At 56.0% G+C, this 113,033-nt stretch carries 105 protein-coding genes, 2 tRNA genes and 3 rRNA genes (2 of these 110 running past the window's edge); 57 read left to right on the plus strand and 53 right to left on the minus strand.

Features of this window, described 5'->3' with window-relative positions; all coding sequences use genetic code 11:
* The 6 genes from pgi to psiE form a co-directional block, all read left to right on the plus strand.
* Nucleotides 1–1,555: the 3' portion of a glucose-6-phosphate isomerase gene (pgi, locus tag BFV65_RS01370; protein ID WP_022646728.1), read on the plus strand. 95 nt of this gene lie to the left of the window's left edge; the window shows 1,555 of its 1,650 coding nt (coding positions 96–1,650); the start codon falls outside the window, past its left edge; it ends in the stop codon at nt 1,553–1,555.
* A 366-nt stretch (nt 1,556–1,921) separates the two neighbouring features.
* The gene (gene yjbE, locus BFV65_RS01375) at nt 1,922–2,164 is read left to right on the plus strand and encodes an exopolysaccharide production protein YjbE (protein ID WP_003860341.1); all 243 of its coding nucleotides are present in this window, start codon (nt 1,922–1,924) and stop codon (nt 2,162–2,164) included.
* A gap of 63 nt (nt 2,165–2,227) precedes the next feature.
* A complete protein-coding gene (locus BFV65_RS01380; RefSeq protein WP_003860339.1) occupies nt 2,228–2,866 on the plus strand; it encodes a YjbF family lipoprotein in 639 nt (212 codons plus the stop codon).
* A complete protein-coding gene (locus BFV65_RS01385; protein ID WP_023299083.1) occupies nt 2,863–3,600 on the plus strand; it encodes a capsule biosynthesis GfcC family protein in 738 nt (245 codons plus the stop codon). Before BFV65_RS01380 ends, BFV65_RS01385 begins: the two co-directional genes overlap by 4 nt.
* Nucleotides 3,600–5,696: a YjbH domain-containing protein gene (locus BFV65_RS01390; protein ID WP_023299084.1), complete on the plus strand. Its 2,097-nt coding sequence runs from the start codon at nt 3,600–3,602 to the stop codon at nt 5,694–5,696. The genes BFV65_RS01385 and BFV65_RS01390 overlap by 1 nt, the downstream gene beginning before the upstream one ends.
* Nucleotides 5,697–5,874: 178 nt before the next feature.
* Nucleotides 5,875–6,285, plus strand: a complete 411-nt coding sequence (gene psiE / locus BFV65_RS01395) for a phosphate-starvation-inducible protein PsiE (protein ID WP_000202963.1) — start codon at nt 5,875–5,877, stop codon at nt 6,283–6,285.
* A gap of 96 nt (nt 6,286–6,381) precedes the next feature.
* Here the strand turns inward: psiE and malG are convergent, their stop codons facing one another.
* The 3 genes from malG to malE form a co-directional block, all read right to left on the minus strand.
* The gene (gene malG / locus BFV65_RS01400; protein ID WP_069596144.1) at nt 6,382–7,272 is read right to left on the minus strand and encodes a maltose ABC transporter permease MalG; all 891 of its coding nucleotides are present in this window, start codon (nt 7,270–7,272) and stop codon (nt 6,382–6,384) included.
* A 14-nt stretch (nt 7,273–7,286) separates the two neighbouring features.
* Complete coding sequence (gene malF / locus BFV65_RS01405) at nt 7,287–8,831, minus strand: maltose ABC transporter permease MalF (protein WP_023299085.1); 1,545 nt, start codon at nt 8,829–8,831, stop codon at nt 7,287–7,289.
* A 121-nt stretch (nt 8,832–8,952) separates the two neighbouring features.
* Nucleotides 8,953–10,143 (minus strand): maltose/maltodextrin ABC transporter substrate-binding protein MalE, encoded by a 1,191-nt coding sequence (malE, locus tag BFV65_RS01410; protein WP_022646733.1) that lies wholly within the window; start codon nt 10,141–10,143, stop codon nt 8,953–8,955.
* 371 nt (nt 10,144–10,514) lie between these two features.
* On the opposite strand from malE, the gene malK reads away from it, so the two are divergent.
* The 5 genes from malK (at nt 10,515) to ubiA (ending at nt 15,579) form a co-directional block, all read left to right on the plus strand.
* Nucleotides 10,515–11,624: a maltose/maltodextrin ABC transporter ATP-binding protein MalK gene (gene malK, locus BFV65_RS01415; protein WP_003860329.1), complete on the plus strand. Its 1,110-nt coding sequence runs from the start codon at nt 10,515–10,517 to the stop codon at nt 11,622–11,624.
* Between the two features lie 42 nt (nt 11,625–11,666).
* Entirely contained in the window at nt 11,667–12,974 is a 1,308-nt protein-coding gene (locus BFV65_RS01420) for a maltoporin (RefSeq protein WP_026094413.1), read from the plus strand.
* A gap of 114 nt (nt 12,975–13,088) precedes the next feature.
* Nucleotides 13,089–14,027, plus strand: a complete 939-nt coding sequence (gene malM, locus BFV65_RS01425) for a maltose operon protein MalM (RefSeq protein WP_069596145.1) — start codon at nt 13,089–13,091, stop codon at nt 14,025–14,027.
* Between the two features lie 172 nt (nt 14,028–14,199).
* The gene (ubiC, locus tag BFV65_RS01430) at nt 14,200–14,697 is read left to right on the plus strand and encodes a chorismate lyase (RefSeq protein ID WP_015570175.1); all 498 of its coding nucleotides are present in this window, start codon (nt 14,200–14,202) and stop codon (nt 14,695–14,697) included.
* Between the two features lie 12 nt (nt 14,698–14,709).
* Nucleotides 14,710–15,579, plus strand: a complete 870-nt coding sequence (gene ubiA / locus BFV65_RS01435; RefSeq protein ID WP_022646737.1) for a 4-hydroxybenzoate octaprenyltransferase — start codon at nt 14,710–14,712, stop codon at nt 15,577–15,579.
* 89 nt (nt 15,580–15,668) lie between these two features.
* On the opposite strand, the gene plsB is transcribed toward ubiA, so the two are convergent.
* Nucleotides 15,669–18,089, minus strand: a complete 2,421-nt coding sequence (gene plsB / locus BFV65_RS01440; protein WP_023299088.1) for a glycerol-3-phosphate 1-O-acyltransferase PlsB — start codon at nt 18,087–18,089, stop codon at nt 15,669–15,671.
* Nucleotides 18,090–18,243: 154 nt separating this feature from the next.
* Here plsB and BFV65_RS01445 point away from each other — a divergent pair, with 154 nt between their 5' ends.
* The 4 genes from BFV65_RS01445 to BFV65_RS01460 all read left to right on the plus strand — a co-directional run bounded on the left by BFV65_RS01445 (nt 18,244) and on the right by BFV65_RS01460 (nt 21,059).
* On the plus strand, nt 18,244–18,612 hold the full coding sequence (locus BFV65_RS01445; RefSeq protein ID WP_006810487.1) for a diacylglycerol kinase: 369 nt from the start codon (nt 18,244–18,246) through the stop codon (nt 18,610–18,612).
* Between the two features lie 108 nt (nt 18,613–18,720).
* On the plus strand, nt 18,721–19,329 hold the full coding sequence (lexA, locus tag BFV65_RS01450) for a transcriptional repressor LexA (RefSeq protein ID WP_003860318.1): 609 nt from the start codon (nt 18,721–18,723) through the stop codon (nt 19,327–19,329).
* A gap of 63 nt (nt 19,330–19,392) precedes the next feature.
* Nucleotides 19,393–20,730 (plus strand): MATE family efflux transporter DinF, encoded by a 1,338-nt coding sequence (dinF, locus tag BFV65_RS01455; protein ID WP_063850400.1) that lies wholly within the window; start codon nt 19,393–19,395, stop codon nt 20,728–20,730.
* A 119-nt stretch (nt 20,731–20,849) separates the two neighbouring features.
* Nucleotides 20,850–21,059, plus strand: a complete 210-nt coding sequence (locus BFV65_RS01460; RefSeq protein ID WP_003860314.1) for a CsbD family protein — start codon at nt 20,850–20,852, stop codon at nt 21,057–21,059.
* Between the two features lie 47 nt (nt 21,060–21,106).
* Here the strand turns inward: BFV65_RS01460 and zur are convergent, their stop codons facing one another.
* Entirely contained in the window at nt 21,107–21,619 is a 513-nt protein-coding gene (zur, locus tag BFV65_RS01465) for a zinc uptake transcriptional repressor Zur (RefSeq protein WP_003860309.1), read from the minus strand.
* A 117-nt stretch (nt 21,620–21,736) separates the two neighbouring features.
* On the opposite strand from zur, the gene BFV65_RS01470 reads away from it, so the two are divergent.
* From BFV65_RS01470 to pspG, 4 genes are all read left to right on the plus strand, one after another.
* On the plus strand, nt 21,737–22,225 hold the full coding sequence (locus BFV65_RS01470; RefSeq protein ID WP_022646741.1) for a cupin domain-containing protein: 489 nt from the start codon (nt 21,737–21,739) through the stop codon (nt 22,223–22,225).
* Between the two features lie 192 nt (nt 22,226–22,417).
* Nucleotides 22,418–23,704: a conjugal transfer protein TraF gene (locus tag BFV65_RS01475; RefSeq protein WP_227414713.1), complete on the plus strand. Its 1,287-nt coding sequence runs from the start codon at nt 22,418–22,420 to the stop codon at nt 23,702–23,704.
* 82 nt (nt 23,705–23,786) lie between these two features.
* Nucleotides 23,787–24,782, plus strand: coding sequence for a tRNA dihydrouridine(20/20a) synthase DusA (gene dusA, locus BFV65_RS01480; RefSeq protein WP_069596146.1), 996 nt, complete (start codon nt 23,787–23,789; stop codon nt 24,780–24,782).
* A gap of 136 nt (nt 24,783–24,918) precedes the next feature.
* On the plus strand, nt 24,919–25,161 hold the full coding sequence (pspG, locus tag BFV65_RS01485) for an envelope stress response protein PspG (RefSeq protein ID WP_058646377.1): 243 nt from the start codon (nt 24,919–24,921) through the stop codon (nt 25,159–25,161).
* A 185-nt stretch (nt 25,162–25,346) separates the two neighbouring features.
* Here pspG and BFV65_RS01490 read toward each other — a convergent pair whose 3' ends face one another.
* The gene (locus BFV65_RS01490; protein ID WP_022646744.1) at nt 25,347–26,330 is read right to left on the minus strand and encodes a quinone oxidoreductase; all 984 of its coding nucleotides are present in this window, start codon (nt 26,328–26,330) and stop codon (nt 25,347–25,349) included.
* Between the two features lie 66 nt (nt 26,331–26,396).
* On the opposite strand from BFV65_RS01490, the gene dnaB reads away from it, so the two are divergent.
* From dnaB to BFV65_RS01530, 8 genes are all read left to right on the plus strand, one after another.
* A complete protein-coding gene (gene dnaB / locus BFV65_RS01495) occupies nt 26,397–27,809 on the plus strand; it encodes a replicative DNA helicase (RefSeq protein ID WP_003860298.1) in 1,413 nt (470 codons plus the stop codon).
* A 16-nt stretch (nt 27,810–27,825) separates the two neighbouring features.
* Complete coding sequence (gene alr, locus BFV65_RS01500) at nt 27,826–28,905, plus strand: alanine racemase (protein WP_063150901.1); 1,080 nt, start codon at nt 27,826–27,828, stop codon at nt 28,903–28,905.
* 21 nt (nt 28,906–28,926) lie between these two features.
* On the plus strand, nt 28,927–29,484 hold the full coding sequence (gene pnuC / locus BFV65_RS01505) for a nicotinamide riboside transporter PnuC (protein WP_069596147.1): 558 nt from the start codon (nt 28,927–28,929) through the stop codon (nt 29,482–29,484).
* A complete protein-coding gene (locus BFV65_RS01510) occupies nt 29,481–30,494 on the plus strand; it encodes an AAA family ATPase (RefSeq protein ID WP_069596148.1) in 1,014 nt (337 codons plus the stop codon). The genes pnuC and BFV65_RS01510 overlap by 4 nt, the downstream gene beginning before the upstream one ends.
* Nucleotides 30,495–30,565: 71 nt before the next feature.
* Entirely contained in the window at nt 30,566–31,759 is a 1,194-nt protein-coding gene (gene tyrB / locus BFV65_RS01515) for an aromatic amino acid transaminase (protein WP_069596149.1), read from the plus strand.
* Between the two features lie 695 nt (nt 31,760–32,454).
* Nucleotides 32,455–33,168, plus strand: a complete 714-nt coding sequence (gene aphA, locus BFV65_RS01520; RefSeq protein WP_069596150.1) for an acid phosphatase AphA — start codon at nt 32,455–32,457, stop codon at nt 33,166–33,168.
* A gap of 112 nt (nt 33,169–33,280) precedes the next feature.
* Complete coding sequence (locus tag BFV65_RS01525; RefSeq protein WP_023299095.1) at nt 33,281–33,697, plus strand: secondary thiamine-phosphate synthase enzyme YjbQ; 417 nt, start codon at nt 33,281–33,283, stop codon at nt 33,695–33,697.
* A 2-nt stretch (nt 33,698–33,699) separates the two neighbouring features.
* The gene (locus BFV65_RS01530; RefSeq protein WP_032627034.1) at nt 33,700–34,053 is read left to right on the plus strand and encodes an MmcQ/YjbR family DNA-binding protein; all 354 of its coding nucleotides are present in this window, start codon (nt 33,700–33,702) and stop codon (nt 34,051–34,053) included.
* Nucleotides 34,054–34,056: 3 nt separating this feature from the next.
* On the opposite strand, the gene uvrA is transcribed toward BFV65_RS01530, so the two are convergent.
* A complete protein-coding gene (gene uvrA / locus BFV65_RS01535) occupies nt 34,057–36,879 on the minus strand; it encodes an excinuclease ABC subunit UvrA (protein ID WP_003860287.1) in 2,823 nt (940 codons plus the stop codon).
* 251 nt (nt 36,880–37,130) lie between these two features.
* Here uvrA and ssb1 point away from each other — a divergent pair, with 251 nt between their 5' ends.
* Nucleotides 37,131–37,655: a single-stranded DNA-binding protein SSB1 gene (gene ssb1 / locus BFV65_RS01540; RefSeq protein ID WP_003860284.1), complete on the plus strand. Its 525-nt coding sequence runs from the start codon at nt 37,131–37,133 to the stop codon at nt 37,653–37,655.
* 60 nt (nt 37,656–37,715) lie between these two features.
* Here the strand turns inward: ssb1 and BFV65_RS01545 are convergent, their stop codons facing one another.
* Nucleotides 37,716–37,997, minus strand: a complete 282-nt coding sequence (locus BFV65_RS01545; protein WP_022646751.1) for a YjcB family protein — start codon at nt 37,995–37,997, stop codon at nt 37,716–37,718.
* 431 nt (nt 37,998–38,428) lie between these two features.
* Between BFV65_RS01545 and BFV65_RS01550 the strand changes: the two genes are divergently transcribed.
* Nucleotides 38,429–39,829, plus strand: coding sequence for a sensor domain-containing diguanylate cyclase (locus BFV65_RS01550; protein WP_069596151.1), 1,401 nt, complete (start codon nt 38,429–38,431; stop codon nt 39,827–39,829).
* A gap of 265 nt (nt 39,830–40,094) precedes the next feature.
* Nucleotides 40,095–41,660: a cyclic di-3',5'-guanosine monophosphate phosphodiesterase PdeC gene (locus tag BFV65_RS01555; protein WP_069596152.1), complete on the plus strand. Its 1,566-nt coding sequence runs from the start codon at nt 40,095–40,097 to the stop codon at nt 41,658–41,660.
* A 6-nt stretch (nt 41,661–41,666) separates the two neighbouring features.
* Here the strand turns inward: BFV65_RS01555 and soxS are convergent, their stop codons facing one another.
* Nucleotides 41,667–41,993 carry a superoxide response transcriptional regulator SoxS gene (gene soxS / locus BFV65_RS01560; protein ID WP_003860277.1) on the minus strand — a complete coding sequence of 109 codons (327 nt, stop codon included), beginning with the start codon at nt 41,991–41,993 and terminating at the stop codon, nt 41,667–41,669.
* A gap of 98 nt (nt 41,994–42,091) precedes the next feature.
* Here soxS and soxR point away from each other — a divergent pair, with 98 nt between their 5' ends.
* The 4 genes from soxR to BFV65_RS01580 all read left to right on the plus strand — a co-directional run bounded on the left by soxR (nt 42,092) and on the right by BFV65_RS01580 (nt 46,979).
* Nucleotides 42,092–42,550: a redox-sensitive transcriptional activator SoxR gene (gene soxR / locus BFV65_RS01565; RefSeq protein ID WP_003860275.1), complete on the plus strand. Its 459-nt coding sequence runs from the start codon at nt 42,092–42,094 to the stop codon at nt 42,548–42,550.
* A 310-nt stretch (nt 42,551–42,860) separates the two neighbouring features.
* Nucleotides 42,861–43,532, plus strand: coding sequence for a glutathione S-transferase family protein (locus tag BFV65_RS01570; protein WP_022646756.1), 672 nt, complete (start codon nt 42,861–42,863; stop codon nt 43,530–43,532).
* A gap of 297 nt (nt 43,533–43,829) precedes the next feature.
* Complete coding sequence (gene ghxP, locus BFV65_RS01575; RefSeq protein WP_022646757.1) at nt 43,830–45,179, plus strand: guanine/hypoxanthine transporter GhxP; 1,350 nt, start codon at nt 43,830–43,832, stop codon at nt 45,177–45,179.
* Nucleotides 45,180–45,332: 153 nt separating this feature from the next.
* Nucleotides 45,333–46,979, plus strand: a complete 1,647-nt coding sequence (locus tag BFV65_RS01580) for a Na+/H+ antiporter (protein ID WP_022646758.1) — start codon at nt 45,333–45,335, stop codon at nt 46,977–46,979.
* A gap of 511 nt (nt 46,980–47,490) precedes the next feature.
* Here the strand turns inward: BFV65_RS01580 and BFV65_RS01585 are convergent.
* Entirely contained in the window at nt 47,491–48,378 is an 888-nt protein-coding gene (locus BFV65_RS01585; protein ID WP_022646759.1) for a LysR family transcriptional regulator, read from the minus strand.
* 102 nt (nt 48,379–48,480) lie between these two features.
* Between BFV65_RS01585 and BFV65_RS01590 the strand changes: the two genes are divergently transcribed.
* Both BFV65_RS01590 and BFV65_RS01595 read left to right on the plus strand, forming a co-directional pair.
* Nucleotides 48,481–48,891: a CidA/LrgA family protein gene (locus BFV65_RS01590; RefSeq protein WP_022646760.1), complete on the plus strand. Its 411-nt coding sequence runs from the start codon at nt 48,481–48,483 to the stop codon at nt 48,889–48,891.
* Nucleotides 48,884–49,573 carry an LrgB family protein gene (locus BFV65_RS01595; RefSeq protein WP_022646761.1) on the plus strand — a complete coding sequence of 230 codons (690 nt, stop codon included), beginning with the start codon at nt 48,884–48,886 and terminating at the stop codon, nt 49,571–49,573. Before BFV65_RS01590 ends, BFV65_RS01595 begins: the two co-directional genes overlap by 8 nt.
* 33 nt (nt 49,574–49,606) lie before the next feature.
* Here the strand turns inward: BFV65_RS01595 and actP are convergent, their stop codons facing one another.
* The 3 genes from actP to acs all read right to left on the minus strand — a co-directional run bounded on the left by actP (nt 49,607) and on the right by acs (nt 53,660).
* Nucleotides 49,607–51,256, minus strand: coding sequence for a cation/acetate symporter ActP (gene actP / locus BFV65_RS01600; protein WP_023299099.1), 1,650 nt, complete (start codon nt 51,254–51,256; stop codon nt 49,607–49,609).
* Nucleotides 51,253–51,567, minus strand: coding sequence for a DUF485 domain-containing protein (locus tag BFV65_RS01605; protein ID WP_022646763.1), 315 nt, complete (start codon nt 51,565–51,567; stop codon nt 51,253–51,255). The genes actP and BFV65_RS01605 overlap by 4 nt, the downstream gene beginning before the upstream one ends.
* A gap of 134 nt (nt 51,568–51,701) precedes the next feature.
* The gene (acs, locus tag BFV65_RS01610; RefSeq protein ID WP_023299100.1) at nt 51,702–53,660 is read right to left on the minus strand and encodes an acetate--CoA ligase; all 1,959 of its coding nucleotides are present in this window, start codon (nt 53,658–53,660) and stop codon (nt 51,702–51,704) included.
* A gap of 423 nt (nt 53,661–54,083) precedes the next feature.
* Between acs and gltP the strand changes: the two genes are divergently transcribed.
* Nucleotides 54,084–55,397, plus strand: a complete 1,314-nt coding sequence (gene gltP / locus BFV65_RS01615; protein WP_022646765.1) for a glutamate/aspartate:proton symporter GltP — start codon at nt 54,084–54,086, stop codon at nt 55,395–55,397.
* 83 nt (nt 55,398–55,480) lie between these two features.
* On the opposite strand, the gene BFV65_RS01620 is transcribed toward gltP, so the two are convergent.
* The 3 genes from BFV65_RS01620 to fdhF all read right to left on the minus strand — a co-directional run bounded on the left by BFV65_RS01620 (nt 55,481) and on the right by fdhF (nt 58,896).
* On the minus strand, nt 55,481–56,155 hold the full coding sequence (locus BFV65_RS01620) for a tetratricopeptide repeat protein (RefSeq protein WP_038415085.1): 675 nt from the start codon (nt 56,153–56,155) through the stop codon (nt 55,481–55,483).
* 121 nt (nt 56,156–56,276) lie between these two features.
* Nucleotides 56,277–56,429: a Hok/Gef family protein gene (locus tag BFV65_RS01625; protein ID WP_023295770.1), complete on the minus strand. Its 153-nt coding sequence runs from the start codon at nt 56,427–56,429 to the stop codon at nt 56,277–56,279.
* Nucleotides 56,430–56,748: 319 nt separating this feature from the next.
* A complete protein-coding gene (fdhF, locus tag BFV65_RS01630) occupies nt 56,749–58,896 on the minus strand; it encodes a formate dehydrogenase subunit alpha (protein ID WP_080298763.1) in 2,148 nt (715 codons plus the stop codon).
* 256 nt (nt 58,897–59,152) lie between these two features.
* Between fdhF and BFV65_RS01640 the strand changes: the two genes are divergently transcribed.
* A complete protein-coding gene (locus BFV65_RS01640) occupies nt 59,153–59,884 on the plus strand; it encodes a response regulator (RefSeq protein ID WP_022646769.1) in 732 nt (243 codons plus the stop codon).
* Here the strand turns inward: BFV65_RS01640 and BFV65_RS01645 are convergent.
* From BFV65_RS01645 to BFV65_RS01670, 6 genes are all read right to left on the minus strand, one after another.
* Nucleotides 59,866–60,885, minus strand: a complete 1,020-nt coding sequence (locus BFV65_RS01645; protein WP_069596153.1) for a carbohydrate kinase family protein — start codon at nt 60,883–60,885, stop codon at nt 59,866–59,868. The two genes, BFV65_RS01640 and BFV65_RS01645, sit on opposite strands and share 19 nt — an antisense overlap.
* Nucleotides 60,885–61,745 carry a ketose 1,6-bisphosphate aldolase gene (locus BFV65_RS01650; RefSeq protein WP_048965641.1) on the minus strand — a complete coding sequence of 287 codons (861 nt, stop codon included), beginning with the start codon at nt 61,743–61,745 and terminating at the stop codon, nt 60,885–60,887. Before BFV65_RS01650 ends, BFV65_RS01645 begins: the two co-directional genes overlap by 1 nt.
* 10 nt (nt 61,746–61,755) lie before the next feature.
* Nucleotides 61,756–62,442 carry a D-lyxose/D-mannose isomerase gene (locus BFV65_RS01655; protein WP_048965640.1) on the minus strand — a complete coding sequence of 229 codons (687 nt, stop codon included), beginning with the start codon at nt 62,440–62,442 and terminating at the stop codon, nt 61,756–61,758.
* 107 nt (nt 62,443–62,549) lie between these two features.
* Complete coding sequence (locus tag BFV65_RS01660; RefSeq protein ID WP_003860240.1) at nt 62,550–63,491, minus strand: ABC transporter substrate-binding protein; 942 nt, start codon at nt 63,489–63,491, stop codon at nt 62,550–62,552.
* Between the two features lie 28 nt (nt 63,492–63,519).
* Nucleotides 63,520–64,515 (minus strand): ABC transporter permease subunit, encoded by a 996-nt coding sequence (locus tag BFV65_RS01665; protein ID WP_003860239.1) that lies wholly within the window; start codon nt 64,513–64,515, stop codon nt 63,520–63,522.
* 2 nt (nt 64,516–64,517) lie between these two features.
* Nucleotides 64,518–66,032 (minus strand): sugar ABC transporter ATP-binding protein, encoded by a 1,515-nt coding sequence (locus tag BFV65_RS01670; RefSeq protein ID WP_022646773.1) that lies wholly within the window; start codon nt 66,030–66,032, stop codon nt 64,518–64,520.
* A gap of 181 nt (nt 66,033–66,213) precedes the next feature.
* Between BFV65_RS01670 and BFV65_RS01675 the strand changes: the two genes are divergently transcribed.
* Together BFV65_RS01675 and yjdP are read left to right on the plus strand one after the other, a co-directional pair.
* The gene (locus BFV65_RS01675) at nt 66,214–68,493 is read left to right on the plus strand and encodes an ATP-binding protein (protein WP_069596154.1); all 2,280 of its coding nucleotides are present in this window, start codon (nt 66,214–66,216) and stop codon (nt 68,491–68,493) included.
* A 69-nt stretch (nt 68,494–68,562) separates the two neighbouring features.
* A complete protein-coding gene (gene yjdP / locus BFV65_RS01680; protein WP_069596155.1) occupies nt 68,563–68,886 on the plus strand; it encodes a DDRRRQL repeat protein YjdP in 324 nt (107 codons plus the stop codon).
* 55 nt (nt 68,887–68,941) lie between these two features.
* Here the strand turns inward: yjdP and phnP are convergent, their stop codons facing one another.
* From phnP to BFV65_RS01760, 16 genes are all read right to left on the minus strand, one after another.
* The gene (gene phnP / locus BFV65_RS01685; RefSeq protein ID WP_069596156.1) at nt 68,942–69,700 is read right to left on the minus strand and encodes a phosphonate metabolism protein PhnP; all 759 of its coding nucleotides are present in this window, start codon (nt 69,698–69,700) and stop codon (nt 68,942–68,944) included.
* A gap of 9 nt (nt 69,701–69,709) precedes the next feature.
* The gene (gene phnO, locus BFV65_RS01690) at nt 69,710–70,144 is read right to left on the minus strand and encodes an aminoalkylphosphonate N-acetyltransferase (RefSeq protein ID WP_022646777.1); all 435 of its coding nucleotides are present in this window, start codon (nt 70,142–70,144) and stop codon (nt 69,710–69,712) included.
* Nucleotides 70,137–70,688: a ribose 1,5-bisphosphokinase gene (phnN, locus tag BFV65_RS01695; RefSeq protein ID WP_032621424.1), complete on the minus strand. Its 552-nt coding sequence runs from the start codon at nt 70,686–70,688 to the stop codon at nt 70,137–70,139. The genes phnO and phnN overlap by 8 nt, the downstream gene beginning before the upstream one ends.
* On the minus strand, nt 70,685–71,821 hold the full coding sequence (phnM, locus tag BFV65_RS01700) for an alpha-D-ribose 1-methylphosphonate 5-triphosphate diphosphatase (RefSeq protein ID WP_069596157.1): 1,137 nt from the start codon (nt 71,819–71,821) through the stop codon (nt 70,685–70,687). The genes phnN and phnM overlap by 4 nt, the downstream gene beginning before the upstream one ends.
* On the minus strand, nt 71,818–72,498 hold the full coding sequence (gene phnL / locus BFV65_RS01705) for a phosphonate C-P lyase system protein PhnL (RefSeq protein ID WP_022646780.1): 681 nt from the start codon (nt 72,496–72,498) through the stop codon (nt 71,818–71,820). The genes phnM and phnL overlap by 4 nt, the downstream gene beginning before the upstream one ends.
* A gap of 306 nt (nt 72,499–72,804) precedes the next feature.
* The gene (gene phnK, locus BFV65_RS01710; protein WP_006177354.1) at nt 72,805–73,560 is read right to left on the minus strand and encodes a phosphonate C-P lyase system protein PhnK; all 756 of its coding nucleotides are present in this window, start codon (nt 73,558–73,560) and stop codon (nt 72,805–72,807) included.
* The gene (gene phnJ, locus BFV65_RS01715) at nt 73,557–74,402 is read right to left on the minus strand and encodes an alpha-D-ribose 1-methylphosphonate 5-phosphate C-P-lyase PhnJ (RefSeq protein ID WP_023299113.1); all 846 of its coding nucleotides are present in this window, start codon (nt 74,400–74,402) and stop codon (nt 73,557–73,559) included. Before phnJ ends, phnK begins: the two co-directional genes overlap by 4 nt.
* Complete coding sequence (locus BFV65_RS01720) at nt 74,395–75,459, minus strand: carbon-phosphorus lyase complex subunit (RefSeq protein ID WP_022646782.1); 1,065 nt, start codon at nt 75,457–75,459, stop codon at nt 74,395–74,397. Before BFV65_RS01720 ends, phnJ begins: the two co-directional genes overlap by 8 nt.
* Nucleotides 75,459–76,043: a phosphonate C-P lyase system protein PhnH gene (phnH, locus tag BFV65_RS01725; RefSeq protein WP_003860219.1), complete on the minus strand. Its 585-nt coding sequence runs from the start codon at nt 76,041–76,043 to the stop codon at nt 75,459–75,461. Before phnH ends, BFV65_RS01720 begins: the two co-directional genes overlap by 1 nt.
* Complete coding sequence (gene phnG, locus BFV65_RS01730) at nt 76,040–76,492, minus strand: phosphonate C-P lyase system protein PhnG (protein WP_023299115.1); 453 nt, start codon at nt 76,490–76,492, stop codon at nt 76,040–76,042. Before phnG ends, phnH begins: the two co-directional genes overlap by 4 nt.
* Nucleotides 76,493–77,218: a phosphonate metabolism transcriptional regulator PhnF gene (gene phnF / locus BFV65_RS01735; protein ID WP_022646784.1), complete on the minus strand. Its 726-nt coding sequence runs from the start codon at nt 77,216–77,218 to the stop codon at nt 76,493–76,495. It lies immediately after the preceding gene.
* Nucleotides 77,219–77,238: 20 nt separating this feature from the next.
* On the minus strand, nt 77,239–78,018 hold the full coding sequence (gene phnE, locus BFV65_RS01740) for a phosphonate ABC transporter, permease protein PhnE (RefSeq protein ID WP_022646785.1): 780 nt from the start codon (nt 78,016–78,018) through the stop codon (nt 77,239–77,241).
* Between the two features lie 114 nt (nt 78,019–78,132).
* Nucleotides 78,133–79,149, minus strand: a complete 1,017-nt coding sequence (gene phnD, locus BFV65_RS01745; RefSeq protein ID WP_022646786.1) for a phosphonate ABC transporter substrate-binding protein — start codon at nt 79,147–79,149, stop codon at nt 78,133–78,135.
* A gap of 23 nt (nt 79,150–79,172) precedes the next feature.
* Complete coding sequence (gene phnC / locus BFV65_RS01750; protein WP_003860210.1) at nt 79,173–79,961, minus strand: phosphonate ABC transporter ATP-binding protein; 789 nt, start codon at nt 79,959–79,961, stop codon at nt 79,173–79,175.
* Between the two features lie 173 nt (nt 79,962–80,134).
* Nucleotides 80,135–80,566 carry a VOC family metalloprotein YjdN gene (gene yjdN, locus BFV65_RS01755; RefSeq protein ID WP_022646788.1) on the minus strand — a complete coding sequence of 144 codons (432 nt, stop codon included), beginning with the start codon at nt 80,564–80,566 and terminating at the stop codon, nt 80,135–80,137.
* A gap of 80 nt (nt 80,567–80,646) precedes the next feature.
* Entirely contained in the window at nt 80,647–80,982 is a 336-nt protein-coding gene (locus BFV65_RS01760; RefSeq protein ID WP_022646789.1) for a zinc ribbon domain-containing protein YjdM, read from the minus strand.
* 591 nt (nt 80,983–81,573) lie between these two features.
* On the opposite strand from BFV65_RS01760, the gene crfC reads away from it, so the two are divergent.
* Nucleotides 81,574–83,928, plus strand: a complete 2,355-nt coding sequence (crfC, locus tag BFV65_RS01765; RefSeq protein ID WP_069596158.1) for a clamp-binding protein CrfC — start codon at nt 81,574–81,576, stop codon at nt 83,926–83,928.
* Nucleotides 83,925–84,803, plus strand: a complete 879-nt coding sequence (locus tag BFV65_RS01770) for a diguanylate cyclase regulator RdcB family protein (RefSeq protein ID WP_022646791.1) — start codon at nt 83,925–83,927, stop codon at nt 84,801–84,803. Before crfC ends, BFV65_RS01770 begins: the two co-directional genes overlap by 4 nt.
* Before the next feature lie 33 nt (nt 84,804–84,836).
* Here the strand turns inward: BFV65_RS01770 and kdgT are convergent, their stop codons facing one another.
* Nucleotides 84,837–85,829, minus strand: coding sequence for a 2-keto-3-deoxygluconate transporter (gene kdgT, locus BFV65_RS01775; RefSeq protein WP_022646792.1), 993 nt, complete (start codon nt 85,827–85,829; stop codon nt 84,837–84,839).
* A 646-nt stretch (nt 85,830–86,475) separates the two neighbouring features.
* On the opposite strand from kdgT, the gene proP reads away from it, so the two are divergent.
* Nucleotides 86,476–87,978 (plus strand): glycine betaine/L-proline transporter ProP, encoded by a 1,503-nt coding sequence (gene proP / locus BFV65_RS01780; protein ID WP_022646793.1) that lies wholly within the window; start codon nt 86,476–86,478, stop codon nt 87,976–87,978.
* A 32-nt stretch (nt 87,979–88,010) separates the two neighbouring features.
* Here the strand turns inward: proP and BFV65_RS01785 are convergent, their stop codons facing one another.
* Nucleotides 88,011–88,964: a nickel/cobalt transporter gene (locus tag BFV65_RS01785; protein WP_069596159.1), complete on the minus strand. Its 954-nt coding sequence runs from the start codon at nt 88,962–88,964 to the stop codon at nt 88,011–88,013.
* Nucleotides 88,965–89,449: 485 nt separating this feature from the next.
* Here BFV65_RS01785 and BFV65_RS01790 point away from each other — a divergent pair.
* The 4 genes from BFV65_RS01790 (at nt 89,450) to rrf (ending at nt 94,423) form a co-directional block, all read left to right on the plus strand.
* Nucleotides 89,450–90,991 (plus strand): 16S ribosomal RNA (locus BFV65_RS01790).
* Nucleotides 90,992–91,075: 84 nt separating this feature from the next.
* A tRNA-Glu gene (locus BFV65_RS01795) sits at nt 91,076–91,151 on the plus strand.
* Between the two features lie 182 nt (nt 91,152–91,333).
* Nucleotides 91,334–94,238 (plus strand): 23S ribosomal RNA (locus BFV65_RS01800).
* A 69-nt stretch (nt 94,239–94,307) separates the two neighbouring features.
* Nucleotides 94,308–94,423 (plus strand): 5S ribosomal RNA (gene rrf, locus BFV65_RS01805).
* The 16S, 23S and 5S rRNA genes sit together here with 1 tRNA gene alongside, the layout of an rRNA operon.
* A 244-nt stretch (nt 94,424–94,667) precedes the next feature.
* Here rrf and BFV65_RS01810 read toward each other — a convergent pair.
* Nucleotides 94,668–94,743: transfer RNA gene (locus BFV65_RS01810), tRNA-Phe, on the minus strand.
* 169 nt (nt 94,744–94,912) lie between these two features.
* Between BFV65_RS01810 and BFV65_RS01815 the strand changes: the two genes are divergently transcribed.
* Both BFV65_RS01815 and BFV65_RS01820 read left to right on the plus strand, forming a co-directional pair.
* Nucleotides 94,913–95,758 (plus strand): AraC family transcriptional regulator, encoded by an 846-nt coding sequence (locus tag BFV65_RS01815; RefSeq protein WP_069596160.1) that lies wholly within the window; start codon nt 94,913–94,915, stop codon nt 95,756–95,758.
* Between the two features lie 35 nt (nt 95,759–95,793).
* Nucleotides 95,794–96,384 carry a LysE family translocator gene (locus BFV65_RS01820; RefSeq protein WP_023299118.1) on the plus strand — a complete coding sequence of 197 codons (591 nt, stop codon included), beginning with the start codon at nt 95,794–95,796 and terminating at the stop codon, nt 96,382–96,384.
* On the opposite strand, the gene BFV65_RS01825 is transcribed toward BFV65_RS01820, so the two are convergent.
* The 5 genes from BFV65_RS01825 to aspA form a co-directional block, all read right to left on the minus strand.
* Complete coding sequence (locus BFV65_RS01825; RefSeq protein WP_022646797.1) at nt 96,381–96,956, minus strand: transcriptional regulator; 576 nt, start codon at nt 96,954–96,956, stop codon at nt 96,381–96,383. The two genes, BFV65_RS01820 and BFV65_RS01825, sit on opposite strands and share 4 nt — an antisense overlap.
* Nucleotides 96,957–97,005: 49 nt before the next feature.
* Nucleotides 97,006–98,709, minus strand: coding sequence for a protein-disulfide reductase DsbD (locus tag BFV65_RS01830; RefSeq protein WP_045620950.1), 1,704 nt, complete (start codon nt 98,707–98,709; stop codon nt 97,006–97,008).
* On the minus strand, nt 98,685–99,008 hold the full coding sequence (cutA, locus tag BFV65_RS01835; protein WP_003855908.1) for a divalent cation tolerance protein CutA: 324 nt from the start codon (nt 99,006–99,008) through the stop codon (nt 98,685–98,687). The genes BFV65_RS01830 and cutA overlap by 25 nt, the downstream gene beginning before the upstream one ends.
* Before the next feature lie 113 nt (nt 99,009–99,121).
* Nucleotides 99,122–100,423: an anaerobic C4-dicarboxylate transporter gene (locus tag BFV65_RS01840; protein ID WP_008502949.1), complete on the minus strand. Its 1,302-nt coding sequence runs from the start codon at nt 100,421–100,423 to the stop codon at nt 99,122–99,124.
* Between the two features lie 116 nt (nt 100,424–100,539).
* On the minus strand, nt 100,540–101,976 hold the full coding sequence (aspA, locus tag BFV65_RS01845) for an aspartate ammonia-lyase (RefSeq protein WP_003855923.1): 1,437 nt from the start codon (nt 101,974–101,976) through the stop codon (nt 100,540–100,542).
* Between the two features lie 335 nt (nt 101,977–102,311).
* Here aspA and BFV65_RS01850 point away from each other — a divergent pair, with 335 nt between their 5' ends.
* Nucleotides 102,312–102,776, plus strand: coding sequence for an FxsA family protein (locus tag BFV65_RS01850; RefSeq protein ID WP_003855925.1), 465 nt, complete (start codon nt 102,312–102,314; stop codon nt 102,774–102,776).
* Nucleotides 102,777–102,799: 23 nt separating this feature from the next.
* On the opposite strand, the gene yjeH is transcribed toward BFV65_RS01850, so the two are convergent.
* Entirely contained in the window at nt 102,800–104,047 is a 1,248-nt protein-coding gene (gene yjeH / locus BFV65_RS01855) for an L-methionine/branched-chain amino acid transporter (protein WP_023299120.1), read from the minus strand.
* A gap of 178 nt (nt 104,048–104,225) precedes the next feature.
* Between yjeH and BFV65_RS01860 the strand changes: the two genes are divergently transcribed.
* Both BFV65_RS01860 and groL read left to right on the plus strand, forming a co-directional pair.
* Complete coding sequence (locus tag BFV65_RS01860; RefSeq protein WP_003855929.1) at nt 104,226–104,519, plus strand: co-chaperone GroES; 294 nt, start codon at nt 104,226–104,228, stop codon at nt 104,517–104,519.
* Nucleotides 104,520–104,558: 39 nt separating this feature from the next.
* Nucleotides 104,559–106,205 carry a chaperonin GroEL gene (groL, locus tag BFV65_RS01865; protein ID WP_006810416.1) on the plus strand — a complete coding sequence of 549 codons (1,647 nt, stop codon included), beginning with the start codon at nt 104,559–104,561 and terminating at the stop codon, nt 106,203–106,205.
* 141 nt (nt 106,206–106,346) lie between these two features.
* On the opposite strand, the gene BFV65_RS01870 is transcribed toward groL, so the two are convergent.
* Together BFV65_RS01870 and BFV65_RS01875 are read right to left on the minus strand one after the other, a co-directional pair.
* Nucleotides 106,347–106,808 (minus strand): YjiG family protein, encoded by a 462-nt coding sequence (locus tag BFV65_RS01870; RefSeq protein WP_022646800.1) that lies wholly within the window; start codon nt 106,806–106,808, stop codon nt 106,347–106,349.
* Entirely contained in the window at nt 106,805–107,452 is a 648-nt protein-coding gene (locus BFV65_RS01875; protein WP_038415111.1) for a nucleoside recognition domain-containing protein, read from the minus strand. Before BFV65_RS01875 ends, BFV65_RS01870 begins: the two co-directional genes overlap by 4 nt.
* Before the next feature lie 234 nt (nt 107,453–107,686).
* Between BFV65_RS01875 and BFV65_RS01880 the strand changes: the two genes are divergently transcribed.
* Nucleotides 107,687–108,040: a DUF4156 domain-containing protein gene (locus BFV65_RS01880; RefSeq protein ID WP_022646802.1), complete on the plus strand. Its 354-nt coding sequence runs from the start codon at nt 107,687–107,689 to the stop codon at nt 108,038–108,040.
* 65 nt (nt 108,041–108,105) lie between these two features.
* Here BFV65_RS01880 and epmB read toward each other — a convergent pair whose 3' ends face one another.
* A complete protein-coding gene (epmB, locus tag BFV65_RS01885) occupies nt 108,106–109,134 on the minus strand; it encodes an EF-P beta-lysylation protein EpmB (RefSeq protein WP_022646803.1) in 1,029 nt (342 codons plus the stop codon).
* 40 nt (nt 109,135–109,174) lie between these two features.
* Between epmB and efp the strand changes: the two genes are divergently transcribed.
* The 3 genes from efp to ecnB all read left to right on the plus strand — a co-directional run bounded on the left by efp (nt 109,175) and on the right by ecnB (nt 110,185).
* Entirely contained in the window at nt 109,175–109,741 is a 567-nt protein-coding gene (gene efp / locus BFV65_RS01890; protein WP_003855940.1) for an elongation factor P, read from the plus strand.
* 57 nt (nt 109,742–109,798) lie between these two features.
* The gene (locus BFV65_RS01895; RefSeq protein ID WP_006810410.1) at nt 109,799–109,930 is read left to right on the plus strand and encodes an entericidin A/B family lipoprotein; all 132 of its coding nucleotides are present in this window, start codon (nt 109,799–109,801) and stop codon (nt 109,928–109,930) included.
* Nucleotides 109,931–110,038: 108 nt separating this feature from the next.
* Entirely contained in the window at nt 110,039–110,185 is a 147-nt protein-coding gene (gene ecnB / locus BFV65_RS01900; RefSeq protein ID WP_006178941.1) for a lipoprotein toxin entericidin B, read from the plus strand.
* Between the two features lie 37 nt (nt 110,186–110,222).
* On the opposite strand, the gene BFV65_RS01905 is transcribed toward ecnB, so the two are convergent.
* Entirely contained in the window at nt 110,223–110,822 is a 600-nt protein-coding gene (locus tag BFV65_RS01905; protein ID WP_063841699.1) for a helix-turn-helix transcriptional regulator, read from the minus strand.
* A 262-nt stretch (nt 110,823–111,084) separates the two neighbouring features.
* Between BFV65_RS01905 and sugE the strand changes: the two genes are divergently transcribed.
* Nucleotides 111,085–111,402 (plus strand): quaternary ammonium compound efflux SMR transporter SugE, encoded by a 318-nt coding sequence (gene sugE / locus BFV65_RS01910; protein ID WP_015572453.1) that lies wholly within the window; start codon nt 111,085–111,087, stop codon nt 111,400–111,402.
* On the opposite strand, the gene BFV65_RS01915 is transcribed toward sugE, so the two are convergent.
* Complete coding sequence (locus BFV65_RS01915) at nt 111,399–111,929, minus strand: lipocalin family protein (RefSeq protein ID WP_032625173.1); 531 nt, start codon at nt 111,927–111,929, stop codon at nt 111,399–111,401. The genes sugE and BFV65_RS01915 overlap by 4 nt on opposite strands.
* A gap of 157 nt (nt 111,930–112,086) precedes the next feature.
* Nucleotides 112,087–113,033 carry the 3' portion of an ACT family cephalosporin-hydrolyzing class C beta-lactamase gene (gene blaACT / locus BFV65_RS01920; RefSeq protein WP_058647079.1) on the minus strand. 199 nt of this gene lie beyond the right edge of the window, so 947 of the gene's 1,146 nt are visible here — the last part of the coding sequence; its start codon lies beyond the right edge, outside the window — the gene reads right to left on this strand; the stop codon is at nt 112,087–112,089.

Below are 113,033 nucleotides of genomic sequence, written 5' to 3' on the forward strand. Positions count from 1 at the left end.
GAAAGATGCCGATCGTTTCAGCAAGTTTTCCGCCACCTTCGATGACCTGATGCTGGTGGATTTCTCTAAGAACCGTATCACCGAAGAGACGCTGGCGAAGCTGCAAGATCTGGCGAAAGAGACTGAGCTGGCAGATGCCATCAAATCCATGTTCTCCGGTGAGAAGATCAACCGCACCGAAGACCGTGCCGTGCTGCACGTGGCGCTGCGCAACCGTAGCAATACTCCAATTATCGTTGACGGCAAAGATGTGATGCCGGAAGTGAACGCGGTGCTGGAAAAGATGAAAACCTTCTCTGAAGCGATCATCTCAGGTCAGTGGAAAGGCTACACCGGCAAAGCGATCACCGACGTCGTAAACATCGGTATCGGCGGCTCTGACCTCGGCCCGTTTATGGTGACCGAGGCGCTGCGCCCGTACAAAAACCATCTCAACATGCACTTCGTGTCCAACGTCGATGGGACTCACATCGCTGAAGTGCTGAAAAAGGTGAACCCGGAAACCACGCTGTTCCTGGTGGCGTCTAAAACCTTCACCACTCAGGAAACCATGACCAACGCCCACAGCGCGCGCGACTGGTTCCTGAAAACCGCGGGCGACGAAAAGCACGTGGCGAAACACTTCGCGGCGCTGTCCACCAACGGTAAAGCGGTGGGTGAGTTCGGTATTGATACTGCGAACATGTTTGAATTCTGGGACTGGGTGGGTGGCCGCTACTCACTGTGGTCTGCGATCGGTCTGTCCATCATCCTGTCCGTCGGCTTCGACAACTTCGTTGAGCTGCTCTCCGGCGCGCACGCGATGGACAAACACTTCTCCACCACCGCGCCTGAGAAAAACCTGCCGGTGCTGCTGGCGCTGATCGGGATCTGGTACAACAACTTCTTCGGCGCTGAAACCGAAGCGATTCTGCCGTACGACCAGTATATGCACCGCTTTGCGGCCTACTTCCAGCAGGGCAACATGGAATCCAACGGCAAGTACGTTGACCGTAACGGTAACGCGGTGGATTATCAGACTGGCCCAATCATCTGGGGCGAGCCGGGCACCAACGGTCAGCACGCGTTCTACCAGCTGATCCATCAGGGCACCAAAATGGTACCGTGCGATTTCATCGCCCCGGCGATTACGCACAACCCGCTTTCCGACCACCATCCGAAGCTGCTGTCTAACTTCTTCGCCCAGACCGAAGCGCTGGCGTTCGGTAAATCCCGCGAGGTGGTTGAGCAGGAGTACCGTGACCAGGGTAAAGATCCGGCTACGCTGGAACACGTTGTGCCGTTCAAAGTGTTCGAAGGCAACCGTCCAACTAACTCCATTCTGCTGCGTGAAATTACGCCGTTCAGCCTGGGCGCGCTGATTGCCCTCTACGAGCACAAGATCTTCACTCAGGGCGCTATTCTGAACATCTTCACCTTTGACCAGTGGGGCGTTGAGCTGGGCAAACAGCTGGCAAACCGCATTCTGCCAGAGCTGGGTGACGATAAAGCAATCGACAGCCACGACAGCTCCACCAATGGTCTGATTAACCGTTATAAAGCATGGCGTGCGTAATAAATATGTCATGAACAATGCCGGCGATATGCCGGCATTTTTTTATCGGATAATTCCTGATGTCTGTTAGTTATCTCAAATTCTGAATCTGAGTTTAATCCGAAAAACACGGTTACCCCGTTAATTGCTGAGGGTTATTTTAAGAAAATACGGAGTGATACTTTAATGGGTTTATATTATAACTGTTTGATAATGAATGGTTATCTATTTCAATAATTATTTTTTCTTTTCATTTTTAACCATTAGTCTGAAAACCTCATCCCTATTTACCCCCACGGTAAACCCACTGCTTTAGTTGTGTATACTCGAATCCGCCTGAATTTCTTTTCGGGCAAATCTCCATTCATTCATTGAAGGGAAATTGTTATGAAGAAAGTACTGTATGGCATTTTTGCCATATCTGCGCTTGCGGCGACGTCTGTCTATGCAGCTCCGGTCCAGGTCGGGGAAGCAGCAGGGTCGGCAGCGACGTCTGCGTCTGCGGGGAGTTCTACCGCAGCCAGCACCAGCGCCGTAAGTTCAGCCGTGGGTGTCGCGCTGGCGGCAACCGGTGGCGGTGATGGCTCCAATACCGGAACCACGACCACTACGACGACCAGCACCCAGTAATACCGGGTGTTTTAATCATAACCACACTTCGGTGTGGTTATTTCGCCCCTTCGGAGAAGAGTCGTGAAGCGACCTGCAATCATCCTGATTTGCCTGCTGTTGCAGGCGTGCTCAGCTACCACCAAAGGGCTGGGCCACTCACTGTGGGACAGCATGTTCGGCACGCCGGGCGTGCATCTGACCGATGACGAACTTCAGAACATGCCGTATGCCAGCCAGTACATGCAGCTAAACGATGGTCCGCAACTGTTTGTGGTGCTCGCTTTCGATGAAAACGGGCAGCAGAAATGGGTGACGCAGGATCAGGCCACCATCGTGACTCAGCATTCCCGAATCGTGAAAACGTTGCTCGGCGGCGACAACCTGCTTGAGGTAAACAACCTGGCTGAAGATCCGCTCATCAAGCCGAATCAGATCGTCGATGGCGCAAGCTGGACGCGCACAATGGGCTGGACCGAGCACAAACAGGTGCGCTACGCCACGGCCCGCTCCACCTTCCGCTGGGATGGTACGGACAGCGTCAAAGTGGGCAGCGACGAAACGCAGGTGCGCGTGCTGGATGAAGAGGTGACAACCGATCAGGCCACCTGGCATAACCGCTTCTGGGTGGACGAAGAGGGGCAAATCCGCCAGTCCTTACAGTATCTCGGTGCCGGTTTCTTCCCGGTGAAGACCACCCTGATCAAGGCGGCGAAATCATGAAAATGTTCATTCACGTTGCGCTTCTCGCCAGCCTGGCCTCGCCGCTGGCGTGGTCTGCGGGAACGGTACAGGTCTACACCCCGGACAGCGAAAAACCTAAAACCTTAACCAATGCCGGGCATCTGCTCGATCTGGTGGGGCAGCCGAGGCTGGCGAAAAGCTGGTGGACCGGGGCGGTTATCAGCGAGCGTCAGGCGACGATTGTAGCGGAACAAAAACATCAGGCGCTGCTCACCCGACTGAGCGGGCTGGCACAACAGGAAGATGCTGACGATGCCGCGGCCATTACTAGCCTGCGTCAGCAGCTTCAGGCGGTTAAGGTGACGGGTCGCCAGAAGGTGAATCTCGATCCGGATGAGGTGCGCGTCGCCGAAAACGGCAATCCGTCGCTGGAAGGGGACTATACCCTGTGGCTGCCGGCTCAGCCTTCCACCGTCACCGTGATGGGGCTTATCAGCAGCCCTGGCAAAAAGCCGTTTACGCCGGGCCGGGACGTCGTGAGCTATCTCGACGAGCAAAGCTTGCTCAGCGGTGCGGATAACAGCTATGCCTGGGTGGTCTATCCGGACGGGCATACGCAAAAAGCGCCGGTGGCTTACTGGAATAAACGCCATATCGAACCTATGCCAGGCAGCATCATTTTTGTCGGTTTTGCCGACCATTTCTGGACGAAAGCGTATGACGGGCTTAATGCCGATATCCTTCGCTCCCTGATACAGCGGATACCGGAATAATGAAAAAAACCTATCTCTACAGCATGCTTGCACTGTGCGTGAGTGCCGCCTGTCATGCAGAAACGTATCCGGCACCCATCGGCCCGTCGCAGTCCGATTTTGGCGGCGTGGGCTTACTGCAAACCCCGACCGCGCGTATGGCCCGCGAGGGTGAAATCAGCCTTAACTATCGCGATAACGATCAGTACCGTTACTACTCTGCGTCCGTGCAGCTGTTCCCCTGGCTGGAGACCACGCTGCGCTACACCGACGTGCGTACAAAACAGTACAGCAGCGTGGACGCCTTCTCCGGCGATCAGACCTATAAAGACAAAGCCTTCGACGTGAAGCTGCGCCTGTGGGAAGAGAGCTACTGGATGCCGCAGGTCTCCGTCGGGGCGAAAGACATTGGCGGGACCGGCCTGTTTGATGCGGAATACATCGTTGCCAGCAAAGCCTGGGGACCGTTTGATTTCTCGCTGGGTCTTGGCTGGGGCTACCTCGGCACCAGCGGCAACGTAACCAACCCGTTCTGTACCTACAGCGACAAATACTGCTACCGCGATAACAGCTATAAAAAAGCGGGTTCCATCAACGGCGACCAGATGTTCCACGGCCCGGCCTCGCTGTTTGGAGGCGTAGAGTATCAAACGCCATGGCAGCCGCTGCGCCTGAAGCTGGAGTACGAAGGCAATAACTACAGCGAAGATTTTGCCGGCAAGATTGAGCAGAAGAGCAAGTTTAACGTCGGCGCCATTTACCGCGTCACCGACTGGGCCGACGTTAACCTCAGCTATGAGCGCGGTAATACCCTGATGTTTGGCTTTACGCTGCGCACCAACTTTAACGACATGCGGCCGCGCTACAATGATAACCCGCGGCCCAAATACCAGCCGGAGCCGCAGGATGCGATCATTCAGCACTCCGTGGTAGCGAACCAGCTGACGCTGCTGAAATATAACGCAGGCCTGGCGGATCCGAAGATCCAGACCAAAGGCGATACGCTGTACGTCACCGGCGAGCAGGTAAAATACCGCGACTCCCGCGAAGGGATCGAGCGCGCCAACCGGATCGTCATGAACGATCTGCCGGAGGGGATCCGCACGATCCGCGTGACGGAGAACCGTCTCAACCTGCCGCAGGTCACCACTGAAACCGATGTTGCCAGCCTTAAGCGTCATCTTGAAGGCGAACCGCTGGGACATGAAACCGAGCTGGTGCAAAAACGCGTTGAGCCGGTGGTGCCAGAGAGCACCGAGCAGGGCTGGTATATCGATAAATCCCGCTTCGATTTCCATATCGATCCGGTGCTGAACCAGTCCGTGGGTGGGCCGGAAAACTTCTACATGTATCAGCTGGGCGCGATGGCGACGGCGGATCTGTGGGTGACCGACCACCTGTTGACCACCGGTAGTCTGTTCGGCAACCTTGCCAACAACTACGACAAATTTAACTACACCAACCCGCCGAACGATTCAAAACTGCCGCGCGTGCGTACCCGCGTTCGCGAATATGTGCAGAACGATATCTACGTGAATAACCTGCAGGCCAACTACTTCCAGTACTTCGGTAACGGCTTCTACGGCCAGGTTTACGGTGGCTATCTGGAAACCATGTTCGGCGGCGCGGGGGCGGAGGTGCTTTATCGTCCCGTCGACAGTAACTGGGCGTTTGGGATTGATGCCAACTACGTGAAACAGCGTGACTGGCGCAGCGCGCAGGACATGATGAAGTTCACCGACTACAGCGTCAAAACCGGCCACCTGACCGCCTACTGGACGCCGTCGTTCGCACAGGATGTGCTGGTGAAAGCCAGCGTCGGGCAGTACCTGGCGGGCGATAAGGGCGGCACGCTGGATATCTCCAAACACTTCGACAGCGGCGTAGTGGTAGGCGGTTATGCCACCATCACCAACGTTTCGCCAGACGAGTACGGGGAAGGGGACTTCACCAAAGGGGTGTACGTGTCGATTCCGCTGGATCTGTTCTCGTCAGGCCCAACCCGCAGCCGTGCGGCAGTGGGCTGGACGCCGCTGACGCGCGACGGCGGTCAGCAGCTTGGACGTAAGTTCCAGCTGTATGATATGACCAGCGATAAGAACATTAACTTCCGCTGATGCTTGTTTGCCCGGTGGCGCTGCGCTTACCGGGCCTACGAGAGTATTTTTGTAGGCCGGGCAAACGCAGTGCCGCCCGGCAAGAATGTTCATGTGGACAAAACATAAACAAAAAATATAGATCCCCGTCACATTTTTGCGTTATACAGGAACCTCGCCCTGGAGAATGAGGTGCTGTATGACATCCCTGACTCGTCCGCGTGTTGAGTTTATCTCAACAATACTCCAGACCGTGCTGAACCTCGGTCTGCTGAGCCTTGGCCTGATCCTGGTCGTGTTTCTGGGTAAAGAGACGGTGCATCTGGCGGATGTGCTGTTCGCACCTGAGCAAACCAGCAAATACGCGCTGGTGGAAGGCCTGGTGGTCTACTTTCTCTACTTTGAATTTATCGCCCTGATTGTGAAGTACTTTCAGTCCGGCTTTCACTTCCCGCTGCGCTATTTTGTCTACATTGGCATCACCGCCATTGTGCGGCTGATCATCGTCGATCATAAATCCCCGCTCGACGTGCTGATCTACTCGGCGGCGATCCTGCTGCTGGTGATCACCCTCTGGCTGTGCAACTCAAAGCGGCTGAAACGCGAATAAAAAAAGGGCGCTCCGAAGAGCGCCTAACAACAGTCACAAGTTGGTTCAATACAATACGTCTAAAGTTGAGGGTTGCAGTGGCATAACAGATGAAACTTAACCTTTCACACCGCCCGCCGTCAGGCCGTTGACCAGCCAGCGCTGGGCCAGCAGGAACACCACGGTAATCGGGATGGCAGAGAGTACGGCCGCCGCGGCAAAGTCGCCCCACAGGTAGTTTTGCGGGTTGAGGTATTGCTGCATACCGACGGCCAGGGTGTAGCTGTTCACATCGCGCAGTAACAGAGAGGCGACCGGTACTTCGGTGATCGCCGCGATAAACGACAGGATGAACACCACCGCCAGAATCGGCACCGACAGCGGCAGCAGCACCAGACGGAACGCCTGCCACGGGGTGGCGCCATCCAGCGCGGCGGCTTCTTCCAGTGAACCATCGATGGTTTCGAAATAGCCCTTGATGGTCCACACATGCAGGGCGATGCCGCCAAGATAGGCGAAGATCACGCCGCCGTGGGTGTTCAGGCCGATAAACGGCACGTACTCGCCCAGACGATCAAACAGGGCATACAACGCCACCAGTGACAGCACCGCCGGGAACATCTGGAAAATCAGCATCCCTTTCAGCAGGGTCGCTTTGCCAGGGAAACGCATACGGGCGAAGGCGTAAGCACAGGTGGTGGAGAGCGTCACGATGCCGATGGCAGTGATGGTCGCCACTTTTACCGAGTTCCACAGCCACAGCAGCACCGGGAACGGCGGTGGAGTGACGCGGCCATCCGCGTGTTCCACACTGAAGCCCAGCGCGAGTTTCCAGTGCTCCCAGGAGATTTCATCCGGGATCAGGCTCCCGGTGGCGAAGTTCCCCGAACGCAGGGAGATGGCGATAACCATCAGCAGCGGGAACATGATCGCCGCGATGAAAATCAGCAGGCCTAAGTGCGTCGCGAGGAGGCGCAGTTTCTGAGATTTGGGTTGTACCATTGCCATGTTCAGTGCCCTCCTTAGTCAAATTTCATACGTGTAGCTTTCAGGTTCACGATCGCCAGGGCGCCCACCAGCAGGAAGATCAGGGTGGCAATCGCTGCCGCCAGACCGAAGTCCTGACCGCCGCCGCCTTCGAAGGCGATACGGTAGGTGTAGCTCACGAGCAGGTCGGTATAGCCTGCCGGCGTGGTGGTGCCGAGACGGTCCGGACCGCCGTTGGTCAACAGCTGAATCAGCACGAAGTTGTTAAAGTTAAAGGCGAAGCTGGCAATCATCAGCGGCGTCAGCGGCTTAATGAGCAGCGGCAGGGTAATTTTGAAGAAGTTCTGGAACGGACCCGCGCCGTCCATCGCCGAGGCTTCGTACAGGTCATCCGGGATGGCCTTCAGCAGCCCCATGCACAGGATCATCATGTACGGATAACCGAGCCAGGTGTTCACGATGATAATCATCGAGCGAGCGGTGGTCGGGTCGCTGAACCAGGCCGGTTTGATGCCGAACAGCGCGCTCAGCATCATGTTGATTTCACCGAAGCTCTGGTTAAACAACCCTTTGAAAATCAGAATCGAGATGAACGACGGCACGGCGTACGGCAGAATCAGCAGCACGCGGTAAATCGCTTTCCCCTTCAGGGACTCCCACTGAACGAGACAGGCCAGCACCATGCCCACGGCCACGGTCAGGATCACGGTCAGTATGGAGAAGACTACCGTCCAGACGAAGATGGCGAAGAACGGTTTCTGGATGCCTTCGTCGGTAAACACGCGGGTAAAGTTATCCCAGCCGATGGTAACGGTATAGCCCGGGCTGAGCTTGTCGTCGCCCCAGCTGCCGTCGGCATTCACCGACTGATAGAAACCAATGTCGTTATTCGGACGGTACTTCACGCCGCTCTGGTTGTTGGTCAGCGTGCCGTCATCCGCCAGAGTATAAAGCGGCTGCGTGCCGGAAAACTGGCGCAGCGAGCTCATGGTTACTTTGCTGTCATCGGGCAGCACAGCGGTGAGCTGGGTCAGCGCCTGGCGATTTTGAGTGATGATACGCAGGTTGGCACGTTCACCTTCCGGCAGGGCCGCGGCCTCTTTTAAGACCAGCTTCTGCTCGCCGCCAAATTTGAACGCGTCGGAAAGATAGTTTTTGCCGCTCTCACCGTCAGTGAGCGCTAACTTCCATTCATCTCCCGCAGGATACAGGCCGAAGTTAAAGGTTTTACCCGCCTGATAAGAACGATCCAGAAGCACCTGGGTGGCACGCTCCTGCGCGAGCTGGTTGGTGCTGCTGTAGTTAGTAAAGGCAATCGCGATGGTGCAGATCAGCGGAAAGAGGACAAACAGCCCCATCCCGGCAACACCGGGGTAGACATAGCGCCAGGCATACGCTTTACGGTTGGCGAAAATATACAGGCCAACCGAGCTTAAAATCAGCGTCATGATGGCAAAAAGGTATTCCCCTTGCACGTACATTAAAACAACAAGGTAACCCACCAGCAGACACAGCAGACCTATCACTGACCACTTCAGTGCGTCGCTTTGCCACCAGCGTTTCTTTTTAATGACATCCATGGGGTTCTTCCTCTACAACGGTGGAAACTTATCGTCAGGTGGCGCTGCGCTTACCTGACCTACGGATCGTGCCGTAGTCGTAGGGCGGGTAAGCGCACGCGCCACCCGCCGTTTTTCAGACTTACTTAGTAATACGACCCTGAGCATCTTTCAGCGCGGCATCAACAGTCTGGCGACCGCTTGCAGCGTTGATGACGGCGGTACGGGTGGCGTACCAGAACGCAGCCATCTGTGGGATGTTCGGCATGATTTCGCCTTTTTGGGCGTTATCCATGGTGGCCGCAATGCGTGGATCTTTCGCTAACTGATCCTGGAAGGATTTCAGCGCAACGGCGCCCAGCGGTTTGTCCTTGTTCACTTCATCCAGACCCTGATCGGTCAGCAGGTAGTTTTCCAGGAACTCTTTCGCCAGCTCTTTGTTCGGGCTGGCGGCGTTGATACCCGCGCTCAGCACGCCAACAAACGGTTTAGACGGCTTGCCGTTGAAGGTTGGCAGCAGGGTCACGCCGTAGTTGACTTTGCTCTTGTCGATGTTGGTCCAGGCCCACGGACCGTTGATGGTCATCGCGGTTTCGCCTTTGTTGAACGCCGCTTCCGCGATGGAGTAGTCGGTATCCGCGTTCATGTGTTTGTTCTTAATCAGGTCAACCAGGAAGGTCAGGCCTTTTTTCGCGCCCGCGTTGTCCACGCCCACGTCTTTCACGTCATATTTGCCGTTTTCAAACTTGAACGCGTAGCCGCCGTCGGCAGCAATCAGCGGCCAGGTGAAGTACGGCTCTTGCAGGTTGAACATCAGAGCGGATTTACCTTTCGCCTTCAGCTCTTTATCCAGAGCAGGGATCTCTTCCCAGGTTTTCGGTGGATTTGGCACCAGGTCTTTGTTGTAAATCAGTGACAGGGCTTCAACCGCGATTGGGTAAGCGATCAGCTTGCCGTTATAGCGAACGGCGTCCCAGGTGAACGGGAACAGTTTGTCCTGGAAGGCTTTGTCTGGCGTGACTTCTGCCAGCAGGCCAGACTGCGCGTAGCCCCCGAAACGGTCATGCGCCCAGAAGATAATGTCCGGACCATCGCCGGTTGCCGCAACCTGCGGGAACTTCTCTTCCAGTTTGTCCGGGTGTTCTACGGTGACTTTGATACCGGTGTCTTTCTCGAATTTTTTGCCCACTTCGGCCAGACCGTTATAGCCCTTGTCGCCGTTAATCCAGATAACCAGCTTACCTTCTTCAATTTTGGCGAGAGCCGGTGCGGAAATCATCATTGCTGCGAGGGCGGACAATGCGAAAACGCGTGCGCCAGTCTTGATCTTCATATCTGCCATCCTTTATTGGTGATGTGCTCGTGGATACATAAGGTGGTTCAACGTGACTCAGTCTCCTTATTTGACATCCTCTTTCCATCCTCCCAGTCCCTACGCCCCACCCCCTGTTTGTGTGATCCCTGTAACATAAATTTAAGTTATGAGTGCTGGCGCACATAAAAACCCATTGAATTTTGCAGGCCGCTTCACGATTTTCGCCTCAGCCCCTCCGCTGCGGTCGCAGAGCCTGCTCTCTCATCCTCCCGCCTCCTCCCCCATAAAAAAGCCGGGGGGTGGAGGATTCACGAAAGTAATGGAACACGCATAGTGAACTTATCTTGAATGTTTCTGTCGGTGACAGGTTGTAACGAAGGGAGAAGGGCATGGCGAGCGTACAGCTGCGTAATGTAACGAAAGCCTGGGGCGACGTTGTGGTGTCAAAAGACATCAATCTGGACATCCACGAAGGTGAGTTTGTGGTGTTCGTTGGTCCATCAGGCTGTGGTAAATCTACTCTGCTGCGTATGATTGCCGGTCTTGAAACCATCACCAGTGGCGATTTATTTATTGGTGATACCCGAATGAACGACATCCCGCCAGCTGAACGCGGCGTGGGCATGGTGTTCCAGTCTTATGCGCTTTATCCGCATCTTTCCGTTGCCGAGAACATGTCCTTTGGCCTGAAGCTGGCCGGCGCGAAAAAAGAGACCATTAACCAGCGCGTCACCCAGGTGGCGGAAGTGCTCCAGCTGGCACATCTGCTGGAGCGTAAACCGAAGGCGCTCTCCGGTGGTCAGCGTCAGCGTGTGGCGATCGGCCGTACGCTGGTGGCCGAGCCGCGCGTGTTCCTGCTCGATGAACCTCTCTCTAACCTGGATGCCGCCCTGCGCGTCCAGATGCGTATCGAAATCTCCCGTCTGCACAAGCGTCTTGGACGCACGATGATTTACGTCACCCACGATCAGGTCGAAGCGATGACGCTGGCCGACAAAATCGTGGTACTGGACGCCGGTCGCGTGGCGCAGGTGGGCAAACCGCTGGAGCTGTATCACTACCCGGCAGACCGCTTTGTTGCGGGCTTCATTGGCTCGCCAAAGATGAACTTCCTGCCCGTAAAAGTGACCGCGACGGCAATCGAACAGGTACAGGTGGAGCTGCCAAACCGTCAGCAGGTCTGGCTGCCAGTCGACAGCGCCAACGTACAGGTGGGGGCCAATATGTCCCTCGGTATCCGTCCTGAGCATCTACTGCCAAGCCACATTGCGGATGTGACGCTGGAAGGTGAAGTTCAGGTCGTCGAACAGCTTGGTCACGAAACACAGATTCATATCCAGATCCCCGCCATCCGTCAGAACCTGGTCTACCGCCAGAATGACGTGGTGTTGGTAGAAGAGGGTGCCACATTCGCTATCGGTTTGCCGCCAGAGCGTTGCCATCTGTTCCGTGAGGATGGCACTGCATGTCGTCGGTTGCACAAAGAGCCAGGCGTTTAAGCATTCCAATTACAAAGAAAAGCAATGATCTCAGGAGATAGAATAATGATTACTCTGCGCAAAGTCCCTCTGGCTGTCGCCATTGCGGCAGGCATCCTGTCTGCCCAGGCGGGCGCCGTAGACTTTAAAGGTTATGCTCGTTCCGGCATTGGCTGGACCGGAAGTGGCGGTGAACAACAATGTTTCCAGGCAACAGGCGCACAAAGTAAATACCGTCTCGGTAACGAATGTGAAACCTACGCCGAACTGAAACTGGGCCAGGAAGTGTGGAAAGAAGGCGACAAGAGCTTCTATTTCGACACCAACGTAGCGTACTCCGTTTCTCAACAGAATGACTGGGAATCCACCAGCCCGGCCTTCCGTGAAGCTAACGTGCAGGGTAAAAACCTGATTGAATGGCTGCCAGGCTCTACCATCTGGGCCGGTAAACGCTTCTATCAGCGTCATGACGTACACATGATCGACTTCTACTACTGGGATATCTCTGGTCCTGGTGCCGGTATTGAAAACATCGATCTGGGCTTTGGTAAACTCTCTCTGGCAGCGACCCGTTCTTCTGAGTCCGGCGGTTCTGCAACCTTCGCCGATCGTGATGCGAACGGCGACCGTATTTATGACAACGTGGTACCAAACGATGTCTTCGACGTCCGTTTAGCCGGTCTGGAAACCAACCCGGGCGGTACGCTGGAGCTGGGCGTTGACTACGGTCATACCAACATTCCTGACGACTACTACCTGCAACCTGGCGCCTCTAAAGATGGCTGGCTGTTCACCGCTGAACACACCCAGAGCATGATGAAAGGCTTCAACAAGTTCGTACTGCAATACGGTACGGATTCCATGACCTCTAACGGTAAAGGTATTCCACAGGGCGGCAGCATCGATAACGACGGCTCTATGTGGCGCGTGCTGGATCACGGTGCAATCACCCTGGCAGACCGTTGGGACCTGATGTACGTCGGTATGTACCAGAACATCGATCGTGACAACAACAACGGTACCGAGTGGTGGACCGTGGGTGTTCGTCCAATGTTCAAATGGACGCCGATCATGAGCACCTTGCTGGAAGTGGGCTACGACAACGTCAAATCTCAGAAAACTGACGACAAAAACAGCCAGTACAAAATCACCCTGGCACAGCAATGGCAGGCAGGCGACAGCATCTGGTCCCGTCCGGCTATCCGCGTCTTCGCAACCTACGCGAAGTGGGATGAGAAATGGGGCTACGCGAACAACGGCGATACGGGCTACACCTCTGGCGTAGCGTATAGCGACACCTCCGCGAAAACCTTCAGCCGTGGCGACAACGATGAGTGGACCTTCGGTGCCCAGATGGAAATCTGGTGGTAATTCGTTAGACCTGACGTAATGACCTAAAAAGAGGGGCGTGAGCCCCTCTCTCCTTAGGGTGCTGCGCGCTATTGCCTGGCCACCGCAGTGCTCACGCTATCAGAGGTAATAACAATGAAAATGAAGAAAAGTCTCGTCGCGCTGTGCCTCTCTGCGGGGCTGTTGGCCTGTGCGCCTGCGGTCACCTTTGCAGATGTGAATTTTGTTCCTCAAAATACCAGCGCTGCGCCAGCTATTCCGGCTGCGGCACTTCAGCAACTGGTGTGGACGCCAGTTGATCAATCGAAAACACAAACTACCCAGCTTTCAGCGGGGGGTCAGTCACTGAACGTGCCGGGTATCAGCGGTCCGGTCGCGGCTTTCAGCGTGCCGGCGAATATCGGCGAGCTGACCCTGACGTTGACCAGTGAAGTCAATAAACAGACCAGCGTCTTCGCGCCTAACGTGCTGATCCTCGATCAGAACATGACGCCATCCGCGTTCTTCCCAAGCGACTATTTCAGCTATCAGGAGCCTGGCGTCATGAGTGCCGATCGGCTGGAAGGCGTTATGCGCCTGACGCCAGCCCTGGGTCAGCAGAAGATTTATGTCCTGGTGTTCACGACTGAAAAAGATCTGCAACAGACAACGAAGCTTGTTGACCCGGCAAAAGCCTATGCGAAAGGCACGGGGAACTCTGTCCCGGATATTCCGGACCCGCTTGCCCGTCATACAACCGATGGTCTGATCAAGCTGAAAGTCTCCACCAACAGCGCCTCCAGCGTACTCGTAGGCCCACTGTTTGGCTCATCTGGCCCGGGTCCGGTAACGGTGGGTAATACTGCCGCGCCTGTGTATGCCGCGCCAGCCGCAGCACCAGCCGCAACCCCGGCCCCGGCGAAAAAAGCCGAGCCGGTGCTTAACGATACTGAAACTTACTTTAACAACGCCATCAAGCAGGCAGTTAAAAACGGCGATGTCGATAAAGCGCTGAAACTGCTTGATGAAGCCGAGCGTTTAGGTTCAACCACTGCCCGTTCCACCTTTATCAGCAGTGTAAAAGGCAAGGGGTAACCGTCTCCCCACAGTGCTGATTTTGTTAGTCGTTTGGTGCGCCTTCGCGGGCGCACTTTTTTTGGCTAAGTTGCACCTTTGTTGCGATAGTGATCGTTAAATTCTGTTTGTCCGTCCTCATTTTGCCAATCTGCGATACAATGCTTTTACGTTATGTATCGGAGAGTCTGGCATGTCACACCCCGCGCTAACGCAGCTGCGTGCGCTACGCTATTTCGACCAAATACCCGCGCTTGACCCGGAGCAACTGGACTGGCTGTTGCTGGAAGATTCCATGACAAAACGTTTTGAGCAACAGGGTAAAACGGTCACGGTGACGATGATTCAGGAAGGGTTTGTCTCGCCTGCGGAGATTGCCAGCGAGCTGCCGCTGCTGCCGCAGGAAGAACGCTACTGGCTGCGTGAAATTTTACTCTGTGCGGATGGCGAGCCGTGGCTTGCCGGGCGGACGGTGGTTCCTGAGTCTACACTTTCCGGGCCGGAGCTGGCATTGCAACGCCTCGGCAAAACGCCCCTGGGGCGCTATCTGTTCACCTCGTCTGAACTGACCCGTGATTTTATTGAAATTGGTTGCGATGCCGATTTGTGGGGGCGCCGTTCCCGCCTTCGTTTGAGTGGCAAGCCGTTAATACTGACGGAACTCTTTTTGCCTGCATCGCCGTTGTATTAAGAGGGAGAAAAAATGGAGTGGAGTCTGACGCAGAATAAGCTGCTGGCCTATCACCGCCTGATGCGTACTGATAAACCCATTGGCGCGCTGCTGCTGCTGTGGCCGACCTTATGGGCGCTGTGGGTTGCCACGCCGGGCGTACCGCCGCTGTGGATCCTGGCGGTGTTTGTGGCGGGTGTCTGGCTGATGCGCGCTGCGGGCTGTGTGGTCAACGACTATGCTGACCGGAAATTTGATGGACATGTTAAGCGCACCGCGAATCGTCCTTTGCCGAGCGGTCAGGTGACCGGGAAAGAGGCGCGCATCCTGTTTGTGGTGCTGGTGCTTCTCTCTTTCATGCTGGTGTTAACCCTTAACACCATGACCATTCTGCTGTCCGTCGCTGCTCTGGCGCTGGCCTGGGTCTATCCATTTATGAAGCGATACACCCATCTGCCGCAGGTGGTATTGGGTGCGGCATTTGGCTGGTCGATTCCCATGGCGTTTGCCGCGGTCAGCGAGTCCGTTCCGCTCAGCTGCTGGCTGATGTTCCTGGCGAATATTCTCTGGGCCGTTGCGTACGATACCCAATACGCGATGGTCGATCGCGATGACGATCTCAAGATTGGCATCAAATCGACAGCGATCCTGTTTGGCCGTCACGACAAACTGATCATCGGCATATTGCAGGTGGCGGTGCTGGCGTTGATGGTGGCGATTGGTCGCCTGAACGGGCTGAACTGGGAGTTTTACTGGTCCGTGCTGGTGGCGGGTCTGCTGTTTGCGTATCAGCAGAAGCTGATCGTGAAGCGCGAGCGTGAAGCCTGCTTTAAAGCGTTTCTGAATAATAACTACGTCGGGCTGGTGCTGTTTATGGGGCTGGCGATGAGTTACTGGTCATAAAAAAACCGGGTGGCGGCTTCGCCTTACCCGGCCTACGATTTAGCAGAACATGTAGGCCGGGTAAGCGTTAGCGCCACCCGGCTTTAACATCACTCGCCCTGCGTCGAACTCTCAATCGTTAAACGCACATCCGCGGTAATCAGCTCTGCCAGCATCTGGTAAACCTTCATCGTCTCTTCCGGCTCGGCATCGCCCGTATCGCTAATGTAACCTTCGTCGCGCAGCGTCAGCACCAGGGAGCTGAATACCGCTTTGTCGAAGAATTCCGGGGCGTTAATGCCATGCAGAACGGACAGGCGCTGGGCCAGCGTCCGACTCTCTTTTTCCAGCGTACCGCGGTTGATTGACGGGTTAGCACTCAATAACCAGAAGGTAATGGCGTAGCGCTGCAACGTCTCACGCGCACCGGAAGCCAGGAGCTGCAAGGTTCGGGAACGTGACGGATTGATATGCAGTTCGTCATCACTGATGGTAATCAGCCCCTGACGACGCATCTCTGCGGACATTTTATCGAGCTCTGCCGCCAGCTCATCCTTACTCCAGCGCAGGAACAGCTCCGCTTTCAGCATCGGATAGATGGCCTGAATATGGCGCAGCAGCTCCTGACGCGAAATACGGCGGTGCTGGGTAATAATGGCAGCCATCAGTGACGGCAGCATCAGCATGTGAGTGATGTTATTACGGTAGTAGGTCATCAGCACGGCCTGCTCGCGCGGCAGAATGATGATGTCACCAATCGTATCTTTCTCGACTTCGAACTTGTTCATCTGCAACGCGTGATCGATCAGTTCGCTGGCGGTGGCAGACGGCACGGTCGAATCCACGGAATACGGCACGTTGCGCATGATATCCAGATAGCAATCAATCTGCTCGGTCAGCTGCTCGCGAGTCAGTGAACGCTGGCGAGAGGCCAGAAGCGCGGTACAACACAGGTTCATGGCGTTTGCCGCACCAGCATTGTTGATGCGTACCATCAGCTCGGATGCAATGCCGTTGACCGTTGGCGTCAGCCAGGCCGGACGTACCGCTTCGATAGGATCAATAGACTCGCGCCACTCCGGAACATGATGGTTCAGATATGTCATCAGGGGCAGGGGCTCGCCAAAGTTCACGTAGCCCTGACCGAGGTTGCGCAATTTACTCAGACCACGCAGCATCTGCGGCAGACTCTCTTTCTCTTTGGTCGCACCGCGCAGCTCTTTCGCGTAGGTGCCCACTTCCATCACGTGTTCATAACCGATGTAAATAGGCACCAGCGTGATAGGACGCGTACCGCCACGCAGCATGGCCTGAATGGTCATCGACAGCGTGCCGGTCTTCGGATCGAGCAGACGACCGGTACGGGAGCGACCGCCTTCAACAAAGTACTCCACGGAATAACCGCGGCTGAACAGCTCGCCCAGATACTCCCTGAAAACGGTGGAGTAGAGCTTGTTACCCTTGAAGGTACGACGAATGAAGAACGCACCCAGACGGCGGAAAATCGGACCTGCTGGCCAGAAGTTCAGGTTGATACCGGCAGCAATATGCGGCGGCACCAGGCCCTGGTGATAGAGCACGTAAGAGAGCAGCAGGTAGTCCATGTGGCTGCGGTGGCAGGGCACATAGACAATCTCGTGGCCGTCATGCGCTAACTGACGCACGCGCTCGGCGTTGTGGACGTTAATCCCCTGATAGAGGCGGTTCCACGTGAAACCGAGGATACGGTCAGAGAGACGAATCATCTCGTAGGAGAAGTTTGCGGCGATCTCTTCCATCAGCGCGATTGCGTTCTGCTGCGCTTTCTCGTGCGAAATCTTCTTGCTGCGCGCTTCGTCTTCTACGGCACGGGCAATCGCTTTGGAAGCCAGCAGCTTGTTAAACAGATCCTGACGCGCCGGGAGACGTGGCCCAACGGCCGCCAGACGCTGACGTGCAAAGTGCATACGCGCAACGCGCGCCAGCTTTTGCGCAATGATTTTGTCAGTACCGTGTTCATCCGCCATGCGGCGCAGTGAAACGGAAGGCGAGAAGCGAACAAAGCTGTCGCGTCCCAGCCATGAGACGGCGAAGAATTTCTGAATGCCGTTGAGCATACGCAGCGGCGGGTTCTCTTCCCCTTTTTCACGCCCCGGACGACGGCCAAACATCACCGACACCGGCACCATCTGCACGTCCAGATCGGGGTTGCTGCGGTGCAGATCGAGGTAATCATGGAACAGCTTAATGGACTCTTCTTTCGGCGTGTAATAGGTGAACACGCGCGGTCCGCCATGGATGAACACGTAGCGCGGCAGCAGCGTACCGTCGACTTCCAGCGGTTCAAGCGGGTCAGGTAAATCGTGCGCCAGACATTGAGCGCGAAGCGTTAGCAGGTCTGCCTTCGAGTTATAAGGCAAAACGTACATAATAGGGCGCGACGTATCGAGCCCTAATTCCAGCGCAGGTTCTGCTGGGATAGACTTACTTTTTACCAGTACGCTTAATGGTAAATTAAGTAATTTGTAGTAAATTCGTGGCCAGCCGGACATAAACGATGTAAAGCCTCTGGTTAATAATGCAATTGCGGCGCAAGGATAACAGAAAGCGCGCAAAATTTCTGTTGTTACCCGTCATACTTCAGGTCGCAGCAAAACGCGCTGCGGCTTTAGTTACTGACGCTATTTATCATAAAAGGTTCTTTTAATGGCCAATAATACCACTGGGTTAACTCGAATCATTAAAGCTGCCGGTTATTCATGGAAAGGTTTCCGCGCCGCATGGGTTAATGAAGCCGCTTTCCGCCAGGAAGCGGTTGCCGCAATCGTTGCCGTTGTCATCGCCTGCTTCCTTGATGTTGATGCTATCACCCGCGTACTGCTCATCGGATCTGTCCTTCTGGTGATGATAGTGGAAATTCTGAATAGCGCTATTGAGGCCGTTGTTGACCGAATCGGGTCGGAATTCCATGAACTGTCTGGCCGGGCGAAAGACATGGGTTCCGCTGCCGTACTGCTGTCGATTATCACGGCGGCGATCACCTGGGTCACGCTACTTTGGTCGCATTTCCGATGAGCCTCGAGGAATAATTAAGTCCCTGGTTTTTTGTGCAGTTTTTGGTTCCAAAATCGCCTTTGACTGTATATACTCACAGCATAACTGTATATACACCCAGGGGGCGGTATGAAAGCGTTAACGACCAGGCAGCAAGAGGTGTTTGATCTCATTCGGGATCATATCGGCCAGACGGGTATGCCACCCACGCGTGCAGAAATTGCGCAGCGTCTGGGCTTCCGTTCTCCTAATGCTGCCGAAGAGCACCTTAAGGCGCTTGCGCGTAAGGGCGTGATTGAGATTGTTTCCGGCGCCTCACGCGGCATCCGTCTGCTGGTGGAAGAAGAGAGCGGTATTCCGCTGGTGGGTCGCGTAGCCGCAGGTGAACCTCTGCTGGCGCAGCAGCACATCGAAGGGCACTATCAGGTTGACCCAGGCATGTTCAAGCCGAGCGCCGATTTCCTGCTGCGCGTTAGCGGAATGTCCATGAAAGATATCGGTATTCTTGATGGCGATCTGCTGGCGGTACACAAAACCCAGGACGTGCGTAACGGACAAGTCGTGGTGGCGCGCATTGATGATGAAGTGACGGTTAAGCGCCTGAAAAAACAAGGCAATACCGTGCAGCTTCTGCCTGAAAACAATGAATTCTCCCCGATTGTGGTGGATCTCCGCGAGCAGAGCTTCTCTATTGAAGGGCTGGCTGTCGGCGTTATCCGCAACGGTGAATGGCTGTAATCTCTTCCTGACAGGCTGTAGTTCCTCTACAGCCTGGCCTGTTTTCTGATTCCGGTAATTTCCATGGCATTGCTAACTTCTGCCGATAAGGCGTTGTGGCGTCTTGCGCTACCGATGATTTTTTCCAATATTACCGTTCCTCTGCTGGGGCTGGTTGATACGGCGGTAATCGGGCATCTGGATTCGCCGATTTACCTGGGCGGCGTCGCGATTGGCGCAACGGCGACCAGCTTCCTCTTTATGCTGCTACTTTTTCTGCGCATGAGTACGACAGGCCTTACGGCCCAGGCGTATGGTGCAAAAGATCCCCTGCGTCTGGCGCGTGCGCTGGTTCAGCCGCTCATTCTGGCGTTCGGTGCTGGCGCGTTAATCGTTCTGTTGCGTACGCCGCTGATTGATCTTGCGCTCCATATTGTAGGCGGCAGCGATGCCGTACTGGAACAAGCCCGGCGGTTCCTCGAAATTCGCTGGCTCAGCGCGCCCGCTTCACTGGCAAACCTGGTCCTTCTGGGCTGGCTGCTGGGCGTGCAGTACGCCCGCGCGCCAGTGATCCTGCTGGTGGTGGGCAACCTGCTTAACATTGTGCTCGATCTCTGGCTGGTGATGGGACTGCACATGAACGTCCGGGGCGCGGCGCTGGCTACGGCAATTGCCGAGTACGGGACGCTGCTGATCGGTTTGGGGATGGTCTGGCGCGTGCTGGTGATGCGCGGTATCACCCTGGATCTGCTGAAATCGGCCTGGCGCGGCAATATGCGTAAGCTGCTGGCGCTTAATCGCGACATCATGCTCCGTTCGCTCCTGCTGCAACTCTGCTTCGGCGCATTAACCGTTTTTGGTGCGCGTCTTGGGCCTGAGATCGTCGCCGTCAACGCAGTGCTCATGACGTTACTGACCTTTACCGCTTACGCGCTGGATGGTTTTGCTTACGCCGTCGAGGCGCATTCAGGGCAGGCTTATGGCGCGCGTGAAAGCGGCCAGTTACGCGAAGTCTGGCGTGCAGCCTGTCGTCAGGCGGGTCTGGTGGCGCTGGTCTTTGCTCTGGTTTACGCCTGTTTTGGTGGGCATATTGTCGCGCTTCTCACCTCGTTGCCCGCGCTACGTGAGCTGGCCGATCGCTACATCCTCTGGCAGGTAGTATTACCGGTGGTGGGCGTGTGGTGCTATTTGCTGGACGGCATGTTTATTGGTGCGACGCGAGGGGCGGAGATGCGCAACAGTATGGCCGTCGCTGCGGCGGGGTTCGGCCTGACGCTGCTGACCTTGCCGTATCTCGGCAATCATGGTCTGTGGCTCGCGCTGGCGGTGTTTCTCTCACTGCGTGGCCTTTCGCTGGCCGTTATCTGGCGTCGTCACTGGCGAAACAATACCTGGTTTCCAGCCCCGCACGATATATCGTAACGGTTAAAGATTCCGAATATAAAAATAAATGCCGAATCCTTAACTACAATAATAATCACGTCCAGCAGAAAAGAACGAAGCGGACGATACTCATAGACGCTTAACACGAGGACACGATTATGAATAAAGATGAAATCGGCGGCAACTGGAAGCAATTCAAAGGTAAAGCGAAAGAACAGTGGGGTAAGCTGACAGATGACGATATGACCGTCATTGAAGGTAAGCGCGATCAGCTGGTAGGTAAAATCCAGGAGCGCTACGGTTACGAAAAAGATCAGGCGGAAAACGAAGTCAAAGACTGGGAAACCCGTAACGACTACCGCTGGTAACCGGTACTATCCCCAAGGGCGGCCCTGAGCCGCCTTTTTCTTTGGCTTTAACGCGGCTTTTTCTTCACCAGGATAGAGTGATCGTGCTGACAGTCATCCTGATGACGGCATGACTCCACCTCCACGCAGGCAGAACATAAGCCGTGGGCTTCAATCACGTTATGGCGCAGCGCAAAGCCCATTCTGGCTGCCAGCGTATGCATAATATCTTCCACACCTTCCGCACACTCTTCCTTCACCACACCACAGCGATCGCAGATAAACATGGCGGACGTGTGAGTAGGCTGGTCAAAAAGATGGCACAGCACATAGCTGTTTGTTGATTCCACTTTATGCACAAACCCTTGCTCCAGCAGAAAATCCAGCGCCCGATAGACGGTCGGCGGTTTTGCCTGCGGCTCGCTTTCACGCAGCAGGTCGAGCAGATCGTAAGCGCTGATGGCACCCTGTTGCAGGCTCATCAGACGCAGTACCTCAAGGCGCTGCGGGGTCAGGCGCACATTGCGTTGCGCACAGAGCTTTTCAGCTTGCGCTAACAGCTCTTTTGTGGACTTGTCCATCGGGCACCTCGGATGTGGTAAGGGGTGAAAACCCTCACTTTATCATGTTCTGCTAAAAACACCGAGATCCGCCAGGCTGTGCTATACCTGACGCATCGCAAATCGGGAGATCGCATGATGAAAAGACCTGACTGTATTCGGCACTGGCGGGACGTGGAAGGCGCCGATGACGCAACGTATCCGGACAGCAATGAACGGTTTTCTATTGGCGCGCCGCTGGCCCGCAAGCTGGGACTCGGCCGCATTGGTATTCACCATGAACGGCTGCCGCCCGGACGCCGTACTTCTTATCCGCATGCGGAAAGCGACGAAGAGGAGTTTGTTTACGTTCTGGAGGGTTACCCTGAGGCCTGGATCAATGGTTATCTGTGGAAGCTTGAACCCGGAGACAGCGTGGGATTTCCTGCCGGCACGGGCGTGTGCCATACCTTTATCAACAACACCGATGAAGAGGTGCGCTTACTGGTGGTGGGTGAGGCTAATAAAAAACATAACCGCATCTACTATCCCCTCAATCCGGTGTATGCCGTGACGCGCGAAGACCACTGGGTAGACCATCCGCCTCAGTTTTTTGGCCCGCACGATGGAAAACCTGGGCGAAAATAATTTCCTCTTCTATAAATATTGATGGCCGTCACATATTACAACAGGCCGGGATGGAATTTAACTTAAGGAAATAGCGGGTCTTTTTGCACTTATTCACAGCAATAGTTCGTTCCTGTTTGGGTGATAACAGACAGGGTTAACTAATAACAAACTATTTACGAGCACACTGTGAAAAAACATTTTAAATTTTCGATGGTTAGCATCGCTGTCTCCTTTTTTATGGCAAATCAGGCGGGAGCAGCCAATACCTGGACGGAAGCGCGTAGCGACGCAATGGGCGGAACGGGTGTCGCGGCAGGGAGCTATGGCAGCGGGGCGTTAATCAACCCCGCGTTACTGGCAAAATCTAAGCCCGAGGATGATGTGACGGTCATTTTGCCGTCCGTTGGCGTGCAGGTGACCGATGAAGACAATCTTCAGGACGAGATTGATACCATTAACGATAAAATCAATCATTACAAGGACGTGGTTGATAGTCTGACCCCCATTGATATCATCACGAATCCATTAGGTTCGATCAATCAGTTCCAGGGCGCAGCGAAAGATCTCGCTGATGAGCTGGACTACCTGAAAGGCAAAACCGCACACGCCACCGCAGGGGCGGGGATTGCCGTCAGTATCCCTAACGATGTCCTTTCCGTGGCCTTTATGGCCAAAGGCTATGCACATGGCCGCGTCAGCTCTTCAATCGATCAGCAGGACATTGATTATCTGCGCGGTATACAACGAAGCGATGCGGTGGCTGCCGGTGTGGCGCTGGATGCCGCGCTAAACGGTTCCGATCAGATCACCAAAAACCTTAACTCTACGGCGTCTGGTCGGGCGGCGATTGTGTCCGACTACGGTATTGCGGTAGCCCGTCAGTTCGATCTTGGCGGCGTTCCGGTTTCCGTTGGCGTCACGCCGAAGCTGCAAAAAACCTGGCTCTATAACTACACTACCTCAATCTACGATTACGACAGTAATAAGTGGAACGACAGCCGCTACCGTACCGACGACACTGGCTTCAACGTCGATGCCGGTATTGCTGCTGATTTCGGTGAAAACTGGACGGTCGGCGTGAGCGGGCAAAACCTGATGTCGCGCGATATCGATACCAAAGATATCCGCATTCGCAACGGGCGCACAGGAGAGGTGGTGAGTTATAAAGACACCTATCAGATCCGTCCGCTGGTCACTGCCGGGGCCGCCTGGCACAACGATCTGGTGACGCTGACCGCGGACGGGGATCTGACCGAAACCAAGGGCTTTAAAAGCGAAGACACCTCCCAGTACGTTGGCGTCGGTGCCGAAGTCACGCCGCTGAGCTGGCTGGCAGTACGCGCCGGTTATCGTGCGGATATGAAGGGGAACGACAGCAACGTCTTTACCGGCGGTGTCGGTTTTGCGCCGTTCAACTCCGTCCATGTTGACCTGATGGGGCTTTATGGCGAAGACGAGACCTGGGGCGCAGGGGCGCAGTTGAGCATGACGTTCTAAAGTACACCGGAGGCGCTGCGCCTCCGGCTTTTCTTTGTGCTATAGTAGCGCCCCTTTTCCACCAGATGCTTAAAAGTTCGCCATGTCGTCAGAATTTCAGACCGCTTTCTCTGCACACCGTTTCTCCATTGCGCCAATGCTCGACTGGACGGACAGACATTGCCGCTATTTCCTGCGTCAGCTCTCCCGCCATACGCTGCTATACACCGAAATGGTCACTACCGGCGCAATTATTCACGGCAAAGGCGACTATCTGGCGTACAGCGAAGAGGAGCATCCGGTTGCGCTGCAACTCGGTGGCAGCGATCCGGCTGCGCTGGCGCAGTGCGCGAAGCTGGCCGAAGAACGCGGCTATGACGAGATTAACCTCAACGTCGGTTGTCCGTCCGACCGTGTGCAAAACGGCATGTTCGGCGCGTGTCTGATGGGAAATGCGCACCTGGTGGCGGACTGCATCAAAGCGATGCGCGACGTCGTCTCTATCCCGGTCACGGTCAAAACCCGTATCGGCATAGACGACCAGGATAGCTATGAGTTTCTGTGTGATTTCATCAACACGGTATCAGGGAAGGGTGAATGCGAGATGTTTATCATCCACGCCCGTAAAGCCTGGCTCTCAGGCCTCAGCCCGAAAGAAAACCGCGAGATCCCGCCGCTGGACTACCCGCGCGTGTACCAGCTGAAACGCGACTTCCCACACCTGACCATGTCGATCAATGGCGGTATTAAGTCTCTGGACGAGGCCAAAGCGCACCTCGAACATATGGATGGCGTGATGGTCGGACGCGAGGCGTATCAGAATCCGGGCATTCTGGCGACGGTTGACCGGGAAATCTTTGGCGTTGAGGGTGCTGACACCGATCCCGTGGCCGTAGTGCGCGCCATGTATCCGTACATTGAGCGCGAGCTGAGTCATGGTACGTATCTGGGCCACATTACCCGCCATATGCTTGGCCTGTTCCAGGGCATTCCTGGTGCGCGCCAGTGGCGTCGTTATCTCAGCGAGAACGCGCATAAAGCCGGTGCGGATATTGAGGTACTGGAACACGCGCTGCGTCTGGTTGCGGATAAACGTTAAATTTCGCTAAAAGATGGTCAAATACGCCACGCCCTGCAACACATTGCGGGGCGTTTTGCTTTCAGAACAACAACTTATTTTTGGCATGATTCTTGTAATGATCGCAGCATCATTCGGGAACTCTTGGGAGAGCACCATGCTGGAACTACTTTTTGTGATTGGTTTCTTTATCATGCTGATGGTCACGGGCGTGTCGCTGCTCGGTATTCTGGCCGCGCTCGTTGTGGCCACGGCGGTGATGTTTGTCGGCGGATTATTTGCCCTGACGATTAAACTCTTGCCGTGGTTACTTCTGGCGATTGCGGTGGTATGGGCCATACGGGCGATTAAATCACCAAAACTGCCGACTTATCAGCGTAATAACCGCTTCCGTTACTAAGGTATTGAGGGGTACGTCACATACCTGCAACTTTTCCGGCAGCAATCTTTAGAACAGAATAGGATTTACTTATCGAATCTGTCACTATGGCTGCCGCTAAAGAATTCATCGAGCTGTACCCTACATACAGCCGAACTAAAAAAAAGAAAGGGCTTCCCATGGGAAGCCCAATTTCTTTTTATGGCTCAGGGAATTAACAGACTTGAGCCCTGGGTTGCCCGGCTCTCCAGCACCTCATGCGCACGTTGCGCATCGGTCAGCGGATATTTCTGCGCTTCTGCCACATCCACTTTGATCACCCCGCTGGCGATCAGCGAGAACAGCTCGTTGCTGGCTTCCTCAAGTTCTTCCCGATTAGTGATGTAACCTTGCAGGGAAGGGCGGGTGACATACAGCGACCCTTTCTGATTCAGAATGCCCAGGTTCACGCCGGTGACAGCCCCGGAGGCGTTACCGAAGCTCACCATCAGCCCGCGACGTTGCAGGCAGTCCAGCGAAGATTCCCAGGTGTCTTTCCCCACCGAGTCATACACCACGCGTACCTTTTTGCCGCCAGTGATCTCTTTCAGCCGCTCAACGATGCTCTCTTCCCGGTAGTTGATCACCTGCCATGCGCCCGCGTCCAGCGCGCGCTGCGCTTTTTGCGCGCTGCCTGTGGTGCCGATCAGCTTCGCCCCCAGGGCTTTCGCCCACTGGCAGGCAATCAGCCCTACGCCACCTGCGGCTGCGTGAAACAGGAATTGCTCGTCAGGCTTAATTTCGTAGGTTTTGCGCAGCAGATAATAGACCGTCAGCCCTTTCAGGAATGAGGCGGCAGCCTGCTCGAAGCCGATCGCATTTGGCAGAAGCGCCGCTTTCTCGGCCGGAACGTTATGGATGGAGCTGTAAGCGCCCAGCGCCGACTGCGCGTACACCACGCGATCGCCTTCCTTAATGTGCTTAACCGCGCTGCCCACTTTGCTGACGATACCGGCCGCCTCGGTGCCCAGTCCGCTCGGCATCGACGGAGGCGGATAGAGACCGCCGCGAATATAGGTATCGATGTAGTTAATGCCGATCGCTTTGTTTTCAACCTGGATTTCGTTCTCGCCAGGTGCCGTGGGGGTAAACTCCACGGCTTGCAGTACGTCTGGCCCGCCATGTTTCTGGAACTCAATGCGTGTTGCCATGCTCCCTCCGTTAGAAAATTATGGTAATCTTTCGACCCACTCTTTATCTCGGTAACTCCATTCACTATGGCAGGAAACAAACCCTTCAACAAACAGACTGAACCCCGTGAACGTGATTATCAGGTCGCCGGGTTAAAAGTCCCGCCGCACTCGATTGAAGCGGAACAGTCGGTGTTGGGCGGTTTAATGCTGGATAACGAACGTTGGGACGACGTCGCCGAGCGCGTTGTTGCGGAAGACTTCTATACCCGCCCGCACCGCCACATCTTTACTGAAATGGCGCGTTTGCAGGAGTCGGGCAGCCCGATCGACCTGATTACACTCGCAGAATCGCTGGAGCGTCTGGGACAGCTCGACAGTGTCGGCGGGTTTGCCTATCTGGCAGAACTGTCAAAAAACACGCCAAGTGCCGCGAACATCAGCGCTTACGCTGATATCGTCCGTGAACGTGCCGTTGTCCGCGAGATGATCTCGGTGGCGAATGAGATCGCCGAGGCCGGTTTCGATCCCCAGGGGCGCACCAGCGAAGATCTACTTGATCTTGCCGAGTCCCGCGTCTTTAAAATCGCCGAAAGCCGTGCGAACAAAGACGAAGGCCCGAAAAACATCGCCGATGTGCTCGACGCCACCGTTGCGCGTATTGAGCAGCTTTTCCAGCAGCCGCACGATGGCGTGACGGGGGTGAACACCGGTTATGACGATCTCAACAAGAAAACGGCAGGTCTTCAGCCATCGGATTTGATTATCGTCGCGGCGCGTCCGTCGATGGGTAAAACGACATTTGCGATGAACCTCGTCGAAAACGCGGCGATGTTGCAGGATAAACCGGTTCTTATCTTCAGTCTTGAGATGCCCTCAGAACAGATCATGATGCGTTCTCTGGCATCCCTTTCGCGCGTGGATCAGACCCGCATCCGTACCGGTCAGCTCGACGATGAGGACTGGGCGCGGATCTCCGGCACCATGGGGATTTTGCTGGAAAAACGGAACATCTATATTGATGACTCCTCCGGCCTGACGCCGACGGAAGTGCGCTCCCGCGCGCGCCGTATCGCCCGTGAACACGGTGGTATCGGTCTCATTATGATCGACTACCTTCAGCTGATGCGCGTTCCGTCGCTTTCCGACAACCGTACGCTGGAGATTGCCGAAATTTCCCGCTCGCTCAAAGCGTTAGCCAAAGAGCTGCACGTGCCGGTGGTGGCGCTGTCGCAGCTAAACCGTTCTCTGGAACAACGTGCAGACAAGCGCCCGGTCAACTCCGACCTGCGTGAATCCGGCTCCATCGAGCAGGATGCCGACTTAATCATGTTCATCTACCGTGATGAGGTTTATCACGAGAACAGCGATCTGAAAGGGATCGCCGAAATTATTATTGGTAAGCAACGTAACGGCCCCATCGGTACGGTACGTCTGACCTTTAACGGCCAGTGGTCGCGTTTCGACAACTATGCCGGTCCTCAATATGATGATGAGTAATTTCTAAGGAATTCAAATGCAAGCGGCAACTGTTGTGATTAACCGCCGCGCTCTGCGACACAACCTGCAACGTCTGCGAGAACTGGCGCCCGCCAGTAAGCTCGTTGCAGTCGTGAAAGCGAACGCTTACGGACACGGTCTTCTTGAGACCGCGCGAACGCTCCCCGATGCCGACGCTTTTGGCGTCGCCCGTCTCGAAGAAGCTCTCCGCCTGCGCGCAGGTGGAATTACGCAACCGATTCTGCTCCTCGAAGGCTTTTTTGAAGCCTCGGACCTGCCGACCATTGCCGATCAGCACCTGCAGACGGCGGTGCATAACGAAGAACAGCTGGCCGCGCTGGAAACGGCCGAACTGAGCGAGCCGGTCACCGTGTGGATGAAGCTCGACACGGGCATGCACCGCCTGGGCGTGCGCCCGGAGAATGCCGAAGCGTTTTATCAGCGGTTGTGCCAGTGCAAGAACGTGCGTCAGCCGGTGAATATCGTCAGCCACTTTGCCCGCGCCGATGAGCCTGAATGCGGCGCAACGGAACAGCAGCTTGATATCTTCACCACCTTCTGCGAAGGCAAACCGGGGATGCGCTCCATTGCGGCGTCCGGCGGCCTTCTGCTGTGGCCGCAGTCGCACTTCGACTGGGCGCGTCCGGGGATTATCCTGTATGGCGTTTCCCCGCTTGAGAACAAACCCTGGGGACCGGACTTCGGCTTTAAGCCGGTGATGTCGCTGGTTTCAAAGCTGATTGCCGTGCGTGAGCACAAAGCAGGGGAGCCGGTAGGTTACGGCGGCACCTGGACCAGTGAGCGCGACACGCGGCTTGGCGTGGTAGCGATGGGCTACGGCGACGGCTATCCGCGCGCCGCGCCAACGGGTACGCCGGTACTGGTCAATGGTCGCGAAGTGAAGATTGTCGGCCGTGTGGCGATGGACATGATTTGTGTCGATCTGGGACCCGACGCGCAGGATAAAGCGGGGGACGATGCGGTGATGTGGGGCGAAGGCCTGCCGGTAGAGCGTATTGCTGAAATAACAAAAGTGAGTGCTTACGAACTTATCACGCGCCTTACCTCAAGGGTAGCGATGAAATACGTCGACTAATCACAGTATCCGGGAAGGGATATGTCACCATCTGAAATGGCTGCTTGTCTGGCCTATGCGCTCTCTGTCTGGCTGGCGGCCAGAAACAATATCAACACGTGGTGGATCGGTATTCTCGGCAGCGGGCTATACGCCTGGGTCTTCTATTCAGTGCAGCTCTATGCCGATGTTACCCTACAGCTCTTTTTCATTATCACGAGCATAACGGGTTGGGTGCACTGGCTGAAAGGAAACCGCGGAGAGGTATTGCCGGTGCGGCGAACCCGACCCAGACATTTTTTCCTTCTGCTGGCCTGTGCCGTGGCAGTAGCGGCGCTGTACGGGCTTTTATTGCATCGGTATACCAACGCCTGGGCGCCCTGGCTGGACTCCATTATTTTAACCTTCAGCATCCTGGCGCAGTTCATGCTAATGGGCCGGCGCCTGGAGAACTGGTACGTCTGGCTTGCCGTCAATACCCTTGCCGTGCCGCTGTATGCGATGAGGGGCCTGCATTTGACCGCGGTTCTGTATCTGGTGTTCTGGTTTAACGCCTGGCACGGTTTATATCATTGGCGTAAGGAGATCCGCGCGCGATGAAACCTTACGCAGAGGGTCTGATTGTCGGCAAGTTCGCGCCCTTACACGCAGGACATGAATTGCTTATCAACGCTGCGCTTGCCCGGTGCGAGACGGTGTTTATCATCAGCTATTCGCTACCGGAAATGCCGGGGTGCGAACCCGAAAAGCGCCTTCAGTGGCTACAGACGCGTTTCCCGCGGTGTCGTCACCTGGTGTTTTCGCTAGAGATCGCGGCGGGCCATGATATTGAACCGCCGCCGCCCAACGACGCAGATGCCGATCGCCACCGACACTACGTGGCTACCCTGTGCGAACGCTTCTTTCACTGCCGACCGGACGCCGTATTCACTGCGGAGGATTACGGCGATGGCTTTGCCCGCGTATTAAGCCAGCGTTTTGGCAAACCGGTCACGCACGTGCGGCTTCAGCGCCCGGAGGGCCCTGATGCGCCCTCAGGAACGCTTATTCGCTCTGATGTTCATCGCTACCGCGAGATGCTCTCGGCGGAGGTTTACCGGAGTTTTGTCTTTCGAATTTGCTTATTGGGCGGCGAGTCGACGGGCAAAAGCACGCTTTCCCGGGCGTTGGCAGCAGCGCTTAACGCGCCCTATGTCGCTGAGTTCGGGCGCGAATACTGGGAAGAAAAGAACGGAGTACTGGAATGCGACGATCTCCTGCATATTGCGCGCGAGCAGGTGCGGCGTGAGGACGCAGCCAGCACGGCGCCTTATCTGATTTGTGATACGTCGCCCTTAACCACGCTGTTTTATACCCTCGACCAGTATGGCTCGGCGCCTCAGGCGCTGCACGACTTAGCCGGGCGGGACTATTCGCTGGTTGTACTGTGCGGCGATGAATTTCCCTTTGTACAGGACGGTACCAGGCAAGGCGCGGCGTTTCGCCGCAGGCAGCAGTCGTGGTATATCGCTGAACTGGCGCGCCGAAATATCCCGTATTTACGCGTCACAGGGTCGACGTCTGAACGTATCGAACAAATTCGTGGGCATATCCTGAAACGGTTTTCATAACCTTCTCGACCTTCTCCTGCTTCCGGTTTATTGTTGAAAATCCTGCCTCATAACAATCCGGAGAACATCGCGTGTTTCAGAAAGTAGACGCCTACGCCGGCGACCCTATCCTCTCCTTGATGGAGCGTTTCAAAGAAGATCCTCGCAGCGACAAAGTGAACCTCAGCATCGGTCTTTATTACAACGAGGACGGCATCATTCCTCAACTGAAAGCCGTTGCCGAAGCCGAAGCGCGTCTTAACGCAACCCCGCACGGGGCTTCGCTTTATCTGCCGATGGAAGGGTTAAATACCTACCGTAATACCATTGCGCCGCTGCTGTTTGGTGCGGATCACGCGGTGCTCGCGCAAAAGCGTGTAGCGACTATCCAGACGCTGGGTGGCTCGGGTGCGCTGAAGGTAGGCGCAGATTTCCTGAAAAAGTACTTCCCGGATTCCGGCGTGTGGGTCAGCGACCCGACGTGGGAAAACCACGTGGCCATCTTTGAAGGCGCGGGCTTTAAGGTTGCGACCTATCCATGGTTCGACAGCGAAACCAACGGCGTACGCGTTGATGCGCTGCTGGAAAAACTGAACACCCTGCCGGAGCGCAGTATCGTATTGCTGCATCCGTGCTGCCATAACCCGACCGGTGCGGACCTCACCAATGCCCAGTGGGATGCGGTGATCGAGGTACTGAAGGCGCGTAACCTGATCCCGTTCCTCGACATCGCCTATCAGGGCTTTGGGGCGGGCATGGAGGAGGACGCCTACGCCATTCGCGCGATTGCCAGCGCGGGTCTGCCTGCGCTGGTCAGCAACTCTTTCTCAAAAATCTTCTCCCTCTACGGCGAGCGCGTCGGCGGTCTGTCCGTGGTGTGTGAAGACGCCGAATCCGCGGGACGCGTACTCGGTCAGCTGAAAGCGACGGTCCGCCGTATTTACTCCAGCCCGCCGAACTTTGGTGCGCAGGTGGTCGCGACCGTACTGGGCGATGATCAGCTGAAAGCCACCTGGCTTGCGGAAGTGGAAGGCATGCGTAAGCGCATCCTGTCGATGCGTCAGGAGCTGGTTAACGTTCTGAAAGAGGCCGTGCCTGGACATAACTTTGATTATCTTCTCAAGCAGCGCGGGATGTTCAGCTATACCGGACTGAGCGCAGCGCAGGTCGATCGCCTGCGCGAAGAGTTCGGTGTCTACCTGATCGCCAGCGGCCGTATGTGTGTGGCGGGGCTGAATGCCGGCAACGTCCAGCGCGTGGCGCAGGCGTTTGCAGCTGTGATGTAAGTACTCACTACTTATTATCTCCCTCTCCCTGTGGGCTGAGGGTTCCCCACAAATTAATGCGAGCACTGAGCAATCCCCTCGCCCCTCCGGGGAGAGGGTTAGGGTGAGGGGAACATACGGCGGTGGTGGTCATTCCGTTCACTTTATGTTCCTTGCTACTCTGTAACGACATGACCGGTGAACGTGCCTGGGTGGCTCAGTCGCCACCACCCTGGCGACCCGGGCTCCCGGCGGTAAATCGCCGCTTCGCGGTGCCCTCGGCTCATTCCTTCCGGCTTATCGGGTACGGGCGGAGGCAACGTCCCTGTAAAGCCGCCCTCTCGGCGCATCCCTGCGCCTCGCCCCGTCCTGCAGGAAACGCCTCAGCGATTTACAGCCGGACCAGAGCATCGCTGACAGCCCTCAGTCATTTAGAAAGCAACTTTATTGCTTCTGCATAAAAAAATTACTGGGGATCCCTCAGCCCTGTGGGAGAGGGCTGGGGTGAGGGCATCAGGCCGCAGAAAATCTTGCCCGGTGGCGGCTGCGCCTTACCGGGCCTACATCACTCATCCACACTTTGTGATCGTCTTCTTTTTATTCAGCTTCATAAGCAAAAACTCCTTTTCTTCCCCTCCCGCTGGGGTTATGGTCGGATAGTTTTTGACCATCCGCTCAAAATAAAAAGATAACAAACTGAATATTCAGGGGAAAACATGCGCAAGATCACACTGGCGCTCAGCGCCGCCTGCTTATTGTTCTCGCTTAATAGTACCGTTGTTGCGCGGGCTTCTGCACCCACGCCGCTTTACACCGGCACCACCGCCGCCATTCTTGCCGAACAGGCCCCCATTCACTGGGTTTCAGTGGCACAAATCGAAAACAGCCTGACGGGTCGCCCGCCGATGGCCGTGGGCTTCGATATTGACGATACCGTTCTCTTCTCCAGCCCCGGTTTCTGGCGCGGCAAAATAACGTACTCCCCGGACAGCGAAGCCTATCTGAAAAAACCGGAATTCTGGGAAAAGATGAACAACGGCTGGGATGAGTTCAGTATCCCGAAAGAGGTTGCCCGCGCGCTGATCGCCATGCACGTAAAGCGCGGCGACAGCATTTACTTCGTGACAGGACGTAGCCAGACCAAAACCGAAACCGTCTCGAAAACGCTACAGGATGATTTTCTGATCCCGGCGGCCAGCATGAATCCGGTCATTTTTGCCGGGGACCAGGAAGGGCAAAACACCAAAACCCAGTGGCTGGAAAAGAAAAATATCAAGGTGTTCTACGGTGATTCAGATAACGACATCACTGCGGCGCACGACGTGGGAGCAAGAGGCATCCGGGTGTTACGCGCCTCGAACTCCACCTACCGGCCGCTGCCAATGGCCGGTAAATTTGGCGAAGAGGTGATCGTTAACTCCGAATACTGATGCATTAACGGCGGGGTGAATGCTTTTTTAAGCAAATCTCGCCGCGCGGGTTTTACCTTTCGCTTTCTTGCTGCACACTTAGAAAGATTCATCTTTCAACACGGAGCAGCACATGTGGTATCAACAGACCCTGACCTTAAGCGCAAAACCACGCGGATTTCACCTGGTGACGGACGAAGTCATCGGGCAAATCCGCGACCTGCCGCGCGTCAAAACGGGTTTGCTACATCTGCTGCTTCAGCACACGTCTGCTTCTCTCACGCTCAATGAAAATTGCGATCCCACCGTCCGGTCTGACATGGAGCGGCATTTTCTGAAAACCGTCCCGGATAACGCCCCGTATGACCATGATTACGAGGGGGCGGATGATATGCCTTCGCACATCAAATCCTCTTTGCTGGGGGTCTCGTTGATGCTGCCGGTCCACAACGGACGGCTGCTGCTGGGAACGTGGCAGGGGATCTGGCTGGGAGAACATCGCATTCACGGTGGTTCGCGTAAAATTATCGCAACGCTACAAGGGGAATAAAGATGACAATTTCGGAGATACTTCAGTACTGCATGAGCAAGCCGGGCGCAGAACAGAGCGTTCACAGCGACTGGAAAGCCACGCAGATCAAAGTGGGTGAAGTGTTGTTCGCGATGGTAAAAGAGGTTGAGGGACGTCCTGCGGCATCGCTGAAAACCAGTCCTGAACTGGCCGACTTACTGCGCCAGCAGCACGATGATGTCAGGCCAAGCAAGCATCTGAATAAAGCACACTGGAGTACGGTGTTTCTCGACGGCTCGCTGCCAGATTCGCAAATTTACTACCTGGTAGATGCGTCGTATCAACAGGCGGTAGAACTGCTGCCGGAAACGATCCGACAGCAGCTCTCCGTGTAACGATTACAGCAACGGTTTGAGGAAGCGCGCGGTGTGCGAGGCTTCGCACTCTGCAACGGTCTCTGGCGTACCGGAGACGAGGATTTCACCGCCGCCGCTGCCGCCTTCCGGGCCGAGATCGACAATCCAGTCCGCGGTTTTAATCACGTCCAGGTTGTGCTCAATCACCACGATGGTGTTGCCCTGATCGCGCAGCTGGTGCAGCACGTCCAGCAGCTGCTGGATATCCGCAAAGTGCAGGCCGGTGGTCGGCTCGTCCAGAATGTACAGCGTCTGACCGGTACCGCGTTTGGACAGCTCACGCGCCAGCTTCACGCGCTGCGCTTCACCGCCGGACAGCGTTGTCGCTGACTGCCCCAGACGAATATAGGTCAGACCCACATCCATCAGGGTTTGCAGCTTACGCGCCAGCGCAGGGACGGCGTCAAAGAACTCGCGCGCCTCTTCGATGGTCATATCCAGCACTTCGTGGATGGTCTTGCCTTTGTACTTAATCTCCAGCGTTTCGCGGTTATAGCGCTTGCCTTTGCACTGGTCGCACGGCACGTAGATATCCGGCAGGAAGTGCATCTCAACCTTGATTACGCCGTCGCCCTGGCACGCTTCACAGCGGCCGCCGCGCACGTTAAAGCTGAAACGTCCTGGCGTGTAGCCGCGCGAACGCGCTTCCGGTACACCCGCGAAGAGTTCACGGACGGGCGTAAAGACGCCAGTATAGGTCGCCGGGTTGGAGCGCGGGGTGCGGCCAATCGGGCTCTGATCGATATCGATAACCTTGTCGAAATGCTCCAGCCCCTGAATGTCGCGGTACGGTGCAGGCTCGGCCAGCGTCGCGCCGTTCAGCGCCGTCTGCGCAATCGGGAACAGCGTATCGTTGATCAGCGTCGATTTACCGGAACCGGACACGCCGGTGATGCAGGTAAACAGCCCGACAGGCAGCGTCAGGGTCACGTCTTTCAGGTTGTTGCCGCGCGCCCCGGTTAGCTTCAGCACTTTTTCCGGGTTCGCCGCCACGCGCTGTTTTGGCACTTCAATTTTGCGCTTGCCGCTCATGTACTGGCCGGTCAGCGACTCGGGTACCGCCATAATGTCTTTCAGCGTCCCTTCTGCCACCACCTGTCCGCCGTGCACGCCAGCGCCCGGGCCGATGTCGATCACGTGGTCTGCGGCGCGAATGGCGTCTTCGTCGTGCTCAACCACAATCACCGTGTTGCCAAGGTTACGCAGGTGAACCAGCGTGCCGAGCAGGCGTTCGTTGTCGCGCTGGTGCAGGCCGATAGACGGCTCATCCAGTACGTACATCACGCCGACTAAGCCCGCGCCAATCTGGCTCGCCAGACGGATACGCTGGGCTTCACCGCCGGAGAGCGTTTCAGCCGATCGGGAAAGCGTCAGGTAGTTCAGGCCGACGTTCACGAGGAACTTGAGGCGATCGCCGATCTCTTTCAGCACTTTTTCGGCGATTTTCGCGCGCTGGCCGGAGAGCTTCAGGTTGTTGAAGAAGTCCATTGCGTGACCGATGCTCATGTCTGAGATGGTCGGCAGCGCCGTGTTTTCGACAAACACGTGACGCGCTTCGCGACGCAGACGTGTACCCTCGCAGGTGGCGCAGGAGCGGTTGCTGATGAACTTCGCCAGCTCCTCGCGCACCGCGCTGGATTCGGTCTCTTTGTATCGGCGCTCCATGTTGTGCAGCACCCCTTCGAACGGGTGGCGACGCACGGAAGTGTCACCGCGATCGTTCATGTACTTGAACTCGATGTTCTCTTTGCCGGAACCGAACAGGATCACTTTATGTACGTTCGCGCTCAGGCTGGCCCACGGGGCTTCAACGTCGAACTTATAGTGCTCTGCCAGCGATTTCAGCATCTGGAAGTAGTAAAAATTACGCTTATCCCAGCCGCGAATGGCGCCACCCGCCAGCGACAGCTCCGGGTTCTGGATCACGCGGTCCGGGTCGAAATATTGCTGAACGCCGAGGCCGTCACAGGTCGGGCACGCGCCCGCTGGGTTGTTGAACGAGAACAGGCGCGGTTCCAGCTCGCGCATGCTGTAGCCGCAAATCGGGCAGGCGAAGTTGGCGGAGAAGAGCAGCTCTTCCGCTTTCGCATCGTCCATGTCTGACACCACCGCCGTGCCGCCCGACAGTTCCAGCGCCGTTTCAAAGGATTCCGCCAGACGCGTCGCCAGATCTTCACGTACCTTAAAGCGGTCAATCACCACTTCGATGGTGTGTTTCTTTTGCAGCTCCAGCTTTGGCGGATCGGACAGGTCACACACTTCGCCATCGATACGGGCGCGGATATAGCCCTGGCTTGCCAGGTTTTCCAGCGTTTTGGTGTGTTCACCCTTACGCTCTTTAATGATTGGCGCCAGCAGCATCAGGCGTTTGCCTTCCGGCTGAGACAGCACGTTATCCACCATCTGGCTGACGGTCTGGGCCGCCAGCGGAACGTCATGATCCGGACAACGCGGCTCGCCCACGCGCGCATACAGCAGACGCAGGTAGTCATGGATTTCGGTAATGGTACCGACCGTAGAACGCGGGTTATGCGATGTGGATTTCTGCTCAATGGAGATAGCAGGAGACAACCCTTCAATGTGGTCGACATCCGGTTTTTCCATCAGCGACAGGAACTGACGCGCGTACGCCGAGAGCGATTCAACGTAACGACGCTGTCCTTCGGCATACAAAGTGTCGAAAGCCAGTGAGGATTTGCCAGACCCCGAAAGCCCGGTCACGACGATGAGTTTGTCGCGAGGGATTATGAGGTTGATATTCTTGAGATTGTGGGTGCGGGCGCCCCGAACTTCGATCTTATCCATTCACCTTTCCCGGTTGGAACACGGATTGCCTGATTTGTTTGAAGGACAAACGGCTGTCAGAAACGGCTAATTATGACACAAAATGACCTGTTTGAATATACAGTATTGGAATGCATTTTCTGATTCACTGTGTAACAATGTCGAGTCCGCGAGAGAACTCTGGAACATGCTACGCAACTATCAAAGTGTCGCATGGAAATGGTACACTCGCGCGTTTACACTATTAAGAAACGTATTCAGGAGACACGAACATGGCCAGCAGAGGCGTAAACAAGGTGATTCTCGTCGGTAATCTGGGCCAGGACCCGGAAGTACGCTACATGCCGAGTGGTGGCGCAGTTGCCAACATTACGCTGGCTACTTCCGAATCCTGGCGTGATAAAGCGACCGGTGAAATGAAAGAGCAGACCGAATGGCACCGCGTTGTGCTGTTTGGCAAACTGGCTGAAGTGGCCGGTGAGTATCTGCGTAAGGGTTCTCAGGTCTATATCGAAGGCCAGCTGCGTACCCGCAAATGGACCGATCAGTCCGGTCAGGAAAAATACACCACGGAAGTGGTGGTGAACGTTGGCGGCACCATGCAGATGCTGGGTGGCCGTCAGGGCGGTGGCGCACCGGCAGGTGGCGGCCAGCAGCAGGGCGGTTGGGGTCAGCCTCAACAGCCTCAGGGCGGCAATCAGTTCAGCGGCGGCGCACAGTCTCGTCCTCAGCAGCAGTCTGCTCCGGCACCGTCTAACGAACCGCCAATGGACTTCGACGACGATATCCCGTTCTGATATCCAGACGCGTGAAACACAAAAAACCCAGACAATGTCTGGGTTTTTTATAACAGGCTATCAGGTAATCACCATCGGCCAGTCTGGCGGAGTGTGGCTCATGGCTTCAACCATCACCACTTTAATGTTTTCCCAGACGGCGGCCATATCCACCAGCGTAATGCCGAGCAAACCTGTCGCGAACCAGCATGCGGCACCCAACCCTAACAGGGTGCTAATCACAGCAAGACCTGCGTAGTCGGACTTTCGGAACTGAATGTTTAACGTGCTGGCCAGGAACATCAAAACCGCGCTCAACAACGGCCAGCGCAGGAGCACCATGCTGGTGGTAATGGTTGCCATAAAACCCATCCTCGACAAAACAGACGAACTGGAATGAAACAATGTTTCTCGTTACATAAGATGTGTGAACTATATCACATTTGCTGTTTTATTCGCCAGTATCGAATGAGGTAAAAGTGGGTTTATAACCGGGGAAAATATATCGTACTCGCTCAGATCGGCGCTTAGCCGGAATTTTTATTTTTAATTCATTCAGATAGCAAAACCTTTGCAAAACACCCTCGGCTGTATAGCGTTTACAGCAGTATGTCTATGGATTATGCTTGTGTGGAACAATAAATGTACCCGCAAAAATAATTCATCACATTGAATTATTTGGATTTTTATTCTTTTTTAACACTCAGCATACTCTCTGATTTCGTGGTCTTATTCTTTTATTCAGATATGAGTTATTGCGGTTGCTCTCTCGATTAATGACCTGCGAAAAGATAATGAAAGAAAAAAGACGCGAGATTATTAACGACAGCATGCAGGCTCTGCACGCCCTGGCGAAGCTGATGCCACAACTCAACGCGCAGTGTTCGCCGGTTGAAATGCTGGAAATCATCAACAGCGCACTGGGGGCAAATCTCTCGTGGGTCAGTGTCGAATCCGCAGACGGGCCGCGCGTGGTTTGTGCCGGCGACGTGACGTGTCACGCCTTCAACGTGGCGGATTTTCTTGCCAGCACCCTGTTGCAACGGCATCACCGCGCCTGGCGCGTTATCTACTGGAAAGAGCATATTGGCCGGGCGGTATTTTCCCCTCAGCACCCGGGCTATGCGCGGCTGCAAAGCGGCGTGCTGTGTAAACTCTCAGCGCATGGCAGACAGTGCAGTGGTTATTTCTTTTTGGCTTTTAATGAAAAACTGACCTCGTTACCGATATTGAAAAATATCGTGGTGGTATTGGTCGAGAAGCTAAAAGATTATTTTGATGACATCATCGTGCGGGAAAAAACAGCGCAAGAGATGCAGCGCGTCGTCACGCAATATAAAACTTTATTTGAACGTGCTCCGGTATTGATGAACGCCTTTGACAGACATAACCGGTGTGTATTGTGGAACGCCGAATGCGAAAAAGTCTTTGGCTGGAGTATGACTGAAATCGGCGAGCACCCCGATCCGCTGGCCCTGTTTTACCCGGATCCCGAGGAGCGACAGCGCGTGCAGGAGTCGGTTCGTTTCGCACCACTTAAGGATATGTACGAATGGCACCCGGTGCGTAAAGACGGGACGCCGTTAACCATCCTCTGGTCAAACATCCTTTTACCGGATAACTCCATTCTCAATATTGGCCTCGATATCACCGAACGTAAAAAAGCAGAACAGCAGCTGACCGTCAAAGCCACCACGGACGATCTGACGGGCTGTCTGAATCGCTCGACAATTTTACAGCGGCTCAAAATGGCGCTGGCAGCCAGTTCGCCGCAGGATGTCAGTAGCCATTTCTGTCTCCTGATGTTCGATCTCGATTATTTCAAGCAGATCAACGATCGGTGGGGACATCAGGTTGGCGATGCGGCATTGATTCACTTTTGCGACCGTATTCGCGAAGTGAGCCCGGCCGGGTCGGCACTGGGACGGGTAGGGGGCGAAGAGTTTGTTCTTCTGCTGGCGCGTATGGATGGTATGGCCGCTACGTTGCTCTCTTCCCGGCTGCGTGCCGCGCTGATCTCAAAACCGCTGCGTGTGGGCGATAAAACGCTGGTACTCTCTTTCAGCGCCGGGGTGGTTGAAGTCTGTCAGGGGCAACGGGATACTTCTGCCATACTGATGCGTGCTGATAAGGCATTATATGACGCCAAGCGTACGGGAAGAGGAAAAACGGTTCTGGCGTCTGATTATTTATAAATCAGCATAAGAACAAAGGGCAGGCTATTTCAGCCAACAAATTTTCCACACCTGTCGCGGGTAATTATTATCCTTATCAGAAACGAAATGAATACTTTTAGTTTGGCTTACGGGAAAATATTATCGGCATCACGAATTTTAGGATTTTTAATACCAAAAGTCAGTTGCTAACTTCCCATGATTCATGCAACGTAATCACCTGTTTATCAAAGCAGCCGGTCTTCATTGCTACAGGCGTACAACATGCAGGGATACAGAGCGGGAAATGAATCGTAGCGCGCGGCGCAAAATGCTCAAAGCGGTCGGGATTATCATGGTAGTTATGCTGCCGGTGATGCTTGCGCTATGGTTTGCCCAGCTTAGAGCCGTGTCGGAAATCAGCGCTCAGCTGCGCACGTTTGCTGAACTTGCTTTAAACAAAACTGAACGGGTTATTCAACAGGTTGATATGGCCCGGGAAGACGCAGAAAAATATCAGGGTAAAGTGTGTACGCCGGAGCATCGTCAATATATGTTGAACGTTTCCCGCGGTCGCCTTTTTGTTGCCGATTTAATTTATGCTGAAGGCCAGGACTTTCTCTGCTCGACCCTTTTTACGCCGGCTCATCCTTACATCATCCCCGCTGCCAATTACACACGTAAACCCGACGTTGCTATCTATTATTTTCGCGATACGCCATTTTTTAATGGTTATAAAATGATATATATGCAGCGCGGAAATTATGTCGCAGTGGTCAACCCGCTTTCGTACAGTGAGGTGATGTCAGACGATCGTTCCCTGTCGTGGGGAGTGTATGACACCGTCAGCAATGCATTCTTTTCTGTGAGTCAGAAAGCCAATATTTCTTTATTGCATTCGATGCTCCGACATCAGGAAACGACTTTTCAGAAAGATGACCGTTTTTATACGATTGTAAAATCAGAGCAGAGGCCCATTGCGGCCATCGTTTCAACCTCCAATGCCCGTTTTTATAAAACGCTTTATCATCAGGCTACTCTGACACTACCGCTGGGGATGATTTGCAGCATTATTATTTTGCTGGTGTGGTCGCGAACACACCGTGAATTCAATTCGCCTGGCCGACTTCTGCACCGGGCGTTGAATAAACGCCAGCTGTGCGTCCATTATCAGCCCATTATTGATATAAAAAATAACCAGTGCGTGGGAGCAGAGGCGTTGTTGCGCTGGCCAGGATTCAACGGTCAGGTTATGAGCCCGGCGGAATTTATTCCCCTGGCCGAAAAAGAGGGGATGATTGAGCGCATTACGGATTACGTCGTGGAGGAGGTGTTCACCGATCTGGGCCATTTTCTTGCCGCTCACCCCGATCTGTATGTCTCGATTAACCTGTCGGCGTCGGATTTTCACTCTTCGCGTCTTATCGCCCTGATCTCCGACAAAGCCCGCTTTTACTCGGTTCGCGCGCAGCAAATAAAAATTGAGGTGACGGAGCGGGGGTTTATTGACGTGCCGAAAACCACGCCGGTCATTCAGGCGTTTCGCCAGGCGGGGTATGAAGTGGCGATTGATGATTTCGGAACCGGCTACTCTAACCTGCATAACCTCTATTCGCTGAACGTCGATATCCTGAAAATCGACAAATCTTTTATCGATACCTTAACCACCAACAGTACCAGCCACCTGATTGCCGAGCACATCATTGAGATGGCGCAAAGCCTGCGGCTGAAAACCATTGCGGAAGGAGTCGAGACGGGGGAGCAGGTGAGCTGGCTGCTGAAGCGTGGCGTGCAGTATTGTCAGGGATGGCACTTCGCGAAAGCGATGCCGCCCCAGGCATTTATGGCCTGGCAGCAGCAACCCTTGCGTTAACACGCATTAATTGAGCTGATGGCGGTAGTCGCTCGGCGTACGGTCAAACTCGCGGCGGAAGACGCGGGAAAAGGTCTGCTGCGACACATAGCCCAGATCCATTGCGATATCAAAAATGGGCCGCTGCGTTGAGCGTAACGCCTGCGCCGCCAGCAGGAGCCTGCGCTGGCGAATGTAGTCACCCAGCGTTTGATGCATTACGGTGCGGAACATTCTCTGTAAATACCATTTCGAATAGCCCGACTTCTTAGCGACCACATCAATGTTCAACGGCTGGTCGATATGTTCATCAATCCATTCAATAAGCGTCTGAATAATTTGCTGATGCGACATAAGGTTACCCCTCTGTGGAGACATCTGTCCTGGTTGATTCGTCGTTTTCTCTGCGGGGGAGTATAATTCCTCAAGTTAACTTGAGGTAAAGAGGTTTTATGGAAAAGAGATTACCGCGCATCAAAGCGCTGTTAACCCCCGGTGAAGTGGCGAAACGAAGCGGCGTGGCGGTGTCGGCGCTCCACTTCTATGAAAGCAAAGGGTTAATAAAAAGTATCCGTAACGCCGGAAACCAGCGGCGCTATACCCGCGATGTGCTCCGCTACGTGGCGATTATCAAAATTGCGCAACGTATCGGCATCCCCCTGGCTACCATCGGCGACGCGTTCGGCGTATTGCCGGAAGGACACTCGCTGAGCGCGAAAGAGTGGAAGCAGCTGTCGTCCCAGTGGCGAGAAGAACTGGATCGTCGTATTCACACGCTGGTGGCCCTGCGCGATGAACTGGATGGCTGCATTGGTTGCGGGTGTTTATCACGTAGCGATTGTCCGCTGCGTAACCCGGGTGACAGGCTGGGCGAGCAGGGAACAGGGGCGCGGTTGCTGGAGGAGGATTGAAAGGTGTTTGCCGGGTAAGGCGCAGCCGCCACCCGGCAACAAGCATAAAGAACTAAAGCGCCACTAAGGGCGCTTTAGTTTTTTCCGGTCTTTGTCTTTCTCTCTATCCCGCTGGCTCACGGGAGGGTTTCCCCCGACATCAGTACTCCTCGTGTCGAGCTTGTGGAGGAGGTTCCGGTTTGTACTGACACTTTAATTCTATGCCCGGCCGCCGTTTTTGCCACCGGAGATGATGAGATTTTAGCCGAATTTTTTTCGTGAAGTTGTTCAGTTTTCTATAGTTAAAAAGTATGAATCACCGGAGAACATCATGCTAACGGTCCACCACCTTAACCAGTCTCGTTCCCATCGCGTCCTCTGGGCGCTGGAAGAGCTGGGTCTGACATATGAGATTGTGCGCTACCAGCGCGAAAAAACCATGCTCGCACCAGACGCGCTCAAAAAAGTGCATCCGCTGGGAAAATCCCCGGTACTGGAAGATAACGGACTGGTTCTGGCTGAATCAGGCGCGATTCTGGAATATCTTCAGGAAACGTACGATTCGGCGTCACGATTCAAACCGTTAGATCCCGCTCATAAAGTGCAGTATCGCTTCTGGCTGCATTACGCCGAAGGATCTTTGATGCCGCTGCTGTTAATGAAGCTGGTATTTAACAGCCTCGGCAAACCCCCCGTCCCGTTTGGCCTGCGCACGCTGGGTAAGGCGCTGGGGCAGGGGGTGCAAAAAGCGTATCTCAACCGCCAGCTGGAAACGCATGCGCGCTTTATTAACGACCATCTTGCCGAAAACAGCTGGTTTGCCGGCGACACGCTGACCATGGCGGACATCCAGATGAGTTTTCCCCTCTTCGCCCTGCTGGCGAGAGGCGGCATCGACAATCTCGACCACATAGCGGCGTGGAAACAGAGAGTGGAGGCACGTCCGGGCTGGCAGACAACGCTTGCGAAAGGCGGCCCGCTGACGATACCCGGCGGGGGATGAAATGTAACGAAATTGCGCATGGACGATAACGTTTGCGCATCCTCTGCTTAATTCTTCATCGTCATGAGGCAATTTTAGCGAAAAACGAGAAAGTTCAGTTGAAAAGGGCGGGTATTAGGCTAGATAATCGTTTGCCTACATTTGACCACCCGTTTTGTAAGCGCGGAGCTAAACGTTTGCTTTTTTTGTGACGCCCCTTTCGTCGCAAACGCAGCACAAGGATTTGACGTTTCGCTGGCAGTGGAGTCTCCACCACGCTTACGGACTTTCAATAAAAATTTTCAGGGGATGTTTTCTATGTCTACGCCATCTGCGCGTACCGGCGGTTCACTTGACGCCATGTTTAAAATTTCTGCTCGCGGCAGCACCGTGCGCCAGGAAGTTGTTGCCGGTCTGACGACGTTTCTGGCGATGGTGTACTCCGTCATCGTGGTGCCGGGCATGCTCGGCAAAGCCGGTTTCCCGCCAGCGGCGGTCTTTGTTGCCACCTGCCTGGTTGCGGGTGTGGGTTCGATTGTGATGGGCCTGTGGGCGAACCTGCCGCTGGCGATCGGGTGCGCCATCTCCCTGACCGCGTTTACCGCCTTCAGCCTGGTGCTGGGCCAGCATATCAGCGTCCCGGTAGCGCTCGGCGCGGTGTTCCTGATGGGTGTACTGTTCACCGTGATCTCTGCTACCGGCATCCGTAGCTGGATTTTGCGCAACCTGCCGCAGGGCGTGGCGCACGGCACCGGTATCGGCATCGGCCTGTTCCTGCTGCTGATCGCCGCCAACGGCGTGGGTCTGGTCATCAAGAACCCGCTGGACGGCCTGCCGGTTGCGCTGGGTAACTTCGCGAGCTTCCCGGTAATTATGTCGCTGGTGGGGCTGGCGGTGATCATTGGCCTGGAAAAATTGAAAGTGCCGGGCGGCATTCTGCTGACCATTATCGGCGTGTCCATCGTCGGCCTGATTTTCGACCCGTCCGTTCATTTCTCCGGGATTTTCGCCATGCCGTCGCTGAGCGATGACAACGGTAACTCCCTGATTGGCAGCCTGGATATTGTGGGCGCGCTGAACCCGGTGATCCTGCCAAGCGTGCTGGCGCTGGTAATGACCGCGGTGTTTGACGCCACGGGCACCATCCGCGCGGTGGCGGGGCAGGCTAACCTGCTGGACAAAGACGGCCAGATCATTGACGGCGGCAAAGCGCTGACCACCGACTCCCTGAGCAGCGTTTTCTCTGGCCTGGTGGGTGCAGCGCCAGCGGCAGTGTACATTGAGTCCGCAGCGGGTACGGCGGCAGGCGGCAAAACCGGCCTGACGGCTATTACCGTTGGCGTACTGTTCCTGCTGATCCTGTTCCTCTCTCCGCTCTCTTATCTGGTGCCAGCTTACGCGACCGCACCTGCGCTGATGTACGTCGGCCTGCTGATGCTGAGCAACGTGGCGAAAATCGACTTTGCTGACTTTGTTGATGCCATGTCCGGCCTGATCACCGCGGTCTTTATCGTGCTGACCTGTAACATCGTGACCGGCATTATGATCGGTTTCGCCTCGCTGGTGATTGGACGTCTGGTCTCCGGTGAGTGGCGCAAGCTGAACATCGGTACCGTTGTCATCGCCGTTGCGCTGGTAGCGTTCTACGCGGGCGGCTGGGCAATTTAAGTTATCCATTGATGCGAAAACGGGTGGCTCAGGCCGCCCGTTTTTATTTTCAGGACTCATCCCGTTGTCTTTTACGTTACTCTGGAGAGGATAGAATAAGAGGCACGACGCCTCAGGTTTGGCTTAAAAAGAAACACAGCAAACAGGGAACGCATGGAAATTTTCTTCACAATACTCATCATGACCCTTGTGGTCTCATTATCCGGGGTGGTTACACGCGTACTGCCCTTCCAGGTCCCCCTGCCTTTAATGCAAATAGCTATCGGCGCGCTGCTGGCGTGGCCGACGTTCGGTCTGCACGTGGAGTTCGATCCGGAACTGTTCCTCGTGCTGTTTATCCCGCCGCTGCTGTTTGCCGATGGCTGGAAAACGCCGACGCGCGAATTTCTTGAGCACGGGCGAGAGATCTTCGGTCTGGCGCTGGCGCTGGTGGTCGTTACCGTGGTCGGGATTGGTTTCCTGATCTACTGGGCCGTACCGGGGATCCCGCTTATACCCGCCTTTGCGCTGGCTGCCGTGCTGTCGCCGACCGACGCCGTGGCGCTGTCCGGCATTGTGGGCGAAGGGCGCATTCCTAAGAAAATCATGGGCATTTTGCAGGGCGAGGCGCTGATGAACGACGCTTCCGGCCTGGTCGCCCTGAAGTTTGCCGTGGCGGTAGCCATGGGCACCATGGTCTTTACCGTCGGCGGTGCAACCCTCGAATTCTTCAAGGTGGCGATTGGCGGTATCCTCGCAGGCTTTGTTGTAAGCTGGCTGTACGGTCGTTCGCTGCGCTTCCTCAGCCGCTGGGGCGGCGATGAACCGGCGACGCAGATCGTCCTGCTGTTCCTGCTGCCGTTCGCCTCTTACCTGATTGCCGAACATATCGGCGTGTCGGGCATTCTGGCGGCGGTAGCCGCGGGGATGACCATCACCCGTTCCGGCGTGATGCGCCGGGCGCCGCTGGCGATGCGTCTGCGCGCGAACAGTACCTGGGCGATGCTCGAGTTTGTCTTTAACGGCATGGTGTTCCTGCTGTTGGGCCTGCAACTGCCGGGCATTATGGAATCTTCGCTGATCGCGGCCGAAGCGGATCCAAACGTTGAAGTCTGGATGCTGTTTACCGATATCGTACTCATCTACCTTTCGCTGATGCTGGTGCGTTTCGGCTGGCTGTGGACGATGAAGAAGTTCAGCGTTCGCTTCCTGACCAAAAAGCCGATGGAGTTCGGCTCCTGGACCACGCGCGAGCTGCTGATTGCCTCTTTCGCGGGCGTTCGCGGGGCGATCACCCTTGCTGGTGTGCTCTCCATTCCTCTGCTTCTGCCGACGGGCGACGTCTTCCCGGCGCGCTACGAGCTGGTGTTCCTGGCGGCGGGCGTGATCCTCTTCTCCCTGTTTGTCGGCGTAATTATGCTGCCGATTCTGCTGCAGCATATTGATGCGGGTGACACCTCGCAGCAGCATAAGGAAGAGCGGATTGCCCGTGCGGCGACGGCGGAAGTAGCGATTGTCGCCATCGAGAAGATGGAGGAGCGTCTGGCCGCCGATGCCGAAGAGAACATTGATAACCAGCTGCTGAAGGAAGTCAGTTCACGCGTGATCGGTAATTTGCGTCGCCGTGCTGACGGACGTAACGACGTGGAAAGTTCGTTGCAGGAAGAGAACCTCGAGCGCCGTTTCCGCCTGGCGGCGCTGCGCTCCGAGCGTGCCGAGCTGTATCACCTGCGCGCGACGCGGCAGATCAGCAACGAGACGCTGCAAAAGCTGCTGCACGATCTGGATCTGCTGGAAGCGTTGTTGATAGAGAATCAGTAGCGCTGTAATTGCCCGGTGGCGCTGCGCTTACCGGGCCTACGTGCTCGATCGGTTCCCTCTCCCGGTGGGCTGAGGGTTCCCCAGTAATTTTTTTATGCAGAAGCAATAAAGTTGCTTTCTAAATGACTGAGGGCTGTCAGCGATGCCCTGGTCCGGCTGTAAATCGCTGAGGCGTTTCCTGCAGGCCGGGGCGAGGCGCAGGGATGCGCCGAGAGGGCGGCTTTACAGGGACGTTGCCTCCGCCCGTACCCGATAAGCCGGAAGGAATAAGCCGAGGGCACCGCGAAGCGGCGATTTACCGCCGGGAGCCCGGGTCGCCAGGGTGGTGGCGACTGAGCCACCCTGGCACGTTCACCGGTCATGTCGTTACAGAGTAGCAAGGACATAAAGTGAACGGAATGACCACCACCGCCGTATGTTCCCCTCACCCTAACCCTCTCCCCGGAGGGGCGAGGGGATTGCTCAGTGCTCGCATTAATTTGTGGGGAACCCTCAGCCCTATGGGAGAGGGTTAGGGTGAGGGTACCCAAAACCCCTCACAGCATTGCAACCACGCCTGTGCGCTGTGCGACAGATACACCCCTTCACGCCAGATCATCCCTAACTGCCAGTGCAGATCGCTCTCCAGCGGGATCCAGCGCAGCGTGTTTTTATCCAGCCGCTCGCAGATCGGCTGCGGCAGAATGGCTATCCCCACGCCCGCCTGTACCATCGCTGCCAGAAAATCCCACTGGCCGCTGCGCACCGCAATGCGCGGCTTTACGTTGTGCTGGTTAAACAGCGCCATCAGCTGGCGGCTTAAGGCGAAATCTTCGTTGTAAATTAGCAGCGGGTGTTCGCCGAGCAGCTCGGGTTTTACTGATTCAATCTTCAGCCAGTCGCCGGAGCGCGGCACCAGCACGCACAGCGGGTGGCTGAACAGCGGCAGCGTTGCCAGCCCGCTCTCTTCTTCCACGGGAAGGGCCGTCATGGCCACGTCCAGTTCACCGTTCATCACCGCCTGCTGCACGGTCAGGCCGCCAAATTCAGAAATTTTTAGCTCAACGCCGGGATAGCGCTGGCGAAACAGGCTAATCGGCCCGGCCATCATCATGCCGACCATCGGCGGAATGCCGAGCCGCAGCAGCCCTTTTGTCAGGTGGTTGATGTCCCCAAGCTCGGCCTCCAGCTGGCGGAACTCCGCCAGAATTGCCAGCCCGCGCTCGAACACCACGCGACCGGTATCGGTCAGCAGCAGCTTGCGCCCGTCGCGGATCAGGAGGGTACAGTTCAGCTCATCTTCGAGGTTTTTCAGCATCTTACTGATGGTAGGCTGGGTTACGAATAACTTCTCCGCTGCGCGGGTAAAACTTTGCTGGCGAACCACCTCGACAAAATAGCGCAGCGTTCTTATGTCCATGATTATTCCTCGAAACTATACCTTCGATGATTTTAATTCATTTCAGTCGATACCGTACGCTCACTATACTGGCGCCTCGTCTCATTTCTGAGGAAAACCCCCATGGCCGTGGCGTTAAGCCGTGTTACGCCTGCCGTTGTTCAACGACTCCAGGTACCGGTTCAGGTACTGCTCTACGCGGGACTGTTTGTTTTTGCTGAATATCTTGTCGACTGGCTGAACCTGCCTTTACCCGCCAACCTGGTGGGAATGGTGCTGATGCTGACGCTGATCCTCTGTCGCGCGTTGCCCCTTAGCTGGGTGCGGGCCGGTGCGCGCTGGCTGCTGGCGGAGATGCTGCTGTTCTTCGTTCCGGCCGTGGTGGCGGTGGTGAATTATGCGCAACTGCTGATGGTCGACGGCTGGCGCATCTTTGCGGTTATCGCCCTGAGCACGCTGATGGTGCTGGGCGCCACCGCCTGGGTGGTGGATAAAGTGTATCGCTTTGAAATCAGCAGGCAGAAGCATGACTAACTTTCAGATAAGCGTGCTATGCCTGATTGCGACAGTCGTCATTTACTTTGCCAACAAGCGCCTGTATCGCCGCTTTCGCACGCTGCCGCTGATGCCGCTGGTCTTTACGCCGATCCTGCTGGTGCTGATGCTGGTCTTCGGCCATATCTCCTGGCAGAACTACATTGGTGAATCCCACTGGCTGCTGTGGCTGCTCGGCCCGGCGACTATCGCCTTTGCGGTGCCGGTGTATGACAACCTGGCAATTATTAAACGCCACTGGATGTCGCTCAGCGCGGGTGTCGTCACCGCGACGGTAGTGGCGGTGTGCAGCTCGGTCTGGCTGGCGCGGCTGTTTACCCTGTCTGATGAAATCCAGCGCAGCCTGGCGGTACGCTCGGTGACCACACCGTTCGCGCTGGCGGCGGCTAAACCGCTCGGCGGACAGCCGGATCTGGTGGCGCTGTTTGTGGTGGTGACCGGCGTGTTCGGCATGGCAGTGGGGGATGTGCTGTTTCTGCGCCTTTCCATTCGCGAAGGGATGGCGAAAGGGGCAGGGTTTGGCGCGGCGTCGCACGGGGCGGGGACGGCACGTTCGTATGAGCTGGGACAGCAGGAAGGCGTTGTTGCAAGCCTGGTGATGATGCTCTCGGGCGTGACAATGGTATTAATCGCGCCGCTGGTGGCGTGGGTGATGTTTTAAGTTCCCCGGCCAGAGCGACCGGGGAGAAAAGGTTTAGTGCGCGCGGCCCTGCTCAACACCCAGGCCTGTTTGCGAGCGGATAAACTGGGCGCGGAATTTCTCACGCTCCAGGTTACCCTCCGGCGAGTTGTCGGTCGCTGAGAAGAACCAGATCCCAATAAACGCCACGGCAATGGAGAACAGCGCCGGGTATTCATACGGGAAGATAGCGCTTTCGTGACCGAGGATCTGCACCCAGATGGTCGGGCCGAGGATCATCAGAATCACCGCCGTCAGCAGCCCCAGCCAGCCGCCAATCATCGCCCCACGGGTGGTCAGTTTTGACCAGTACATGGAGAGCAGAATGATCGGGAAGTTACAGCTTGCCGCAATCGAGAAGGCCAGCCCCACCATAAAGGCGATGTTCTGCTTCTCGAACAAAATCCCCAGCAGGATGGCGACGACGCCCAGCACCAGTACGGTGATTTTGGAGACTTTCAGCTCATCGCGCTCACTTGCACCTTTGCGGAAAACGTTGGCGTAGAGATCGTGCGATACCGCAGACGCACCAGCCAGCGTCAGCCCGGCAACCACCGCGAGGATGGTGGCGAAGGCCACGGCAGAGATAAAGCCGAGGAACAGGTTACCGCCTACCGCGTCGGCCAGATGCACCGCCGCCATGTTGTTACCGCCGATAAGCGCGCCCGCCGCGTCTTTAAACGCCGGGTTTGCCCCCACCAGCATGATCGCGCCAAAGCCGATGATAAAGGTCAGTATGTAGAAGTAGCCCATAAACCCGGTGGCGTAGAACACGCTTTTACGCGCTTCACGTGCATCAGACACCGTGAAGAAACGCATCAGGATATGCGGCAGGCCAGCGGTACCGAACATCAGGCCGAGACCGAGCGAGAGCGCGGATATCGGATCTTTCACCAGCCCGCCCGGGCTCATGATCGCTTCCCCTTTCGGGTGCACTGACATGGCTTCGGTAAACAGATTATTGAAGCTGAACCCGACGTGCTTCATTACCATAAAGGCCATAAAGCTGGCGCCGAACAGCAGCAGTACCGCTTTGATGATCTGTACCCAGGTGGTGGCCAGCATGCCGCCGAACAGGACGTACATCACCATCAGCACGCCTACCAGCACCACCGCGACGTGGTAGTTCAGACCGAACAGCAGCTCGATCAGTTTGCCCGCGCCGACCATCTGGGCGATGAGATAGAGCGCCACCACCACCAGCGAACCGCAGGCGGAGAGCATGCGGATGGGGCCTTGTTTGAGGCGGTATGAAGCTACGTCTGCAAAGGTGTAGCGGCCAAGGTTACGCAGGCGCTCGGCAATCAGGAACAGAATGATCGGCCAGCCGACGAGGAAGCCGAGGGAGTAGATCAGGCCGTCATACCCCGAGGTATAAACCAGCGCGGAGATCCCGAGGAACGAGGCGGCAGACATAAAGTCTCCCGCAATCGCCAGCCCGTTCTGGAAGCCGGTAATGTTGCCGCCCGCGGTGTAGTAATCGTTACGGGAGCGCACGCGTTTCGACGCCCAGTAGGTGATGTAAAGCGTTAGCACCACGAAAATCAGGAACATGATAATCGCCTGCCAGTTGGTTGGCTGGCGCTGGACCTCGCCGGTAAGGGCATCTGCCGCATGGGCAGCAAAGGGAAGTGTGGCGGCAAGCGCCGTCAGGACTCGCTTCATGATGCTTTTACCTCGCGCAGAACTTCTCTGTTAAGACGATCGAATTCACCGTTCGCACGCCAGACATACACACCTGTCAGCACAAACGAAATAACGATAACGCCAATGCCAATTGGGATGCCGCGCGTAACGCTGGTTCCGGCGTGCAGCGGCGTACCGAGCCACTGCGGCGCAAAGGCGATCAGCAGAATAAAGCCGACGTAAATAACCAGCATGATGATGGAAAGGATAAAGGCAAACCGTTGCCGTTTTTCGACGAGCTCCCTGTAGTGCGCACTATTCTCTATCTGCTGACAAATATCGTTATTCATCACAGAGTCTCCAAAGGTAAGGTTGGTTTGTTTTTATCCCCTCTCCCCTATGGGGAGAGGGTTAGGGTGATGGAAGGAAGGTGCGGTCTGATGCCCTCACCCCGGCCCTCTCCCACGGGGAGAGGGAGAAAACACTAGGAAGGCATTGCGATGGCCTGCTTCTCTTCGAGCAGTTTGTCCACCACGCCAGGATCGGCAAGCGTTGAGGTATCACCGAGGTTGCTGGTGTCGCCTGCTGCGATTTTGCGCAGAATACGACGCATAATCTTGCCGGAACGGGTTTTCGGCAGTGAGTCGGTCCAGTGCAGCACGTCCGGCGTGGCCAGCGGGCCGATCTCTTTACGCACCCAGTTGCGCACCTCGGTATACAGCTCTGGCGACGGCTCTTCGCCGTGGTTCAGGGTGACGTAGGCGTAGATCGCCTGGCCTTTGATGTTGTGAGGAATGCCGACAACTGCCGCTTCGGCAATCTTCGGATGCGACACCAGCGCAGACTCAATCTCCGCCGTGCCCAGACGGTGGCCGGAAACATTCAGCACGTCGTCCACGCGTCCGGTGATCCAGTAATAACCGTCTTCGTCCCGGCGCGCGCCGTCGCCGCTGAAGTACATGTTTTTAAAGGTTGAGAAGTAGGTCTGTTCGAAGCGCTCATGGTCGCCGAACAGGGTACGCGCCTGGCCAGGCCAGGAATCGACGATCACCAGGTTGCCTTCGGTGGCCCCTTCCTGCGGATTGCCTTCGTTGTCCACCAGCGCGGGCTGCACGCCGAAGAACGGACGGGTGGCCGAACCGGCTTTCAACTGCGTGGCGCCCGGCATCGGGGTGATCATGAAGCCGCCGGTTTCGGTCTGCCACCAGGTGTCCATCACCGGGCACTTCTCGTTGCCGATCTTCTTCCAGTACCACTCCCAGGCTTCCGGGTTGATCGGCTCGCCCACGGAACCGAGGATGCGCAGGGAAGAGCGGTCGGTCCCTTCGATGGCTTTATCGCCTTCCGCCATTAATGCGCGGATCGCCGTTGGCGCGGTGTAGAGAATGTTGACCTGATGCTTATCGACCACCTGGCACATACGCGCCGGCGTTGGCCAGTTAGGTACGCCTTCAAACATCAGCGTCGTTGCGCCGCAGGCCAGCGGGCCGTACAGCAGGTAGCTGTGACCGGTGACCCAGCCCACGTCGGCGGTACACCAGTAGATGTCGCCCGGATGGTAGTCGAAAACGTATTTAAAGGTGGTGGCCGCGTAAACCAGATAGCCGCCGGTGGTATGCAGCACGCCTTTCGGCTTACCGGTGGATCCGGAGGTATAAAGGATAAACAGCGGATCTTCCGCGTTCATCTCTTCCGGCTGATGCTGGTCGCTTGCGTTTTCAATCAGATCGCTCCACCACAGGTCTCGGCCCTCGTGCCAGTCAATGTTGCCGCCCGTGCGTTTGAAGACAATGACGTTATGGATGGATTTCACGTTCGGGTTTTTCAGCGCTTCATCGACGTTTTTCTTCAGCGGAATGCCGCGCCCGGCACGCACGCCCTCGTCAGCGGTGATCACCAGCTTTGAGTTCGAGTCGACGATACGTCCGGCAACCGCCTCCGGCGAGAAGCCACCAAAAATAACGGAGTGGATCGCGCCGATGCGCGCGCAGGCCAGCATAGCCACCGCGGCTTCCGGCACCATCGGCATATAGATCGCCACCACATCGCCTTTTTTAATGCCCTGGGCCAGCAGCACGTTGGCGAAGCGGCAGACGTCGCGATGAAGCTCTTTATATGAGATGTGTTTGCTCTGAGAGGCATCGTCGCCTTCCCAGATAATGGCCGTTTCGTTGCCGCGTTCGGCAAGATGGCGGTCCAGGCAGTTCGCCGCCAGGTTCAGCGTGCCGTCTTCATACCATTTAATGGAGACGTTGCCCGGCGCGAAAGAGGTGTTCTTTACCTTCTGATAAGGTTTGATCCAGTCGAGGATGTGGCCCTGTTCACCCCAGAATGCGTCAGGGCTGGAAATGGACTGCTGGTATTTCTCCTGGTACTGCTCCGGGCTTATCAGGCAACGGTCCGCAATGTTTGCGGGAATGTCGTGTTTGTGTATTTGGCTCATGGCTTTTTTTCTCCTTGTAAGATGTTAATAATATGTCGCAAAAACGTTAATAGTAGGGGCTTTACAAGCTTTGTTTAGTATTTGGGCGACAGATCACGCAATGTCTGAAGAGTATGAAAATTGAGCGAATGAAACTTTGAAGGGAAATAATTCATCTGAAGAATTATTCACTTTTTTGTTTGTAAAAGTTTTTTCATAACAATCGGTTATTGATGTGGATTGCTATTAATTACCGTCAATGACGCTTTTTGCAGTGAAATGCCTTGTTCTTTAAGGCTTGCGCAGCATGCCGTGCAAATGATACTCATACGGCGCGTTAAAAAATCCCATAAACCAACGCAACACAATTCATACCCTTTCAGTATGTCTCCATATTCATGCAGTTTTGATGGTGCGGAGATTTCATTGAGGAAGTCAGTTTCTATGAAAAATTTGAAAGTCAGCCTGGCCTGGCAGATCCTGCTGGCCCTTGTGCTGGGCATCTTGCTGGGCAGTTACCTCCATTATCATAGCGACAGCCGCGAGTGGCTGATTGCGAACCTTCTCTCGCCAGCGGGCGATATCTTTATTCATCTGATCAAGATGATTGTTGTGCCGATTGTGATCTCGACGCTGGTGGTCGGTATTGCCGGGGTAGGTGATGCGAAACAGTTAGGCCGCATCGGCGTTAAAACCATTCTCTATTTCGAAGTGATCACCACGGTTGCCATCATTCTTGGTATCACCCTGGCGAACGTGTTCCAGCCAGGTTCCGGGATTGATATGTCGCAGCTGGCGACGGTGGATATTTCGAAATATCAAAGCACCACCGCCGACGTGCAGAGCCATTCGCACGGTCTGATGGGCACAATTCTGTCACTGGTGCCGACCAACATTATCGCGTCAATGGCGAAGGGCGAGATGCTGCCGATCATCTTCTTCTCGGTGCTCTTTGGTCTGGGGCTTTCTTCCCTGCCCGCGACGCACCGTGAACCGTTGGTAACGGTGTTCCGCTCTATCTCTGAAACCATGTTCAAAGTTACCCACATGGTGATGCGCTATGCGCCGGTGGGTGTTTTTGCGCTGATCGCCGTAACCGTGGCGAACTTCGGCTTTGCTTCCCTGTGGCCGTTGGCGAAGCTGGTGATTCTGGTGCACTTCGCGATCCTGTTCTTCGCGCTGGTGGTGCTGGGGATTGTGGCGCGCCTGTGCGGGCTGAGCATCTGGATCCTGATCCGCATTCTGAAAGATGAGCTGATTCTGGCGTACTCCACGGCAAGCTCCGAGAGCGTGCTGCCGCGTATCATTGAGAAGATGGAGGCCTACGGTGCACCGGCGTCCATTACCAGCTTCGTTGTACCGACCGGTTACTCCTTCAACCTGGATGGTTCAACGCTGTATCAGAGTATTGCGGCAATCTTTATCGCTCAGCTGTACGGCATTGACCTGTCGCTGTGGCAGGAAATCGTGCTGGTGTTGACCCTGATGGTGACCTCAAAGGGTATCGCAGGCGTGCCGGGCGTCTCCTTCGTGGTGCTGCTGGCGACGCTGGGCAGCGTCGGTATTCCGCTGGAAGGCCTGGCGTTTATCGCCGGTGTGGACCGTATCCTCGACATGGCGCGTACCGCGCTGAACGTGGTGGGTAATGCGCTGGCGGTGCTGGTAATCTCCAAGTGGGAACACAAGTTCGACCGTAAAAAAGCGCTGGCGTATGAACGCGAGGTGCTGGGTCGTTTTGATAAAACGGCTGACCAATGATGTAAAAATGCCGGGTGGCGGCTTCGCCTTACCCGGCCTACATAACCGTAGGCCCGGTAAGCGCAGCGCCACCGGGCAATAATTTACTCCCCGCTCAACGCATCAAACTCTTCACACCCGGTATCAAACCCTTCCGTACAGCTCAGGTTTAACCAGTAAAGCGCTTTCTGTTTATTCGGTGTGATAAAGCCTTTCTCACCCTGCCTGAACAGCATGCCTGCCCAGTACTCCGCATAGCCCGTCCGGGACAGAGCCGAACTCCGCTTGAACCACGCCGCAGCCTGCACGTCATCCTGAGGGACTTCAACGCCGTTGGCATAGATCAGCCCCAGCAGCTGTTGCGCGTCTACCGCCGAGTCACTATCGATGTCTTCGGTCGCCGTTTGCAGCAGTTTAATGGCCTGCGGGTAGTCGGTCTTGCCTGCTTGCGTGTTCACCAGCACCCGCGCCAGCATGATCGCGCCGCGTTTGCTGCCCGCAATGTTTGCCTGTTGGGCCAGAGCTTTGGCCTGTGCGTAGTCGCCCTGCGTAAAGAGGATTTGCGATAGCAGCGCCATGGCGTCGACATTGCCGCCTTTCGCCGCTTTCTCGGCCCACAGCGCGGCCTGCTTGCTGTCGCCGGAGCTGAAGTACGTATCGGCAAGATAATACTGGGCGCGCGCATCACCGGCTTCCGCCTGTTTTCGATACTGGCTGCCTATCTCATCGGCACGGGCAAAGGCGGTTAAAAATAACAACAACAGAAAAATGGCTTTCATGGATTCTTATCATCGGGGTACATGCCGCGCAGTATAATCGCGGTGACAGAAGAAAAAAACGGGTGCGTTAAGACCTCAGCATCCCACAAGCCGGGCGGAACACGCGTTCCACCCGAAGAGGTTAGCCTGCGTTACAGGCTAATTTCGCCGCCACCTCCTGATGTTCACTCTTTATTGAAAACTCGCAGAGCTTATCGCGAGTAATAAAGGTAAAGATCACTATCGTCAGGCAAATAATAAAGACGATGCCTAACGTAGTTTTTAATGGCGTCATGCCTTTTACTCCTTGTGAAAAAAAGAATAAGAGGCTACTCTCAACTTGTTGGGGTTGAGGGGTAGCCTCGGGTAAATGCAAATTTCCCGGGGCTTTCCACTTTCTGTCCCTCAACAATGCTCAAGACAGAAAGTCTTAAGCACCCGCCGTATATCTTATCCCTCTGAATTAAAATGCAAAGATGTAATTAATTTTCGCGCAAATTACATTTTTCTGCGAGACGTCTTCAGAGAAATATATTGATATTATTAATAGCGATGCCAGAAATAATAATGGGGTGAATATCTCACCCCATTTAGTCAGCGATTAATTAACAGCTTCATCCCATTGCGCTTTCACGCAGGCGGGCTTTCAGCTTGTTATATTCGTCGATCACGTACTGTTCCGCTGCGCGCTGATCCGCTATGGGCTCCACGTTTACGGCGCAGTATTTATACTCCGGCGTTTTGGTTATCGGGCTTAAGTTCTCCGTCACCAGCTCGTTACAGGCGCCAATCCACCACTGGTAGGTCATATAGACCGCGCCTTTGTTCGGACGGTCGCTGACCTGCGCGCGGGTAATGATGCGGCCTTTACGCGAGTTCACCCACACCAGCGCTTCATCTTCAATACCGAGCCGTTCGGCATCGGCGGTGTTGATCTGCGCGTAGCCCGGTTCATCCGCCAGCGCCGCCAGCGCGGCGCAGTTGCCGGTCATGGAACGGCAGGAGTAATGGCCCACTTCACGCACGGTGGAGAGCACCATCGGATACTCGTCGGTGAGTTTATCGATCGGCGCGACCCAGTCGCAGGTGAAGAATTGCGCCAGCCCGTTCGGGGTGTCGAATTTTTCTTTAAAGAGGTACGACGTTCCCTGATCCGCCTCTGACTCATCCCGGCACGGCCACTGGATGTAGCCTAGCTCACCCATTTTTTCATAGGTTGCCCCATAAAAGTCCGGGCACAGATGCCGCAACTCGTCCCAGATCTCCTGGGTGTTGTTGTAGTGCATCGGGTAGCCCATGCGGGTGGCGATTTCGCTGATGATCTGCCAGTCCGTTTTCAGATCCCACTTCGGCTCGACAGCCTTGAAGAAGCGCTGGAAGCCGCGGTCTGCCGCCGTATAGACACCTTCATGCTCGCCCCAGGAGGTCGACGGTAAAATCACATCCGCCGCCGCCGCGGTTTTGGTCATAAAGATATCCTGAACAATCACCAGCTCCAGATCCTCAAACCCTTTACGCACCGCAGACAACTCGGCGTCGGTCTGGAGCGGATCTTCACCCATGATGTAGGCCGCACGCACTTCACCGTGCGCCGCGCGGTGCGGCAGCTCGCTGATGCGATACCCCGTGTGCTCAGGCAGGCTCTCCACGCCCCAGGCCTTCGCGAATTTCTCGCGATTTTCCGGGAATTTGACGTACTGGTAGCCCGGATAGGTGTCCGGCAGCGCGCCCATGTCGCACGCGCCCTGCACGTTATTCTGACCACGTACCGGGTTCACGCCCACATGCGCTTTACCCAGATTGCCGGTTAACATGGCGAGGCTGGTGAGCGAGCGCACGGTTTCCACGCCCTGGTAGAACTGGGTCACGCCCATACCCCACAGAATAGCGGCGGTTTTCGCTCCGGCGTACATCCGCGCCGCCTGGCGGATCTCCTGTGCGCTGACGCCGGTTATCGCCTCAACGGACTCCGGCGTATAGCCTTCGACAATCTTGCGATACTCTTCAAACCCTTCCGTACGGCTCGCGACAAACGCCTGGTCGTAGAGGTTCTCCTCAATAATGACGTGCCCCATCGCATTCAACAGCGCGATGTTTGAGCCGTTTTTCAGTGCGATGTGCATATCGGCAATGCGCGCGGTTTCAATTTTGCGCGGATCGCAGACGATGATTTTCGCCCCGTTCTGTTTGGCGCGAATCACGTGATTCGCGACGATAGGGTGAGAATCCGCCGGGTTATAGCCGAAGATGAACACCAGATCGGTGTTATCTATCTCATTGATGGCATTACTCATTGCGCCGTTACCGACCGACTGGTGCAGACCTGCAACCGATGGGCCGTGTCAGACGCGAGCGCAGCAGTCGACGTTATTGGTACCAATAACGGCGCGCGCGAATTTTTGCATCACATAGTTGGTTTCATTCCCGGTTCCGCGTGAGGAGCCGGTGGTCTGAATCGCATCCGGGCCATACTTGGCCTTGATGGCGCTAAGGCGCGTGGCAACATAATCCAGCGCTTCATTCCAGGAGACGGCTTCCAGCTTGCCGCCGCGCTCGCGGCGGATCATAGGGGTTTTCAGGCGCGGGGTGAGGATTTGGGTATCGTTAATAAAATCCCAGCCGTAGTACCCTTTCAGGCACAGCGTGCCCTGATTGGTTTTACCCTGCGCCGCTTCCGCCCGGACGATTTTGCCGTTATCGACCACCAGGTGGATCTTGCAACCTGAGGCACAATAAGGGCAAACCGTGACGACTTTTTTCATCACTTTGCTCCAGTTAAACAGTTCTTACCTGCCCAATATGCAGCTTCTATGCCATGTTTTTACTATGGGTATTTCCTGACTTTACGACCCTTTGCGGGGCAAAACCCTGACGAAAAACAGCCAATCGTCAAAATTGACGTGTCGAAAGGGCAGGGGATGTGACATGGATTGAATTTCCGTCACGTAAAAAACAATTCGGCTGGAGCCGGCGGCAGAATGGTTCAGACTTAACATAATTCCCTGACGGAAGCATGCGATGAAACCGGCGATTCTGGTGGTTGATGATGATGTCGCAGTCTGCGAACTGCTACAGGATGTGCTCAGCGAGCACGTCTTTACCGTGCTGACGTGTCACACCGGTCAGGAAGCGGTGAACCGTGTCCAGCAGGACTCCGGCATTGCGCTGGTTCTGCTGGACATGATGCTGCCGGATATCAACGGATTACAGGTTTTGCTGCAGATGCAAAAGCGGCGACCGTCGCTACCGGTGGTGATGCTGACGGGGCTGGGAAGTGAATCAGATGTGGTCGTTGGGCTGGAAATGGGCGCTGATGATTACATCGGAAAACCGTTCAATCCGCGCGTGGTGGTCGCCCGCGTTAAGGCGGTGCTGCGTCGTACCGGTGCGCTGGCCGCGGAGCCTGCCGCGCCGCGCGTTGAAGGTATTGCCTTTAACGGCTGGACGCTGGACACCACCCGCTGCGAGCTGAGCGATCCGCAGCGTAATACCGTGCCGTTAACCCAGGGCGAATATGGCCTGCTGCTGGCATTAACGCAAAACGCCCGCCGGGTACTGAGCCGTGAACAACTGCTTGAACTGACCCACAGCGAAAGCGCCGAGGTCTTTGACCGCACTATCGACGTGTTGATCATGCGGTTACGGCGAAAAATTGAGGTTAATCCGCACCAGCCTCTGCTGATCAAAACCATTCGCGGTCTGGGCTATGTTTTTGCCACGGACGTTTCCCATCATGAGAAAGCCGCCTGACCGTTCTCCTGAATAAACGTCTGAAGCTCGGCCAGCGTTTTCGCGCCGTCAATTGCATTAGCCGCCAGCAGGCTGGCCCGCGCGCAGGCGTGCGCCAGATAAATACTCTCCGTCAGCGGCAGGGATTCATGGCAGCCGTATAAAAAGCCCGCGCAAAACGCGTCGCCCGCGCCGACGCTGCCGATAATCTCGTCCTGCGTCAGCTTCCACGACGGAACCCATTGCCCTTTTTCACCCGGCGCTTCACCCCATGCCCCTTCCGGACAGTGGATCACCACCCGCTGTCGCACGCCTGCCGCCAGCAGCTGTGCGGCAGCGTCGGCGATATGGGCCATGTTCAGCGCATCATGGCCGTCGCGGATCTCAAGCCCGCTAAACTCACCGGCTTCCAGCTCGTTAATCACCAGATAATCAAGATGGCGCAGGGCAGGGAGCACCAGCGGCTGATAGCGCGGGTCGCCCTTGCGGGACACCAGATCGAGCGAGGTTTCATACCCCTGATCGTGCATCTGTGCCAGTAACCGCGCGCTGCGGGTGCCAAATTCCTCGTCCGGCATATCCAGGCTGTCGAGCAGCAGCAGATAGCCGAGATGGAAGATCTTCAGCGATCCGTCTAAACGATCGAAGGCGGGAAGATCCAGCAGGCGGTTGGCGCCCGGCGAGTGGAAAAAGGTGCGCTGTCCGCTGGGGTCGGTCATCACCTGCGACATCGACGTTGGGGAGAGCGTCGTGCGCTGCACGCGCTGGCGATTGACGTGATACTGGTCGAGCATCGCCAGAATATAGTCTCCGTCGCTGTCTTCCCCAATCAGCCCCACCGCCTGTAACGGCAGGCCGACGTGCATTTTTGCCAGCGTCAGCAGAACGTTGAGCGGCGCACCGCCGGTTGAGCGTTCGCTGTGGGTGATTTCTGCCAGCCAGCCGCGCTCCGGCCACTGTACGATCTGGTGGACGTGATCCACCAGCATATTGCCTGCGGCGACGATCCCTTTGCGTTCCATTAGGCCTGCCCCGCACTGCCGAAGATGCGCATCTGTTCCGCAACCGTATCGGTAATGGCCTCTTCAATGCCCAGCAGCAGCTCGGCAAACTCATCGTAAAGCGGTTGGCGGTTCGCCATGCGTTGCTCAACGGCGGCAAGTGCGGCCTGCGACATGCCGGTATAGAAATTGATTTTATGAATACCGAGTTCAATGGCGCGGCGGAAATCAGTGTCGCTTATGCCAGAGCCGCCGTGTAAAACCAGCGGCAGGCCCGTCTGCTGGCGAATGGCGTCCAGACGCGGAAAATCAAGCTTCGGCTCGCCCTTGTATTTGCCGTGCGCGTTGCCAATGGCAACCGCCAGCGCATCGATGCCGGTTGAATCAACAAATTCGCGCGCCAGTTGCGGGTCGGTAAAGAAGGCTTCATCCGCATGACCGTACAGCGCGCCACCTTCATCCCCGCCTACCGCGCCCAGCTCCGCCTCTACCGAGACGCCCACCGCGTGGCACATCTTCACCACTTCCCGGGTCTGGCGGATATTTTCCTCATAGCTCAGCGTGGAGCCGTCGAACATCACCGAGCTGAACCCTAAACGCAGGGCGCGCACCACCGCCTCAAAATGCAGTCCGTGGTCGAGGTTCAGCACCACGGGAATATCGTGGCGGGCAGCTTCGAATTTCACCGCTTCCACCAGCGACTCCAGAGACACGTACTTAAAATGCACTTCGGCGATGTTGATGATAAACGGCGAGCGTTCCTGCTTCGCGGCGGCAAACAGCGCGCGCAGAAAATGGGAGTCGAGCACGTTGAACGCGCCCAGGGCGTAGCGGTGTTCCCTGGCGTGGGCCAGACCGTCGGCAAGAGAAATCAATGGCATCATTCACTCCTTATATCCGAAAGAGGGTGTACTCGTTGCACAGCACCAGCACCGCCGGTTCGTCTTCTTCAATGGTGTTGTAGCGGTCAATGGGCTGTAAAAAGTGGTTGTCGTGTTCATCGTCATTGACCGACGACACTTCGCCCACCAGCACGTCACCAAAGCCGCGTTCACCCCAGAAACTGTGGTACAGGCCGGGCGTCAGGCAGATGCTCTCCCCTGGCGTGAGGCGCAGCTGGCTGCCGGGCATGTGCGTCTGCCGACAGCCATCTATCGTGACGGTCACGTCGGTGTTTTCGGTCTCTTCATGCGCGCCCGCATTCCATAACTCAATAATCAGATTCCCGCCGCCGCGGTTAATAATGTCCTCCCGCTTGCGCCAGTGAAAATGCATCGGCGTCACCTGGCCGTCGCGGACGTGCATGATTTTTTCGGCATAGCACTTTTCATAGGGCACGCCGTTGGGGGAGCCGTTGCGCAGGGTGAACAGCGTTAACCCCTGTGCAGCGAAGTTGTTGCCACCAAATGCCGTCACGTCCCAGCCGAGCCTGAGGTCAAACACCTCCTGCCATGCTGCCTGGTCAAGCTGCTGCCATTTTGTCGGCGGAAAGCTGGCAAAAGGGGGGAGATGCACGTCGTGCATGGAGAAGAACTGCCGCGTGTGGCCGAGGATTTCATTGATGTCGGAGCGTTTCATGGGGACTCCTTGAGTTTTTGCCGCCCCCTCACCCTAACCCTCTCCCCAAAGGGGAGAGGGAACTTGAACACCCTCTCCCCTTTGGGGAGAGGGCCGGGGTGAGGGGCTTACTTAACCGTCCAACCCTTATATGTGCCGACGTTCTTTTTATCGATCATCGTCACCGGGATCAGCACGGGCTCTTTCGGCGCAGGTTTGCCCTGAAGAATGTCATAGCCAATCTCCACCGCCTTCGCCGCCATCACCTGCGGATCCTGCGCTGGCGTCGCCACAAACAGGGAGTTTTCGCGCTTCAGGGCTTCTTCACCATCCGGGCTGCCATCCACGCCAACGATAAAGAATTCGTTGCGTTGCGCCTGTTTAGCCGCCAGATCGGCGCCGATCGCGGTCGGATCGTTAATCGCGAATACGCCGTCGATCTTCGGATTGGCCGCCAGCAGGGAGGTCATGACCTCCAGGCCGCCTTCGCGGCTGCCTTTGGCGTTCTGATTATCCGAGAGCACTTTGATATCCGGGTGGCGCCTGAACTCGGTCTGGCAGCCCTCCACGCGGTTTTGTACCGCAGAAACCGGCGGTCCGTTGATGATCACCACGTTGCCTTTACCTTTCAGGCGGTCGGTAATGTACTTACAGGCCATTTCTCCCGCCTGAGTGTTATCGGAGGTGATGGTCGCATCGGCCCCTTCCGCCGCCACGTCCACCGCCACGACCACGATCCCCGCCTCTTTAGCGCGTTTTACCGCGGGGCCGATCCCTTTGGAATCCGCGGCATTAAGGATGATCATGTCTACTTTCGCCGCAATGAAGTTATCGATCTGCGACACCTGCTGGCCCAGATCGTACCCGCTGGAGACCAGCGTCACCTTGACGTTATCTCCCGCCAGCTTGCGCGCTTCCAGCTCGGCACCTTTGGTGATCTGCACGAAGAACGGGTTAGCCAGGTCACCCACCGTCACGCCGATGGATTTCAGATCTTTTGCCTGCGCAAACGGGGTTGCGGCCAGCAGCGCGCCAGCACAGAGCGCGGTCACTAAGGGCTTCAATCTCATGCTGTATTCCTCACGTAGGGTATTGTTGTTATGCACTTTGATGGTGTCGGGTACGGTATTTGTCGATCAGCACCGCTATGATGATCACCGCCCCTTTGATCACCAGCTGCCAGAAATAGGAGACGCCCATCAGCGTCATGCCGTTGTTGAGGGTGGCGATGATCAGCGCGCCCACCAGGGTGCCGGTGATCGTGCCGATCCCGCCGACGAAGCTGGTGCCGCCGAGGATCACCGCCGCAATCGCATCCAGCTCGTACCCCGTGCCGAGGTTGCCGTTGGCGCTGTAGAGACGTGAAGCGCTCATCACGCCGCCTAAGCCCGAGAGCAGGCCACTCATGCCGTAGACAAACAGCAGCACCAGCCAGACCTTAATGCCGGTTAAGCGTGCCGCCTGCATGTTGCCACCAACCGCATAGATGTGAACGCCGAGGGTGGTGCGGCGCAGGATGAACCAGCACACCACAATCACCGCCAGGGCGATCACCACCAGCCACGGAATCGGGCCGAGGTAGTTATTGCCGATCCACTCGAAGTTAATGTTGGAGTTAATAACCGTCGTGCCGTCCGCCAGCAGATAGGCCGCGCCGCGCAGCGCCGTATAGGTGCCGAGCGTAACGATAAACGGCGGAAGTCCGGCGAAGGCCACCAGCGCACCGTTGAACAGCCCCAGCACCATACCGAGCATCAGCGCCGCCGGAATGGAGAGCATCGCAAATTCAGGGATAAGTGAGACCACCATCGCCGCCACTGCCGTGGTGCCCAGAATCGAGCCCACGGAGAGGTCAATCCCGCCGGTCAGGATGATGAAGGTCATCCCGGCCGCCAGCACAATGTTGATCGACGCCTGCCGGGTAATGTTGAGCAGATTACTCTCGGTGAAAAAGTTAGGGGCGATAAAGCCAAATACCGCCACAATCAGGATTAAAATCGGCAAAATGCCGATCGTTTGCATCAGATCGCTCATCAGCATTTTTTTGGCGGAGGCGGATTTCGCCACCTGCTGCGGATGGGTTGGAGTTGTCATAATTACACCGCCTGATGATGTGTGTCGTTTACGCCGGTTGCCAGCGTCATGATGTTTTCCTGAGAGATGTCGCGCCCGTGCAGTTCACCCGCAATGCTGCCTTCCCGCATCACGTACACCCGGTCGCTCATCCCTACTACTTCCGGCAGCTCGCTGGAGATCATCAGTATCGCAACGCCTTTGCGCGCCATCTGGTTCATGATGCGGTAGATCTCGCTTTTTGCGCCGACGTCTACGCCGCGCGTGGGCTCGTCCAGAATCAGAATGCGCGGGCCTATCGCCACCCAGCGGGAGATCAGCAGTTTTTGCTGGTTGCCGCCGGAGAGCCCGCCCGCGCGCACCTGTGAATGGGGCACGCGGATATTGAGCAGGGCGATGGCGTCGTCGGAAATCGACTGCGCTTTTTTGCGGTTCAGCCAGCCGAAAGTGGCGTCGCGCTCCAGCGTCGCCATAGTGATGTTCTCCTGCGCCGCCAGCTCCAGAAACAGACCCTGTTCCTTGCGGTTCTCGGTAAGAAAACCGATGCCGTTCTCAATGGCCGCGCGCGGGGAGTGGATCACCACCGGTTCGCCGTCCACCTCAATCATGCCGCCGGTGGCTTTGCGCACGCCGAAGATCAGCTGTGCCAGCTCGGAACGCCCGGCCCCGACCAGCCCTGCCAGCCCGACGATTTCACCGGAGCGCACCTGCAAACTGCACGGCTGTACTTTTTTGCCGTCGGTGAGGTGGTGGACGTTAAGACGCGGGCTGCCGAGGGGAATATCGCGCTCTTTGTTAAACAGATCGCTGAGCGGACGGCCCACCATCATGCGCACCAGCTCGGAGGCGTTGAGCCTGTCGCGCGTCAGGCTGCCGACGTATTGCCCGTCGCGTAGCACGCTGACGCGGTCAGAGAGTTCATACACTTCCGCCATCCGGTGGCTGATGTAAATAATCGCCATGCCTTCATCGCGCAGGCGCAAAATCAGTTCGAACAGACGGTGGGTTTCGCGCGAGGAGAGGGCGGCGGTAGGTTCGTCCATCACCAGAATGCGGCTGTTGCGGTGCAGGGCGCGGGCGATCTCCACCTGCTGCTGCTCGGCGATCGTCAGTTTCATGACCAGGTCGGTGGCGCTGAACTGCGCACCGAGGCGGTCAATGACCGCCTGCGCCTGGGCAGCCATCTCTTTGCGCTGGACCAGCCCGCCGCGCGACAGCTCGCTGCCGAGAAAAATGTTTTCCGCCACGGTCAGGTTAGGAGCAAGCTGCATCTCCTGATAAATCAGGGTAATGCCTGCGGCCAGCGCATCCTTCGGCCCTTTGATATGAAACGGCTTACCGTCGATGAGGATGTCGCCGCTGCTGGCGGTATAGGCACCTGCGAGGATCTTCATCAGCGTGCTTTTTCCGGCGCCGTTTTCCCCCATCAGCGCGTGGATCTCACCGGGGAAAACCGTCAAATCCACGCCCTTGAGCGCGTGGAAATTGCCAAACGTCTTGGCAATATTGCGCATCTCTAAAACCGGGGTTCTGCTCATGGCGGATCTCCTGTGAATGTCGATATCTGCACTTCATCACAGGCGCGTAAATGCAAAATGTCAGAAGCTGTTCATATTTGTCATAGTTATGAATAGCTAATCGCCATCACATTTTCCTTTTCCCTCTCCCTGTGGGAGAGGGCCAGGGTGAAGGCACCAATCCGCAGAGGAGCCCAAACCCATGTCTTCACGCCCCCCGTTCTTCACCAGCGCCCGCGGACGCCTGCTGATTTTTAATCTGCTGGTGGTCGCCGTCACGCTGATGGTGAGCGGTGTGGCGGTGCTCGGCTTTCGTCACGCCAGCCAGATCCAGGAGCAGGTCCAACAGCAAACGCTGGATGACATGACCGGCAGCATGAACCTCGCCCGTGATACCGCAAATGTGGCAACGGCGGCGGTGCGGCTGTCGCAGGTGGTCGGTGCGCTGGAGTACAAAGGCGAAGCCGAGCGGCTGAAACAGACGCAGATGGCGCTGCGCCACTCGCTGGATCAACTTGCCGATGCGCCGCTGGCGCAGCAGGAGCCGGCGCTGGTGGCGCGAATTATTCGCAGGAGTAATGAATTACAGCAGAGCGTGACGGGAATGCTGGAGCGCGGGCAAAAGCGGCATCTGGAGCGTAACGCGCTGCTCAGCTCGCTCTATCAAAGCCAAAGCTACCTGCGTCATTTGCAGGATATCAACCGCCGTTACGCGAGCAATGTGCCAGACGCCCGACAGCTTGCAGAGATGGACAGGCTGATCGTTGCCGCCATTGATACCCCTTCACCGCGCGCCACGGTGCAGCAGCTGGATGCAGTAACCGCGGGGTTATCCGCGAGCGCCCTGCAACCGGTGGCCAACCTGGTGCTCCCGGATTTTAATGATGAGCTGCGCAAGCTCGCACCACTGTCGACGCAGCTGGAGGAGAGCGATCTGTCCATCAGCTGGTACATGTTCCACATCAAGGCGCTGGTGGCGATATTAAACAGCGACATTAATCAGTACGTTGAACAGGTGGCGCAGGCTTCCCGGCTTCGCACGGCCCAGAGCCATCACGAGCTGCAATCCATCAGCGTGTTTATCAGCATCTTCGCGGTGCTGGCGCTGATCATCACCGGCTGTGCCTGCTGGTATATTTACCGCAATCTGGGCTCCAACCTGACGGCTATCTCAAGGGCGATGTCGCGTCTCGCTCATGGGGAGCAGGATGTGTCGGTGCCCGCTCTACAGCGGCGTGATGAGCTGGGGGAACTGGCGCGCGCGTTTAACGTTTTCGCCCGCAATACCGCTTCGCTGGAGCACACCACGCGGCTGCTGAAGGTGAAGACCTCACAGATGGAGGTTGACCGCATCGAACGTCAGGGGCTGGAGGAGGCGCTGCTGCACAGCCAGAAAATGAAGGCGGTCGGGCAACTGACGGGTGGCCTGGCGCATGATTTTAATAACCTGCTGGCGGTGATTATCGGCAGTCTGGAGCTGACCGATTCGGCATCACCGGACGCGCCGCGCATCACCCGTGCGCTTAAAGCCGCGGAACGCGGAGCCATGCTCACCCAGCGTCTGCTGGCCTTCTCGCGCAAGCAATCCCTGCATCCACATGCGGTAGAGATGAAGCCGCTGCTGGAGAACCTGAGCGAGCTGATGCGGCACTCGCTTCCCGCCACGCTGACGCTGGATATTGAAGCGCAAACCCCGGCGTGGCCCGCATGGATTGACGTCAGCCAGCTGGAAAACGCCATTATCAACCTGGTGATGAACGCCCGTGATGCAATGGAGGGGCAATACGGTGTGATCAAAATCCGCACCTGGAACCAGCGTGTGACCCGCAGCGACGGGCGCAGGCAGGATATGGTCGCGCTGGAGGTGATTGACCACGGCTGCGGGATGTCGCAGGAGGTGAAATCGCAGGTCTTTGAACCGTTCTTCACCACCAAACAGACCGGCAGCGGCAGCGGGTTAGGGCTGTCGATGGTGTACGGCTTTGTGCGCCAGTCGGGTGGTCGTGTTGAGATCGAAAGCGCGCCGGGGCAGGGAACCACCGTGCGGCTCCAGCTGCCGCGCTCGACGCTGCCCGCGTTCTCCGATGATGCCGCGCTGGCGACCACGGCCCCGGCAGAAAGTGAGCTGCTTGTGCTGGTCCTGGAAGATGAGGCGGGCGTGCGGCAGACCCTGTGCGAGCAACTGCACCAGCTTGGCTACCTGACACTTGAAGCCGAAAACGGCGAGCAGGCGTTGAACATGCTGGACGCATCACCGGATATCGGCATGTTTATCAGCGACCTGATGTTACCGGGCGGCCTGAGCGGTGCGGAGGTGATCGGCCATGTACGCAGCCACTATCCGCAGTTGCCGGTTCTGCTGATCAGCGGGCAGGATTTGCGCCCGGCGCATAACCCGCAGCTGCCGGACGTTCCGTTACTGCGAAAACCGTTCACCCGCGCACAGCTGGCGCAGGCGCTGCGCAAGGTGATGGTAATTTGAGATTCCTCCGCTACTCCCGCTAACAGCCAGTCATTACTTTAAGGCCAGTTCACCTGCGAGTCTGGCCTTATGAAACGTTACTCTACCGCTCTGTTATTGGGTCTGCTGACTTTAACCAGCCAACTGGCGCATGCCGATGTGATTGATGATGCTATTGGCAATGTTCAGCAGGCGATCAACGACGCCTATAACCCCGGCAGCAGCCGTAATGACGATGACGACGATCGTTACGATCGCAGCCGTCAAACCGACAGCCGCCAGTACGACGATCGTCGCCGGCAGTTAGAAGACCGACGCCAGCGCTTAGACGAGCGTCAGCGGCAGCTGGATGACGACCGGCGTCGGTTAGAGGAGGATGAGCGCCGGTTAGAGGATGATTACGATCGGTGGTAAACCCCGGTATCGCAACGCGTAGGCCGGGTAAGGCGCAGCCGCCACCCGGCAAAACCTAATCCAGCACCAGTACCATCCCGTCATACCCCGCTTTAATGCCGGACGGCAGCGGGTTATCCATCATCCAGACGTCAAACTGATGGCTGATATGCGTCAGGATCACCTGCGGACAGCCAATCACCTCGTTCAGCGCAATCACCGTATTCAAATCACAGTGGTTGCGCGGCGTCTCCTGGCGCGGTTCATGGCTACAGTCAATAATCATCGCCTGCGGCTGATTATTTAGCAGAAATGTCACCGTTTTATCTGGTAGCCCGGCGGTATCAGAAAGCCACGCCACGCGGCTGTGGGCGGACTCCAGCAGATAGCCGAAGGTCAGTTTTGAATGGTTGAGCGGCAGCGGCGTAACCCGCAAGCCCTGAAGTTCAAACATCACGAACGGCTCGACCGTGTGGCTGAAATCCAGAAGACCCGGATGTTTGAACAGGTCGTCACAGCCTGCGTCGTCCGGCGGACCGTAAACCGGAATGGTCGCCCCCACGCCCCAGCGCAGGGGGAACAGCCCCTGAACGTGATCCATATGATAATGGGTGAGCAAAAACTGCCTGAAACTCCCCGCGGGCCAGTCGTCCATCAGGTGGGGAATACCTGCGTCCAGCAAGGTGACCGCATCGTTGAATTTCACCGCCGCGCTACAGGGGCGACGGCGATGGTTTTCCTGCAAACGCGCCCGTCGGCACGCCGCGCAGTCGCAGCCAAACACCGGCACCAGCTGCGCCCCTCCGGTTCCTGTCAGCGTGATCGTCAGACTCATAACGCACCTCTACAGCGGTTTGGTGAAGCGGAAATGGCTTTGCGTATACCCTTCACGAACATAAAAACGGTGCGCGTCCACGCGCTTCACGCTGGTGGAAAGCTCGGTCAGCTCGGCGCCTGCCTGGCGTGCGATCTCCTCTGCCCAAGCCAGCAACTGGCTACCCACTTTCAATCCGCGCGCCTGCGGCATCACCACCAGCTCCTGGATCTCGCCGATCCAGCGGGCGTGGTGCAGGTGAAACTGCATGTGCAGGCCGATCATCCCGATGATCTTCCCGTCCAGCTCGGCCAGCTGGTAGCGCATATTGTGATCCTGCAAGTTGGCCAGATACCCGGCGTGAAACGCCTGATGATCGAACTCGGCCTGCTTAAGTTCGCAGATCAGAGCGTAAACGATCGGCGCATCGTCGGCGGTGGCGGGGCGAAGCTGGCAGTCAGGCATGCTGTTTCTCCTTCTGGCGAATAAGCGATAGAAAGGTCTCGACTGACTGTAGCAAACTTCCGTCGTTATTGAGGAGATGGCAACCCGACGGGGTGTAGCGCGCCGCCCGTTCCAGCCGCTGGTCGATCTCGCGTGCGTTTTCGCGCCCCCGCTTTTGCAGCCGGCTACGCAGAACCTCCGGGGAAACCTGCAAACAGACCGGGAGCAGCGCCGCTTCGTACCGGGCGCGAGCCTGCGGGAGATGCGCCCGTGAGCCGTTAACCAGCACGTCGAACCCCGCGTGCAGCCAGAGGTCGATCTCAATGCCGACGCCATAGTAGTAACCGTTGGCATGCCAGCTTAGCGCCAGCAGGTTTTGTCCGGCGCGGGTAAAAAACTCCTGCTCGCTCAGGGCGATATGGTTTTCGCTTCCGGCGTTGGCATCGCGCGTGATATAGCGGTGCGCCACCAGCAGCTGTGAGTGTTCCCGCTGCCGTAACGCCGACAGCAGGCTGTCCTTCCCGGAGCCGGACGGGCCCATTAACCAGATGAGTCTTCCCATCAGAACACCCTTTTTCCCTGACGCCAGACGTGGTCGATATGAATATGCTCGCCCTTACGGTGCGCCAGCACCAGATCGGCCCGTTTCCCCTCGGCAATTTCCCCGCGATCGTGAAGATTAAGCGCCGAGGCCGGATTTTTCGTCACCAGACGAATTGCCTGCGGCAGCGTGAAGCTATTGCCTTCGTCGTCCGCGACGCGGAAGGCCGCGTCCAGCAGGCTGGCGGGGTAATAGTCAGATGAGAGGATATCCAGCAGGCCGAGGGAGGCGAGCTTGCTTGCCGCCACGTTGCCGGAGTGTGACCCGCCGCGCACGATGTTCGGCGCACCCATTAGCACGTTCATGCCATGCTTACGCGATGCCTCTGCCGCCTCGAACGTGGTGGGAAATTCGGCGATCACGCTCCCAAGCTGGTGGGATTCGCGAACATGGTCGTGCGTGGCATCATCATGGCTGGCCAGGGCAATATTACGGTCACGGCACATCGCGGCAATGGAGAGACGATTCGGCTGCGACCACCGCGCCGCAAGCTGGAGCTGCTCTTCTTCATAGCGCGCCATCTCGGCATCATTGAGCGCGTATTTGCCCTGATAGTATTCGCGATACTTTTCAATGTTGGCGAACTGGCGCTGCCCCGGCGAGTGATCCATCAGGGAAACCAGCGAGACCGGCTCGCGGCCCACCAGCTTTTCAAACAGCGGCAGGGTGGTGTGGTGCGGCAGCTCGCAGCGCAAGTGCAGGCGGTGCTCGGCGCGGTTGAGGCCGCGCTTTTGCGTCTCCTCCACGGCGTTGATCATCTTCTCCAGGTTCTCCAGCCGATCGCCGCCGTCGCGCACGTCGCCGATCGCCACCGCGTCCAGCACCGTGGTGATGCCGCTGGCGACCATCAGCGCGTCGTGGCTGCTCATCGCTGAATGCGCGGGCCAGTCGACCTTCGGGCGGGGCGTGAAAAATTTATCAAGATTATCGGTATGCAGCTCAATCAGCCCCGGCAGCAGCCAACCGCCTTCGCCATCCATCGCGTCCGGTGAGCGGCTCTGGGTTTCAGCAAAGGCGCGGATGAAACCGTCCCGGACCTCAACCGAGCCGTTCACGACTTCATTTTCCAGTACCAGCCTGACGTTATTGATAATCATACGTTTGTCCCCATCGGGTGCAGTCTGTCCGCCACGCGATGGCGTACGGCGTCGTCGTGGAAGATCCCGACGATCGCCGCGCCGCGCGCTTTGGCCTGTTCGATCAGTTCCATCACCGCTGCGCTGTTTTTACTGTCGAGCGAGGCGGTGGGTTCATCCAGGAGTAAAATCGGGTAATCGACGATAAAGCCGCGGGCGATGTTCACGCGCTGCTGTTCGCCGCCGGAAAAGGTCGACGGGGCGAGGTGCCACAGACGCTCCGGTACGTTGAGACGCGTCAGCAGGCTGGCGGCTTTAGCGGCGCAGGTTTCGCGCGGCACGCCGAGATCCAGCAGGGGCTGCATGACCACGTCCAGGGCAGAGATCCGCGGGATCACCCGCAGGAACTGGCTGACCCAGCCGATCGTCGAGCGGCGTACTTCCAGCACCTTGCGCGCGGGAGCCTGGACCAGATCGACCCATTCATTGTTATGGCGGATATGGATATGGCCTTCGTCCGGCAGGTAGTTGGCATACAGGGAGCGCAGCAGGGTGGATTTTCCGCTGCCGGAATGGCCATGCAGCACCACGCATTCGCCGTTGCTGACCTCTAATGAGGCATTTTGCAGTACCGGCAGGCGGACACCGTTTTGCTGGTGGAGCACAAAGGTTTTACTGACATTTTCAACGTGGATCATTTTTGCCTCGCGATTCGTTTTGCCGGGTGGCGGCTTCGCCTTACCCGGCCTACGGGTGCGGTGTTCGTTTTGCCGGGTGGTGGCTTCGCCTTACCCGGCCTACGGGTGCGGTGTTCGTTTTGCCGGGTGGCGGCTTCGCCTTACCCGGCCTACGGGTGCGGTGTTCGTTTTGCCGGGTGGCGGCTTCGCCTTACCCGGCCTACAGGTGCGGTGTTCGTTTTGCCGGGTGGTGGCTTCGCCTTACCCGGCCTACAGGTGCGCTGTTCGTAGGCCGGGTAAGCGCAGCGCCACCCGGCAACAGCGCCCTCAGTTCTGCAACACCGACGACACCAGCAGCTGGGTATACGGATGATGCGGATCGTCGAGCACCCGGTCGGTTAACCCACTTTCCACCACCTGACCCTGCTTCATCACCAGAAGACGGTCCGCCAGCAGGCGCGCGACGCCTAAATCATGGGTGACAATCACCACCGCCAGGTTCAGCTCCACCACCAGGCCGCGCAGCAGGTCGAGCAGGCGAGCCTGCACGGATACGTCCAGCCCGCCGGTCGGTTCGTCCATAAACACCAGCTTCGGATGGGTGACGAGATTGCGGGCAATCTGTAAACGCTGCTGCATGCCGCCGGAGAAGGTGGTCGGCAGGTCGTCGATGCGCGAGGCGGGGATTTCAACTTCCTCCAGCCAGTGCTGCGCCGTGGCGCGGATATTGCCGTAGTGGCGTGCGCCGGTGGCCATCAGCCGTTCGCCGATGTTGCCCCCCGCTGACACCTGACGGCGCAGGCCGTCCATCGGGTGCTGATGCACCACGCCCCACTCGGTGCGCAGCAGGCGGCGGCGCTCGGCTTCGCTCATGCCGTACAGCGATGCGCCCTCATACAAAATGTCGCCATTCTGCGGCGTCAGGCGCGCGGAGATGGACTTCAGCAGGGTGGTTTTACCGGAGCCGGACTCGCCGACGATGCCCAGCACTTCGCCCGGCCACAGCTCAAACGACACGTCGCTAAAGCCTTTGCCCGGCGCATAAAGGTGAGTCAGGTTGTTAACCGAAAGCAGCGGTTTCATTGGCTGTTCGCCTCGCTCTGTTGGCGGCAGTAATCGGTGTCGGAGCAGACAAACATCCGTTTGCCCGTGTCGTCCAGCACCACTTCATCCAGATAGCTGTGTTTGGATCCGCAGATGGCGCACGGCTCGTCCCACTCCTGCACCGTAAACGGGTGATCGTCGAAATCCAGGCTCTCTACGCGGGTAAACGGCGGTACGGCGTAGATGCGTTTTTCACGTCCGGCACCAAAAAGTTGCAGGGCGGGCATCATGTCCATCTTCGGGTTATCGAATTTCGGGATCGGCGACGGGTCCATCACGTAGCGGCCGTTCACCTTCACCGGGTAGGCGTAGGTGGTGGCGATATGGCCGAAGCGGGCGATGTCCTCATACAGTTTGACCTGCATGATCCCGTACTCTTCCAGGGCGTGCATGGTGCGGGTTTCGGTTTCCCGCGGCTCGATAAAGCGCAGCGGCTCCGGGATCGGCACCTGGAAAATCAAAATCTGATCTTCCGTCAGCGGGGTTTCCGGAATGCGGTGACGGGTCTGGATCAGCGTCGCGTCTTCGGTTTTTTCAGTGGTGTTGACGCCCGTTACGCGCCTGAAGAAGTTGCGGATCGACACGGCGTTGGTGGTGTCGTCTGCCCCCTGGTCGATGACCTTCAGCACGTCCGCTTCGCCAATCACGCTGGCGGTGATTTGAATACCGCCGGTGCCCCAGCCGTAGGGCATCGGCATTTCGCGGCCGCCGAACGGCACCTGGTAGCCGGGGATCGCCACAGCCTTAAGGATGGCGCGGCGGATCATGCGTTTAGTTTGCTCGTCCAGATAGGCAAAGTTGTAGCCGCTTAAGTTAGCCATTGGCGCGCTCCCGTTGCAGGCGTTTCAGCAGTTCCAGTTCGGCCTGGAAATCGACGTAGTGCGGCAGCTTGAGGTGCGAGACAAAGCCCGCGGCCTCAACGTTATCCGCGTGGGCCAGCACGAACTCTTCGTCCTGTGCCGGCCCTGCAATATGCTCGCCGTAGTCCGGCGCCTGGAGCGCACGGTCAACCAGCGCCATCGCCATCGCCTTGCGCTCGCTCAGGCCATACACCAGCCCGTAGCCGCGGGTAAAGTGTGGATCTTCATTTTCTGGCGCGACAAAACCGTTGACCATTTCGCACTCGGTCATCAGCAGTTCGCCGATGTTCACCGCAAACCCCAGCTCTTCTGGCACAATTTCGACATCGAGATAGCCGCTGCGGATCTCTGCCGCGAACGGGTGGTTGCGCCCGTAGCCGCGCTGCGTGGAGTAGGCCAGCGCCAGCAGATAGCCTTCGTCGCCGCGCATCAGCTGTTGCAGACGGGACGAGCGCGAACAGGGATAGACCGGCGGCGTGCGGGTGATGTCATCCGGTGTGCTGCCGGTGTCTTCTTCCGCCTTCGCCAGCCCCTGGTTTGCCAGCAGGCTAAAGACGTGCGGGGAGGCGTCTTGTTCAGCATCAGAGGCGCTGAGCTGCGGTGTTTCACCGTTTGCCAGCAGAGCGAAGTCCATCAGACGATGGGTGTAGTCGTAGGTGGGGCCAAGCAGCTGGCCGCCAGGAATATCTTTATACACCGCAGAAATACGGCGCTCTAAACGCATTTCCGCCGTATTTACCGGCTCGCTCACCGCCAGCTTCGCAAGCGTTGTGCGGTAAGCGCGCAGCAGGAAGATGGCTTCCACGTTATCGCCGCTGGCCTGTTTCAGCGCCAGCGCCGCCAGCTCACGGTCCGCGATGCCGCCTTCGGTCATCACGCGGTCGACGGCCAAATTTAACTGCTGTTCAATCTGGGCGACGCTCAGCTCGGGAAGAGCGTCATCCCCCCGGCGTCTGTGCGCCTGCAAGGCATGGGCGGCGGCGATCGCCTTCTCGCCCCCTTTGACGGCAACGTACATCAGCACACCTCCACGTGAGTGGTTCGCGGGATCGCCAGCAGGCGCTCGCCGCAGGTCAGGATCAGGTCGATACCGAGCGGGAACGGATGCGGGCGCTCGGTCAGCTCATGGATGATGCACTCCGGCAGCTGGGGGGCGACCATCCGCTCGTCGGCGATGCCTGCACCCGTCAGGCGAAGCATGCGACCACCGCTCAGGCTGGAGACCTGCAAAATCAGCGTGGCGCTGGTTTCCGGGGCGACGGCGCTGCCTTCGCTCAGGGCGTTAAGCTGCTCGTGGCTGATTTGCTCGTCTGCCACGGCGAAGACCGCCTGCTGGGGCTGCTCGACCAGCGGCGCGTTGGTATGAAAGCGCAGGTTCTGGCTGGCGATATCGTTCAGCAATGCCCCTGACAGCCATACCGGCGTGTCGTTGTCCGCCAGCGTCAGCAGCACGCTGGTAGAGGCGAGATTCAGCGGCAGCCAGCCCTGCGAAAGCTGGTGCAGCGAGACGATCACGCCGGGCTCGCTCATGGCTTTCAGCAGGCGACGGAAACTCTGTTGGGCATCCTGGACGGCCAGGGTAAAGGCAGGTTGAAGCGTCATGCGTTGTCTCCGCGAACGAGCGTAAAGAAGTCGACCCGGCTGGTATTCACTTCGGCCTGACGCGCGGCAAGGCGTGCGGCGCGGTCAGCTTCCAGCGGGGCAATAAGGGTTTCCATTAAGGTCTGAAAATGCGGCTGTTCCTGTAAAAGCGCGTCGATCACGGCGCAGCGCTCGGCGTGTGTTTTGTCGCGCCCAAGTACGTAGCCGTAGCCCAGCGTGCCGCTGCTCAGGCGGATCACCGCGCGGGTGAGGGTGGCATCGCCGGCGAAGAAGCGCTCGCCGGTGCCGCCCATGCGTGCCTGGATCTGCACCAGGCCGATCTCCGGCGCGCGGATCGTGTCGTAGTCCGGCGTCAGGCCGAGCGCGTTCATACGGGCAGCCAGCGCAGCAGGCTGGCTGTGGGCCAGCACGCGCATCCAGCGCTGACGAGTGGAGGTGTCGAAGTGCATTCAGTGCTCCATGGTAAATTCAATCATGTCGGCGCGGGTCAGGCTGACGGAGTATTCCGTTGCGTTGACGTCGCCGTCACGGTGGTTGAGGGTGCGCACGCAGAGCAGCGGGGCCATGTTGGGGATCTCCAGCACCTTGCTCTCTTTAGCCTGCGCGCGGCGGGCGCTGATGCGCGTCTGGGTGCGTTTGAGCGCGATACCCGTCGCCTCCTGAAGAAAATCATGCAGGGAACCGCTGGCGAAATGTTGCAGCACGGGCCAGAGGGAGAGGTCCGCGAAGTAGTGGTCGATCTGACAGACCGCCACGCCGTTCACCCGGCGCAACGTGCGCAGGTGAACGACGTTGTCGCCCTCCTGAATCCCCAGCGCGTCCGCTACGTGGCGGGAGGCCGGGCGCAGGACAGACAGCAGCTTTTCGCTGGTGGGGTGGCTGCCCTGATCGAGCAGGTTCTGGCTAAAACGCGCCTGAGCATTGAGCGGGTAGTCAAACGGACGCATCAGCACCAGCACGCCGACGCCCTGACGACGCTGGACCCAGCCGCGTTCCACCAGCTGATCGATGGCGCGACGCAGGGTGTGGCGATTCACTTCGTAGCGGTCGGCAAGCTGCTGCTCGGCAGGCAGGTAGTCGCCGCACCGATAGTGCGTGCGCAGCTCCACTTCGAGCTTTGCCGCAATCTCTTGCCAGCGGGTAGGGTAACTGGTCGGATGTCTGGATAAGTGCATACCAATCAAAGCCTCGCTTCTCAGATGAAGTGCTTACGCAAGCGTTGAGAGAGGAAATCCAGCAGGCTGACGGTGACGATGATAAGCACCATCAATGCGCAGGTTTGCTGGAACTGGAAACCGCGAATCGCTTCCCACAGGGTGACGCCAATACCGCCTGCGCCCACCATGCCGACCACGGTGGCGGAGCGAACGTTGGACTCGAAGCGGTATAGCGAATAGGAGATGAGCAGCGGCATGACCTGCGGCAGGACGCCGTAGAGGATCTCTTCGATTTTGTTCGCGCCGGTTGCGCGGATGCCTTCCACCGGGCCGGGCTCGATGGCTTCAACCGCTTCGGAGAGCAGCTTGGAGAGTACGCCGGTGGTGTGGATGAACAGCGCCATCACGCCAGCGAACGGACCCAGGCCGACGGCGACCACGAACAGCATCGCAAAGACCATTTCGTTGATGGCGCGGCAGGCATCCATCAGGCGACGCATCGGCTGGTAGATCCACCACGGCACGATGTTTTCGGCGCTCATCAGGCCAAACGGAATGGAGAGGATCACGGCGAGGGCGGTGCCCCAGACGGCGATTTGCAGGGTGGTGGCCATTTCACTGAGGTAGTCCTGCCACTGGCTGAAGTCCGGCGGGAAGAAGTCGGCGGCGAAGGTCGCCATGTTGCCCGAGTCCCTGAAGAGCAGCAGCGGATCCATCTCCGCGCCCTTCCAGGAGATAACGAGCACCGCCAGCAGAACGGCCCAGCTTATGAGCGAGAACCAGCTGCGCTTTGGCGGCGGGAGGGTGATGGTTTGCATGTTGGCTCCTTAATCTGTTCTCCCTCTCCCTGTGGGAGAGGGCTGGGGTGAGGGCATCAGCGTGCGCCTTTCCCCTCACCCTAATCCTCTCCCTCAAGGGAGAGGGGACTTGAGTTACTGCACCGCTTTATTCACGCTGGTCATCGCGCCTAGCGCGGCGGTCAGGCGGTCGAGATCGTCCAGCTGCGCCTGAATTTCCGACACTTTGCTGGTCTTCTCTTCTTCCTTCAGACCTTTGTTGTCCTTCACGCCCTGCATCTGTTTAAACAGCGCCAGCTGGCGAATCGGCACCAGCTGCAAATCGCTGGACGCGCGGAACGGTGCCCAGCCCAGGTGCGCCAGCACCGCTTTCTCTTCCGGCGTTTTGCCGTAGTTCATAAAGAAGTCGTAGACCTTGTCCTTGGTGCTTTCGGAGAGGTTTTTACGCCACACAATCGGGTCGCCCGGGATCAATGGCGATTTCCAGATCACCTTCAGCGCTTTCAGCTTGTCCGGCGCGGAGGTCTTCAGCTTGTCGAGGTTTTCAGTGTTGTTGGTGGCAACGTCTACCTGCTTGTTCGCTACGGCCAGGGCGTTGGTTTCGTGGCTGGCGTTAACCGTGCGCTTGAAGTCGCTGGCGGAGATGTTGTTTTTCGCGAAGACGTAGTAACCCGGGACGAGGAAGCCGGACGTAGAATTCGGGTCGCCGTTACCAAAGGTCAGCTCTTTGCGTTTGGCGAGCATATCGTTGAGGTTGTTGATCGGGCTGTCTTTGTTAACGATCAGCACGCTCCAGTAGCCCGGGGAGCCGTCTGCTGCAACGGTCTGGGCAAAGACCTGGCCGTTGGCGCGATCTACCGCTTCCATGGCAGAGAGGTTGCCGTACCACGCGATGTCGACTTTGTTGAAGCGCATTCCCTGGATAATGCCCGCGTAGTCCGGGGCGAAGAAGGCGTTCACTTTGATCCCCAGTTTGGTTTCCATATCTTTCAGGAACGGTTCCCACTGCGGCTTCAGGTTTTGCTGTGATTCCGTTGAAATGATGCCAAAGTTCAACGCTTTTTCCTGTTCCTCTGCCCAGGCCGGGCTTAACAGGGTGCTGATGCTGAACATGCTGGTGAAGGCCAGCGCGGCAACGGCTTTGTAGTTCATTTCCATTCCTCGTTATCGGGGCGTTAAGCAGCCTGCGCGCGTTCTTCGACGCGGTTTACGCTGCGGTAGAGATGATCAAAACGTTCGTTATCAAACTGATGGCTGGCGCCATCGAAGAACACGTGGCCCTGACGCAGGGCGACGATGCGCTCGCAGTAGCGCAGGGCGTAATCCACCTGATGCAGCGTCACCACCACGGTGATGCCGTCGTTCTGGTTGATGTCGCGCAGGGTTTCCATCACGATGCGGGCCGATTCCGGATCCAGCGAGGCGATAGGCTCATCGGCCAGAATGATTTTGGCTTTCTGCATCAGGGCGCGGGCGATGGCGACGCGCTGCTGCTGTCCGCCGGAGAGCGTTGAGACGCGCTGGTGGGCAAAATGCGCCATGCCGACGCGGGTCAGCGCCTGTAAGGCTTCTTGTTTCTGGGAAGGGGAGAACCAGCGCAGGCAGGTGCGCCAGAACGGGGTGCTGCCGAGCGCGCCAATCAGCACGTTCTCGAGCACCGTCAGGCGGTTCACAAGGTTGAACTGCTGAAAGATATAGCCCGTCTGCGCGCGGCTTTTGCGAATATCGCTCGCCAGACGCCCCGCATGTTGCACGGTGTTACCCAGCAGCTCGACGCGGCTTTCCGGCGTTTTGTCACAGGTAATGAGGCCGCTTAAGTGACGAAGAAGGGTGGATTTTCCTGAACCGGATGGCCCCAGCAGCGCCACCATTTCGCCCTGCTGGACGGTCAGATCAACGGCATGCAGCGCCTTGTTGTGATGGAAGGTTTTGCTCAGTTTCTCGACGCGAATGACAGTTTGCATGTGCTGGGCCTCACGATAAATGTGGCCTCATGCTGGCGCATCAATATGACATTCAGGTTAAGTGTTGGTTGCGGGAGTTTGAAGAGTTGAGGGGGATTTGATGACAATCACCGTAGGCCCGGTCAGCGCAGCGCCACCGGACGCTGTTGCCGGATGCGCTGCGCTTATCCAGCCTACGATTTAACGACGTTAATCATCCACGGCACGCCGTATTTGTCGGTTACAGTGCCGAATCCGTGCGCCCAGAAGGTCTCCTGCCAGGCCATTTCAATATTGCCGCCATCGGCGAGGTTGTCGAACCAGCGCTTGCCTTCCGACACATCCTGGGTGTCGAGCACCAGTGTGAAACCCGCGTATTGCGCGCTGCTGCCAGGCGGTATCCCGTCGCTCATCATAATGTCGCTGCCCGCGATGCGGACGTTAGAGTGGGCGATGGCGGTATCCGGAAAGTTCATGCCGGACGGACAGCCTTCTTCGCTGTTTTCGTCTTTAGGCATTTCGCCGAAGGTGATTTTGTAGAGGAGTTCTGCGCCGACGGCCTGCTGATAGAAGGCGGTGGCCTCCGCACAGTTGCCAGCGAAAGAGATGTAGGGACTTAACGGCATAATCTTTACCTCACGTAAGAAAAGCCCGTTAAGTGTAGTTCCCGAACGCCCGGTAAGCGAAGCGTCACCGGGCGGGTCAATCAGTTCTTTTTCACGAACTCAGATTTCAGTTTCATCGGACCGAAGCCGTCAATTTTGCAATCGATATTATGATCGCCTTCAACAAGACGGATGTTTTTCACTTTGGTACCAATCTTCAGCATGGAAGAACTGCCTTTTACCTTCAGATCTTTCACAACGGTAACGCTGTCGCCGTCTGACAGCAGGTTGCCGTTCGCGTCTTTCACAATCAGCGTATCGCTGTCCTGCGCAGGCTCCGCATCGTTCCATTCATGGGCGCATTCCGGGCAAACGAACATGCCATTGTCTTCATAGGTGTATTCAGAATTGCATTTCGGGCAGTGTGGAAGTTGCATGTTGGTATCCTCAAAAGTGTTAACACGCTGGAAAACGCCAGCTAAATGACGGCAGTGTGCCGAAAAAGGCAGCGAGTATAACGCAAATCCCCACTTTTGTCGGTGATATTGTTTTAGAAAAATAGCGCAAAAATGCGTAAAAGATGACACGAACTGTCAGTGAATTAAGGGAAGCTTATGCCCTGCACGGCAGTGATCGTTATGATGATAAATATATCGAATATTTTATTACAGCAAATTGCTACGCTGTGCCATTTCGGATAAGGTGAAGGAACAAGCCGTTATTTATCTATCCTTTCTGATGCTATACATCTTTTGGTGTCAGGGAATACCTCTCTTTTTTGGTGGGTAAATAACGATGATATCTCCTGATGTTTCCTGAAAATGCGTTTTGTCTATTTACTTTTGGTCTTCTGACCAGAGGGATGTTTTACACGTATTAGAAGGGTGAGATTTAAATTCTCATTATCTTCAGTTACTTGTATTAAATGAACATGTTTTCCATACGTGATCATATAAGCCTGAACAGTATAATTAAAAAAACGTGGCTTAATAAAAGTAATAAATTTGCGTTAAGGGAAGGCTTTTATCATGCACACACAGACCATATTTGAATTAAGCCAGGAAGCCGAACGTTTGTTACAGCTGGCTCTGAACAATCTTGATTCATTAAAATCAATGCCGATTGCAAAGCTGGATAGCACAGCCGCTGCCATGAGCGGCGTTAATAACAACGTTTTGCCATTACATTTTAGCGCGCGGGGTGTCGACGCTCAGCAGGCGTTGCTGAATAACGAATTACGCAAAATAACCCGCCTCGAAATGGTGCTGGCGATTGTGGGTACCATGAAAGCGGGAAAATCGACCACCATTAATGCGATTGTGGGCACGGAAGTGCTGCCGAACCGCAATCGTCCGATGACGGCGCTGCCCACGCTGATCCGCCATACGCCGGGCCAGAAGGAGCCGGTGCTGCATTTTTTGCACGTTGCGCCCATTGATACCCTGATTTCCCAGTTGCAGACGAAATTGTGCGATAAAGATCGCGGCAAGCTGGCGCGGCGTCTGGAAATCGACAAGGACATGAATACGCTGCTGGAGCGCATCGAAAGAGGTGAGGCGTTTGGAAAACATCACCTGGGCGCGGAGCCCATCTTTCATTGTCTGAAAAGCCTGAACGATCTGGTGCGGCTTTCGCAGGCGCTGGGCGTGGAGTTTCCTTTTTCTGAGTACGCCGCGATTGAACATATTCCGGTGATTGAGGTGGAATTTGTGCACCTCGCCGGTCTGGATGCGCACCTGGGGCAACTGACGCTGCTCGACACGCCGGGGCCGAACGAGGCCGGTCAGCCGCACCTGCAAAAAATGCTCAGCGAGCAGCTGGCGCGCGCCTCCGCCGTGCTGGCGGTGATGGACTATACCCAGCTTAAATCCATTTCCGACGCCGAGGTTCGTCAGGCAATTTCGGCGGCGGGGAAATCCGTGCCGCTTTACGCCCTGGTCAACAAATTCGATCAGAAAGATCGTAACAGCGACGATGAAGAGCAGGTACGGGCGATGATTTCCGGCACGCTGATGAAAGGGAATATTTCTCCGGGACAAATTTATCCGGTCTCTTCCATGTGGGCCTACCTGGCAAACCGCGCCCGCTATGAGATGAACACCCATGGGCGGCTTCCCGATCATCAGGATCAGCGTTGGGTGCAGGATTTTGCCGAGGCCGCGCTGGGCCGCCGCTGGCGTACGGCCGATCTCGACGATAGTGACCATATTCGCCATGCGGCGGATCTGCTGTGGGAGGATTCGCTGTTCGAACAGCCCATCCGCAAGCTGATTTACGCGGCTTACGCCAACGCCTCGCTGTTCGCCCTGCGGTCGGCATCGCATAAGCTGCTGAACTATGCGCAAAATGCCAGAGAATACCTGGATTTTCGCCATCAGGGACTGACGGTCGCCTTTGATGAGCTGGAGCGGAATATTAAGCGCCTGGAAGAGTACATGGCGATGCTGCGTCAGCGGCAGAGCGTAGTGAGCGATGAGGTCCAGCATGAAGTTGAAGAGGCGCTCAACGCAGCGGATACATTTCTGCTTAGTCAGAAAGGCGAACTTCACCAGGCGCTGGACGACATGTTTAGCCGCCCGTTAATTCTTGATTTAGCCGGGCGCGAGCCATCCAGCATGCGTACAGACGACACGGATGGGAACCAGCAACTGGTGCTTGACGATGAAGGGCAGGCACAGATTGTCCTGAGCAAGATCCGATCGTCATGCGAGCAGATTTTGCTGAATGCGCAGAGCAGAATTAGCCGGGAGCTGGCGTTACGCTTCGATCAGCTGGAGTCTACGCTCGCCCGATCGTTGAATGAGGCGATGCGCCCCATCGAGATGCAAATTAAGGAACAGCTCAGTCATGCCGGCTTTCGGGCGCGGATTAGCTTTCCGGCGTTTCAGGCAAACCAGCTTAACTTCAATACGCGCGGCTTATTTAATGATGCCATTGTGCAGGACACCCCTCCCGCCAGTCAGCCTGCAGGGGCGGGCAGCGTACGTAATACCGTCTCGCGCTGGCTCAATCATCCCGGCTGGGGCTGGGAAGCGTATGTGGAGACGCGCACCCGATATGTCATCGATATCGCCCAGCTTCATGGCAAATTTACGCAGCATACCGATCAGTTTTGCGATCAAATACGTAAAGCTTTGGCCGCGCAGGTCGATGTCTCTGTTACGGCAGGTATGGCAACGTTCTTTGCAGAGTTTTCGTTGTGCCTGACCGGGTTACAGGAAAGCTTGCGTGATAGCCTTGCCGTGCGGCAGCAGAATGAGCATTCAACCCGGGCGCTTAGCCAGTTGTTGAAGCAAAGTATGACCACAGCGGCGTGGATTCAGGAAGATACCCGACTGTTACGCGATGATATTCAAACCTTATTCGCGGCAGAGCAACCATGACAACACAGCTACTGGACGGTCCCGGGCGGACGCTGGAGTGTATTCATCCAAAATTTATGGTCGATTTGGTCCAGGGGGCGGATGCTGCTCGTCACACCCTCCTGGGGCCACAGCAACTGCAATTTCGTGAGCGTTTGACGCAGGAGATCGTTACGCAGACCCGGTTGCGGCCATGGGCAATGGCGGGAATGCTCAACGAAAATGCAGCACTGCGGCTGGGTCTGGCGGAGAAACTGGCCGGTATGCTCGACCCCGGACACCTGGCGCTGACCCGCATGTCCGACAAGCTGGTAGCCCTGCGCCAGCAGGTTAATCCACGCCTCCCTCAACCTTCCGGATTGTTGCAACAGTACGAGGCGCTCTCCGCACATTTCAACCAGCGTGCCGCCTATAAAGAGAAAGCGCTCGCGCAGCGCGGCCTTACGGTTCAGGCGGGTGAGCACAGCGAGCAAATTTTTACCCGCTGGCGAGCCGGGCAGTATGACGGCTGGTCGCTGGCTGGCCGCTGCTTTATCGTGCTGGAAGAGTTGCGCTGGGGCGCGTTTGGCGATGCCTGTCGTCTGGCGAATAGTGATGTGGCGGCCATGCTGAAAGATAACCTGCGCAGCATGGCCGCAAACTATCTGGCACAGGGGATTAACGCTTCTCCCACCACCCGGCATTTTTACCATCAGTGGCTGACGACGCCCGCTTCTCCTGGTCTGATGGATTATAAAGATATGCTTGGCTGGCTGGGGGACTGGTGTCAGGCGGATAAACATCCGGTGAGCTGGTCAGTGACGCAGAGCTGGCAAACGGTCGCGCTGGGTATGCCGAGACTCTGTTCGGCAAAACGACTGGTGGATGGCATGGTGGAAGAGATATTTAGTGCGTGATTGCCCCCTCTTTTTAAGGAGGGGGCGAACGGCTTAGTGGTGCATTTCTACCGCTTTCGGCTCTGCCTGGGTCTCCGGAACCTGTCCAAAACGTCTGGCGTACAGCGCCGTGATGATCGGGACCAGAATCGCCGTCACAATCACGCTGGCGGCAACCAGGGCCGTGGCGGAAGCCGCCACCGGTTCAAAGGCCGGGTTAATCTGGGCGATAATCACCGGGTTAGCTACCGCAGCGCCTGCGGCCGACGAGGCGGCCACACCTGCGGTTCCGTTACCGCCCCCAATGACGCGGTCTGCAATAATTAGCGGGATACCCGTGATGACGATGACGGCAACACCCAGCACAATACCCAGCAGGCCGGTTTCCAGAATCACGTTCAGATTGATGGTATTGCCCAACGCGAAGCCGAAGAACGGGATCAGTACCGGGGTGGCTTTGCTGAAGAAATCGCGCAGATCGTGATCGAGGTTGCCTAGCGCAAAACCAATCAGGAACGGCAGGATCGCCCCGACAAAATGGTGGGGTTCAAAGGAGGCAAGGCCGGCAGAACCCAGAATCAGCATGGTCATCAGCGGACCCGACTCCAGGGACATCAGCACGAACGCGCCTGATTCTTCTTTGGTGCCATATTGATTCATCAGGCTGGCATAGAGACCGCCGTTGGTCATATCCATTGCTGAAACAATGGCCAGAACGGATAATCCGGCGAAGAATCCGGTCTGTATGCCATTCTCCGGAATGAACATCGCGCAGATCATGGCAACGACCCAGGCGACCGCAATTTTAGTAATGACCAGCGTCCCTGATTTACGTAATACCGTACCAGTTGCACGTAAATTAATAGATGCGCCGATGCAAAAGAACCAGACTGCCAGAATCGGCACCGTTCCGGTGATCATACCTTTTGTAAAACCGCCAAAATAAGCACCGGTATTCGGGGCCAGCGTATTTAATATCGCGCCAAGTACCAGCGGGACCAGCATCATCCCGCCCGGGATGCGTTCTATTGTTGCTTTAATCTTCATCATTAACCCTCACATCTCGCCCGCGTGGCTGGCGGAAATCTCAAAAAATAGATCAACAAATTCAAATGATTGCCTTTCTTGAAGACCAATCGATTCGTTACTTATGCTGTAAAGCGAAATTCAGGTGCTTAGCATTCCTTCATTTGAAAGCCGCTGGGATATTGTGTTCGGGTTTATCATGCGATCTTTGGAATTGCGATTCAATGAAAATAAAACACTGTTTTAGTTATCTGCGTCACATATTGAATGTAAACAGGAATGCCCGCTGTTAATAATTAAATTTTGTGTAAATTCGATGTGAAGAAATGTGATTGTTTTTTGTTTTAAGAGGAATAATAACGGGTGTTAAGATGTGCTTGATAAAGGGGGTGAGAATGACCTTATTTATCGTGAATTGACAAAACCTGAAGCCAACTTACGAACCGGAAAAATATATGTGAAGTTGATCACATATATAAACGCTGGTAGGGTAAAAAGGTCTTTAACTGCCCAGACAGGCGTCAACAGGTTCGGTTGTATTGAGGTAAAACGTCAATGTAAGTAAACCTGCTACGCTTGAATAAGGAGATTCGCATGGAGCGGATCTCTGGTTCACAGCTTGCAAATGCGCTGTGAAACGGACGGGGCTGAGTCTACGAGGAAAGCTATGCTTAGAAGGAAAAAAGTAAAACCCATCACGCTGCGCGATGTCACCATTATTGATGATGCGAAACTGCGCAAAGCGATTACGGCGGCCTCGCTCGGTAATGCGATGGAGTGGTTCGATTTTGGTGTCTACGGCTTTGTTGCCTATGCGCTTGGTAAAGTGTTCTTCCCCGGTGCCGATCCCAGCTTGCAGATGATTGCCGCGCTGGGTACGTTCTCTGTTCCCTTCCTTATTCGCCCTCTCGGTGGCCTGTTCTTCGGCATGCTGGGTGATAAATATGGTCGCCAGAAGATCCTGGCTATTACTATTGTCATCATGTCGATAAGTACATTCTGTATCGGCCTTATTCCGTCCTATGCGACCATTGGTATATGGGCACCGATCCTGCTGTTGATCTGTAAGATGGCGCAGGGCTTCTCCGTTGGCGGCGAATATACCGGTGCATCGATTTTTGTCGCTGAGTATTCTCCGGATCGAAAACGCGGCTTTATGGGCAGCTGGCTCGACTTTGGTTCGATTGCCGGGTTTGTCATGGGCGCGGGAGTTGTGGTTCTGATTTCAACCGTAGTGGGTGAAGAGAACTTCCTCGACTGGGGCTGGCGTATTCCGTTCTTCCTGGCGCTGCCGCTTGGCATCATCGGTCTTTACCTGCGTCACGCCCTGGAAGAGACGCCTGCGTTCCAGCAGCACGTTGAAAAGCTGGAACAGGGCGACCGTGAAGGGTTGCAGGATGGCCCGAAAGTGTCGTTCAAGGAGATTGCGACCAAACACTGGCGCAGCCTGCTGACCTGTATCGGTCTGGTGATTTCCACCAACGTGACCTATTACATGCTGCTGACCTACATGCCGAGCTATCTGTCGCATAACCTGCACTACTCGGAAGACCACGGTGTGCTGATTATTATCGCCATCATGGTAGGCATGCTGTTCGTGCAGCCGATTATGGGCCTGCTGAGCGATCGCTTTGGCCGTAAGCCATTCATTATTCTCGGTAGCGTCGCGCTGTTCGCGCTGGCAATCCCGGCCTTTATTCTGATTAACAGCAATGTGCTGGGGCTGATTTTCGCCGGTCTGCTGATGCTGGCGGTGATCCTCAACTGCTTTATCGGGGTGATGGCTTCTACGCTACCGGCAATGTTCCCGACGCATATTCGCTACAGTGCGCTGGCGGCAGCCTTTAATATCTCCGTTCTGATTGCGGGCCTGACGCCGACGCTTGCTGCTTCACTGGTGGAGAGCACGCAGAACCTGATGATGCCTGCTTACTATCTGATGGTTATTGCGGTGATTGGCCTGATTACCGGTATTACTATGAAGGAGACGGCGAACCGTCCACTGAAAGGGGCAACGCCTGCGGCGTCCGATATTCAGGAAGCGAAGGAGATCCTGCGCGAGCACTACGATAACGTAGAGCAGAAGATTGAAGATATTGACGCAGAGATTGAAGAGCTTCAGAAAAAACGTTCTCGCCTGGTTGACCAGCATCCGCGAATTAACGAGTGATAAAAAACCCGCCGCTGGCGGGTTTTCTTTTATTAGCATCCTGCGGCGATATAGTCGCCGCTGACGCTGACGGGGATCACCGTCAGGAAGAGGATAGTTGCGAACAGTATCAGAACAACTCCTCCGGCTATTTTGACCATCGGCATTACCCAGTTCAGGGAAGTGCCGCCACTAAACCAGGCTACTGTGCGTTCACGCGCGTAACGTACTGCCAGCGACAGCCCCATAATCGACAGCGCCGTGCCCAGCGACATTGTCATCACAGCAGCAATCCCCCAGCTAATAATGCCGAGCGCATTCGAGAACATCAGGATCATAATTGCCCCGCTGCACGGGCGTGCGCCAATGGCCAGCACCACGCCCAGACGGGTTTTCCAGTCGCTTTTAGCCAGATCCACCCCTACGCCGTGATGGCCGCAGCCACAATGTTCATTATGCTGGTGAAGCGGCTTGATGGCGCTAATCGCCATTTTGCGCGGACGCAGGCTGCTGAGCGCCTGATAAATGATAAACGCACCGAAGGCGGCAATCAGTAAGGCGCTGATTTTCTCGACGTACCAACGGCTGGTGCTGATATCTCCTGACGCGAGGTTCAATCCAACCGCCAGGATAAAGACAAAGGCGATCGCGCTGACGCCCTGCATCAGGCTACCGATAAACGGTACGACGCGCGCCGCGAGCTGGCTCTCTTTATTGGTGCTGAGATACGTGGCGACGATAAATTTGCCGTGTCCTGGTCCAACGGCATGGAGTACACCATAAAGAAACGCACCGGTTAACAACCACAGCCCACCGCTGTACTGATGATTATTAAGTTGCAGCAAATACATTACCAGATAACGGTGCAGGGTGATCTGAGCGGCGAGGCACCACTGAATAAAAGCATTCCAGTGCGTATGCAGTGCGAAACCTGCCATAAGTAACACCAGCACGGCGAGCCCGGCGGTTGGGATACGCCAGTCACGTTGAAGTCGTTGTGTCGTCATCAGGTTGGTCTGCGAGAGGAATATTTGCCGCTAGTATAGTGTTCAATTAGCGGGATCGCACCGGGATCGTCAATGGATTGTGGATAACTCTGTGCGTAAAAGGGTATAAGGCGGGGTTTTGCTGGGGAATACAGCAGTCAGTCATTTTTTTGCAACTTTTCTGTTGCGGTCGCTCGGGAACTCCCTATAATGCGCCTCCATCGACACGGCGGATGTGAATCACTTCACAGACTACCCGGTCGGTTGAAGAGAAAAAATCCTGAAATAACGGGTTGACTCTGAAAGAGGAAAGCGTAATATACGCCACCTCGCGACAGAGCGCTGAAGCGCGTCGCAACTGCTCTTTAACAATTTATCAGACAATCTGTGTGGGCACTCAAAGTGACATGGATTCTTAATGTCCTCGGACACTAAATGAATACCAAGTCTCAACGAGTGAACACGTAATTCATTACGAAGTTTAATTCATTGAGCATCAAACTTTTAAATTGAAGAGTTTGATCATGGCTCAGATTGAACGCTGGCGGCAGGCCTAACACATGCAAGTCGAACGGTAACAGGAAGCAGCTTGCTGCTTTGCTGACGAGTGGCGGACGGGTGAGTAATGTCTGGGAAACTGCCTGATGGAGGGGGATAACTACTGGAAACGGTAGCTAATACCGCATAACGTCGCAAGACCAAAGAGGGGGACCTTCGGGCCTCTTGCCATCGGATGTGCCCAGATGGGATTAGCTAGTAGGTGGGGTAACGGCTCACCTAGGCGACGATCCCTAGCTGGTCTGAGAGGATGACCAGCCACACTGGAACTGAGACACGGTCCAGACTCCTACGGGAGGCAGCAGTGGGGAATATTGCACAATGGGCGCAAGCCTGATGCAGCCATGCCGCGTGTATGAAGAAGGCCTTCGGGTTGTAAAGTACTTTCAGCGGGGAGGAAGGCGACAGGGTTAATAACCCTGTCGATTGACGTTACCCGCAGAAGAAGCACCGGCTAACTCCGTGCCAGCAGCCGCGGTAATACGGAGGGTGCAAGCGTTAATCGGAATTACTGGGCGTAAAGCGCACGCAGGCGGTCTGTCAAGTCGGATGTGAAATCCCCGGGCTCAACCTGGGAACTGCATTCGAAACTGGCAGGCTAGAGTCTTGTAGAGGGGGGTAGAATTCCAGGTGTAGCGGTGAAATGCGTAGAGATCTGGAGGAATACCGGTGGCGAAGGCGGCCCCCTGGACAAAGACTGACGCTCAGGTGCGAAAGCGTGGGGAGCAAACAGGATTAGATACCCTGGTAGTCCACGCCGTAAACGATGTCGACTTGGAGGTTGTGCCCTTGAGGCGTGGCTTCCGGAGCTAACGCGTTAAGTCGACCGCCTGGGGAGTACGGCCGCAAGGTTAAAACTCAAATGAATTGACGGGGGCCCGCACAAGCGGTGGAGCATGTGGTTTAATTCGATGCAACGCGAAGAACCTTACCTACTCTTGACATCCAGAGAACTTTCCAGAGATGGATTGGTGCCTTCGGGAACTCTGAGACAGGTGCTGCATGGCTGTCGTCAGCTCGTGTTGTGAAATGTTGGGTTAAGTCCCGCAACGAGCGCAACCCTTATCCTTTGTTGCCAGCGGTCCGGCCGGGAACTCAAAGGAGACTGCCAGTGATAAACTGGAGGAAGGTGGGGATGACGTCAAGTCATCATGGCCCTTACGAGTAGGGCTACACACGTGCTACAATGGCGCATACAAAGAGAAGCGACCTCGCGAGAGCAAGCGGACCTCATAAAGTGCGTCGTAGTCCGGATTGGAGTCTGCAACTCGACTCCATGAAGTCGGAATCGCTAGTAATCGTGGATCAGAATGCCACGGTGAATACGTTCCCGGGCCTTGTACACACCGCCCGTCACACCATGGGAGTGGGTTGCAAAAGAAGTAGGTAGCTTAACCTTCGGGAGGGCGCTTACCACTTTGTGATTCATGACTGGGGTGAAGTCGTAACAAGGTAACCGTAGGGGAACCTGCGGTTGGATCACCTCCTTACCTTAAAGAACCTGCCTTTGCAGTGCTCACACAGATTGTCTGATGAAAAGTAAATAGCAAGGCGTCTTGCGATTGAGACTGTACGTCCCCTTCGTCTAGAGGCCCAGGACACCGCCCTTTCACGGCGGTAACAGGGGTTCGAATCCCCTAGGGGACGCCACTTGCTGGTTCGTGAGTGAAAGTCACCTGCCGTCATATCTCAAAACTGACTTGCGAGTCATGTTTGAGATATTTGCTCTTTAAAAATCTGGATCAAGCTGAAAATTGAAACGACACACAGCTCATGTGTGTTCGAGTCTCTCAAATTTTCGCAATCAGAAGTGAAACATCTTCGGGTTGTGAGGTTAAGCGACTAAGCGTACACGGTGGATGCCCTGGCAGTCAGAGGCGATGAAGGACGTGCTAATCTGCGAAAAGCGCCGGCGAGGTGATATGAACCTTTGACCCGGCGATGTCCGAATGGGGAAACCCAGTGCAATTCGTTGCACTATCGTTAACTGAATACATAGGTTAACGAGGCGAACCGGGGGAACTGAAACATCTAAGTACCCCGAGGAAAAGAAATCAACCGAGATTCCCCCAGTAGCGGCGAGCGAACGGGGAGCAGCCCGGAGTCTGAATCAGCTTGTGTGTTAGTGGAACGGTCTGGAAAGTCCGACGGTACAGGGTGATAGTCCCGTACACGAAAGCACACTTGCTGTGAACTCGAAGAGTAGGGCGGGACACGTGGTATCCTGTCTGAATATGGGGGGACCATCCTCCAAGGCTAAATACTCCTGACTGACCGATAGTGAACCAGTACCGTGAGGGAAAGGCGAAAAGAACCCCGGCGAGGGGAGTGAAAAAGAACCTGAAACCGTGTACGTACAAGCAGTGGGAGCCTCTTTATGGGGTGACTGCGTACCTTTTGTATAATGGGTCAGCGACTTATATTCTGTAGCAAGGTTAACCGTATAGGGGAGCCGAAGGGAAACCGAGTCTTAACTGGGCGTTAAGTTGCAGGGTATAGACCCGAAACCCGGTGATCTAGCCATGGGCAGGTTGAAGGTTGGGTAACACTAACTGGAGGACCGAACCGACTAATGTTGAAAAATTAGCGGATGACCTGTGGCTGGGGGTGAAAGGCCAATCAAACCGGGAGATAGCTGGTTCTCCCCGAAAGCTATTTAGGTAGCGCCTCGTGAATTCATCTTCGGGGGTAGAGCACTGTTTCGGCTAGGGGGCCATCCCGGCTTACCAACCCGATGCAAACTACGAATACCGAAGAATGTTATCACGGGAGACACACGGCGGGTGCTAACGTCCGTCGTGAAGAGGGAAACAACCCAGACCGCCAGCTAAGGTCCCAAAGTCATGGTTAAGTGGGAAACGATGTGGGAAGGCACAGACAGCCAGGATGTTGGCTTAGAAGCAGCCATCATTTAAAGAAAGCGTAATAGCTCACTGGTCGAGTCGGCCTGCGCGGAAGATGTAACGGGGCTAAACCATGCACCGAAGCTGCGGCAGCGACACTATGTGTTGTTGGGTAGGGGAGCGTTCTGTAAGCCGTTGAAGGTGTGCTGTGAGGCATGCTGGAGGTATCAGAAGTGCGAATGCTGACATAAGTAACGATAAAGCGGGTGAAAAGCCCGCTCGCCGGAAGACCAAGGGTTCCTGTCCAACGTTAATCGGGGCAGGGTGAGTCGACCCCTAAGGCGAGGCCGAAAGGCGTAGTCGATGGGAAACAGGTTAATATTCCTGTACTTGGTGTTACTGCGAAGGGGGGACGGAGAAGGCTATGTCAGCCGGGCGACGGTTGTCCCGGTTTAAGCATGTAGGCGGAGGTTCCAGGTAAATCCGGTACCTTGTTAACGCTGAGGTGTGATGACGAGGCACTACGGTGCTGAAGTGATAAATGCCCTGCTTCCAGGAAAAGCCTCTAAGCATCAGGTAACACGAAATCGTACCCCAAACCGACACAGGTGGTCAGGTAGAGAATACCAAGGCGCTTGAGAGAACTCGGGTGAAGGAACTAGGCAAAATGGTGCCGTAACTTCGGGAGAAGGCACGCTGATATGTAGGTGAAGCCCCTGCGGGCGGAGCTGAAATCAGTCGAAGATACCAGCTGGCTGCAACTGTTTATTAAAAACACAGCACTGTGCAAACACGAAAGTGGACGTATACGGTGTGACGCCTGCCCGGTGCCGGAAGGTTAATTGATGGGGTTAGCGGCAACGCGAAGCTCTTGATCGAAGCCCCGGTAAACGGCGGCCGTAACTATAACGGTCCTAAGGTAGCGAAATTCCTTGTCGGGTAAGTTCCGACCTGCACGAATGGCGTAATGATGGCCAGGCTGTCTCCACCCGAGACTCAGTGAAATTGAACTCGCTGTGAAGATGCAGTGTACCCGCGGCAAGACGGAAAGACCCCGTGAACCTTTACTATAGCTTGACACTGAACACTGGTCCTTGATGTGTAGGATAGGTGGGAGGCTTTGAAGCGTGGACGCCAGTCTGCGTGGAGCCAACCTTGAAATACCACCCTTTAATGGCTGGTGTTCTAACGTAGACCCGTAATCCGGGTTGCGGACAGTGTCTGGTGGGTAGTTTGACTGGGGCGGTCTCCTCCCAAAGAGTAACGGAGGAGCACGAAGGTTGGCTAATCCTGGTCGGACATCAGGAGGTTAGTGCAATGGCATAAGCCAGCTTGACTGCGAGCGTGACGGCGCGAGCAGGTGCGAAAGCAGGTCATAGTGATCCGGTGGTTCTGAATGGAAGGGCCATCGCTCAACGGATAAAAGGTACTCCGGGGATAACAGGCTGATACCGCCCAAGAGTTCATATCGACGGCGGTGTTTGGCACCTCGATGTCGGCTCATCACATCCTGGGGCTGAAGTAGGTCCCAAGGGTATGGCTGTTCGCCATTTAAAGTGGTACGCGAGCTGGGTTTAGAACGTCGTGAGACAGTTCGGTCCCTATCTGCCGTGGGCGCTGGAGAATTGAGGGGGGCTGCTCCTAGTACGAGAGGACCGGAGTGGACGCATCACTGGTGTTCGGGTTGTCATGCCAATGGCACTGCCCGGTAGCTAAATGCGGAAGAGATAAGTGCTGAAAGCATCTAAGCACGAAACTTGCCCCGAGATGAGTTCTCCCTGAGACCTTGAGTCTCCTGAAGGAACGTTGAAGACTACGACGTTGATAGGTCGGGTGTGTAAGCGCAGCGATGCGTTGAGCTAACCGATACTAATGAACCGTGAGGCTTAACCTTACAACGCCGAAGCTGTTTCGGCGAAGAGACAGACACGATTTTCAGCCTGATACAGATTAACAGAATTTGCCTGGCGGCTTTAGCGCGGTGGTCCCACCTGACCCCATGCCGAACTCAGAAGTGAAACGCCGTAGCGCCGATGGTAGTGTGGGGTCTCCCCATGTGAGAGTAGGGAACTGCCAGGCATCAATCAGAAAGAACCCCGTACCGGAAGGTGCGGGGTTTTTTGCTTTGTGCACGGAAAAACATGCCGGATGGCGGCTTCGCCTTATCTGGCCTGCGGGTTTTGTAGGCCCGGTAAGCGCAGCGCCCCCGGGCAATGCTGGCTGCGCGACCTCATCGGGAAGAGATACAGGAATAAATTTAAGGTAAGGTTTTGATAAGCGCAGAAAAGCAAAAACCCAGCCATAGGCTGGGTTCTTTAAATAGTGGTGCCCGGACTCGGAATCGAACCAAGGACACGGGGATTTTCAATCCCCTGCTCTACCGACTGAGCTATCCGGGCAACGGAGCGCATTAAACCGCAATCGCGCGCGATCGTCAACATTATTTCGGGAAAAGCTGTTCAACTGCTTAAGTTTGCGGCAATCTGTCCGTTTGTGCGCTGAAAATGCACAAATCTTCCAGACAGTTCAGGCAAGATGTGACAATGCTGACGGTAAGAGGAGGGCAGTATGGCAAACGACTGGCTTGAGCTGCGTCAGCATGCAGAAACAGGTATTGAGACAATTAAGGCGCATTTCGAAGGACACGCCTTTGATCCCCACTGGCATGATAGCTATCTGGTCGGAATAACCCTTTCCGGTACGCAGCAGTTCCACTGTCGCCGTGAACGCCACCGTAGCCAGCCGGGCGATGCTTTTTTACTTGAGCCTGGTGAAATTCATGACGGTGATGCACCGGTAGAGGGTGGCTTTACTTATCTGACCTTTTATCTGGATGAACACTGGCTCACCCGTACGCTTCAAGGGCTGTATGACTCTACTCCCGGGAGTTACACCCTCCACTTTGCCCAAACGCTGACGCGAGAGCCTCAGCTGGTGCGCGCTATCGGTGATACATTTGCCTCGCTGCATAACGATGAGATGAAGATCGTACAACAGAGCACAATGGATAACCTGCTCACTAAGATTACAGCCCACTGCCACTGGCGGAAGAAACTCCCGTCGCAGTTACAAAGCTCCGCTGTGGCGCATCGTGCCCGCGACTATCTCTATGCGCATATCGGCGAGAACGTGGGGCTGTCAGACCTTGCGCGGGAGACGGGGACGGATCGCTTTGCGCTCACCCGCTGCTTTAAGCGCGAATTTCACCTTGCGCCGCACGCCTGGCTTATCCAGCTGCGCCTGGCAAAGGCCCGACAGATGCTGGCGTATGGGGAACTGCCTGTTGATGTGGCGACGGCAGTAGGTTTTGCCGATCAAAGCCATCTTGGTCGCTGGTTCCAGCGGGCGTACCGTATTTCTCCGGCACACTACCGTCGGTTGTGCACAAACCTTCCAGACGTTTCCAGAAAATAACGGCACATTCATGGCTCTACTAAAAGGAGCCACCTGTGAATTTAATACCCTTCCTGCTGTTTGCATTTGTCGCCTCGATTACGCCGGGGCCAACCAATATTTTGGTACTGGCTAACAGTCAGCACTTTGGCGTAAAAAATACGATTCCTGCGATCCTGGGCGGGTGTATTGCCGCCAGCGCTATTGTTCTGGTTTCAGGCGCTGGGGCAGGAGAAGTGTTACGCCAGTATCCGCTGATACGTCAGGTGATGAGCTGGGCGGGCGTGCTGTGGCTTTCCTGGATGAGCTGGCAGCTGTTTAGCGCCCCGGCCGCGAATCTCTCCTCCAGGCGTCATGTTCGATTTACCGCGCGGGCGGCGGCGTTATTACAGGTTGTAAACCCAAAAACCTGGATGATGGCGCTGGCCGTCGTCAGCCTGTTTGCTCCGGCAAGCGACCATGCATTACGGGATATTTCGCTGATGGCGCTATGGTTTCTGGCGATCTCAGTGGTCTGTTTGTTGTGCTGGGCGTGGCTGGGGAAGGCGGTGAACCGGATTTTCCGCACCACCGTGGCGATGGTGCGATTTCAACGTGCAATGGCGCTGTGTTTGTTTATTTCCGCCTGGACGGGAATGCTGGCTTAGGTCAGTGCACCACCCATACGACACTGCGCAAACCGCAAAATATCTTCCGCCAGACGGTGCGCCGTATCCACATCCGCCTGGCTACGGTTCACCAGCATGCGGCTCAGGCAACCTTCCAGCACCAGCTCCATCTGCTTCGCGACCATTGCCGGATCATCCACTTCAAGTGTGGTCAGCAGCTCGTGTGTGAACTCGTGCGCGGCTCGTTTTTGCTGATCTGCCAGCTGATGGATGGGGTGTCCGGGATCGGGGAAGTAGGTGCAGGCGGCGATAAACAGACAGCCTGGGTAACGGTTGTTGGTGACACACTCCGTCAGTGCGGTATAGCGTGCCAGCAGCTTTTGCTCGGTGGTCAGCTCTTCATTCAGCATCAGTTGCCTGCGCCAGATATCCACCTGCTGGCTGAGATAGCGCAGGGCATCATACAGCAGCGCCTCTTTATCCGGCCAGAAGCGCTTAAGTTCATCCAGAGGGTAATCGATACGGTCGGCTACCATCTCAAGCGTGGTGCTGGCGATCCCTTGAATCTCAAGTAATTGCAGGGCTTGTCCCAGTACGTCTTCGCGTTGCACGGTTATCTCCTCCGCTATTCCCAACGGTTTGTCCCGTCTAAAGTGTTGTTTACGGTTGGCGATTGCGCAAATGCGCGTTGAATGCCGTCGCGTCCATAAACCCGGTTACACGCTGCGTCAGCTGTTCTTCCCCCTGTTCATTGAAGAACAGGATGGTAGGCAGCCCGAGAACGTTAAGTTGCTTCAGCAGAGCCTTATCCTGCGCGCTGTTGGCGGTAACGTTCGCCTGGAGCAGAACGGTATCGCTCAGCGCATGTTGTACCTGCGGATCGCTGAAGGTGTATTTTTCAAACTCTTTGCAGGCCACGCACCAGTCGGCATAGAGATCGAGCATGACCGGTTTGCCTTTCGCCTGCACCAGGGCGCGGTTAAGGTCATCCACGTTTTTAATCTGTATAAAATTCAGATGAGCCTGCGTCTGATCTGTCGGGGTGCCAAACGCCCAGTCCTGTAACGGACGGACGCTCACTAGCGCGGCCGCCAGCAGAAGGATCTGTAGCAGGCGCATCCACGGTTTCTTCGCACCCAGACTCACGATAAATGCCCAGCTGAAGAAGGCCACGCCGAGCATAGCCCACAGACGCGTACCCCACACATCACCGATGATGCGTTCCAGCAGGAAGACCGGTAGCGCCAGAATGACAAAACCAAACGCGGTTTTCACTGTCTCCATCCACGGGCCGCTCTTCGGCAGCAGACGATTGCCAAATACCGTCACAAGGATCAGCGGCAGACCCATGCCGAGCGCGTAAAGGTACAGCGTGCCGCCGCCGAGCCAAAGGTTGCCGCTCTGGGCAATGTATAACAGGATGGCGCTCAGCGGCGCGGTGGTGCAAGGGGAGCAAATCAGCCCGGCGATGGCACCCATGGCGAACACGCCGCCCGCAGAGCCCCCCTGCTGACGGTTGCTCATTAGCGTCAGACGGGTTTGCAGGGAAGAGGGCAGTTGCAGAGTGAACAGGCCAAACATCGACAGCGCCAGCAGAATAAACACTGCTGACAGTCCGATAAGCACATAGGGGTGCTGAAGGGCGGCCTGGAACTGCAACCCGGCAGCGGCGACCACGAGGCCGAGCGCCGTATAGGTTAACGCCATGCCCTGCACATAGATAAAGGCCAGCAACAGCGCGCGGGCGGTGGAAAGGCGTTGCTTACCACCCAGCACGATGCCAGAGATAAGCGGGTACATAGGCAGTACGCAGGGCGTAAAGGCGATGCCGATACCAATCAATAACGCCCAAAGCGCTGAGAACGGAAGGTCTGAAGCGGCTTCGCCTTCACCCCTCACACTGGCCATTTCCCCTGAGGGGAGAGGGGAGGCCGCCGCTTTCACTTCGCTAAGCGGAACGACCTTTGTTTCAGGGGGATAGCAGAAGCCCGCATCGGCGCAGCCCTGATACGTCACCGTCAGGGTAGCGCCTTTATCCGCCTGATTCACCGTGACGGGCACGCTTAAGCGCTGGCGATAAATTTCACTTTTACCGTAGAACTCGTCCTCGTGCCATTCGCCAGCGGGCATCTGCAATGCGCCGACGTCAGCCTTTGCCGGCGTGATGCTGACCTGCTTGCGATAGAGGTAATAACCCTCTTTCACCTGCCAGGTGAGGCTGAGATCGTGCTGGTTTTGCTGAAAGTCGAAAACGAATGCCTGGTCGGCAGGAATAAAGTTCGAACGGCCGGGCGCGTCAAACAACCCGGCAAAAACTGACGTGCTGCACAGCAGCAGGATCAGCGTAAAGAAGCGTTGAGCCATGAGAGATAATCGTTATCGCCGTGGACCACTGGCAGCACCAGCAGCTCCGGGGTTTGGTAAGGATGATGAGACTTGAGGCAGTCGAGGAGCGCCTGCTGGTTGGTCAGATTGGTTTTGAGCAACATCTGGACTTCGTACTCTTGCTCCAGCTTGCCTTCCCAGTAATAAAGGGAGGTGGCGCCGGGAAGTAGCGTGACGCAGGCAGCCAGTTTTTCGGCCAGCACTTTGGCGGCGAGATCCTGGGCAGAAGCTTCATCAGGGGCGGTACACAGTACAACAACAGCATCAGGCGTGTTCACGAGTCGACCTCCTCATCACGAAAGTCTTCACTATATCACGCCATGTGATTGGTCATTAATGAAACGGGCCGCAGCGCGGCCCGTTTTTAACTATTTTTACAACGGCTAACCGTTTACAGCACAATGCCGCCGATGATAAAGCCGAGGACCACGCAGAGCGTAATCGCCACCACGCCCGGGATGAGGAACGCGTGGTTAAACACGTATTTACCGATACGGGTCGAGCCGGTGTCATCCATCTCAACCGCGGCCAGCAGGGTTGGGTAGGTTGGCAGCACGAACAGGGCGGAAACCGCCGCGAAAGAGGCAATCGCCGTCAGCGGCGTCACGCCCAGCATCAGTGCCGCAGGCATTAGCGCTTTGGTGGTCGCAGCCTGGGAGTACAGCAGCGTTGCGGCAAAGAACAGCACCACCGCCAGTAGCCACGGATAGTTGTGCAGCAGGTCGCCTGCAACTGTCTGGATATCGCTGATGTGCGCTTTCACGAAGGTGTCACCGAGCCACGCCACACCCAGCACGCACACGCAGGCGCTCATACCGGATTTGAAGGTGCTGGCGTTCAGCACTTCGCTGGTGTCGATTTTACAGGTGATACTGATCAGCGTCGCGATGGTCAGCATAAATACCACAATCGCTTCGTTACGCGGCAGAACCGGGTTCTGGATCAGACCTACCGTATCGCTGATGGCGGTCGCGTAGAACATCACGGCGACGATACCAATCAGGAACAGCAGCACGGAGCGTTTTGCATGCGGCTTCAGCTCAAAGACCTGGCTACCGCGCAGGCTCACTTCACCTTTTGCCAGGCGCTCCTGGTAAACCGGATCGTCTTTCAGCTCGGCGCCGAGGAAGTTACACAGCACGGCAGTGATCATTACCGCAATCAGCGTGACCGGAATACAGATCGCCAGCAGCGTCAGATAACTTACGCCCATCGGCTCGAGAATACCCGCGAAAAAGACCACCGCCGCGGAAATGGGCGAGGCGGTGATCGCAATCTGGGAGGCGACTACAGCAATAGAAAGAGGGCGAGACGGGCGAATACCCTGCTCTTTCGCCACTTCGGTGATGACCGGCAGCGTGGAGAAAGCGGTATGGCCAGTACCGGCGAGAATGGTCATAAACCAGGTCACCAGTGGGGCAAGGAAGGTGATGTATTTTGGATGACGACGCAGCATACGCTCCGCCAGGCTCACCAGGTAGTCCATACCGCCAGCAACCTGCATGGCCGCAATGGCAGCGATAACCGCCATGATGATTTCGATAACGTCAAAAGGGATTGCGCCGGGTTTAATCTGAAAGATCAGGGTAAGTACGAGCACGCCGAGACCGCCGGCAAAGCCGATGCCGATACCCCCGAGTCGTGCGCCCAAATAAATCGCCAACAGGACGATGACGAGTTCTGCTCCAAACATAAAGACCTGCCTTGCTTATTAACAAGTTGATATTGAATTGTTGTGTTTTGGTAACGGCCATAAAGAAAAAAGGCACGTCACAAGTGACGTGCCTTTCGGAAGCTTAGCCTGAACGGTTACTGTTCGCTTTCATCGGTATATCGTTTCGCTTTATATGCCGGGTGCATCAGGTTCTGGGCGGAGAAGATATCGTCCAGTTCGGCTTCGGTCAACAATCCTCGCTCGAGAACCACCTCACGCACGCTCTTACCGGTTTCGGCACAAATCTTCCCGACGATATCGCCGTTGTGGTGGCCGATGAACGGGTTGAGGTAGGTGACGATGCCGATTGAGTTATAGACGTAGCCTTCACACACTTCTTTATTCGCGGTGATGCCGTTAATGCATTTTTCCAGCAGGTTGTAGCAGGCGTTGGTCAGAATGTGGATAGATTCAAACATCGCCTGGCCAATCACCGGCTCCATTACGTTCAGCTGGAGTTGACCGGCTTCGGAGGCCATGGTGACGGTCGTATCGTTACCAATAACCTTGAAGCAAACCTGGTTCACCACTTCAGGCACCACCGGGTTCACTTTAGCTGGCATGATGGATGAACCCGCCTGCAACTCTGGCAGGTTGATTTCATTCAGGCCAGCGCGCGGACCGGAGGAGAGCAGGCGCAGGTCGTTACAGATTTTGGACAGTTTCACCGCCAGACGTTTCAATGCGCTGTGCACCATCACGTAGGCGCCGCAGTCTGAGGTGGCTTCAATCAGGTCTTCTGCAGGCACAACCGGCAGGTTGGACACTTCAGCCAGCTTCTGTACCGCCAGCTGCTGATAGCCATCCGGGGTGTTCAGGCGTGTACCGATGGCGGTAGCGCCCAGGTTCACTTCCAGCAGCAGTTCGGACGTGCGCAGCAGGTTTTTGGTCTCTTCGTTCAACAGCACGTTAAACGCGTGGAACTCCTGGCCGAGGGTCATTGGCACCGCGTCCTGCAGCTGGGTACGACCCATTTTCAGGATGTCCTGGAACTCAACGGCTTTACGCTGGAAGCCATCACCCAGCTGATTAATCGCGTCGACCAGTTTGACGACAGAGGCATACACCGCGATGCGGAAGCCGGTTGGGTAGGCGTCGTTGGTGGACTGACATTTGTTAACGTGGTCGTTCGGGTTCAGGTACTGGTATTCACCTTTCTGATGACCCATCAGCTCCAGGCCGATGTTTGCCAGCACTTCGTTGGTGTTCATGTTGACGGAGGTGCCTGCGCCGCCCTGATAGACGTCAACCGGGAACTGATCCATGCATTTGCCGTTGTTCAGCACTTCATCGCACGCGGCGATAATCGCATTTGCAGCGCTTTTAGGAATGGTTTGCAGCTCTTTGTTTGCCAGAGCCGCGGCTTTTTTTACCATCACCATGCCACGCACAAATTCAGGGATGTCGCTGATTTTGCTGTTGCTGATGTAGAAGTTTTCAATCGCTCTCAGAGTGTGAACACCATAGTAGGCATCCGCTGGAACTTCCCTGGTACCCAACAAATCTTCTTCGATACGAATGTTGTTTAACATGTGAACCTTCTTTTCAAGCTGCCGATGGATTGTACTAAACACACAGTAGATATGTGGTTTTGAATATTTTATGACCGACGATTATTCCCTCAATCGGCCAGATGTTCGAGATCATATGCTGATGATAGCGAATTGCCGTAAGCTGGATCACTTATTATCGACCCGATTTCATGATAATTATTAATCTGTGAAATATGTCACCGCTTTAATATTTCCAGAAAAAATATCCGTGCAAACCGATTGAATTTTGGCTAACCGTCACCATTTCTTATCTACGCGCTTCGCGAACACATTCAGTCAGGGGCCAGAAGGCACCTGCCACACAGGAGATGCCAGTGCGCTGGATACCATTTATTGCTTTCTTTCTTTATGTTTACATTGAGATTTCCATTTTCATCCAGGTTGCCCATGTGCTGGGCGTCCTGCTGACGCTGATTCTGGTGATCTTCACCTCCGTCATCGGCATGTCGCTGGTGCGCAATCAGGGTTTCAAAAATTTCCTGTTAATGCAGCAGAAGATGGCCGCAGGTGAAAGCCCGGCCGCCGAGATGATCAAAAGCGTGTCGCTGATTATTGCTGGCCTGCTGCTGATCCTGCCGGGCTTCTTTACAGACTTCCTCGGCCTGCTGTTGCTGTTGCCGCCGGTGCAGAAGCATCTGACCATGAAGCTGCTGCCGCATCTGCGTTTCAGCCGTATGCCAGGCGGTGGTTTCAGCACCGGCCCGGGCGATACCTTTGAAGGGGAATATCAGCGTAAGGATGAGCAGCGCGACCGGTTAGATCATAAAGACGATCGGTAAGTTTCTTGCCCGGTGGCGCTCGCTCACCGGGCCTGCGGATTTTGCCGCTTCGGTAAAAACACCCACAGCCCCGCCAGCATGACGATGGCGTACACACTCTTCCATCCCACCATCGCCAGCAGCAGCAGGCACAGGACACACCCGATAGCCGCCAGCGCCTTAAAGCGTCCTTTCAGTAGCCGACAGCCCGCCAGCATGCACAACAGATAGATCATGATGAAAATACCGTTGGCGTAGATAATCAGCGCGTCAAGGTTGATGTCGAGGAGATAAATGGCCAGGGAACTCACCACGCAGCAGCCCAGTACGGTATTCAGCGCATTCACCGGAAGCTGACGCTTTGACAGGCGTGAGAGGGGGCTATCCGGTTTATAAAGTGCCTGAGACCACACCAGCCGGGCGAAGCTCTGAATATAGATGTTGAGGCTGGCAAAGCAGGCGAGATAGCCAATCACGCAGGCTACCCACAGGGCTTTAACGCCAAACAGCTGCACCACGATGCCCGGCAGCGACGCGGCGGCGGCTTTCTCTTCACCGAACGCGTTGAAGTGCAGCACCAGTACGGTACAGGCCCAGTACACGGTGCCCGCCAGCAGCAGGCCAATCATCAGGGCGCGGGGAAAATCACGCTCGGGCTGTTTAAACTCGGATGCCAGATGAGCGAACGCCTCCAGACCGACGAAACACCAGAACATGACGGATAGTGCAGCGAAAAGCTGTGTGTGGTCGATGTCATTAATCGCGGGGAAAGGAATATCCGCCACCGTAATGTCACCCGCAAACCAGATGGCGACGATCAGCGCGACGATTAACACGGCGACCAGCGTTTGCAGGTTGGCGCTGGAACTGGCCCCGCGTGAGCCAACCCACCAGATAATCGCCAGCGTGCCGAGTTCAGCCAGCAGCAGCTGTTCATCGTGCCAGCCAAACAGCGCCTGTCCGAAGCCGGTTGCGATATGCAGGGCTGCCGGAAGGCCAACGGGTATCACCGACAAAAATAGCCAGCCGGTGACGCGTTCCATTCGCGGCCCAAACGCCATGCCGACAAAATGCGCTACGCCGCCTGCGCTCGGGAAGTGCCGCCCGAGTATGGCAAAGACAATCGCCACCGGAAACACCAGCACGATCAGCACCGGCCATGCCCAAAGACTGTTATTGCCGGCAACCAGCGCCGCCAGCGCGGGAACCGCAAAAACGCCCGTGCCTAACAAAGACGTTGAGAGTAAGCCAATGCCCTGCGCCAGCCCCAACTCCTGCCTGAGTCCACTCATTTACCTCGTCCCGCCACCATCAAAAGAGAGTGGATGGTAACACTTTCGCAAATTTTTTTTCGATTACCCCTTGAAGGGGTAAAAAGCTATCCCCATCTCTCAGGGCACTAGCCGGAAAACCGCATGCGGACCGGCGTCATCCATAACTGATAATGACTTTCTCAAAGGAGAGCTATCAATGAGTATTCGTCCGTTACATGATCGTGTGATCGTCAAACGTAAAGAAGTTGAAACCAAGTCTGCTGGCGGCATCGTTCTGACCGGTTCAGCAGCAGCAAAATCAACGCGTGGCGAAATCATCGCTGTCGGTAAGGGCCGCATCCTGGAAAACGGAACTGTGCAGCCACTGGACGTTAAAGTTGGTGACATCGTCATTTTCAACGATGGCTACGGCGTGAAATCCGAGAAGATCGACAATGAAGAAGTGTTGATCATGTCCGAGAGCGACATTCTGGCAATTGTTGAAGCGTAATTAACGCACGAAACTGTACGAATTTGAGGAAATAAGAACATGGCAGCTAAAGACGTAAAATTCGGTAACGACGCTCGTGTAAAAATGCTCCGCGGCGTAAACGTACTGGCAGACGCAGTGAAAGTCACTCTGGGCCCGAAAGGCCGTAACGTCGTGCTGGACAAATCCTTCGGCGCGCCAACCATCACTAAAGATGGTGTTTCTGTTGCACGTGAAATCGAGCTGGAAGACAAGTTCGAAAACATGGGCGCACAGATGGTGAAAGAAGTTGCCTCTAAAGCGAACGACGCTGCTGGTGACGGTACCACCACCGCGACCGTACTGGCGCAGGCGATCATCACCGAAGGCCTGAAAGCCGTTGCTGCGGGCATGAACCCAATGGATCTGAAACGTGGTATCGACAAAGCTGTCGCCTCTGCTGTTGAAGAGCTGAAAGCGCTGTCCGTACCGTGCTCTGACTCTAAAGCCATTGCTCAGGTTGGTACTATCTCCGCTAACTCCGACGAAACCGTAGGTAAACTGATCGCTGAAGCGATGGATAAAGTCGGTAAAGAAGGCGTGATCACCGTTGAAGACGGTACTGGTCTGGAAGACGAACTGGATGTGGTTGAAGGTATGCAGTTCGACCGCGGTTACCTGTCCCCATACTTCATCAACAAGCCAGAAACTGGCGCTGTTGAGCTGGAAAGCCCGTTCATCCTGCTGGCTGACAAGAAAATCTCCAACATCCGCGAAATGCTGCCAGTGCTGGAAGCCGTTGCGAAAGCAGGCAAGCCGCTGGTAATCATTGCTGAAGACGTTGAAGGCGAAGCGCTGGCGACTCTGGTGGTTAACACCATGCGTGGCATCGTGAAAGTGGCAGCGGTTAAAGCACCTGGCTTCGGCGATCGTCGTAAGGCGATGCTGCAGGATATCGCTACCCTGACCGGCGGTACCGTGATCTCCGAAGAGATTGGTATGGAGCTGGAAAAAGCGACCCTGGAAGACCTGGGCCAGGCGAAACGCGTTGTGATCAACAAAGACACTACCACCATCATCGACGGTGTGGGTGAAGAAGCCGCTATTCAGGGCCGTGTTGGTCAGATCCGTAAGCAGATCGAAGAAGCAACTTCCGATTACGACCGTGAAAAACTGCAGGAGCGCGTAGCGAAACTGGCAGGCGGCGTTGCGGTAATCAAAGTTGGTGCTGCGACCGAAGTTGAAATGAAAGAGAAGAAAGCACGCGTTGACGATGCCCTGCATGCGACCCGTGCTGCGGTAGAAGAAGGCGTAGTTGCTGGTGGTGGTGTCGCGCTGGTGCGTGTAGCCGCTAAACTGGCTGGCCTGACCGCTCAGAACGAAGACCAGAACGTAGGTATCAAAGTTGCGCTTCGCGCAATGGAAGCCCCTCTGCGTCAGATCGTGTCCAACGCCGGTGAAGAGCCATCAGTAGTTGCGAACAACGTGAAAGCGGGCGAAGGTAACTACGGTTACAACGCAGCAACTGAAGAATACGGCAACATGATCGACTTCGGTATCCTGGACCCAACTAAAGTTACCCGTTCTGCTCTGCAGTACGCGGCATCTGTAGCTGGCCTGATGATCACGACCGAATGCATGGTAACCGACATGCCTAAAGGCGACGCGCCTGACTTAGGTGCTGCTGGTGGTATGGGCGGCATGGGTGGCATGGGCGGCATGATGTAATCATGTTGTTCTGAACCTCTCAGAATGAACCCCGGGCAGCGATGCCCGGGGTTTTTTATTGCCCGTCGAGCCGTTACTCAAACAAGATGTGCATGGCGGAAGAGATGCGGTTCCAACACTGAAAAATCCATTTTTATCTCCTCAGAAGAGTAGCTGCATCACCCACATCGAGAGCAGGGCGTTGATGACGCAGACAGCGATGATGTGCGGGTAATATTTCGGGTTCACGCCCGCGGTGCCGAGGCAGCGGCCCGTGTTTTGCACCGGATTGCCCATCAGGTAGATGGCGGGCAGCAGGATGGTGGCATCATGGCCGCTGAGCGTGCCGGCGACGACCAGGCTGGCGCAAACCCCCACGCCGCCGCCCATGCTCATCACCGAGGCCAGAAGTACCGTTGCCGCCGCACCCGGAAGCCCCCACAGGGCCATGATGGGCTCGCATACCCTGCCGACAATATCCAGCAGGCCGGTCACCTTAAGCGCCTGAATGATGACAAACGCCATGACCACGTTCGGCAGCAGGCTGGTGGTGGCGATGGTAAAGCCGCGGCGGGCGCCATCGATAAACAAGTCCATGATATTTTTACGCGTCTGGGCGATCATTTTTCCTCCTGAACGCGACGAACTTCCATGTGGGCGATCCACAGTCGCAGGAAGTTCGCGCCAACGAATTTGAACACCAGAATGACCGCCAGCGGCGCGATCACCGGGACGGTAATAAAGGTAAAAAGTGCGGCACCGGAAGAAAAATAGTTGGTAATAATGGCGCTACCGCTGGTCTGGAAGGTGGCGAAAATGGCGCGTTCATGGTCAGTAATCGCCCCTTCGTCGGTCAACTCTTTGGTCATCCCTGCGGCTGCATCGGTATTTTGCAGGTTGGCGATAAGCGCCAGAGAGCAGATGCCCGGCACGCCGAGCAGCGGGCGCAGAATGGGCGTCATGAGCTGTTGTGCGGCGCGCAGCCCGCCCAGCCCCTCGGTAACGGCAATGATCCCGAGCGATAAAATGACTGAGGGCGCCAGTTCAAGGGCAAACAAAAAACCGTCTTTCGCTCCTGTGCCACCCTCGCCGCGAAACGTTAGGGCGCCGTTCACCGGTCCAAAGCTGCCGTTCAGAACGGTAAAATCCAGCACGCGCCACCATTCAGTACTTTTGGCGAAAAAACCTGAGAAAAATACGATGGTGAGCACGAACGCCAGATAGCCCACCCAGGTTACTTTTTCCTCTCCTGAGGATGATGCACTCATGAAACCCCCTTTTTTTTAGTCCCGTACAAAAGTTGTACGTCGCATCACTAAAAACGATCGGGGGCTAAAACACGATATCCCAAAGGTTATTATCAGAATTCATTTAAGATGTCGGAGGAGTGCCAGCGGAATCTGGCTCGCAGAAATGCTCAGCATTTTTCTTTTGGTCATCTTTTTAGTATAAGGTTTACACGCGGACAACTACTGTCCAGCTTATTGAAAACGAGGAATAACATGCGCATAAAAGTCTGTGCAGGGATTGTAGGTGCAGCATTGCTGCTGGCGGGTTGTAGCACCAGCAATGAGCTGACGGCAGCGGGCCAGAGCGTTCGCTTTGTGGAAGATAAGCCGGGCAGCGAATGCCAGCTGTTAGGCACCGCCTCTGGCGAGCAAAGCAACTGGATGTCAGGGCAGCACGGCGAGGAGGGCGGCTCTATGCGCGGTGCGGCCAATGCCCTGCGTAATCAGGCTGCGGCAATGGGCGGCAACGTGATTTACGGGGTGAGCAGCCCGACGCAGGGTATGCTGTCCAGCTTTGTGCCAACCGCCAGCCAGATGAACGGCCAGGTCTATAAGTGCCCGAACTGATATAACATTTTGATGGCGCTGCCGCTTTACCTGTAGGCAGGTAAGCGTAGCGCCACCTGCTTTTTTTACTGCTGCCGCAGCTGCAAATCCAGCGGCGTCTTACTCGGCTCTCCGCCAATCTCACGTGCCAGCTTCGGCACCATATAACCTGAAACCAGCGTTAACAGCTCGCGCATAATCTTCCGGGCCTCTTCATCCGTCACCATGAAGTGCGCCGCGCCCTGGACGCGATCCAGAACATGCAGGTAATAGGGCATTACGCCCGCATCAAATAAGGCATTGCTGAGATCGGCCAACACGTGGGCGCTGTCGTTCACGCCGCGCAGTAATACGCTCTGGTTGAGCAGCGTCACGCCTGCCATTCGCATACGCGTCATCGCCGCACGAAAGTCCGCGTCAATTTCATTTGCATGGTTGATATGGTTTACCAGCAGCACCTGTAAACGGGACTGCTCCAGGCGCGTGACCAGGGCGTCGGTGATACGCGCCGGGATGACGATCGGTAAACGGCTGTGAATGCGCAGACGCTTAATGTGCGGGATGGTCTCAAGTTGAGTCAGCAGCCAGTCCAGCTCATGATCTTTTGCCATCAGCGGGTCGCCGCCGGAAAAGATGATTTCATCCAGTTCCGGATGCGCTGCGATGTAGTCCAGCGCCACCTGCCAGTTGCGCTTATTACCCTGATTTTCGGCGTACGGGAAGTGGCGACGGAAGCAATAGCGGCAATTTACCGCGCACCCGCCCTTAACCAGCAGCAGGGCACGATTGCGGTATTTATGCAGTAAACCCGGTACAACACTGTTCTGCTCTTCCAGCGGATCGGTGCTGTATCCGGGGGCGGTAATAAACTCATCCTGAGAGGTCAGCGTTTGTTTTAATAATGGATCATCAGGGTTACCCTTTTCCATTCGGGCAACAAACGCGCGGGGAACGCGCAGGGCGAAAAGGCGCTTCGCCTCACGGCCTGCACGCAACGCTTCGTGCTGTTCGAGGTCTAAAAGACGCAGCAATTCATCAGGACTGGTGATTACATCGGCAAGTTGCGATAACCAATCTTCTCTGGACGGGGTGTTTAGGGTTACAATATGCGCCATTTTGTGGCTTAGCTACCAGTTAACAAATTTAGAGGGCCTTATGGCAACGTACTATAGCAACGATTTTCGTGCTGGTCTTAAAATCATGATGGACGGCGAACCGTACGCGGTTGAAGCCAGCGAATTCGTTAAACCAGGTAAAGGCCAGGCATTTGCGCGCGTTAAGCTGCGCCGCCTGCTGACCGGTACCCGTGTTGAGAAAACCTTCAAATCTACTGACTCCGCTGAAGGCGCTGATGTTGTCGATATGAACCTGACTTACCTGTACAACGACGGTGAGTTCTGGCACTTCATGAACAACGAAACCTTCGAGCAGCTGTCTGCGGACGCGAAAGCGATTGGCGACAACGCCAAGTGGCTGCTGGATCAGGCTGAGTGCATCGTGACCCTGTGGAACGGTCAGCCTATCGCGGTTACGCCGCCGAACTTCGTTGAGCTGGAAATCGTTGAAACCGATCCAGGTCTGAAAGGTGATACCGCAGGTACTGGCGGCAAGCCTGCCACCCTGTCTACCGGCGCTGTGGTGAAAGTGCCACTGTTCGTACAGATCGGTGAAGTGATCAAAGTGGATACCCGCTCCGGCGAATACGTATCCCGCGTGAAGTAATTTACGTCATGATTAAAGGCGCAGCGCCCGCTGCGCCTGATTTTGCAGGCAGGGAAGATGAAACGTACCGTTAAAATTCTGCTTCTGTTAGCGCTCTCCAGCGCAATTCTCTCCGGCTGCAACACCGCGCGTGGCGTGGGTGAAGATATCCAGGATCTCGGCCATATCATTTCCCATGCGGCCAGCTAATTCCGTCTAATTTTCCTAAAAATTCTTCCTTTTCCGTCAAACGGCAAGATTTTGTCTATTCTTAAGTTGCTATACACAAAATAACTTTGGCTATAAAAGGAAGATATTATGGTTAAGAAAACAATTGCAGCGATCTTTTCTGTTCTGGTGCTTTCTTCGGTACTGACTGCATGTAACACCACCCGTGGCGTAGGGGAAGATATCTCCGACGGTGGTAGCGCGATTTCTGGCGCAGCAACTAAAGCTCAGAACTAATGTAAGCGACGGTACGGCAAGTTCTTACACCGTACCGTCAATTCTCCACTTCCTGTAGCGATAAAAACGGCGAGTAGCGCGTATCCATATGCAGCTTCATGCGGATATTGCGTTTGTACGTGTATACCGTTTTTCCGTTAATGCGAAGATTGCTGGCAATTTTCTGGTTGCTCGCACCATCCATCCACAAGGTCAGAACTCTTTCTTCCTGACGCGTCAGCAACGGTGCCGCCATTTTCGGTAGATCCGCGCTCGCGCATGACGTTAGCGCGTCGTTTATCACCGCCGCCAGTGCTTCCAGATCGGTATTTTTGGAGAGCGAAGACCATATCGGGAACTGCGCCAGATAATCAGTCATCTCCTGCTCCTGCCCTGATTGCAGCATAATAAAAGGCAGTGTTTCGCTGGCAATTAGCAGGGAGGAAAGCTGCTGAAAATGGTGTAAATCCTGCCGGAAGCCAGATAAATCAGCGATGACCAGCGCAGGTTTCCATTGCAGGATATGCTCTCTGGCGAGGAAAAGATTATTTACCCCGGTTACGACGAAATGACCCGAAAACAGGTCTGAATGATTGACCCAGGCTTCAAATCCCGCGCGGGTGAAGTGACAACGGTCAATCAAAAGAATTTTGAACATAAAATTTTCGCAGTCGGCTAGTGGTTTGGCTTCCTGCCATCAGAAAGCCTATCATCATAGAGAAGTCGGATGAGTCATAAATGCCTGAACTACGTGCCTTACTGAGGCTATTTCTTGCTTTAAGGTGTTCAGCAGAAAAAGTTTGAAAAAAAATTCCACGCTAACCAAAATAAGAGGCGCAACTTCTGCCTTGCGGGACGACCCGTAAGCGCTTCACTCATCGGGGACGGCCCCAACTTGTCTTTAAGTTAAGGAGCCTGAAATGTCCTGGATCGTTCTTGTTATTGCTGGTTTGCTCGAAGTGGTATGGGCAATTGGTCTGAAATACACCCACGGTTTTACCCGCCTGACGCCCAGCGTCATCACTATCGCCGCAATGATTGTCAGTATCGTCATGCTTTCATGGGCGATGCGAACCTTACCGGTCGGCACAGCTTACGCTGTCTGGACGGGAATTGGCGCGGTAGGGGCTGCCATTACCGGCATTCTGCTGCTGGGGGAGTCTGCGAGTCTGGCGCGCATCGCCAGCCTCGCGTTGATTGTCGCGGGTATCATCGGGTTAAAACTCAGTACGCACTAATGCGGCTGTTTTACCCAGATTAACTTCGTCACATCAAACCCTTGCCGGGTCGCTATGTCCAGCATCTGCTGTTTCATTTCCGCCGAGATCGTTGGCGTGCGGGAGAGGAGCCACAGATAGTTGCGATCCGGCCCACAGACCAGCGCGTGGCGGTACTCTCTGTCCAGCGCAATGACGTTATACCCGCCGTAGTATGGGCCGATGAAAGAGGCTTTCATGGCCGCGCGGTTAGATGCGCCGGTGAAATAGGCCTGACCAACTGACTGCTGCCACATCTGGCGATCCGGGTTATAGCCGCGGTTAATGACCCGGATCCCGCCGTCATCCATCGCGCTGTAGCTGACCGTGACTTTTTCTAAGCCCCGTTCGAACTGATGGTCCAGTCGGGCGATTTCATACCAGGTGCCGAGGAAGCGCTGTGCGTCGAAATTACTGACTACCGTGACGCCAGGCGGAGGAGTAGGGGAACTGCAAGCAACCACTAAAAACGCGGCTGTTACTGCGGCAATAACAGGCAGAATGCGCATAGGAGTTTCCTTACTGTTTTTTGTTAAGTGTAGATGACAGCAGGGAAAATGAGGGAGATTGTGCAGGGTGTTTTGCCGGGTGGCGGCTTCGCCTTACCCGGCCTACAAAGTTCATGCGTTGTGTAGACCGGGTAAGCGCAGCGCCACCCGCAATGTTTTACTGTAGCGCGTCGAGGATATGGTATGCCGCCTCAACGCGTGCCGGGTTCGGATAGCTTTTATTCGCGAGCATCACAATACCGATCTGCTTTTCAGGAATAAAGGCCACGTAGCTGCCAAACCCGCCAGTAGAGCCCGTTTTATGGACCCAGGACGCTTTGACCGGGGGAGCCGGTGGATTCACTTCTGCCACGGGCAGCGGTGCCAGCGCCACCTTACTGTCGCTGCCCTCGATCACCGTGTTGGCCTCCACGGGCCAGTTGAGCATCTCCCAGCCCAGACCCTGATACATTGACCCGATACGCCAGTAGCGCGACTGCGCCAGCGCGATGCCCTGCTTAAGTGAGGCATCAGCAACCTTCTCCGGCGCCATGTTTGCCATGACCCAGTTCGCCATATCCTGCACGTTGGTTTTCACGCCATAGGCTTGTGCATCCAGCATTCCCGGCGAAACGCGCACCGCTTTACCGTCACGATAGCCCCAGGCGTAATGCGCCTCTTCCGCTTTCGGAACGTTAATCCAGGTATGGTCCAGCTTGAGCGGCTTAAGGACCCGCGTCGTCATGGCCTGCTCATAGCCCATGCCGGAAGGTTTGACCGCCAGCGCGCCAAAAAGACCGATACTGGCGTTGGCGTAAAGACGCGTTGTGCCAGGCTTCCACTGCGGCTGCCAGTTTTGATAAAAGCGCAGCAGGGCGGCATTATCCGTGACCTCATCCGGTACCTGTAGCGGCAGGCCGCCAGCGGTGTAGGTTGCGAGATCCAGCATACGAATCCCCTGCCACTGCTTGCCCGTTAGCTGTGGCCAGTATCTGGTCACCGGATCGTCCAGCGAAATTTCACCGCGAGCAATGGCATCCCCTCCTAAAACCCCGGTGAAGGTTTTACTTATAGAACCCAGCTCGAACAGAGTCTGAGGCGTAACGGGTTTGCTGGCCGCGATAT

It is taken from the genome of Enterobacter hormaechei subsp. hoffmannii (assembly GCF_001729745.1).
Taxonomy (GTDB): domain Bacteria; phylum Pseudomonadota; class Gammaproteobacteria; order Enterobacterales; family Enterobacteriaceae; genus Enterobacter; species Enterobacter intestinihominis.

What these genes read in the sequence shown, in the direction of transcription:
- yjbE (WP_003860341.1), top strand. Translation starts at nt 1,922, where the DNA reads ATGAAGAAAGTACTGTATGGCATTTTTGCCATATCTGCGCTTGCGGCG.
- BFV65_RS01385 (WP_023299083.1), top strand. Translation starts at nt 2,863, where the DNA reads ATGAAAATGTTCATTCACGTTGCGCTTCTCGCCAGCCTGGCCTCGCCG.
- BFV65_RS01390 (WP_023299084.1), top strand. Translation starts at nt 3,600, where the DNA reads ATGAAAAAAACCTATCTCTACAGCATGCTTGCACTGTGCGTGAGTGCC.
- psiE (WP_000202963.1), top strand. Translation starts at nt 5,875, where the DNA reads ATGACATCCCTGACTCGTCCGCGTGTTGAGTTTATCTCAACAATACTC.
- malG (WP_069596144.1), bottom strand. Translation starts at nt 7,272, where the DNA reads ATGGCAATGGTACAACCCAAATCTCAGAAACTGCGCCTCCTCGCGACG.
- malF (WP_023299085.1), bottom strand. Translation starts at nt 8,831, where the DNA reads ATGGATGTCATTAAAAAGAAACGCTGGTGGCAAAGCGACGCACTGAAG.
- malE (WP_022646733.1), bottom strand. Translation starts at nt 10,143, where the DNA reads ATGAAGATCAAGACTGGCGCACGCGTTTTCGCATTGTCCGCCCTCGCA.
- malK (WP_003860329.1), top strand. Translation starts at nt 10,515, where the DNA reads ATGGCGAGCGTACAGCTGCGTAATGTAACGAAAGCCTGGGGCGACGTT.
- malM (WP_069596145.1), top strand. Translation starts at nt 13,089, where the DNA reads ATGAAAATGAAGAAAAGTCTCGTCGCGCTGTGCCTCTCTGCGGGGCTG.
- ubiC (WP_015570175.1), top strand. Translation starts at nt 14,200, where the DNA reads ATGTCACACCCCGCGCTAACGCAGCTGCGTGCGCTACGCTATTTCGAC.
- ubiA (WP_022646737.1), top strand. Translation starts at nt 14,710, where the DNA reads ATGGAGTGGAGTCTGACGCAGAATAAGCTGCTGGCCTATCACCGCCTG.
- plsB (WP_023299088.1), bottom strand. Translation starts at nt 18,089, where the DNA reads ATGTCCGGCTGGCCACGAATTTACTACAAATTACTTAATTTACCATTA.
- BFV65_RS01445 (WP_006810487.1), top strand. Translation starts at nt 18,244, where the DNA reads ATGGCCAATAATACCACTGGGTTAACTCGAATCATTAAAGCTGCCGGT.
- lexA (WP_003860318.1), top strand. Translation starts at nt 18,721, where the DNA reads ATGAAAGCGTTAACGACCAGGCAGCAAGAGGTGTTTGATCTCATTCGG.
- dinF (WP_063850400.1), top strand. Translation starts at nt 19,393, where the DNA reads ATGGCATTGCTAACTTCTGCCGATAAGGCGTTGTGGCGTCTTGCGCTA.
- BFV65_RS01460 (WP_003860314.1), top strand. Translation starts at nt 20,850, where the DNA reads ATGAATAAAGATGAAATCGGCGGCAACTGGAAGCAATTCAAAGGTAAA.
- zur (WP_003860309.1), bottom strand. Translation starts at nt 21,619, where the DNA reads ATGGACAAGTCCACAAAAGAGCTGTTAGCGCAAGCTGAAAAGCTCTGT.
- BFV65_RS01470 (WP_022646741.1), top strand. Translation starts at nt 21,737, where the DNA reads ATGAAAAGACCTGACTGTATTCGGCACTGGCGGGACGTGGAAGGCGCC.
- BFV65_RS01475 (WP_227414713.1), top strand. Translation starts at nt 22,418, where the DNA reads ATGGTTAGCATCGCTGTCTCCTTTTTTATGGCAAATCAGGCGGGAGCA.
- dusA (WP_069596146.1), top strand. Translation starts at nt 23,787, where the DNA reads ATGTCGTCAGAATTTCAGACCGCTTTCTCTGCACACCGTTTCTCCATT.
- pspG (WP_058646377.1), top strand. Translation starts at nt 24,919, where the DNA reads ATGCTGGAACTACTTTTTGTGATTGGTTTCTTTATCATGCTGATGGTC.
- BFV65_RS01490 (WP_022646744.1), bottom strand. Translation starts at nt 26,330, where the DNA reads ATGGCAACACGCATTGAGTTCCAGAAACATGGCGGGCCAGACGTACTG.
- dnaB (WP_003860298.1), top strand. Translation starts at nt 26,397, where the DNA reads ATGGCAGGAAACAAACCCTTCAACAAACAGACTGAACCCCGTGAACGT.
- alr (WP_063150901.1), top strand. Translation starts at nt 27,826, where the DNA reads ATGCAAGCGGCAACTGTTGTGATTAACCGCCGCGCTCTGCGACACAAC.
- pnuC (WP_069596147.1), top strand. Translation starts at nt 28,927, where the DNA reads ATGTCACCATCTGAAATGGCTGCTTGTCTGGCCTATGCGCTCTCTGTC.
- BFV65_RS01510 (WP_069596148.1), top strand. Translation starts at nt 29,481, where the DNA reads ATGAAACCTTACGCAGAGGGTCTGATTGTCGGCAAGTTCGCGCCCTTA.
- aphA (WP_069596150.1), top strand. Translation starts at nt 32,455, where the DNA reads ATGCGCAAGATCACACTGGCGCTCAGCGCCGCCTGCTTATTGTTCTCG.
- BFV65_RS01525 (WP_023299095.1), top strand. Translation starts at nt 33,281, where the DNA reads ATGTGGTATCAACAGACCCTGACCTTAAGCGCAAAACCACGCGGATTT.
- BFV65_RS01530 (WP_032627034.1), top strand. Translation starts at nt 33,700, where the DNA reads ATGACAATTTCGGAGATACTTCAGTACTGCATGAGCAAGCCGGGCGCA.
- uvrA (WP_003860287.1), bottom strand. Translation starts at nt 36,879, where the DNA reads ATGGATAAGATCGAAGTTCGGGGCGCCCGCACCCACAATCTCAAGAAT.
- ssb1 (WP_003860284.1), top strand. Translation starts at nt 37,131, where the DNA reads ATGGCCAGCAGAGGCGTAAACAAGGTGATTCTCGTCGGTAATCTGGGC.
- BFV65_RS01545 (WP_022646751.1), bottom strand. Translation starts at nt 37,997, where the DNA reads ATGGCAACCATTACCACCAGCATGGTGCTCCTGCGCTGGCCGTTGTTG.
- BFV65_RS01550 (WP_069596151.1), top strand. Translation starts at nt 38,429, where the DNA reads ATGAAAGAAAAAAGACGCGAGATTATTAACGACAGCATGCAGGCTCTG.
- BFV65_RS01555 (WP_069596152.1), top strand. Translation starts at nt 40,095, where the DNA reads ATGAATCGTAGCGCGCGGCGCAAAATGCTCAAAGCGGTCGGGATTATC.
- soxS (WP_003860277.1), bottom strand. Translation starts at nt 41,993, where the DNA reads ATGTCGCATCAGCAAATTATTCAGACGCTTATTGAATGGATTGATGAA.
- soxR (WP_003860275.1), top strand. Translation starts at nt 42,092, where the DNA reads ATGGAAAAGAGATTACCGCGCATCAAAGCGCTGTTAACCCCCGGTGAA.
- BFV65_RS01570 (WP_022646756.1), top strand. Translation starts at nt 42,861, where the DNA reads ATGCTAACGGTCCACCACCTTAACCAGTCTCGTTCCCATCGCGTCCTC.
- ghxP (WP_022646757.1), top strand. Translation starts at nt 43,830, where the DNA reads ATGTCTACGCCATCTGCGCGTACCGGCGGTTCACTTGACGCCATGTTT.
- BFV65_RS01580 (WP_022646758.1), top strand. Translation starts at nt 45,333, where the DNA reads ATGGAAATTTTCTTCACAATACTCATCATGACCCTTGTGGTCTCATTA.
- BFV65_RS01585 (WP_022646759.1), bottom strand. Translation starts at nt 48,378, where the DNA reads ATGGACATAAGAACGCTGCGCTATTTTGTCGAGGTGGTTCGCCAGCAA.
- BFV65_RS01590 (WP_022646760.1), top strand. Translation starts at nt 48,481, where the DNA reads ATGGCCGTGGCGTTAAGCCGTGTTACGCCTGCCGTTGTTCAACGACTC.
- BFV65_RS01595 (WP_022646761.1), top strand. Translation starts at nt 48,884, where the DNA reads ATGACTAACTTTCAGATAAGCGTGCTATGCCTGATTGCGACAGTCGTC.
- actP (WP_023299099.1), bottom strand. Translation starts at nt 51,256, where the DNA reads ATGAAGCGAGTCCTGACGGCGCTTGCCGCCACACTTCCCTTTGCTGCC.
- BFV65_RS01605 (WP_022646763.1), bottom strand. Translation starts at nt 51,567, where the DNA reads ATGAATAACGATATTTGTCAGCAGATAGAGAATAGTGCGCACTACAGG.
- acs (WP_023299100.1), bottom strand. Translation starts at nt 53,660, where the DNA reads ATGAGCCAAATACACAAACACGACATTCCCGCAAACATTGCGGACCGT.
- gltP (WP_022646765.1), top strand. Translation starts at nt 54,084, where the DNA reads ATGAAAAATTTGAAAGTCAGCCTGGCCTGGCAGATCCTGCTGGCCCTT.
- BFV65_RS01620 (WP_038415085.1), bottom strand. Translation starts at nt 56,155, where the DNA reads ATGAAAGCCATTTTTCTGTTGTTGTTATTTTTAACCGCCTTTGCCCGT.
- BFV65_RS01625 (WP_023295770.1), bottom strand. Translation starts at nt 56,429, where the DNA reads ATGACGCCATTAAAAACTACGTTAGGCATCGTCTTTATTATTTGCCTG.
- BFV65_RS01640 (WP_022646769.1), top strand. Translation starts at nt 59,153, where the DNA reads ATGAAACCGGCGATTCTGGTGGTTGATGATGATGTCGCAGTCTGCGAA.
- BFV65_RS01645 (WP_069596153.1), bottom strand. Translation starts at nt 60,885, where the DNA reads ATGGAACGCAAAGGGATCGTCGCCGCAGGCAATATGCTGGTGGATCAC.
- BFV65_RS01650 (WP_048965641.1), bottom strand. Translation starts at nt 61,745, where the DNA reads ATGCCATTGATTTCTCTTGCCGACGGTCTGGCCCACGCCAGGGAACAC.
- BFV65_RS01655 (WP_048965640.1), bottom strand. Translation starts at nt 62,442, where the DNA reads ATGAAACGCTCCGACATCAATGAAATCCTCGGCCACACGCGGCAGTTC.
- BFV65_RS01660 (WP_003860240.1), bottom strand. Translation starts at nt 63,491, where the DNA reads ATGAGATTGAAGCCCTTAGTGACCGCGCTCTGTGCTGGCGCGCTGCTG.
- BFV65_RS01665 (WP_003860239.1), bottom strand. Translation starts at nt 64,515, where the DNA reads ATGACAACTCCAACCCATCCGCAGCAGGTGGCGAAATCCGCCTCCGCC.
- BFV65_RS01670 (WP_022646773.1), bottom strand. Translation starts at nt 66,032, where the DNA reads ATGAGCAGAACCCCGGTTTTAGAGATGCGCAATATTGCCAAGACGTTT.
- BFV65_RS01675 (WP_069596154.1), top strand. Translation starts at nt 66,214, where the DNA reads ATGTCTTCACGCCCCCCGTTCTTCACCAGCGCCCGCGGACGCCTGCTG.
- yjdP (WP_069596155.1), top strand. Translation starts at nt 68,563, where the DNA reads ATGAAACGTTACTCTACCGCTCTGTTATTGGGTCTGCTGACTTTAACC.
- phnP (WP_069596156.1), bottom strand. Translation starts at nt 69,700, where the DNA reads ATGAGTCTGACGATCACGCTGACAGGAACCGGAGGGGCGCAGCTGGTG.
- phnO (WP_022646777.1), bottom strand. Translation starts at nt 70,144, where the DNA reads ATGCCTGACTGCCAGCTTCGCCCCGCCACCGCCGACGATGCGCCGATC.
- phnM (WP_069596157.1), bottom strand. Translation starts at nt 71,821, where the DNA reads ATGATTATCAATAACGTCAGGCTGGTACTGGAAAATGAAGTCGTGAAC.
- phnL (WP_022646780.1), bottom strand. Translation starts at nt 72,498, where the DNA reads ATGATCCACGTTGAAAATGTCAGTAAAACCTTTGTGCTCCACCAGCAA.
- phnK (WP_006177354.1), bottom strand. Translation starts at nt 73,560, where the DNA reads ATGAAACCGCTGCTTTCGGTTAACAACCTGACTCACCTTTATGCGCCG.
- phnJ (WP_023299113.1), bottom strand. Translation starts at nt 74,402, where the DNA reads ATGGCTAACTTAAGCGGCTACAACTTTGCCTATCTGGACGAGCAAACT.
- BFV65_RS01720 (WP_022646782.1), bottom strand. Translation starts at nt 75,459, where the DNA reads ATGTACGTTGCCGTCAAAGGGGGCGAGAAGGCGATCGCCGCCGCCCAT.
- phnH (WP_003860219.1), bottom strand. Translation starts at nt 76,043, where the DNA reads ATGACGCTTCAACCTGCCTTTACCCTGGCCGTCCAGGATGCCCAACAG.
- phnG (WP_023299115.1), bottom strand. Translation starts at nt 76,492, where the DNA reads ATGCACTTCGACACCTCCACTCGTCAGCGCTGGATGCGCGTGCTGGCC.
- phnF (WP_022646784.1), bottom strand. Translation starts at nt 77,218, where the DNA reads ATGCACTTATCCAGACATCCGACCAGTTACCCTACCCGCTGGCAAGAG.
- phnE (WP_022646785.1), bottom strand. Translation starts at nt 78,018, where the DNA reads ATGCAAACCATCACCCTCCCGCCGCCAAAGCGCAGCTGGTTCTCGCTC.
- phnD (WP_022646786.1), bottom strand. Translation starts at nt 79,149, where the DNA reads ATGAACTACAAAGCCGTTGCCGCGCTGGCCTTCACCAGCATGTTCAGC.
- phnC (WP_003860210.1), bottom strand. Translation starts at nt 79,961, where the DNA reads ATGCAAACTGTCATTCGCGTCGAGAAACTGAGCAAAACCTTCCATCAC.
- yjdN (WP_022646788.1), bottom strand. Translation starts at nt 80,566, where the DNA reads ATGCCGTTAAGTCCCTACATCTCTTTCGCTGGCAACTGTGCGGAGGCC.
- BFV65_RS01760 (WP_022646789.1), bottom strand. Translation starts at nt 80,982, where the DNA reads ATGCAACTTCCACACTGCCCGAAATGCAATTCTGAATACACCTATGAA.
- crfC (WP_069596158.1), top strand. Translation starts at nt 81,574, where the DNA reads ATGCACACACAGACCATATTTGAATTAAGCCAGGAAGCCGAACGTTTG.
- BFV65_RS01770 (WP_022646791.1), top strand. Translation starts at nt 83,925, where the DNA reads ATGACAACACAGCTACTGGACGGTCCCGGGCGGACGCTGGAGTGTATT.
- kdgT (WP_022646792.1), bottom strand. Translation starts at nt 85,829, where the DNA reads ATGAAGATTAAAGCAACAATAGAACGCATCCCGGGCGGGATGATGCTG.
- proP (WP_022646793.1), top strand. Translation starts at nt 86,476, where the DNA reads ATGCTTAGAAGGAAAAAAGTAAAACCCATCACGCTGCGCGATGTCACC.
- BFV65_RS01785 (WP_069596159.1), bottom strand. Translation starts at nt 88,964, where the DNA reads ATGACGACACAACGACTTCAACGTGACTGGCGTATCCCAACCGCCGGG.
- BFV65_RS01815 (WP_069596160.1), top strand. Translation starts at nt 94,913, where the DNA reads ATGGCAAACGACTGGCTTGAGCTGCGTCAGCATGCAGAAACAGGTATT.
- BFV65_RS01830 (WP_045620950.1), bottom strand. Translation starts at nt 98,709, where the DNA reads ATGGCTCAACGCTTCTTTACGCTGATCCTGCTGCTGTGCAGCACGTCA.
- BFV65_RS01840 (WP_008502949.1), bottom strand. Translation starts at nt 100,423, where the DNA reads ATGTTTGGAGCAGAACTCGTCATCGTCCTGTTGGCGATTTATTTGGGC.
- aspA (WP_003855923.1), bottom strand. Translation starts at nt 101,976, where the DNA reads ATGTTAAACAACATTCGTATCGAAGAAGATTTGTTGGGTACCAGGGAA.
- yjeH (WP_023299120.1), bottom strand. Translation starts at nt 104,047, where the DNA reads ATGAGTGGACTCAGGCAGGAGTTGGGGCTGGCGCAGGGCATTGGCTTA.
- BFV65_RS01860 (WP_003855929.1), top strand. Translation starts at nt 104,226, where the DNA reads ATGAGTATTCGTCCGTTACATGATCGTGTGATCGTCAAACGTAAAGAA.
- groL (WP_006810416.1), top strand. Translation starts at nt 104,559, where the DNA reads ATGGCAGCTAAAGACGTAAAATTCGGTAACGACGCTCGTGTAAAAATG.
- BFV65_RS01870 (WP_022646800.1), bottom strand. Translation starts at nt 106,808, where the DNA reads ATGATCGCCCAGACGCGTAAAAATATCATGGACTTGTTTATCGATGGC.
- BFV65_RS01875 (WP_038415111.1), bottom strand. Translation starts at nt 107,452, where the DNA reads ATGAGTGCATCATCCTCAGGAGAGGAAAAAGTAACCTGGGTGGGCTAT.
- BFV65_RS01880 (WP_022646802.1), top strand. Translation starts at nt 107,687, where the DNA reads ATGCGCATAAAAGTCTGTGCAGGGATTGTAGGTGCAGCATTGCTGCTG.
- epmB (WP_022646803.1), bottom strand. Translation starts at nt 109,134, where the DNA reads ATGGCGCATATTGTAACCCTAAACACCCCGTCCAGAGAAGATTGGTTA.
- efp (WP_003855940.1), top strand. Translation starts at nt 109,175, where the DNA reads ATGGCAACGTACTATAGCAACGATTTTCGTGCTGGTCTTAAAATCATG.
- BFV65_RS01895 (WP_006810410.1), top strand. Translation starts at nt 109,799, where the DNA reads ATGAAACGTACCGTTAAAATTCTGCTTCTGTTAGCGCTCTCCAGCGCA.
- ecnB (WP_006178941.1), top strand. Translation starts at nt 110,039, where the DNA reads ATGGTTAAGAAAACAATTGCAGCGATCTTTTCTGTTCTGGTGCTTTCT.
- BFV65_RS01905 (WP_063841699.1), bottom strand. Translation starts at nt 110,822, where the DNA reads ATGTTCAAAATTCTTTTGATTGACCGTTGTCACTTCACCCGCGCGGGA.
- sugE (WP_015572453.1), top strand. Translation starts at nt 111,085, where the DNA reads ATGTCCTGGATCGTTCTTGTTATTGCTGGTTTGCTCGAAGTGGTATGG.
- BFV65_RS01915 (WP_032625173.1), bottom strand. Translation starts at nt 111,929, where the DNA reads ATGCGCATTCTGCCTGTTATTGCCGCAGTAACAGCCGCGTTTTTAGTG.